This window comes from Pseudomonas sp. GL_139_B (assembly GCF_057834475.1).
Genome location: NZ_CM174403.1, coordinates 1,005,687 through 1,121,029, shown reverse-complemented (window position 1 = coordinate 1,121,029; position 115,343 = coordinate 1,005,687). Strand labels below are relative to the sequence as shown.

At 58.7% G+C, this 115,343-nt stretch carries 102 protein-coding genes and 3 pseudogenes (2 of these 105 cut by a window edge); 53 read left to right on the top strand and 52 right to left on the bottom strand.

From position 1 onward, the window contains the following. The 7 genes and pseudogenes from AC3ISI_RS04965 to AC3ISI_RS04935 form a co-directional block, all read left to right on the top strand. Nucleotides 1-158: the final stretch of an ABC transporter permease gene (locus AC3ISI_RS04965; protein WP_489335724.1), read on the top strand. The gene continues 790 nt to the left of window position 1, outside the view; 158 of the gene's 948 nt are visible here — the last part of the coding sequence; the start codon falls outside the window, past its left edge; its stop codon occupies nt 156-158. Next, nucleotides 148-957, top strand: coding sequence for an ABC transporter permease (locus AC3ISI_RS04960; protein ID WP_489335723.1), 810 nt, complete (start codon nt 148-150; stop codon nt 955-957). Before AC3ISI_RS04965 ends, AC3ISI_RS04960 begins: the two co-directional genes overlap by 11 nt. Nucleotides 958-1,109: 152 nt before the next feature. Continuing rightward, entirely contained in the window at nt 1,110-2,534 is a 1,425-nt protein-coding gene (locus AC3ISI_RS04955) for a gamma-aminobutyraldehyde dehydrogenase (protein WP_489335722.1), read from the top strand. Nucleotides 2,535-2,761: 227 nt separating this feature from the next. Continuing rightward, on the top strand, nt 2,762-4,246 hold the full coding sequence (locus AC3ISI_RS04950) for an APC family permease (RefSeq protein ID WP_489335721.1): 1,485 nt from the start codon (nt 2,762-2,764) through the stop codon (nt 4,244-4,246). A gap of 463 nt (nt 4,247-4,709) precedes the next feature. After that, nucleotides 4,710-5,215, top strand: a pseudogene (locus tag AC3ISI_RS04945) (BRO-N domain-containing protein). 235 nt (nt 5,216-5,450) lie between these two features. Continuing rightward, complete coding sequence (locus AC3ISI_RS04940; RefSeq protein ID WP_414923805.1) at nt 5,451-5,699, top strand: CopG family ribbon-helix-helix protein; 249 nt, start codon at nt 5,451-5,453, stop codon at nt 5,697-5,699. Beyond that, nucleotides 5,677-5,967 (top strand): type II toxin-antitoxin system RelE/ParE family toxin, encoded by a 291-nt coding sequence (locus tag AC3ISI_RS04935; protein ID WP_452625085.1) that lies wholly within the window; start codon nt 5,677-5,679, stop codon nt 5,965-5,967. The genes AC3ISI_RS04940 and AC3ISI_RS04935 overlap by 23 nt, the downstream gene beginning before the upstream one ends. A gap of 51 nt (nt 5,968-6,018) precedes the next feature. On the opposite strand, the gene AC3ISI_RS04930 is transcribed toward AC3ISI_RS04935, so the two are convergent. After that, nucleotides 6,019-6,204, bottom strand: coding sequence for a hypothetical protein (locus tag AC3ISI_RS04930; protein ID WP_489335720.1), 186 nt, complete (start codon nt 6,202-6,204; stop codon nt 6,019-6,021). 389 nt (nt 6,205-6,593) lie between these two features. On the opposite strand from AC3ISI_RS04930, the gene AC3ISI_RS04925 reads away from it, so the two are divergent. Continuing rightward, on the top strand, nt 6,594-8,219 hold the full coding sequence (locus AC3ISI_RS04925) for a glucan biosynthesis protein D (RefSeq protein ID WP_489335719.1): 1,626 nt from the start codon (nt 6,594-6,596) through the stop codon (nt 8,217-8,219). Between the two features lie 178 nt (nt 8,220-8,397). Here the strand turns inward: AC3ISI_RS04925 and AC3ISI_RS04920 are convergent, their stop codons facing one another. From AC3ISI_RS04920 to AC3ISI_RS04910, 3 genes are all read right to left on the bottom strand, one after another. After that, nucleotides 8,398-9,504, bottom strand: a complete 1,107-nt coding sequence (locus AC3ISI_RS04920; RefSeq protein WP_489335718.1) for an NADH:flavin oxidoreductase/NADH oxidase — start codon at nt 9,502-9,504, stop codon at nt 8,398-8,400. Nucleotides 9,505-9,721: 217 nt separating this feature from the next. Further along, on the bottom strand, nt 9,722-11,431 hold the full coding sequence (gene recJ, locus AC3ISI_RS04915) for a single-stranded-DNA-specific exonuclease RecJ (RefSeq protein ID WP_489335717.1): 1,710 nt from the start codon (nt 11,429-11,431) through the stop codon (nt 9,722-9,724). 66 nt (nt 11,432-11,497) lie between these two features. After that, nucleotides 11,498-12,040 (bottom strand): YaeQ family protein, encoded by a 543-nt coding sequence (locus tag AC3ISI_RS04910; RefSeq protein ID WP_392891081.1) that lies wholly within the window; start codon nt 12,038-12,040, stop codon nt 11,498-11,500. A gap of 147 nt (nt 12,041-12,187) precedes the next feature. Between AC3ISI_RS04910 and AC3ISI_RS04905 the strand changes: the two genes are divergently transcribed. Next, a complete protein-coding gene (locus AC3ISI_RS04905) occupies nt 12,188-13,387 on the top strand; it encodes a CaiB/BaiF CoA transferase family protein (RefSeq protein WP_489335716.1) in 1,200 nt (399 codons plus the stop codon). Nucleotides 13,388-13,582: 195 nt separating this feature from the next. Here AC3ISI_RS04905 and AC3ISI_RS04900 read toward each other — a convergent pair whose 3' ends face one another. The 6 genes from AC3ISI_RS04900 to xerD all read right to left on the bottom strand — a co-directional run bounded on the left by AC3ISI_RS04900 (nt 13,583) and on the right by xerD (nt 20,319). Continuing rightward, entirely contained in the window at nt 13,583-13,870 is a 288-nt protein-coding gene (locus AC3ISI_RS04900; RefSeq protein ID WP_489335715.1) for a DUF3509 domain-containing protein, read from the bottom strand. A gap of 162 nt (nt 13,871-14,032) precedes the next feature. Further along, nucleotides 14,033-15,385: a transporter substrate-binding domain-containing protein gene (locus AC3ISI_RS04895; protein ID WP_489335714.1), complete on the bottom strand. Its 1,353-nt coding sequence runs from the start codon at nt 15,383-15,385 to the stop codon at nt 14,033-14,035. Between the two features lie 134 nt (nt 15,386-15,519). Then, a complete protein-coding gene (thrC, locus tag AC3ISI_RS04890) occupies nt 15,520-16,929 on the bottom strand; it encodes a threonine synthase (protein WP_489335713.1) in 1,410 nt (469 codons plus the stop codon). A gap of 68 nt (nt 16,930-16,997) precedes the next feature. Then, nucleotides 16,998-18,302, bottom strand: a complete 1,305-nt coding sequence (locus tag AC3ISI_RS04885; RefSeq protein ID WP_489335712.1) for a homoserine dehydrogenase — start codon at nt 18,300-18,302, stop codon at nt 16,998-17,000. Between the two features lie 133 nt (nt 18,303-18,435). Further along, nucleotides 18,436-19,167, bottom strand: coding sequence for a bifunctional protein-disulfide isomerase/oxidoreductase DsbC (dsbC, locus tag AC3ISI_RS04880; RefSeq protein WP_489335711.1), 732 nt, complete (start codon nt 19,165-19,167; stop codon nt 18,436-18,438). Nucleotides 19,168-19,422: 255 nt separating this feature from the next. Beyond that, nucleotides 19,423-20,319 (bottom strand): site-specific tyrosine recombinase XerD, encoded by an 897-nt coding sequence (gene xerD, locus AC3ISI_RS04875; RefSeq protein WP_489335710.1) that lies wholly within the window; start codon nt 20,317-20,319, stop codon nt 19,423-19,425. 106 nt (nt 20,320-20,425) lie between these two features. Here xerD and AC3ISI_RS04870 point away from each other — a divergent pair, with 106 nt between their 5' ends. Further along, the gene (locus AC3ISI_RS04870) at nt 20,426-22,237 is read left to right on the top strand and encodes a cation:proton antiporter (protein WP_489335709.1); all 1,812 of its coding nucleotides are present in this window, start codon (nt 20,426-20,428) and stop codon (nt 22,235-22,237) included. A gap of 204 nt (nt 22,238-22,441) precedes the next feature. On the opposite strand, the gene rplS is transcribed toward AC3ISI_RS04870, so the two are convergent. The 5 genes from rplS to ffh form a co-directional block, all read right to left on the bottom strand. Next, nucleotides 22,442-22,792 (bottom strand): 50S ribosomal protein L19, encoded by a 351-nt coding sequence (gene rplS / locus AC3ISI_RS04865; RefSeq protein ID WP_003175895.1) that lies wholly within the window; start codon nt 22,790-22,792, stop codon nt 22,442-22,444. 45 nt (nt 22,793-22,837) lie between these two features. After that, nucleotides 22,838-23,590, bottom strand: a complete 753-nt coding sequence (trmD, locus tag AC3ISI_RS04860) for a tRNA (guanosine(37)-N1)-methyltransferase TrmD (protein ID WP_010463006.1) — start codon at nt 23,588-23,590, stop codon at nt 22,838-22,840. Nucleotides 23,591-23,592: 2 nt separating this feature from the next. Next, complete coding sequence (gene rimM / locus AC3ISI_RS04855; RefSeq protein ID WP_007944873.1) at nt 23,593-24,129, bottom strand: ribosome maturation factor RimM; 537 nt, start codon at nt 24,127-24,129, stop codon at nt 23,593-23,595. 5 nt (nt 24,130-24,134) lie between these two features. After that, on the bottom strand, nt 24,135-24,386 hold the full coding sequence (gene rpsP, locus AC3ISI_RS04850) for a 30S ribosomal protein S16 (protein WP_007944872.1): 252 nt from the start codon (nt 24,384-24,386) through the stop codon (nt 24,135-24,137). Nucleotides 24,387-24,635: 249 nt separating this feature from the next. Then, a complete protein-coding gene (gene ffh / locus AC3ISI_RS04845) occupies nt 24,636-26,012 on the bottom strand; it encodes a signal recognition particle protein (RefSeq protein ID WP_489335708.1) in 1,377 nt (458 codons plus the stop codon). 195 nt (nt 26,013-26,207) lie between these two features. Here ffh and AC3ISI_RS04840 point away from each other — a divergent pair, with 195 nt between their 5' ends. The 3 genes from AC3ISI_RS04840 to AC3ISI_RS04830 all read left to right on the top strand — a co-directional run bounded on the left by AC3ISI_RS04840 (nt 26,208) and on the right by AC3ISI_RS04830 (nt 29,747). Continuing rightward, on the top strand, nt 26,208-27,020 hold the full coding sequence (locus tag AC3ISI_RS04840; protein ID WP_489335707.1) for a cytochrome C assembly family protein: 813 nt from the start codon (nt 26,208-26,210) through the stop codon (nt 27,018-27,020). A 12-nt stretch (nt 27,021-27,032) separates the two neighbouring features. Next, nucleotides 27,033-28,268 carry a transporter associated domain-containing protein gene (locus tag AC3ISI_RS04835; RefSeq protein ID WP_489335706.1) on the top strand — a complete coding sequence of 412 codons (1,236 nt, stop codon included), beginning with the start codon at nt 27,033-27,035 and terminating at the stop codon, nt 28,266-28,268. Between the two features lie 162 nt (nt 28,269-28,430). Next, entirely contained in the window at nt 28,431-29,747 is a 1,317-nt protein-coding gene (locus AC3ISI_RS04830) for an MFS transporter (RefSeq protein WP_489335705.1), read from the top strand. 107 nt (nt 29,748-29,854) lie between these two features. Here the strand turns inward: AC3ISI_RS04830 and purT are convergent, their stop codons facing one another. The 5 genes and pseudogenes from purT to AC3ISI_RS04805 all read right to left on the bottom strand — a co-directional run bounded on the left by purT (nt 29,855) and on the right by AC3ISI_RS04805 (nt 32,815). Further along, the gene (purT, locus tag AC3ISI_RS04825) at nt 29,855-31,036 is read right to left on the bottom strand and encodes a formate-dependent phosphoribosylglycinamide formyltransferase (protein WP_477791281.1); all 1,182 of its coding nucleotides are present in this window, start codon (nt 31,034-31,036) and stop codon (nt 29,855-29,857) included. A 99-nt stretch (nt 31,037-31,135) separates the two neighbouring features. Then, a pseudogene (locus AC3ISI_RS04820) lies at nt 31,136-31,316 on the bottom strand (preQ0 transporter); the annotation flags it as partial. 97 nt (nt 31,317-31,413) lie between these two features. Further along, nucleotides 31,414-31,629, bottom strand: coding sequence for a DUF1289 domain-containing protein (locus tag AC3ISI_RS04815; RefSeq protein WP_489335704.1), 216 nt, complete (start codon nt 31,627-31,629; stop codon nt 31,414-31,416). Then, the gene (locus AC3ISI_RS04810) at nt 31,626-32,150 is read right to left on the bottom strand and encodes a gamma carbonic anhydrase family protein (RefSeq protein WP_489335703.1); all 525 of its coding nucleotides are present in this window, start codon (nt 32,148-32,150) and stop codon (nt 31,626-31,628) included. Before AC3ISI_RS04810 ends, AC3ISI_RS04815 begins: the two co-directional genes overlap by 4 nt. 65 nt (nt 32,151-32,215) lie before the next feature. Further along, nucleotides 32,216-32,815, bottom strand: a complete 600-nt coding sequence (locus tag AC3ISI_RS04805; RefSeq protein WP_489335702.1) for a CoA pyrophosphatase — start codon at nt 32,813-32,815, stop codon at nt 32,216-32,218. A 146-nt stretch (nt 32,816-32,961) separates the two neighbouring features. Here AC3ISI_RS04805 and AC3ISI_RS04800 point away from each other — a divergent pair, with 146 nt between their 5' ends. Beyond that, complete coding sequence (locus AC3ISI_RS04800) at nt 32,962-33,513, top strand: NUDIX hydrolase (protein WP_489335701.1); 552 nt, start codon at nt 32,962-32,964, stop codon at nt 33,511-33,513. 46 nt (nt 33,514-33,559) lie between these two features. After that, nucleotides 33,560-34,063: a L,D-transpeptidase family protein gene (locus AC3ISI_RS04795; RefSeq protein ID WP_489335700.1), complete on the top strand. Its 504-nt coding sequence runs from the start codon at nt 33,560-33,562 to the stop codon at nt 34,061-34,063. A gap of 119 nt (nt 34,064-34,182) precedes the next feature. Here AC3ISI_RS04795 and AC3ISI_RS04790 read toward each other — a convergent pair whose 3' ends face one another. Both AC3ISI_RS04790 and purL read right to left on the bottom strand, forming a co-directional pair. Beyond that, entirely contained in the window at nt 34,183-34,494 is a 312-nt protein-coding gene (locus tag AC3ISI_RS04790; protein ID WP_489335699.1) for an NGG1p interacting factor NIF3, read from the bottom strand. 20 nt (nt 34,495-34,514) lie between these two features. Then, nucleotides 34,515-38,411, bottom strand: coding sequence for a phosphoribosylformylglycinamidine synthase (gene purL, locus AC3ISI_RS04785; RefSeq protein WP_489335698.1), 3,897 nt, complete (start codon nt 38,409-38,411; stop codon nt 34,515-34,517). Nucleotides 38,412-38,685: 274 nt separating this feature from the next. On the opposite strand from purL, the gene mltF reads away from it, so the two are divergent. Then, nucleotides 38,686-40,146 carry a membrane-bound lytic murein transglycosylase MltF gene (mltF, locus tag AC3ISI_RS04780; RefSeq protein WP_489335697.1) on the top strand — a complete coding sequence of 487 codons (1,461 nt, stop codon included), beginning with the start codon at nt 38,686-38,688 and terminating at the stop codon, nt 40,144-40,146. Between the two features lie 128 nt (nt 40,147-40,274). Here mltF and pdxJ read toward each other — a convergent pair whose 3' ends face one another. The 8 genes from pdxJ to lptF form a co-directional block, all read right to left on the bottom strand. Continuing rightward, nucleotides 40,275-41,018, bottom strand: coding sequence for a pyridoxine 5'-phosphate synthase (pdxJ, locus tag AC3ISI_RS04775; protein ID WP_489335696.1), 744 nt, complete (start codon nt 41,016-41,018; stop codon nt 40,275-40,277). A 47-nt stretch (nt 41,019-41,065) separates the two neighbouring features. Further along, a complete protein-coding gene (gene recO, locus AC3ISI_RS04770) occupies nt 41,066-41,755 on the bottom strand; it encodes a DNA repair protein RecO (protein ID WP_489335695.1) in 690 nt (229 codons plus the stop codon). Nucleotides 41,756-41,926: 171 nt separating this feature from the next. Then, nucleotides 41,927-42,829, bottom strand: coding sequence for a GTPase Era (gene era, locus AC3ISI_RS04765; RefSeq protein ID WP_007944847.1), 903 nt, complete (start codon nt 42,827-42,829; stop codon nt 41,927-41,929). After that, nucleotides 42,822-43,511, bottom strand: coding sequence for a ribonuclease III (rnc, locus tag AC3ISI_RS04760; RefSeq protein WP_027924885.1), 690 nt, complete (start codon nt 43,509-43,511; stop codon nt 42,822-42,824). Before rnc ends, era begins: the two co-directional genes overlap by 8 nt. 184 nt (nt 43,512-43,695) lie before the next feature. Next, the gene (gene lepB, locus AC3ISI_RS04755; RefSeq protein ID WP_489335694.1) at nt 43,696-44,550 is read right to left on the bottom strand and encodes a signal peptidase I; all 855 of its coding nucleotides are present in this window, start codon (nt 44,548-44,550) and stop codon (nt 43,696-43,698) included. Nucleotides 44,551-44,555: 5 nt separating this feature from the next. Next, nucleotides 44,556-46,355, bottom strand: a complete 1,800-nt coding sequence (lepA, locus tag AC3ISI_RS04750; protein ID WP_223512046.1) for a translation elongation factor 4 — start codon at nt 46,353-46,355, stop codon at nt 44,556-44,558. A 171-nt stretch (nt 46,356-46,526) separates the two neighbouring features. Continuing rightward, nucleotides 46,527-47,588, bottom strand: coding sequence for an LPS export ABC transporter permease LptG (gene lptG, locus AC3ISI_RS04745; protein WP_489335693.1), 1,062 nt, complete (start codon nt 47,586-47,588; stop codon nt 46,527-46,529). After that, entirely contained in the window at nt 47,581-48,699 is a 1,119-nt protein-coding gene (gene lptF / locus AC3ISI_RS04740; RefSeq protein WP_489335692.1) for an LPS export ABC transporter permease LptF, read from the bottom strand. Before lptF ends, lptG begins: the two co-directional genes overlap by 8 nt. Before the next feature lie 308 nt (nt 48,700-49,007). On the opposite strand from lptF, the gene AC3ISI_RS04735 reads away from it, so the two are divergent. From AC3ISI_RS04735 to rlmF, 6 genes are all read left to right on the top strand, one after another. Then, on the top strand, nt 49,008-50,498 hold the full coding sequence (locus AC3ISI_RS04735; RefSeq protein WP_489335691.1) for a leucyl aminopeptidase: 1,491 nt from the start codon (nt 49,008-49,010) through the stop codon (nt 50,496-50,498). Between the two features lie 60 nt (nt 50,499-50,558). Further along, nucleotides 50,559-50,987 (top strand): DNA polymerase III subunit chi, encoded by a 429-nt coding sequence (locus tag AC3ISI_RS04730; RefSeq protein ID WP_489335690.1) that lies wholly within the window; start codon nt 50,559-50,561, stop codon nt 50,985-50,987. A gap of 8 nt (nt 50,988-50,995) precedes the next feature. Continuing rightward, nucleotides 50,996-51,385 carry a DNA polymerase III subunit chi gene (locus tag AC3ISI_RS04725; RefSeq protein WP_489335689.1) on the top strand — a complete coding sequence of 130 codons (390 nt, stop codon included), beginning with the start codon at nt 50,996-50,998 and terminating at the stop codon, nt 51,383-51,385. Nucleotides 51,386-51,598: 213 nt separating this feature from the next. Further along, a complete protein-coding gene (locus tag AC3ISI_RS04720) occupies nt 51,599-54,445 on the top strand; it encodes a valine--tRNA ligase (RefSeq protein WP_489335688.1) in 2,847 nt (948 codons plus the stop codon). Nucleotides 54,446-54,552: 107 nt separating this feature from the next. Continuing rightward, nucleotides 54,553-55,775, top strand: a protein-coding gene (locus AC3ISI_RS04715) for an IS3 family transposase (protein WP_489335687.1) whose coding sequence is annotated in 2 segments (ribosomal slippage) — nt 54,553-54,904 and nt 54,904-55,775 — 1,224 coding nt in all. Because the reading frame shifts where the segments join, the coding sequence is not laid out codon by codon here. 251 nt (nt 55,776-56,026) lie between these two features. Beyond that, nucleotides 56,027-57,049, top strand: coding sequence for a 23S rRNA (adenine(1618)-N(6))-methyltransferase RlmF (rlmF, locus tag AC3ISI_RS04710; protein WP_489335686.1), 1,023 nt, complete (start codon nt 56,027-56,029; stop codon nt 57,047-57,049). 188 nt (nt 57,050-57,237) lie between these two features. Here rlmF and AC3ISI_RS04705 read toward each other — a convergent pair whose 3' ends face one another. Then, entirely contained in the window at nt 57,238-57,519 is a 282-nt protein-coding gene (locus AC3ISI_RS04705) for an HU family DNA-binding protein (protein WP_007905514.1), read from the bottom strand. Between the two features lie 394 nt (nt 57,520-57,913). Here AC3ISI_RS04705 and yejK point away from each other — a divergent pair, with 394 nt between their 5' ends. Together yejK and AC3ISI_RS04695 are read left to right on the top strand one after the other, a co-directional pair. After that, nucleotides 57,914-58,918 carry a nucleoid-associated protein YejK gene (gene yejK / locus AC3ISI_RS04700; RefSeq protein WP_007944833.1) on the top strand — a complete coding sequence of 335 codons (1,005 nt, stop codon included), beginning with the start codon at nt 57,914-57,916 and terminating at the stop codon, nt 58,916-58,918. Further along, entirely contained in the window at nt 58,918-59,268 is a 351-nt protein-coding gene (locus AC3ISI_RS04695; RefSeq protein WP_489335685.1) for a glutaredoxin family protein, read from the top strand. The genes yejK and AC3ISI_RS04695 overlap by 1 nt, the downstream gene beginning before the upstream one ends. A gap of 99 nt (nt 59,269-59,367) precedes the next feature. Here AC3ISI_RS04695 and AC3ISI_RS04690 read toward each other — a convergent pair whose 3' ends face one another. The 4 genes from AC3ISI_RS04690 to AC3ISI_RS04675 all read right to left on the bottom strand — a co-directional run bounded on the left by AC3ISI_RS04690 (nt 59,368) and on the right by AC3ISI_RS04675 (nt 61,986). After that, on the bottom strand, nt 59,368-60,303 hold the full coding sequence (locus AC3ISI_RS04690) for a glutathione S-transferase family protein (protein WP_489335684.1): 936 nt from the start codon (nt 60,301-60,303) through the stop codon (nt 59,368-59,370). Between the two features lie 88 nt (nt 60,304-60,391). Then, the gene (locus AC3ISI_RS04685; protein WP_489335683.1) at nt 60,392-60,712 is read right to left on the bottom strand and encodes a GIY-YIG nuclease family protein; all 321 of its coding nucleotides are present in this window, start codon (nt 60,710-60,712) and stop codon (nt 60,392-60,394) included. Nucleotides 60,713-60,751: 39 nt separating this feature from the next. Further along, on the bottom strand, nt 60,752-61,222 hold the full coding sequence (locus AC3ISI_RS04680; protein WP_489335682.1) for a nuclear transport factor 2 family protein: 471 nt from the start codon (nt 61,220-61,222) through the stop codon (nt 60,752-60,754). 131 nt (nt 61,223-61,353) lie between these two features. After that, complete coding sequence (locus tag AC3ISI_RS04675) at nt 61,354-61,986, bottom strand: response regulator (RefSeq protein WP_489335681.1); 633 nt, start codon at nt 61,984-61,986, stop codon at nt 61,354-61,356. A gap of 449 nt (nt 61,987-62,435) precedes the next feature. Here AC3ISI_RS04675 and AC3ISI_RS04670 point away from each other — a divergent pair, with 449 nt between their 5' ends. The 5 genes from AC3ISI_RS04670 (at nt 62,436) to AC3ISI_RS04650 (ending at nt 67,990) form a co-directional block, all read left to right on the top strand. Then, entirely contained in the window at nt 62,436-63,065 is a 630-nt protein-coding gene (locus AC3ISI_RS04670) for a DUF1120 domain-containing protein (protein ID WP_489335680.1), read from the top strand. 221 nt (nt 63,066-63,286) lie between these two features. Continuing rightward, the gene (locus AC3ISI_RS04665; protein ID WP_489335679.1) at nt 63,287-63,520 is read left to right on the top strand and encodes a hypothetical protein; all 234 of its coding nucleotides are present in this window, start codon (nt 63,287-63,289) and stop codon (nt 63,518-63,520) included. 36 nt (nt 63,521-63,556) lie between these two features. Beyond that, nucleotides 63,557-64,279: a fimbria/pilus chaperone family protein gene (locus AC3ISI_RS04660; protein WP_489335678.1), complete on the top strand. Its 723-nt coding sequence runs from the start codon at nt 63,557-63,559 to the stop codon at nt 64,277-64,279. 62 nt (nt 64,280-64,341) lie between these two features. After that, entirely contained in the window at nt 64,342-66,840 is a 2,499-nt protein-coding gene (locus AC3ISI_RS04655) for a fimbria/pilus outer membrane usher protein (RefSeq protein WP_489335677.1), read from the top strand. Nucleotides 66,841-66,850: 10 nt separating this feature from the next. Next, a complete protein-coding gene (locus tag AC3ISI_RS04650) occupies nt 66,851-67,990 on the top strand; it encodes a DUF1120 domain-containing protein (RefSeq protein WP_489335676.1) in 1,140 nt (379 codons plus the stop codon). Between the two features lie 16 nt (nt 67,991-68,006). Here AC3ISI_RS04650 and AC3ISI_RS04645 read toward each other — a convergent pair whose 3' ends face one another. After that, on the bottom strand, nt 68,007-69,317 hold the full coding sequence (locus AC3ISI_RS04645) for a CynX/NimT family MFS transporter (RefSeq protein ID WP_489335675.1): 1,311 nt from the start codon (nt 69,315-69,317) through the stop codon (nt 68,007-68,009). Then, the gene (locus tag AC3ISI_RS04640; RefSeq protein WP_489335674.1) at nt 69,307-69,966 is read right to left on the bottom strand and encodes a FadR/GntR family transcriptional regulator; all 660 of its coding nucleotides are present in this window, start codon (nt 69,964-69,966) and stop codon (nt 69,307-69,309) included. The genes AC3ISI_RS04645 and AC3ISI_RS04640 overlap by 11 nt, the downstream gene beginning before the upstream one ends. A 166-nt stretch (nt 69,967-70,132) precedes the next feature. Between AC3ISI_RS04640 and AC3ISI_RS04635 the strand changes: the two genes are divergently transcribed. Beyond that, entirely contained in the window at nt 70,133-70,444 is a 312-nt protein-coding gene (locus AC3ISI_RS04635) for a type II toxin-antitoxin system MqsR family toxin (protein WP_489335673.1), read from the top strand. Then, entirely contained in the window at nt 70,441-70,923 is a 483-nt protein-coding gene (locus AC3ISI_RS04630; RefSeq protein ID WP_489335672.1) for a type II toxin-antitoxin system MqsA family antitoxin, read from the top strand. Before AC3ISI_RS04635 ends, AC3ISI_RS04630 begins: the two co-directional genes overlap by 4 nt. 57 nt (nt 70,924-70,980) lie before the next feature. On the opposite strand, the gene AC3ISI_RS04625 is transcribed toward AC3ISI_RS04630, so the two are convergent. The 4 genes from AC3ISI_RS04625 to AC3ISI_RS04610 form a co-directional block, all read right to left on the bottom strand. Next, a complete protein-coding gene (locus AC3ISI_RS04625) occupies nt 70,981-71,745 on the bottom strand; it encodes an amino acid ABC transporter ATP-binding protein (RefSeq protein WP_007944823.1) in 765 nt (254 codons plus the stop codon). A gap of 10 nt (nt 71,746-71,755) precedes the next feature. Further along, nucleotides 71,756-72,853 (bottom strand): amino acid ABC transporter permease, encoded by a 1,098-nt coding sequence (locus AC3ISI_RS04620; RefSeq protein ID WP_489335671.1) that lies wholly within the window; start codon nt 72,851-72,853, stop codon nt 71,756-71,758. 10 nt (nt 72,854-72,863) lie between these two features. Further along, nucleotides 72,864-74,045, bottom strand: coding sequence for an amino acid ABC transporter permease (locus AC3ISI_RS04615; RefSeq protein ID WP_489335670.1), 1,182 nt, complete (start codon nt 74,043-74,045; stop codon nt 72,864-72,866). Nucleotides 74,046-74,110: 65 nt separating this feature from the next. Next, nucleotides 74,111-75,142 (bottom strand): amino acid ABC transporter substrate-binding protein, encoded by a 1,032-nt coding sequence (locus AC3ISI_RS04610; RefSeq protein WP_489335669.1) that lies wholly within the window; start codon nt 75,140-75,142, stop codon nt 74,111-74,113. Nucleotides 75,143-75,608: 466 nt separating this feature from the next. On the opposite strand from AC3ISI_RS04610, the gene AC3ISI_RS04605 reads away from it, so the two are divergent. The 5 genes from AC3ISI_RS04605 (at nt 75,609) to AC3ISI_RS04585 (ending at nt 80,860) form a co-directional block, all read left to right on the top strand. After that, nucleotides 75,609-76,265: an alpha/beta hydrolase gene (locus AC3ISI_RS04605; protein WP_489335668.1), complete on the top strand. Its 657-nt coding sequence runs from the start codon at nt 75,609-75,611 to the stop codon at nt 76,263-76,265. A gap of 95 nt (nt 76,266-76,360) precedes the next feature. Continuing rightward, nucleotides 76,361-77,848, top strand: coding sequence for an ATP-dependent RNA helicase RhlB (gene rhlB / locus AC3ISI_RS04600; protein ID WP_489335667.1), 1,488 nt, complete (start codon nt 76,361-76,363; stop codon nt 77,846-77,848). Between the two features lie 137 nt (nt 77,849-77,985). Continuing rightward, nucleotides 77,986-78,933 (top strand): ornithine cyclodeaminase family protein, encoded by a 948-nt coding sequence (locus AC3ISI_RS04595; protein ID WP_489335666.1) that lies wholly within the window; start codon nt 77,986-77,988, stop codon nt 78,931-78,933. Between the two features lie 87 nt (nt 78,934-79,020). Next, nucleotides 79,021-80,151, top strand: coding sequence for an NAD(P)/FAD-dependent oxidoreductase (locus AC3ISI_RS04590; RefSeq protein WP_489335665.1), 1,131 nt, complete (start codon nt 79,021-79,023; stop codon nt 80,149-80,151). A 73-nt stretch (nt 80,152-80,224) separates the two neighbouring features. Continuing rightward, complete coding sequence (locus AC3ISI_RS04585) at nt 80,225-80,860, top strand: helix-turn-helix transcriptional regulator (protein WP_489335664.1); 636 nt, start codon at nt 80,225-80,227, stop codon at nt 80,858-80,860. A 116-nt stretch (nt 80,861-80,976) separates the two neighbouring features. Here the strand turns inward: AC3ISI_RS04585 and AC3ISI_RS04580 are convergent, their stop codons facing one another. From AC3ISI_RS04580 to AC3ISI_RS04555, 6 genes are all read right to left on the bottom strand, one after another. Next, complete coding sequence (locus tag AC3ISI_RS04580) at nt 80,977-81,753, bottom strand: ABC transporter substrate-binding protein (protein ID WP_489335663.1); 777 nt, start codon at nt 81,751-81,753, stop codon at nt 80,977-80,979. Nucleotides 81,754-81,988: 235 nt separating this feature from the next. Beyond that, nucleotides 81,989-82,441, bottom strand: a complete 453-nt coding sequence (gene moaE, locus AC3ISI_RS04575) for a molybdopterin synthase catalytic subunit MoaE (RefSeq protein WP_489335662.1) — start codon at nt 82,439-82,441, stop codon at nt 81,989-81,991. A 3-nt stretch (nt 82,442-82,444) separates the two neighbouring features. Continuing rightward, nucleotides 82,445-82,687, bottom strand: coding sequence for a molybdopterin converting factor subunit 1 (gene moaD, locus AC3ISI_RS04570; protein WP_489335661.1), 243 nt, complete (start codon nt 82,685-82,687; stop codon nt 82,445-82,447). Then, nucleotides 82,684-83,157: a cyclic pyranopterin monophosphate synthase MoaC gene (gene moaC / locus AC3ISI_RS04565; RefSeq protein WP_162437327.1), complete on the bottom strand. Its 474-nt coding sequence runs from the start codon at nt 83,155-83,157 to the stop codon at nt 82,684-82,686. The genes moaD and moaC overlap by 4 nt, the downstream gene beginning before the upstream one ends. Nucleotides 83,158-83,391: 234 nt before the next feature. Next, a complete protein-coding gene (locus tag AC3ISI_RS04560; protein ID WP_489335660.1) occupies nt 83,392-84,786 on the bottom strand; it encodes a PhoH family protein in 1,395 nt (464 codons plus the stop codon). 345 nt (nt 84,787-85,131) lie between these two features. Beyond that, nucleotides 85,132-86,256: a polysaccharide deacetylase family protein gene (locus AC3ISI_RS04555; RefSeq protein WP_489335659.1), complete on the bottom strand. Its 1,125-nt coding sequence runs from the start codon at nt 86,254-86,256 to the stop codon at nt 85,132-85,134. Between the two features lie 198 nt (nt 86,257-86,454). On the opposite strand from AC3ISI_RS04555, the gene yaaA reads away from it, so the two are divergent. From yaaA to AC3ISI_RS04490, 13 genes are all read left to right on the top strand, one after another. Beyond that, nucleotides 86,455-87,234, top strand: coding sequence for a peroxide stress protein YaaA (gene yaaA / locus AC3ISI_RS04550; protein WP_489335658.1), 780 nt, complete (start codon nt 86,455-86,457; stop codon nt 87,232-87,234). An 827-nt stretch (nt 87,235-88,061) separates the two neighbouring features. After that, a complete protein-coding gene (locus AC3ISI_RS04545; RefSeq protein WP_489335657.1) occupies nt 88,062-89,378 on the top strand; it encodes a nucleotide sugar dehydrogenase in 1,317 nt (438 codons plus the stop codon). Nucleotides 89,379-89,529: 151 nt separating this feature from the next. Beyond that, nucleotides 89,530-91,011: a mannuronan synthase gene (gene alg8 / locus AC3ISI_RS04540; protein WP_489335656.1), complete on the top strand. Its 1,482-nt coding sequence runs from the start codon at nt 89,530-89,532 to the stop codon at nt 91,009-91,011. A gap of 37 nt (nt 91,012-91,048) precedes the next feature. Beyond that, on the top strand, nt 91,049-92,218 hold the full coding sequence (locus tag AC3ISI_RS04535) for a PilZ domain-containing protein (protein WP_489335655.1): 1,170 nt from the start codon (nt 91,049-91,051) through the stop codon (nt 92,216-92,218). Nucleotides 92,219-92,227: 9 nt separating this feature from the next. After that, on the top strand, nt 92,228-93,634 hold the full coding sequence (gene algK / locus AC3ISI_RS04530) for an alginate biosynthesis TPR repeat lipoprotein AlgK (RefSeq protein ID WP_489335654.1): 1,407 nt from the start codon (nt 92,228-92,230) through the stop codon (nt 93,632-93,634). After that, on the top strand, nt 93,631-95,118 hold the full coding sequence (locus AC3ISI_RS04525; RefSeq protein WP_489335653.1) for an alginate export family protein: 1,488 nt from the start codon (nt 93,631-93,633) through the stop codon (nt 95,116-95,118). The genes algK and AC3ISI_RS04525 overlap by 4 nt, the downstream gene beginning before the upstream one ends. 26 nt (nt 95,119-95,144) lie before the next feature. Then, nucleotides 95,145-96,734 (top strand): mannuronan 5-epimerase AlgG, encoded by a 1,590-nt coding sequence (algG, locus tag AC3ISI_RS04520; RefSeq protein WP_489335652.1) that lies wholly within the window; start codon nt 95,145-95,147, stop codon nt 96,732-96,734. A 10-nt stretch (nt 96,735-96,744) separates the two neighbouring features. After that, on the top strand, nt 96,745-98,193 hold the full coding sequence (locus AC3ISI_RS04515; RefSeq protein WP_489335651.1) for an alginate O-acetyltransferase: 1,449 nt from the start codon (nt 96,745-96,747) through the stop codon (nt 98,191-98,193). An 8-nt stretch (nt 98,194-98,201) separates the two neighbouring features. Continuing rightward, a complete protein-coding gene (locus AC3ISI_RS04510) occupies nt 98,202-99,323 on the top strand; it encodes a mannuronate-specific alginate lyase (RefSeq protein WP_489335650.1) in 1,122 nt (373 codons plus the stop codon). 211 nt (nt 99,324-99,534) lie between these two features. Next, entirely contained in the window at nt 99,535-101,100 is a 1,566-nt protein-coding gene (locus AC3ISI_RS04505; protein ID WP_489335649.1) for an MBOAT family O-acyltransferase, read from the top strand. Nucleotides 101,101-101,111: 11 nt separating this feature from the next. Next, nucleotides 101,112-102,287 carry an alginate O-acetyltransferase gene (locus AC3ISI_RS04500; RefSeq protein ID WP_489335648.1) on the top strand — a complete coding sequence of 392 codons (1,176 nt, stop codon included), beginning with the start codon at nt 101,112-101,114 and terminating at the stop codon, nt 102,285-102,287. 14 nt (nt 102,288-102,301) lie between these two features. Continuing rightward, complete coding sequence (locus AC3ISI_RS04495) at nt 102,302-102,970, top strand: alginate O-acetyltransferase AlgF (RefSeq protein WP_489335647.1); 669 nt, start codon at nt 102,302-102,304, stop codon at nt 102,968-102,970. A 212-nt stretch (nt 102,971-103,182) separates the two neighbouring features. After that, entirely contained in the window at nt 103,183-104,634 is a 1,452-nt protein-coding gene (locus AC3ISI_RS04490; RefSeq protein ID WP_489335646.1) for a mannose-1-phosphate guanylyltransferase/mannose-6-phosphate isomerase, read from the top strand. Nucleotides 104,635-104,708: 74 nt separating this feature from the next. Here the strand turns inward: AC3ISI_RS04490 and AC3ISI_RS04485 are convergent, their stop codons facing one another. Both AC3ISI_RS04485 and AC3ISI_RS04480 read right to left on the bottom strand, forming a co-directional pair. Next, nucleotides 104,709-107,582 carry an RHS repeat domain-containing protein gene (locus AC3ISI_RS04485; RefSeq protein WP_489335645.1) on the bottom strand — a complete coding sequence of 958 codons (2,874 nt, stop codon included), beginning with the start codon at nt 107,580-107,582 and terminating at the stop codon, nt 104,709-104,711. 249 nt (nt 107,583-107,831) lie between these two features. Continuing rightward, on the bottom strand, nt 107,832-109,310 hold the full coding sequence (locus tag AC3ISI_RS04480) for a hypothetical protein (protein ID WP_489335644.1): 1,479 nt from the start codon (nt 109,308-109,310) through the stop codon (nt 107,832-107,834). A gap of 255 nt (nt 109,311-109,565) precedes the next feature. Here AC3ISI_RS04480 and AC3ISI_RS04475 point away from each other — a divergent pair. From AC3ISI_RS04475 to AC3ISI_RS04460, 4 genes and pseudogenes are all read left to right on the top strand, one after another. Continuing rightward, nucleotides 109,566-109,860, top strand: a pseudogene (locus AC3ISI_RS04475) (multidrug transporter); the annotation flags it as partial. 319 nt (nt 109,861-110,179) lie between these two features. After that, on the top strand, nt 110,180-110,644 hold the full coding sequence (locus AC3ISI_RS04470) for a multidrug transporter (protein ID WP_489335643.1): 465 nt from the start codon (nt 110,180-110,182) through the stop codon (nt 110,642-110,644). Between the two features lie 32 nt (nt 110,645-110,676). Next, nucleotides 110,677-111,501 carry an SDR family oxidoreductase gene (locus AC3ISI_RS04465; protein ID WP_489335642.1) on the top strand — a complete coding sequence of 275 codons (825 nt, stop codon included), beginning with the start codon at nt 110,677-110,679 and terminating at the stop codon, nt 111,499-111,501. A gap of 73 nt (nt 111,502-111,574) precedes the next feature. Further along, on the top strand, nt 111,575-111,973 hold the full coding sequence (locus AC3ISI_RS04460; protein WP_489335641.1) for a DUF4440 domain-containing protein: 399 nt from the start codon (nt 111,575-111,577) through the stop codon (nt 111,971-111,973). A 129-nt stretch (nt 111,974-112,102) separates the two neighbouring features. Here the strand turns inward: AC3ISI_RS04460 and AC3ISI_RS04455 are convergent, their stop codons facing one another. The 3 genes in view from AC3ISI_RS04455 to AC3ISI_RS04445 are tightly spaced (at most 40 nt apart) and all read right to left on the bottom strand, a layout consistent with a single transcriptional unit that may run on beyond the window. After that, the gene (locus AC3ISI_RS04455; protein WP_489335640.1) at nt 112,103-112,951 is read right to left on the bottom strand and encodes an efflux RND transporter periplasmic adaptor subunit; all 849 of its coding nucleotides are present in this window, start codon (nt 112,949-112,951) and stop codon (nt 112,103-112,105) included. 40 nt (nt 112,952-112,991) lie between these two features. After that, on the bottom strand, nt 112,992-113,192 hold the full coding sequence (locus AC3ISI_RS04450; RefSeq protein WP_007896379.1) for a DUF1656 domain-containing protein: 201 nt from the start codon (nt 113,190-113,192) through the stop codon (nt 112,992-112,994). Next, a protein-coding gene (locus AC3ISI_RS04445; protein WP_489335639.1) for an FUSC family protein crosses the window boundary here: on the bottom strand, nt 113,182-115,343 show its 3' portion. It continues 31 nt past the right edge of the window; the window shows 2,162 of its 2,193 coding nt (coding positions 32-2,193); its start codon lies off the right edge, out of view — the gene reads right to left on this strand; the stop codon is at nt 113,182-113,184. The genes AC3ISI_RS04450 and AC3ISI_RS04445 overlap by 11 nt, the downstream gene beginning before the upstream one ends.

Below are 115,343 nucleotides of genomic sequence, written 5' to 3'. Positions count from 1 at the left end.
TCGGCCCACCCGGCTACTTTGTCGGCAGCATGGTGTACGCCCAGCAAGGCGCGATCGGCAACATGCCGATGGCCGCGGCCTTCACGCTGGTGCCGATTGTCCTGATCGCCATTTACCTGTCCATCGTCAAACGACTGGGGGCCTTCGATGCACTCTGACAAAGCCTCTTTGGGCCTGAAAATCGCAGCCTGGGGCGGCTTGGTGTTCCTGCACTTTCCGATCCTGATCATCTTCATGTACGCCTTCAATACCGAAGACGCGGCATTCAGCTTTCCACCCAAGGGTTTCACCCTGAAGTGGATCGGCGTGGCGTTCTCACGGCCAGACGTGCTGGAAGCGATCAAGCTCTCGCTGCAGATTGCCTCCATCGCGACCTTGATTGCCATGGTGCTTGGCACACTCGCCTCGGCGGCGCTATACCGTCGGGACTTCTTCGGCAAGCAAGGCATTTCGCTGATGCTGATCCTGCCGATTGCCTTGCCGGGGATCATCACCGGGATCGCGTTGCTGGCGACCTTCAAGACATTAGGGATCGAGCCGGGGATGTTCACCATCATCGTCGGCCACGCGACCTTCTGCGTAGTGATCGTCTACAACAATGTCATCGCCCGTTTGCGCCGCACTTCGCACAGTTTGATCGAAGCTTCGATGGACCTTGGCGCCGATGGCTGGCAGACCTTCCGCTATATCGTCCTGCCGAACCTCGGCTCGGCGTTGCTGGCCGGCGGCATGCTCGCGTTTGCCCTGTCGTTCGACGAAATCATCGTCACTACCTTCACTGCCGGCCATGAACGCACCCTGCCGCTGTGGTTGCTCAACCAGCTCAGTCGCCCACGGGACGTACCGGTCACCAACGTTGTCGCGATGCTGGTGATGATGGTGACCATGCTGCCGATCCTTGGCGCTTATTACCTGACCCGGGGTGGTGAGAGTGTGGCGGGCAGCGGCGGGAAATAACTGAATAACTGGAGGAACACGACCCCTCTGTAGGAGCGAGGCTTGCCCGCGAAGCTTTTAGCGCTCATGAGGACGCCTTCGCGGGCAAGCCTCGCTCCTACAGGGGTCCCGGTTTCGACAGAACAATAAAAGCTGCAATGAGGACAAATGCCATGCAAACCAAACTCTTGATCAACGGCCAACTGATTGACGGCGAAGGCCCCGCCCAACCTGTGTTCAACCCGGCCGTCGGTCGCGTGTTGGTGGAAATCAACGAAGCCAGCGAAGCCCAGGTCGATGCCGCCGTGCGTGCCGCCGACAGTGCCTTTGAAGGCTGGTCGCAAACCCCGCCGAAAGAACGCTCGCTGCTGCTGCTCAAACTCGCCGACGCCATCGAAGCCCATGGCGAAGAGCTGGCCAAACTGGAGTCGGACAACTGCGGCAAACCTTACAGCGCCGCGCTGAACGACGAGATCCCGGCGATTGCCGACGTGTTCCGTTTCTTCGCTGGCGCCAGCCGTTGCATGAGCGGTTCGGCCGGTGGCGAGTACCTGCCGGGCCACACCTCGATGATCCGCCGCGATCCAGTCGGTGTGATTGCCTCCATCGCGCCGTGGAACTACCCGCTGATGATGGTCGCCTGGAAAATCGCCCCGGCCCTAGCCGCTGGTAATACCGTGGTGCTCAAGCCGTCGGAACAAACCCCGCTGACCGCCCTGCGTCTGGTAGAACTGGCGTCTGAAATCTTCCCGGCCGGCGTGCTCAATCTGGTATTTGGCCGTGGTCCTAGCGTCGGCAGCCCGTTGGTGACGCACCCGAAAGTACGCATGGTGTCGCTGACCGGCTCGATTGCCACCGGCTCGAACATCATTTCCAGCACCGCCGACAGCGTCAAACGCATGCACATGGAACTGGGAGGCAAGGCCCCGGTAATCATCTTCGACGACGCCGACATCGACGCCGCCGTGGAAGGCATCCGCACCTTCGGTTTCTACAACGCCGGCCAGGATTGCACCGCCGCATGCCGCATCTATGCGCAGGCCGGCATCTACGAAAAATTCGTCGAGAAACTCGGCGAGGCGGTCAGCAGTATCAAGTACGGCGTGCAGGATGATCCGTCGACCGAACTGGGGCCGCTAATCACCGCGCAACATCGCGACCGTGTGGCCGGTTTTGTCGAGCGCGCCATCGCGCAACCGCACATTCGCTTGATCACCGGTGGCAAGGCCGTGGACGGCAAGGGTTACTTCTTTGAGCCGACCGTATTGGCCGACGCTCAGCAAGATGACGAAATCGTTCGCCGCGAAGTGTTCGGGCCGGTGGTTTCCGTCACGAAATTCACCGATGAAGCGCAGGTGCTGGGCTGGGCCAACGATTCGGACTACGGCCTGGCGTCGTCGGTCTGGACCGCCGATGTCGGTCGCGCGCATCGGATGTCTGCTCGTTTGCAGTACGGCTGCACGTGGGTGAATACGCACTTCATGCTGGTCAGTGAAATGCCGCATGGCGGTCAGAAACTGTCCGGCTATGGGAAGGACATGTCGATGTACGGGCTGGAGGATTACACCGTCGTCCGGCATGTGATGTTCAAGCACTAAAAGCTTCGCGAGCAGGCTCGCTCCCACAGTTGAATGCATTCCCCCTGTGGGAGCGAGCCTGCTCGCGAAGGCGCCACCTCGGTTTCAAGGCAGAAACCGGCACTTAGCACCACCCAGGCTCCACCCCAAAGAAGCCAAAACAATAACCACCGATCCGGGCAGCGCCTCACGGCCCCGCCACGGTTTCGGACATCCGAAATCTGCCGATTTTCCGGAGCTGACACACTATGAGTACAACACCCGAACTCGCTGCAGCCGTCGCCGACAGCGACACCGAGCAGTTACGCAAGCTGGGCTACACGTCAAACTTCAATCGCAGCATGAGCCTGTGGGAAAACTTCGCCCTGGGCTTCACCTATCTCTCCCCGGTCGTAGGGGTTTATACCCTCTTCGGCCTGTGCCTCGCTGCTGGCGGCCCCCCCATGTTCTGGGCCTATTTGCTGGTCGGATGCGGCCAGTTGCTGGTGTGCCTGATCTTCGGTGAAGTCGTTTCGCAGTTCCCGATTTCCGGTGGCGTCTACCCGTGGGCCCGCCGTTTAGTGGGCAAGCGCTGGGCGTGGATGGTCGGCTGGATCTACTCCATCGCCCTGTGCGTCACCATCGCCGCCGTTGCCGTCGGTGCCGGTCCGTACCTGGCGGCCATGATGGGCTTCGAACCGAGCAACAACACCAACATCATCATCGCCCTGTTCCTCACGCTGTTCGCCACCCTAGTCAACCTCAGTGGCACCAAGGTGCTGGCACGCATTGCCATGTTCGGTTTCCTGTGTGAACTGGTCGGCGCGGTGATCGTCGGCGTTTACCTGCTGGTCTTCGAGCGTCATCAACCGCTCAGCGTGTTGTTCAACACCTTCGACATCAGCGTCGACGGCTCGTACTTGCCAGCCTTCCTCACCGCTTCGCTGGCGGGGATGTTCCTGTACTACGGCTTCGAAGCCTGCGGCGATGTGGCCGAAGAAACCCCGAACCCGAGCAAGAAAATCCCGGTGGCCATGCGCATGACCATCTACATCGGCGGCATCGCAGCGATGTTCGCTTGCCTGGCACTGATCCTCGCTGTGCCGGACATGCAAGCTGTCATCAACGGCACCGACAAGGACCCGGTTACCACCATCCTCAACAACGCCTTCGGCCCGGTCGGTTCGAAAGTGGTGATGGGCGTGGTAATGATTTCCTTCATCTCTTGCGTCATCAGCCTGCAAGCGGCAGCGAGCCGTCTGCTGTATTCCTATGCTCGGGATGAAATGGTCATCGGCAGCTCACTGCTGAAGAAGATTTCTCCTACGACTCAGGTTCCAGTCGCGGCACTGTTCGTCTCCGGCGTCCTGCCGGCTCTGATCATCATCCTCGGGTTCTTCTTGCAGGATGCCGTGGCAACTATCGTCAGCTTCGCCGCTATCGGCATCTACCTGGCCTTCCAGATGATCGTGCTCGGGGCTCTCTACGCCCGCATGAAAGGCTGGAAACCAAGTGGCAAATTCACCCTCGGGGCGTGGGGCTGGCTGGTGAACATCGGCGCGCTGGTGTACGGCGTCGGCGCCATCATCAACATGGCCTGGCCACGCACGCCCGATGCGGCGTGGTACATCAACTACGCCATGGTGCTGAGCACGGCGATCGTGATTGGCCTGGGGTTGTTGTACATGTGGATTGCCAAGCCGTATGACCATGGCATGGCGCCTGCGGGGGATGCTTGGAAGGTTAGTCATTAATTGAGTTCGCCCCGGTGCCGGTGACGCGGTATCGGGGCGAGTTGTTCATGGCTTAAAGCAGAAAACCTATAGGAAAAGCGATGGGTTCGAAGCGACTTCACTGCACTTCATGCAGAAACAGGAAAGTCCTACAGATTGACCCTTCCAGCAAAGACACCAATTCCTACAACTCGCGTCGCCAGAGTAGACTTGGCGCCGCGAGCACTTGAACGATAGGCTTTCCCTCGTCGCTGCCAAATCAGCGACCCGGGGTCGAAGCCGGAACAAATCAAAACGGTGCTTGCGCGCCCCCATAAAACTTAGGCTGTTCAAGCCTTGGTTTGCTATATGGCGGGCCGTGTGGCGCGGGCCTTCCGGCTTCCGTTTTGATTGGAAGTGTCCCGACTTCGAACGCCATTCGGTTCGCCACCCAACCTGTCGAAGGGTTGCTGACGACTTTCCTAATCAAAACGGAATTCACGTCATGTCAGAGCACGCTCAAAACTCGTTCCTTCCTTATTTCACACCATCCATCCCCCGCCACAACCGGTTCCTCCACGCCATCATCCAAGCAAACCAGGCCTGGTTCTGCGCTCAGGACCTGGGACGTTTGATGGGCCGCCCGCTGGACCAAAGACTCACCCAAAAACTCGATCCCGATCAGCGCCGATATATATCCGGCTGCTGAAAAACGGCAAACCGGTCGAATCACTCACGGTCAGCGAGTCCGGAATGTACGCTCTGCTGGTTCACCATTTCGTCCCGGAAAACCGCAACCTGCGCCAATGGCTTAGTAACGAAGTCATTCCTACGCTACGAGACACGAACGCGCCATCAGTGGAAAGCATTCCGAGCCTGAGTTCGTTGCAATGGGGTGGGCTCTCGGTGCCGCTGCTGCACTGGCAACATTCGGCGTGGATTAAATGGCGGGACATGCCGGATCTGGTGCAGGCACAGCGACCGTTCCCGATCATGGGTACCTGCAGCTAAAGGCAGGATGAATCGGAGGGGATGCTTGGAAGGTTAGTCGGTCAACGGGTTTGCCCCGGTGCCACCAATGGCAGCGGGGCACTCATTGCATTTCGAAATACATCCCCTTCTCCCGTTCTTCTTTCGCCCGCTAAGGTTTCTTCAAACCAATGCAAGGCGATCGGTTGACGAACAAGCCCGTAAGACCTAGGGTGTTTACGTCGTTTACAACGTATACATTTCTAGGAGAGCCGCCATGGCCTCGCCCGTTTTGTCTTTTCGAGTTGAAGAAACCCTCGCCCAACAGCTTGATAGTCTGGCAGCGGCCACCGATCGAGATCGTCAGTACCATCTCAAGCGTGCATTGGTTCGATATGTAGAAGCCGAGTCATGGCATCTGCAAGCCATAAGCGACGGCATAAAAGACGCCGACGCAGGAAAACTCACCGATCTGGATGCCGTAAAGGCTAAGTGGGCAAAACGTGCCGAGCGTAGTACTGACTGAAAAAGCGGAAAGTGACCTCGATTCTATTCATGAGTATTACCAAGGCGCCCTTGGTGCTGATGCCGCATTGGAGGTCATAGCGATTTTTCTGCAATCCTTCAACCAACTGGAGCAGTTTCCAGGGTCGGGAAGGCCTTCAGTAGTACCGGATGTACGTGAATTGGTATTCGGTCGTTATCCATTCATTGCTCCCTATCGATTGATGCATGGCCAGATACAGGTACTGCGTGTTCTGCACCAGCGGGCAGAGCGATCGCAAAATTGGTAATCAGCGACATTCAGCCGCAACACTATCGCGGCGGCTGAAAGTCGTACCTCCTTAAAACCGCGAAACAGTGCGCATCGCATCCACCAGATACCGCATCGCAATCCGGTCGCTCTCCGACAGCTCTCGATACCGTTCCAACAACTTCATTTCGTCCGGGTTGAGCCGACGCCTTCGCCGGCCGCTTGCCAAGCAAGGAAGGATTCCTAACATTTCGGTGATGCCTTGTACTTTTGTCATCGACGATGTCCTTTTATACGTCCGAGAAAACTTCAAAAACCGCATCGCCCTCTCCTTTTTGTTTGTCGCCGGCCTTAAGGGCAGAAGCCGGTCATGAGCACAGAATAGGAACATTCCCGGCGCTGAAAAGCAGTTTTTAGAGTAATTAGTCAAAAAAAGCAGAAATGCCCTATAAATCAGAAAGTACTGTCAGAAAACTTAACCGAAATTTCTTGTTTCATTGCCGAACGATCAAAGTGCTACCCATCAATTTTTGTCTGCAATCGAACGGTTTAAGCTAATCGGCATCTTAAAGTCCGTTGCGTTTGGTCGAAGGCATGTCCGAACCGTTATTTTTGATCCAGTACGTGCCAGGAACGGCGCGGGATTGCTCACGACAGGTTGTACTTATGCATCGCAGGAATTTGCTCAAAGCGTCCATGGCCATCGCGGCCTACACCGGTTTGTCGGCCACTGGCCTGCTGGCCGCCCGTGCCTGGGCCGGCAACGGTACGGCGGACGGCGAGGCCCAGGCGTTCGATTTCGAAGCGCTGAAGATTCAGGCCAAGCAACTCGCCGGCAACCGCTATCAGGACACCAAGCAGGTGCTGCCGCCGACGCTGGCGACCATGACGCCGCAGAATTTCAACGCGATCCGCTACGACGCGAACCACTCGCTGTGGAAGGATTTGAACGGTCAGCTGGACGTGCAGTTCTTCCACGTCGGCATGGGGTTCAAGCAGCCGGTGCGCATGTACAGCGTCGACCCCAAGACACGTCAAGCGCGGGAGGTGCATTTCCGCCCTTCCCTGTTCAACTATGAAAAAACCACGGTCGACACCAAACAGCTCACAGGCGATTTGGGGTTTTCCGGGTTCAAGCTGTTCAAGGCCCCGGAGCTGGACAGGCACGATGTGTTGTCCTTCCTCGGCGCAAGTTACTTCCGTGCGGTGGATAACACCGGGCAGTACGGTCTGTCGGCGCGCGGGCTGGCGATTGATACGTACGGCAAGAAGCGCGAGGAGTTTCCGGACTTCACCAAGTTTTGGTTCGAGACGCCGGATAAAGACAACACCCGCTTTGTGGTCTATGCCCTGCTGGATTCGCCGAGTGCCACCGGTGCTTACCGTTTCGACATCGATTGCCAGGCCAACCAGGTCGTCATGGGTGTCGATGCCCATATCAATGCGCGTACCGCCATCGAGCAACTGGGCATCGCGCCGATGACCAGCATGTTCAGCTGCGGCACCCATGAGCGGCGCATGTGCGACACCATTCACCCACAGATTCACGACTCGGACCGTCTGGCAATGTGGCGCGGTAACGGCGAGTGGATCTGCCGTCCGCTGAACAACCCGGCGACCCTGCAATTCAATGCCTTCGCCGACACCGATCCGAAAGGTTTCGGCCTGGTACAGACTGACCACGAGTTCGCCAGCTATCAAGACACTGTCGATTGGTACAGCAAGCGCCCGAGTCTCTGGGTGGAACCTACAACCGCGTGGGGCGAAGGCTCTATCGATCTGCTGGAAATTCCTACAACCGGCGAGACGCTGGATAACATCGTCGCGTTCTGGACCCCGAAAAAACCGGTCGCGGCCGGTGATTCCCTGAATTACGGCTACAAGCTCTACTGGAGCGCGCTGCCACCGGTCGGCACGCCGCTGGCGCGGGTCAACGCGACCCGTTCGGGCATGGGCGGTTTCACCGAGGGCTGGGCGCCAGGCGAGCATTACCCGCAGGTGTGGGCGCGACGCTTTGCCGTGGACTTCACCGGAGGTGGTCTGGATCGCTTGCCGGAAGGTGCGGGGATCGAGCCGGTGGTGACGTGCTCAAACGGGCAGGTGAAGGATTTCAACGTCCTGGTGCTGGATGACATCAAGGGTTACCGCATTACCTTTGACTGGGTCCCGACCAATGACAGTGTCGAGCCGGTGGAGTTGCGATTGTTCATCCGTACCAATGACCGGACGTTGAGTGAGACCTGGTTGTATCAGTACTTCCCGCCGGCGCCGGATAAGCGTAAGTACACCTGACAGTAATTAGTTGTCTGGGCGGGCCTCTTCGCGGGCAAGCCCGCTCCCACAGTGGAATGCGGTCAAATGTGGGAGCGGGCTTGCCCGCGAAGAGGGCCTGACAGGCACCAAAAACTCTGCACAGAAACGCAAAAGCCCCGATCACAACGATCGGGGCTTTTTGATTTCACAGCCTCATTCAGTCACGCAAATCCGACTCATGAATCGGCTGCTCCCGGTGCGTCGCCCGCTGGTACTGCGCTGGCCAGATAGCCTTGCGCCCGCCCAGATCATCATCGGCATGCAACGGCCAATAGGGATCGCGCAACAGTTCTCGCGCCAGGAAGATGATGTCCGCCTGGCACGTGCGCAAGATATGCTCGGCCTGGGCCGGCTCGGTAATCATACCCACCGTGCCGGTGGCAATCCCCGACTCCTTGCGCACGCGCTCGGCGAAGCGGGTTTGATAACCGGGACCTGTCGGAATTTCCGCATTGGCCGCCGTACCGCCTGACGAAACGTCAATCAAGTCCACGCCCAACGCTTTGAGGCGTCGCGCCAGCTCCACGGTTTCATCCGGGTTCCAGCCATCTTCCACCCAATCGGTGGCCGACACCCGCACGAACAGCGGCAGCTCTTCAGGCCACACCGCTCGCACCGCTTCGGTGACTTGCAGCACCAGCCGAATCCGGTTCTCGAACGAACCGCCATATTGATCGCGCCGCTGATTGCTCAGGGGCGATAGAAATTGATGCAGCAGGTAGCCGTGGGCGGCGTGGATTTCGACCACTTTGAAACCGGCAGTCAGTGCGCGCTTGGCCGAGTCAACAAAGGCCTGAACGACTTCAGCGATCTCACTTTCATCGAGTTGCCGTGGGTGGGTGTGTTGTGGGTCAAACGCAATCGTCGATGGGCCCACCGGTACCCAGCCGCCGTCTTCGGGTTTAACGCTGCCATGTTTTCCAAGCCACGGCCGATGGGTACTGGCTTTACGCCCGGCGTGCGCCAACTGGATGCCGGCCACAGCGCCCTGAGCGGCGATAAAGCGCGTAATGCGTTGCAGGGGTTCGATCTGTTCGTCGTTCCACAGGCCGAGGTCCTGGGCGGTGATCCGCCCGTCGGCGGTGACCGCCGTGGCTTCGGTAAACACCAGGCCGGCACCGCCGACCGCGCGACTGCCGAGGTGGACAAGGTGCCAGTCATTGGCCAGCCCATCGACGCTGGAGTACTGGCACATTGGGGATACCGCGATACGGTTGAGAAGGGTCAATTGACGCAGGGTATAGGGTTCAAGCAGCAGACTCATGGGTCACCTCTCGTATCAGTGGGCAGGCTCCAGGGTTCTGTTTGAAAAGTCGACGAGTGACAGGAAAAAGGCGCAGCACCCGCCCCCGCGGGCAAAAAATTCGACAAGACGTCACAAGGATAATCAAGCAGTGATTAGAGCCTAGTCGACATCGGGGAGATGAGGGAGGCTTCCTGGAGATTCGGTGCCAGGAAAATTGCTATCGCGAGCGAAGGGCTTAACGCGGTTCTATGTGGGCAATCATCAACTGCACCGTTTCGTTACCGCGAAACTCGTTGAGATCGAGTTTGTAAGCCAATTCCACCCGCTTAATGGTCGGATTCGGCCAGATTTCGCGGTCAATGCCGAAGGCGATGCCGTCCAGTTTCACCGAACCGCATTCGCTTTTCAGTACCACTTTCAGGTGGCGTTCGCCGACGACACGCTGTTCGACCAACTGGAACACGCCATGGAACAACGGCTCCGGGAAGTGCTGACCCCAAGGGCCGGCATGGCGCAAGGCGCGGGCCAGTTCAAGGTGAAACTCTTCAACTGCCAGCGTGCCGTCCGACAGCAGGCGCCCGGTCAGGTCTTCTTCGCGCAATTGCCGACGCACTTCAGCGTCGAAGGCCTCGGCGAACAGCGGAAAATTCGCTTCCGGCAGTGTCAGGCCCGCAGCCATGGCGTGGCCGCCATATTTGCTGATCAGATTCGGATGCTGCGCCGCCACCACGCTCAAGGCGTCGCGAATGTGGAACCCCTGAACCGAACGCCCCGAGCCCTTGAGCAAACCATCACCAGCATCGGCAAAGGCGATGGTCGGCCGGAAATAGCGCTCCTTCATACGCGAAGCGAGGATGCCGATGACACCCTGGTGCCACTCGGGATCAAACAGGCACAAACCGAAAGGCATCGACTCGACCGGCAAATCTTTCAGTTGCGCCAGCGCTTCACGCTGCATGCCTTGCTCGATGGATTTGCGGTCTTGGTTCATGCCGTCGAGTTGCACGGCCATTTCCCGCGCCAGACCCGCGTCGTCGGTGATCAGGCATTCGATACCCAGGCTCATGTCGTCCAGGCGCCCTGCCGCATTCAGGCGCGGGCCGACAATGAAGCCCAAATCCGTAGAGGTGATGCGAGTATGGTCACGTTTGGCCACTTCAAGAATGGCCTTGATCCCCGGCCGGGCACGTCCGGCGCGAATCCGCTCCAGGCCCTGGTGCACCAGAATCCGGTTGTTGGCATCCAGCGGCACCACGTCAGCGACGCTGCCCAATGCCACAAGGTCCAGCAACTCGCCGATATTCGGCTGCGGCGCGAGCTCGTACCAGCCGAGGCTACGCAGGCGGGCGCGCAGCGCCATCAGCACATAGAAAATCACCCCGACGCCGGCCAGCGCCTTGCTCGCAAACCCACACCCTGGCTGATTCGGATTGACGATGGCATCGGCCAGCGGCAATTCATCGCCGGGCAAGTGATGGTCGGTGACCAGCACGTTGAGGCCCGCCTTTTTCGCCGCCGCCACGCCTTCGACGCTAGAGATGCCATTGTCCACGGTGATCAACAGTTGAGGGTCTCGGGTCAACGCAACCTCGACGATTTCCGGCGTCAGGCCGTAACCGTACTCGAACCGGTTCGGTACCAGATAATCGACGTGAGCAGCGCCCAACAGGCGCAATCCCAACACGCCAACGGTACTGGCTGTCGCTCCGTCGGCGTCAAAGTCGCCGACAATCAGAATGCGCTGACGCTGCTCCAGCGCCGTCACCAGCAAATCCACGGCGGCATCAATGCCCTTGAGCTGCTGAAACGGAATCAGCCGCGCCAGGCTCTTGTCCAGTTCCGCCTCGGTCAGCACTCCCCGCGCCGCGTACAGGCGGGTCAGCAGCGGCGGCAGATCACCGAGAAATGGCAGGGTGTCGGGCAACAGGCGAGGTTCGATGCGCATGGGGTGACAGGTGCTTCTCTTGAATACGTAGGATAAAACCGGAGGAAACGGGCTGGCAGTGAATAATCAGCCGCGTTCGCCGCTCAACCATTGCAACTGGACTTCGTGCTGACCACGGTCGTCGGTGACGAAAATCGTCCCTTCGCTGATCATCACGTCCCACTTGATCACCCGTGGCATGTCTTTGGCCAGGGTTTCCAGGACGTCCTGCGGCACGGCAGCAATGTGCACGTTTTTCAGGTTTTTGATGGCAGGGATCACTTTGGTTTCCCAGACGCGCAAGCTGCCGTAAGCCAGCAGGCTGGTGCGTTCGGTGCGACGCGAGCACCAGGTCAGGCGATCGGCGTCGGGCTGACCGACTTCAATCCAGTGCAGGACACGATCATCCAGGCTCTTTTCCCACAGGGCGGGTTCGTCCACGTCTGACAGACCACGACCGAATGACAGCTGCTCGTTGTACCAGAAGGCGTAGGCCAGCAGCCGTACGGTCATGCGCTCTTCGGTTTCCGAAGGGTGACGGGCGATGGTCTGCTTCACGGTCTCGTAGATGCTGCGATCGAGGTCGGTGAGGTTCAGTTCAAACTTGTAGGTCGTGGACGGCTGGGCCATGAACGGGCTTCTTGATACGAGGAAAGGCGGCAAGTCTAACCGATGCTGTAGGCAATCATCGAACTGAAGGCAATTCTGCTTGCTCGTCTGACGTTCGGCTATGTTAAAACGGCGTATTCGCTCAGCCTTTGTCCTACAGGATCTCGCATGCCGCTCTCCGGAAAACCGCTCTCAGGTCTGAAAGTCATTGAATTGGGTACGCTGATCGCGGGGCCGTTTGCCTCACGCATTTGCGGCGAGTTTGGCGCCGAAGTGATCAAGATCGAATCCCCCGACGGCGGCGATCCGTTGCGAAAATGGCGAAAACTGTACGAAGGCACCTCGCTGTGGTGGTTCGTTCAGGCGCGCAATAAAAAGTCCCTGACCCTGAACCTGAAACACCCGGACGGCCTGGCGATTCTGAAAAAACTGCTCAGTGAAGCGGACATCCTGATCGAGAACTTTCGCCCTGGCGTCCTGGAAAAACTCGGCCTGGGCTGGGAAGTCTTGCATGCGCTGAACCCGAAGCTGGTGATGGTGCGTCTCTCCGGTTTCGGTCAGACAGGGCCGATGAAAGACCAGCCAGGGTTTGGCGCCGTCGGTGAATCCATGGGCGGCCTGCGCTACATCACCGGGTTCGAGGACCGGCCACCGGTGCGCACCGGGATTTCCATCGGCGACTCGATTGCCGCGCTCTGGGGCGTGATCGGCGCATTGATGGCCCTGCGTCATCGCGAAGTGAACGGCGGCCTCGGCCAGGTTGTCGATGTGGCGCTGTACGAAGCGATCTTCGCGATGATGGAAAGCATGGTGCCGGAGTTCGATGTGTTTGGTTTCATTCGCGAACGCACCGGCAACATTATGCCGGGTATTACGCCCTCCTCGATCCATACCAGCGCCGATGGCAAGCACGTGCAGATCGGCGCCAATGGCGATGCGATTTTCAAACGGTTCATGCTGATCATCGGCCGTGAAGACCTGGCCAATGACCCGGTGCTGGCTAGCAACGATGGGCGCGACGGCCGCCGCGACGAAATTTACGGCGTCATCGACCGCTGGGTCAACTCGCTGCCGCTGGACACGGTCATTGAACAGCTGAATCAGGCCGACGTGCCGGCCAGCCGGATCTTCAGCGCCGAAGACATGTTCAGCGATCCGCAGTACCTGGCCCGGGAAATGTTCCTGCAGGCCAAGCTTCCGGATGGCAAGAATTTCAAGATGCCGGGCATTGTGCCAAAACTCTCGGAGACACCCGGCACTTCAGAATGGGTCGGGCCGCAACTGGGTGAGCACAACGCACAGGTGCTCGAAGAACTTGGCTATGACGCGCTGCAAATCGCACAATTGCGTAAAGAGGGCGCCATCTAGCTCAAGCACTGACACTGCATTACGGCCAATCGCAGGCAAAAAGAAACCCCGAGAAGTGGGGAGACGACTCGGGGTCAAACGTGGCCTACATAAAGACCCGTAGCAGCAAGCGACAAGCACCGGAGCACAATGCTTGATCCTGCTGCTGTAGGGTCTGACTAACCTTTGCGCAGGAAGGTTCCCACAAAAATCACTTCAATTTCTGCTAGCCAGGATTTTGTCCTGAGCCGCATTGCGCAACGCCGCGATGACACAGGGCTCCAGCCTTCCTTCGGCGATGAGCACGTCACGGTGCAATCCGTCGACGACGTCGGTCAGCAGACGTTTGTCGGTCAACTGCGCCTGATTGAAGGCCCGTTCGACGACAATCGCACCCGTCGTATTTTTCAATGTCACCAGGCATTCACCCTGGGCGCCCGACGGGGTCAGTGTGACCTGATAGGGGCTCAGCGCCTCACCGAGCAATAGACTGATACTTTCCATCTCGATCACCACTCAATAGTCCGAAAACAAAGTGCCTGGGGCCTGCTCACAATAAATGACCACTGGCCCGAGAAGAAAGTTCTGGTTTTAAGGTGCTGGCGCGTAGGCGCCTCTGGTTGATAGAGCATGCACCGCGAAGATGACAAGGAGAAAACAACGGCTTCACGCTCCTCTTCGCCGGCTTCTGTCGGTCCAGCCTCCCAATAAACCTCGTAATTGGCCGTCCGCGCTGTACAACGGCACTGTCCATTGGTAAACGTTTCTGACGCCATTGTGGAACATCAAATGACGTTCAATGAACCGGGGCTTGCGCGTAGCGAGCTGGGCGATAAATTCTGCATGCAGCAGTTCAGCGGTCGCTTTGGGCAGAAGGTCGAGTTCGATCAACTGTCGACCCTGGACCTGATCGAAACGGGTCGACAAGCCTTCTTCATAACTCTTGTTGCACATGACCATCCGCCCTTCCAGATCACGCACAAACATCGGGTCGGGTATCGCGTCCAACAACGCGTGCTGGAAGGCCAGCTGATCGCTGAGACTTTTCTCGACCTTCAGACGTTGCTGGATCAACACCGCCAGACGTCGATTCCAGAGCAACGACAACAGGCCGAACAGGCTGACGATGCAAACGCCCCAGCAACCCCACTGGGTAATCCGTTGCCAGGCAGTCGGCGCACGCACCGGGCCGATTCCGTTGAGCCACTTCAGGCGAATGGCGCGCAACTCGGCAGGCGCAAACGCCTCAAGCGCCTTGTTGAGGATGCTCAGCAACTGCGGCTGACCTTTACGTATCGTCAGGTAGTCCGCTTCCCATTTGCCCTCAATCGTACGCCCCACCTTTAGTTGCCCCGAAGGGTAGAGTTGAGCGCCGGTTTCATTTTCGATGGTGGCGTAGGCTTCGCCGCTCTCGACCAGCGCCCGGGCTTCGGCATACGTTTTGACCGAGCGTAGCTCGATAGATGGATAGTCTCGACGAATCACCGACTCCAGCGCATGCCTGGCCGGCAGCACCAGCACCCTTTTCATCAGTTGTTCCAGAGACTGGATCTCAGGCACTCCTGCCCGCCCGACAAACACCCAACCCGCCCCACCGAATGCATGACTGAAATCCAGGAACGTTTTGCGCTCGTCGTTCATCGCCAGCGTCGTGCTCATGTCCGCCGCGCCGCTCTCCAGTCTTTCAAGCAACTGGGCGGTGGAAAACGACTCTTCGTGAACAAACTGCAACCCCGTCATCGCTCCGATGCGGTTGAGGACATCGTTGTTCAAGCCGCTCCATTGACCGTGCTCATCCTTGAACAGATACAGCGGGTACTGCGTCGACGCGACGATGACTTGCGGGTTTTCGGCCATCCATTTTTTTTCTTCAGCATCCAGCTCGATCAGCGCGCCGGCGACATGGCCCTTGGTCCCGTCTGTCGCCAACTGTGCGGCCAGAGACTCCTGGGCAAAGCCCAGAGCACTGACTAAAAACATCCAGCACACGGCTGGTTTGAACCCTCTGCAAAACCGCATTGCCACTTCCTTGGTGATCGACTCGCCCGTCCCTCATGGGCGGCTCTTCGTTTATGAAACAGGCACAAGTGTGGCATGCAGAAATGAGAAAGCCCGTCAGGAGACGGGCTTCAAAATGTGACAGCTTTTACCGGTTACAGTGGCTTGCCACGGTTGCCATGCTGACTTACAAAGGCCTGCACGGCTTTCAGGTCGTTTGGCAACACGGTGCAACGCTCATCTCTCTCAAACAAATCAGAAAGATGTGCAGGGAGCTCAAGCGCTTTTCCTACGCCAGCCTTCTCCACTGCGTCCGGGAATTTGACCGGATGCGCCGTGCCGAGGATCACCATTGGAATATCCAGGCTGCGACGGCACTCGCGCGCAGCTTTCACGCCGATTGCGGTGTGCGGGTCCAGCAGCTCGCCGGTTTGCTCGTACACTTCGGCGATGGTTTCGCAGGTTTGAACGTCGTCCACGGCCAGCGAATCAAACAGTTTGCGGGCTTCGGTCCAGCGCTCCTCTTCGACGCTGAAACCGCCACCCTGCTTGAAGCTGTCCATCAGCCCGGCAATCGCTGCGCCATTGCGACCGTGCAGGTCGAACAGCAGGCGTTCGAAGTTCGACGACACCATGATGTCCATCGACGGCGACAGCGTGGCGTGCAGGGTTTCCTTGACGTACTGGTTGCCGCTCATGAAGCGGTGCAGGATGTCGTTGCGGTTGGTGGCGACGATCAACTGATTGATCGGCAGGCCCATGTTGCGCGCAAGGTAACCGGCGAAGATGTCGCCGAAGTTGCCGGTTGGCACCGAGAAGGATACCGAACGCGCCGGGCCACCCAATTGCAGCGATGCGTGGAAGTAGTAGACGATCTGGGCCATGATCCGCGCCCAGTTGATCGAGTTCACCGCAACCAGACGCGTGCCTTTGAGGAAGCTCTGATCGGCGAAGCTCGCTTTGACCATTTCCTGGCAGTCATCGAAGTTACCTTCGATGGCGATGTTGTGGATGTTCTCGCCGAAGAGGGTGGTCATCTGCCGACGCTGCACTTCGGACACACGGTTGTGCGGGTGCAGGATGAAGATGTCGACGTTTTCGCAGTGCTTGCAGCCTTCGATGGCGGCCGATCCGGTATCACCGGAAGTAGCGCCGACAATAACCACGCGCTCGCCGCGCTTTTCCAGCACGTAGTCGAGCAGGCGACCGAGCAGTTGCAGGGCGAAGTCTTTAAACGCCAGGGTCGGGCCGTGGAACAGCTCCAGCACCCATTCGTTGCCGTTCAACTGACGCAACGGTGCCACGGCGTTGTGTGAGAACACGCCGTAAGTCTCTTCAAGAATCTTTTTGAAATCGGCGTCGGGAATGCTTCCGGTGACGAACGGGCGCATCACCCGGAAGGCCAGCTCGTGATACGGCAGGCCGGCCCAGGAGGCAATTTCTTCCTGGGTGAAACGTGGCAGGTTTTCCGGGACGTACAGACCGCCGTCGGTGGCAAGACCTGCCAGCAGGACGTCTTCGAAATTCAGGGCCGGTGCCTGGCCGCGGGTACTGATATAACGCATGACTGGCTCCAAATAAACGGTGTTCGAAAACCCGGGCGCTATAACAACGCCCGGTGAACAGAGACGACTTAGTTCAGGTGCTCGACGCGGATCCGCACAACCGGACCGACAACACCGGTCAACGTTTCAAGGGCCGCTATCGCGTCGTTCATGTGCTGTTCCAGCACACGATGAGTCAGCAAGATCATCGGCACCAAACCGTCATGCTCTTCCACTTCTTTCTGCATGATCGATTCGATGTTGATGCCACGCTCCGACAGGATGCTCGCCACCTGGGCCAACACGCCCGGATGGTCCTTGGCCTGAATGCGCAGGTAGTAGGCGCTTTCGCAGGATTCGATCGGCAGGATCGGGTGCGCCGACAGCGAATCTGGCTGGAAGGCCAGGTGCGGTACGCGGTTTTCCGGGTCGGAGGTCATGGCGCGAACCACGTCCACCAGGTCAGCGATCACCGACGAAGCGGTTGGCTCCATCCCAGCACCCGCGCCGTAGAACAGCGTCGAACCGGCAGCGTCGCCATTGACCATCACCGCGTTCATCACGCCGTTGACGTTGGCGATCAGACGATCGGCCGGGATCAGTGTCGGGTGTACGCGCAACTCGATACCGGCCGCAGTGCTGCGAGCCACGCCGAGGTGCTTGATGCGATAGCCCAGCGCTTCGGCGTAGTTCACGTCAGCGGTAGTCAGCTTGGTGATGCCTTCGGTGTAAGCCTTGTCGAATTGCAGCGGGATACCGAACGCGATGGAGGCCAGGATCGTCAGTTTGTGAGCTGCGTCGATGCCTTCAACGTCGAAGGTCGGATCGGCTTCGGCGTAACCCAGGGCTTGCGCCTCGGCCAGCACGTCTTCGAAGGTTCGGCCTTTTTCACGCATTTCGGTGAGGATGAAGTTGCCGGTGCCGTTGATGATCCCGGCGACCCAGTTGATGCGGTTGGCAGACAGGCCTTCACGGATCGCCTTGATCACCGGGATGCCGCCGGCCACAGCCGCTTCGAACGCCACAATCACGCCTTTCTCGCGAGCCTTGGCGAAAATTTCATTACCGTGAACGGCAATCAGTGCCTTGTTCGCGGTGACCACATGCTTGCCATTCTCGATGGCCTTGAGTACCAGCTCGCGGGCAACGGTGTAGCCGCCCACCAACTCTATAACGATGTCGATCTCAGGGTTCGTGGCCACTTCGAAGACATCGTTGGTAATCGCAATACCGGTCGTCTGGAACTGAGGCTTTGGCGTGCGCGTGGCAATTTGTGCCACTTCGATTCCACGCCCGGCACGACGAGCAATTTCCTCGGCGTTGCGCTGAAGTACGTTGAAGGTACCGCCACCGACGGTTCCTAACCCACAGATGCCTACTTTGACCGGTTTCACTGTGAACTCCCCATAAAACGGCCGACACAAGGTCGGCCGTGAAAACAACCGCGTGCTCGCGGTTCTCTATTAATGGCCCGGCGATGATGCTGCCGGACCATAATCGTCAATGGCTGACCGTGACGATGCGAATTTACTTCGCGCCCAGTGCCAGTTTGGCGACTTGTGGCGCAGGCTGGTAGCCCGGAATGACCTGACCATCAGCCAAAACGATGGCCGGCGTGCCGTTCACGCCGATCGACTGACCGAGGGCGAACTGTTTGGAAACCGGGTTATCGCACTTGGCGGCCTTGATTTCCTTGCCATCGACCATTTTGTCCATGGCCGCTTTCTTGTCTTTCGAGCACCAGACCGCTTGCAGCTGTTCGTCACCCGGCGAACCCAGGCCCTGGCGCGGGAACGCGACGTAGCGCACTTCGATGCCGCGCTTGTTCAGCTCGGGCACTTCGGCGTGCAATTTGTGGCAGTACGGGCAAGTGGTGTCGGTGAACACGGTGATGTGCGACTTGGTTTCGCCGATGGCCGGATACACCACGGTTTCCGCGACAGGAATTTCATTGACCAGTTTGGAAACGCCCAGGCGTTCGGTCTTCTCGGTCAGGTTGACCGGTTTACCATCCTTTAGCTGGAACAGGTAGCCCTGAACCACGTATTGGCCGTCGGCGCTGGCATACAGCACGCGGCTCCCTTTGAGTTTGACTTCGTACATCCCTGGCAGCGGGCTGGCCGTGATGGTTTCGACGGGCACGTCGAGCTGGAGATTTTCCAGGCTTTTACGAATGGCTTTATCGGCCGCGTCATCGGCGACGGCAAAGGTGCTGACCAACGCAATGGCAGCGGCGGCGAAAATCTGGGTCAGACGCATGAGAACTCCTGAAGGCGGACAAATGAAACGATCAGAACGCCCGTACCGAAACACCGGGTCATAACCGCCCATCGTGCAAACCGGCAAAGCCTACCACATAAGGTCCGTGTGACCGAATGCGCCTGTCGCCATACTTTCAGGACGACATATTTCCCTGTGGGAGCGAGCCTGCTCGCGAATGCGCAGTGCCAGCTAAATGAATGCTGGCGGACACTGCCTCTTCGCGAGCAGGCTCGCTCCCACAGGGATTTTTGTTCAACCACGCGGGTGGTGTTTGGCGTGCAGGTCTTGCAAGCGAGCGCGGGCAACATGAGTGTAGATCTGAGTAGTCGACAAATCGCTGTGGCCGAGCAACATTTGCACCACCCGCAGGTCGGCGCCGTGGTTGAGCAGGTGCGTCGCAAAAGCGTGGCGCAAGGTGTGCGGCGACAGCGACTTGCCGATCCCGGCGACCTTGGCCTGGTGCTTGATGCGATGCCAGAAGGTCTGGCGGGTCATCTGCTCGCCGCGCAGACTGGGGAACAGTACATCGCTGGGACGCCCGCCGAGCAACTCGCCGCGGGCATCGCACATGTAGCGCTCGACCCAGACAATCGCCTCCTCCCCCATCGGCACCAGCCGCTCCTTGCTACCCTTGCCCATCACTCTCAACACGCCTTGACGCAGGTTGACCTGCTCCAGCGTCAGGCTGATCAGCTCTGTCACCCGCAAACCACAGGCATAAAGCACTTCGAGCATGGCGCGGTCACGCTGGCCGATGGCTTCGCTCAAATCCGGCGCCTTGAGCAAGGCTTCAACGTCCGCTTCCGACAAGGATTTTGGCAAAGGCCTACCCAGTTGCGGCATGTCGACGCGCAAGGTCGGGTCGACGGCAATCAGTTTTTCCCGCAGCAAGTAACGATAAAAGCCACGCACGCCCGAAAGGAATCGCGCCGTGGAACGGGGTTTGTAGTTTTGCTCCAGTCGCCAGGCCAGGTGATCGAGGATCAACTCGCGACCGGCATTGACCAACTCCAGGCCCTTCTCCTGTAGCCAGCCGTTGAACAGGGCCAGGTCACTGCGATAGGCATCGCGGGTGTTGTCGGAAAGACCTTTCTCCAGCCACAGGGCGTCGAGGAATTGGTCTATCAGGGGATGGTCGATAGCAGGCATGATCGCTCTGGGCACGCGGTCTTGAGACGGCGTGCGAAAAAAGGGTGAACGGAATAAATGGCCGCTAGTCTTTCATAGCCGGCTACTTCAAGGAACAGGAGCTTCAATGAACGAACAGCAGATTCTGTTGGCGATTGGTGGTATCGGCGCAGCGGCGCTGGGTTGTCAGTGGCTGGCGTGGCGCCTGAAATTGCCGGCGATTCTTTTCCTGCTGCTGACCGGCATTCTAGTGGGGCCGATTCTGGGCTGGCTCGACCCGCAAGCCATGTTCGGGCCGCTATTGATGCCACTGGTATCGCTGGCGGTGGCGCTGATCCTGTTTGAAGGCAGCCTGACGCTGCATCTGTCGGAATGGCGCGAGATTGGCAGCGTGGTGCATCGACTGGTCACCATTGGCGCACTTTCGACCTGGGTGGTCATCGCCGTCGCGACCCATTATCTGCTGGGTTTCGACTGGTTGCTCGCCATCCTGTTCGGCAGCCTGACGCTGGTCACCGGGCCCACGGTGATCGTGCCGATGTTGCGCGTAGTGCGACCGAAAGCCTCGATCGCCAACATCCTGCGCTGGGAAGGCATCGTCATCGACCCGATTGGTGCCCTGCTCGCTGTTGTGGTCTACAGCTTCATCATCGCCAGCGCGGCGGGTGAAGGCTTGAGCCATAGCCTGCTGACCTTCGGCGGCGTGATTCTGTGCGGCAGCGTGTTCGGGGTTGCCGGCGGCTGGGTGCTCGGCATGATTATTCGGCGCCAGTGGCTGCCGGAGTACTTGCACAATCTGGCCGCGTTGGCCGCGGTGCTGGGTATTTTCATCGCCGCCAATGAAGTGATGCACGAGTCCGGGCTGCTGGCCGTGACCTTGATGGGCATGTGGCTGGCCAACATGAAGGGCGTGGATGTGCGACATATCCTGCACTTCAAGGAAAACCTCAGCGTGCTCCTCATTTCGGGGCTCTTCATCTTGCTGGCGGCGCGACTCGATCTGAACGCCATGATCGGCCTCGGGCCGCTGGTGCTGATTTTGCTACTGATCATTCAGTTCATCGCGCGCCCCTTGAACGTGATGCTCTGCACCCTGGGCTCGAATTTGAGCTGGCGCGAACGAGCGCTGCTGTCCTGGATAGCCCCTCGCGGGATCGTCGCGGCGGCCGTGTCAGCGATTTTCGCGATTCGTCTGCATGAGGCCGGGCACCAAGGCGCCTTGCTGCTGGTGCCGCTGACGTTTGCCGTGATCATTGGCACCGTGGTGCTGCAAAGTGCTACGGCGCGGCCGTTGGCGCGGTTGTTGAAAGTGGCTGAACCGGCACCCAGCGGCTTCCTGATCGTCGGGGCCAACGGTCCGGCGCGAACCTTGGGCAAAGCCTTGCAGCAACTGGGAAGCCGAGTGCTCCTGACGGACTCGAGCTGGGAAAATATTCGGGCGGCGCGCATGGAGGGCTTGCCGACGTACTTTGGCAACCCGGCGTCGCAGCATGCAGATGCGCACCTGGATCTGGTCGGGCTGGGGCATTTACTGACGCTGTCGCCGTCCGGTGAACTGAACACGCTAGCGTCGATGCGCTTTCGTCATGACTTTGGTCATCAACGCTTGTTCGGTCTGGCCAGTGGTCAGGAAAACCGACGCACCGACAAGCATCGCGCCAGCCATGAGCATCGCGGGCGTTTGCTGGGCAATGAGGATTTAACTTACGTCAAACTGGCTAACCAGCTGCATCAGGGAGCGCAGTTGTACAGCACGAACCTGACCGAGGGATTTGGCTGGGAGGATTATCAGGCCTTGCATGGCGAGCGTGCGACGTTGTTGTTTGCTCGCGATGACAGTGGCTGGGTGCATGTGGTGACGCCGGACAGCGCGCTCAAGCCTTCGGCGGGGTGGACGGTGTTGGCGTTGATTCAGCCTGAAGAAAGCGCCGCGACGTAAATCGCATCGCGAGCAGGCTCGCTCCCACATTGGATTTGCGGCAGCCACACTATTTATGAACGCCATAGACCCCTTGTGAGAGCGAGCCTGCTCGCGAAGGCCGCGCCTCGGTCTTGTGTCAGGCCACGAACCGGAGAGTTCGGTAAATCCCAGGCAACAAAAAAGCAGCCCGTAGGCTGCTTTTTTCTGCATCGGAAGCTGGAATTAAGCCAGTTTTTCCTTGATGCGAGCTGCTTTACCGGACAGGTCACGCAGGTAGTACAGCTTGGCTTTACGTACGTCACCACGACGTTTAACGGCCATGCTGTCGATTTGCGGGCTGTAGGTCTGGAAAGTACGCTCTACGCCAACACCATTGGAGATTTTACGAACGGTGAAAGCACTGTTTACGCCGCGGTTACGCTTGGCGATAACAACACCTTCGAACGCTTGCAGACGCGAACGGTCGCCTTCCTTCACTTTCACCTGAACGACAATGGTGTCGCCCGGGGCAAAGGTAGGGATCTCTTTGGTCATCTGCTCTGCTTCGAGTGCAAGGATGATTTTGTTAGTCATGCTGTGCTCCTAAGGTAAATCGTCGGATCTACCATCGATACGTTGTTAACTATCGTCCCGCTCGCGGATGTATTCCTCGAGCAGCTTCTTCTCTTCTCCAGAAAGCGAGCGGCTTTCCAGAAGATCGGCGCGTCGTTCAAAGGTCCTACCAAGGGACTGCTGTAAACGCCAACGCCGGATATGCGCGTGATTGCCACTTAGCAACACGTCGGGAACACGCTGATCCGCATACACCTCCGGTCGGGTGTAGTGCGGGCAATCCAGCAGACCATCCGTAAAGGAATCTTCCTCAGCGGAGTCCGCATGCCCTAAAGCTCCAGGCAGCAGTCGTGTAACCGCATCGATCAGGACCATCGCCGGCAGCTCGCCGCCAGACAGTACATAGTCGCCAATCGACCACTCTTCATCGACATGAGCTTCAATAAATCGCTCGTCAATGCCTTCATAGCGGCCGGCAATCAGGATCAATGCATCCAGATTCGCCAACTCGCGCACCGCCGACTGAGTCAGTTGACGGCCTTGGGGGGACAGGTAAATTACCTTCGCCGCCTCCCCGGCTGCTGCCTTGGCCTGAACCAGTGCATCTTCCAGGGGCTTGATCTTCATCACCATGCCCGGACCACCGCCAAATGGGCGATCATCCACAGTGTGATGTCGATCCGTCGTGTAGTCTCGCGGGTTCCAACAGGTGAGCTGCAAGAGCCCCTGTTTCACCGCCCGACTGGTGATGCCGTACTCGCTGATGGCGGAGAACATCTCGGGAAACAAACTGATCACTTCTACGCGCAAGTTAGCCACGCTTAGAAGTCCGCGTCCCAATCCACCTTCATCTCGCCTGCGGCCAGATCGACAGCCAACACGCATTGCTCCGTATAGGGCAACAGGCGTTCGCGATCATCCAGGCTGCCAGCGCAAGGCTTGACCACCATTACATCATTGGCGCCGGTTTCCAGAAGATGATCGATTTTCCCGAGCAATTGCCCGAGTTGATCAATGACCTTCAGACCTTCCAGCTGGTACCAGTAGTACTCGCCGTCGGTCAATTCAGGGAACAGGTTGCGCGGCACACAGATCTCATAACCGGCCAGAAGACGAGCTTCTTCACGATCATCAAGACCCTTGAGCTTTGCGACCAGGAACTTGTCGTTCCCACGTCCACTGACCAGCTCGACCTGTTTCACATTGCCTTCGCGCTTGAGCGTCCAGGTTTTGTACTGCAACAGGTTTTCAGTCGGATCAGTAAAGGAATACACCTTCACTTCGCCGCGAACGCCATGAACCGAATAAATTTTGCCGATAACGATCAAATCATCAGCAACAGCTGGCGTCGCGTTCATATTGCTCAGGCCGCAGCCTTAGCCGCGTCCTTCAACAACTGAGCAACACGCTCAGAAGGTTGTGCACCAACGCTCAGCCAGTAGGCTACGCGCTCTTGGTTCACGGACAGACGGACTTCTTGACCACGAGCAACAGGGTTGAAGAAACCAACCTGTTCCTTGTGCGAACCGTCGCGCGGGTTGCGGCTGTCGGTTACGGTCAAGTGGTAAAACGGGCGCTTTTTGGAGCCGCCAAGGGCAAGACGGATTGTTAGCATGTGAACATCGTTCCTGTAGTCGGTGCTGCAAATCTAAAGGCACAGCGGGCATAGGTGCCCGAAAGGCCGCATATTCTAAGGAATATCCGGACTTTTGCAAATGTCTTTTTCCGGCGGCCTATCGGACGCCATCCAGATTTGCTATAGAGCCGTCGTTGAAAACGGCCAGTCAGCTCCCGCCAAGTGCGGGTTTGCTGGAGATCCCACTTCCGTGTGGGCTGCGCAAGAGCAAGCCCTTGCGCGAATTTTTTACATCTTTGGCATGCCGCCGCCGGGCAACATACCGCCCATGCCGCGCATCATTTTGGCCATTCCGCCTTTGGCGGAGAATTTCTTCATCATCTTCTGCATCTGCTTGTGTTGCTTGATCAAGCGACCGATGTCCTGCACCTGAGTGCCAGAACCCATGGCGATCCGGCGCTTGCGCGAACCGCTGATCATCTCAGGGTCACGGCGCTCGGCCGGGGTCATGGAGTTGATGATGGCTTCCATCTGCTTGAATTGCTTTTCTGCCGCACCCTGGGCGTTGCCCATCTGCGCCAGGTTCACGCCACCCATGTTCGGCAGTTTGTCCATGAGCCCGCCGAGGCCGCCCATGTTCTTCATTTGTTGCAACTGATCGCGGAAGTCTTCGAGGTCGAAGCCCTTGCCCTTCTTCAGTTTCTTGGCCAGTTTGTCGGCCTTGTCCTTGTCGAGGGTCGCTTCGGCCTGTTCGATCAGGCTGAGCACGTCGCCCATGCCGAGGATGCGCGAAGCGATACGCTCCGGGTGGAACGGATCGAGCGCTTCGCTCTTCTCGCCCATACCGATGAACTTGATCGGCTTGCCAGTGATGGCACGAACCGACAAGGCGGCACCACCACGGGCATCGCCGTCGACCTTGGTCAGGATCACGCCGGTCAGCGGCAGTGCATCACCAAACGCCTTGGCGGTGTTGGCGGCGTCCTGGCCGGTCATGGCATCGACCACGAACAGGGTTTCGACCGGGTTGATCGCCGCATGCAGCGCCTTGATCTCGCCCATCATCTCTTCGTCGATGTGCAGACGACCGGCGGTATCGACGATGACCACATCAATGAACTTAAGCTTTGCTTCTTTTATAGCCGCTTGCGCGATATCGACCGGCTTCTGGCTCAGGTCGGACGGGAAGAAGGTAACACCGACTTCACCAGCGAGCATTTCCAGCTGCTTGATTGCCGCCGGACGGTAAACGTCCGCCGACACCACCATGACCGTCTTCTTCTTGCGCTCTTTAAGGAAGCGCGCAAGTTTACCGGCAGTGGTGGTCTTACCCGCACCCTGCAAACCGGCCATCAGAATGACGGCAGGAGGAACGGCGCTCAGGTTCAAGTCTTCGTTGGCCGCGCCCATCAAGCTTTCGAGCTCGGCCTGGACGATCTTCACGAAGGCCTGGCCCGGCGTCAGGCTGCGCGACACCTCGGTGCCGACAGCGCGCTCCTTGACCGAGTTGACGAAGTCTTTGACCACTGGCAAGGCGACGTCGGCTTCGAGCAACGCCATGCGCACTTCACGCAGGGTGTCTTTGATGTTGTCTTCGGTCAGCTTGGCCTTGCCGGTGACATGGCGCAGCGTCTGCGAGAGACGGTCGGTTAAGTTTTCAAACATTGCGCGATCCTTTCAGGCCCTGTGTAGACCGGGATAATGGCGGCCCAGACCGGAATAAACATGTGCTCGGCGAGCCTGCGGCGTGGGCAGGTCGCGGATTATAGCGAAGACTGAGTCTGGCGGACACCTCACACTTTCGTGCGGCGGGGGTTCTATGCCAAACTCAGCGCCTTTCGGGCTTGCCTAACAGGATTTATGCTCCCCTTGTCACCCAGTTTGCTTACCACGCTCGCCGCCGCCTGCTTATATGCCGCTGCGACTCTTTATCAGGGCTCTCGCCTGGCCACCGGTGCCAAGGCGAACAAGCGCCTGCTGGTCGCGCTCGGCGTGCTGGCCGTCCTGGCTCACAGCGCCAGCCTGTTCACCTACCTGGTGACGCCGATCGGCCTGGGCCTGGACTTTTTCAGCGCCGCCAGTCTGATTGCCGCTGCAGTCATCGCGCTGACCCTGCTGGCCTGCTCGCGGATCCCGGTGGAAAACCTGCTGATATTGCTGTTCCCGCTGGGGGCCGCAACCGTGCTGCTGGCGCATTTCGCCCCGGCCGGCACTGTACAGATCATCGACGAAGAACCGGGCATCCTCGCCCATATCCTCTTGTCGATCCTGGCTTACGGCATGTTCACCATTGCGGTGTTCCAGTCGTTGCTGCTGCTGGTTCAAGACCATCAGCTCAAGCACAAACATCCGTCAGGGCTGATCAGGAACTTCCCGCCGCTGCAAACCATGGAAAGCCTGCTGTTCGGTTTCCTGTGGGCCGGCTGGACCCTGCTATCGTTGTCGTTGATCTCGGGCTGGTTGTTTGTCGACAACCTGTTTGCCCAGCACCTGGTGCATAAAACCTTGCTAGCGTGCCTGGCCTGGATTGTCTTCAGTGTGCTGCTCTGGGGCCGCAACCGCCTCGGTTGGCGCGGACACAAGGCCATTCGCTGGACCCTGGCCGGTTTCTGCCTGCTGATGCTGGCGTATTTCGGCAGCAAGCTGGTTCGTGAATACATCCTGCATATCTGACGAGCGGCATTAATGGACGACTTGCCCATAGGGCCGATGGTCGCGGTATTGGCCTTGCTGATTTTATGGTCGGGTCTGTTTACCGCCATCGAAGTGGCACAACAGCAGTTGCTGGCCCAGCGGACTGCTTCGCGTTCGAGCGACAAACCGATGGCGAAGCTGAGCTTCCCGCTCAACAGCCTGATCTTGTGCAATACCCTGTGCCGTGCGCTGATCATGGTCATCAGCACATTGCTGGCGATTTTTACCTGGTCGGGCAACGGTCCATGGATCGCCTGCCTCGGCGCCGGCGCTGCGCTCTTGGTGTTCGCCGACTACCTGCCGCGCACCCTCGCCTCTCGCTACCCTGATGCAGTGCTGAACCTGGGCAACACCTTGCTCGGCGCGCCACTGAAAATCATCTACCCGGTCGCCTGGCTACTCAATGGCTTCAGCCAGTTGCTGATGCGACCGTTCGCTCGCAAAGTCAAAGTGGTGCAACAAAGCGAAGACGAAACGCCAACGGATCGTCACGATGATCATGACCACAGCGTCTGCCGCCCGCACCCGCTGTCCGGCATCCACGCGCTGGACAACATCACGGTCAACGACATTCTGGTGCCGCGCAGTGACGTCGACGGCATCAACCTCGACGACCCGATTGAAGAAATCATCGAGCAATTACGCCACAACAAACGTACGCGCCTGCCGGTATTCCACAGCGACATCAACCAAGTCGAAGCGGTGCTCAACACCCGACACATCCGTCATTTGCTGGCCGATGCCAGCCTGACGATGGAAGCGCTGATGGCAGCCAGCCATGACCCTTATTTCGTCCCGGAAAGCACTCCGCTGCAGCTGCAACTGCTGAACTTCCACAAACAACAGCGGCGCTTGGGCATGGTGGTCGACGAGTACGGCGAAGTGCTGGGTATCGTGACCCTGGAAGACATTCTTGAAGAAATCGTCGGCGAATTCGAAAGCCAGCACAGCCTGAAAAACCCGCACATCCATCCGCAAGCCGACGGACGCCTGGTGATTGATGGTGCGGCGTCGATTCGCGAACTGAACAAGAGCCTGGGCTGGCATCTGCCCAGCGATGGCCCGAAAACCCTTAACGGGTTGGTGACCGAGGCCCTGGAGACGATTCCGGACAGCGCGGTATGCCTGAAGATCGGGCGCTATCGACTGGAAATTCTGGAAACGGAAGACAACCGCGTCACGCGGGTGCTGATCTGGCATACCAGTTCAGTTCCAGTCGTCATCTAAAGCCCCTTGTTCAATCGTTAGGCACCTTCCTATAATCGGGGCGCTTACCCAAGCCCTTCCTCACCTCAGTGCTACCCGCACTCCGCAGCAAAACCCACATCCCTGGGTGTTCAACCATAATAATTCGCTCCACTGGGGCACATGACTGTCAGGGATAACCGCATGACGACCAGCACGACTTGTACCGAAACCACGTCCGCGCAACCGACGAACTCCGCCACCCGGGTGGCCACCGCGAGTTTCATCGGCACCGCCATCGAGTTTTACGACTTCTACGTCTACGCCACCGCAGCAGCGCTGGTGATCGGGCCGGTGTTCTTTCCGCAGACCTCCGGTACCGCCCAAATGCTGTCGGCGTTCCTCACCTTCGGCATCGCCTTTCTTGCGCGACCTCTGGGCTCTGCACTGTTCGGCCACTTCGGTGATCGCATCGGGCGAAAATCAACACTCGTCGCCTCTCTGCTACTGATGGGTGTCTGCACCACGCTGATCGGCGTGTTACCGGGCTACGACAGCATCGGCGCCTGGGCGCCGATCCTGCTTTGCGTGCTGCGCTTTGGCCAAGGCCTGGGGTTGGGTGGTGAATGGGGTGGTGCCGCGCTGCTGGCCACGGAGAACGCGCCAAAAGGCAAACGCGCCTGGTTCGGCATGTTCCCGCAGCTGGGCCCTTCGATCGGTTTCCTGGCGGCAAACGGTCTGTTCCTGACCCTTGCAATGACGCTGAATGACGAACAATTCCGCTCATGGGGCTGGCGGATTCCATTCCTGCTCAGCGCCGTACTGGTGATGGTCGGGTTGTACGTGCGCCTCAAGCTCCACGAAACACCGGTGTTCGCCAATGCCATGGCCCGCCAGGAACGGGTGAAGATCCCGCTGGTCGAACTATTCAGCCAATACTGGGCGCCAATGCTGTTGGGCGCAGGCTCGATGGTGGTGTGCTATGCGCTGTTCTACATCTCGACGGTGTTTTCGCTGAGTTATGGCGTATCGACCCTCGGCTACACCCGTGAAACCTTCCTCGCCTTACTGTGCTTCGCGGTGCTGTTCATGGCCGCCGCCACGCCACTGTCGGCGTGGGCCAGCGACCGTTACGGGCGCAAACCGGTGCTGATCATCGGTGGCGTGCTGGCGATTTTGTCCGGGTTCTTGATGGAGCCGCTGCTGACCCACGGCTCAACCTGGGGCGTGGCGCTGTTCCTGTGCATCGAATTGTTTCTGATGGGCGTGACGTTTGCACCGATGGGTGCGTTGCTGCCAGAACTGTTTCCGACCCATGTTCGCTATACCGGTGCTTCGGCTGCCTACAACCTGGGCGGGATCGTCGGGGCCTCGGCGGCGCCGTTCTTCGCGCAGAAACTGGTAGCGATGGGTGGTTTGAGTTATGTCGGGGGGTATGTGTCGGGGGCGGCGGTGCTGAGCTTGATTGCGGTACTGGGCCTGAAGGAGACACGGCATAACGATTTGAATCGGGTGGCTTAAAAAGCAAGAGCATCGCGAGCAGGCTCGCTCCCACAGGGGGCCGCGTTCAGTCAGAAAGAACGCGGTTCAATGTGGAAGCGAGCCTGCTCGCGATAGCCGCGCCTCGGTTACAGCTCGACTACAACAGCTTGAGCAGCACGGGTCGCTTTAGCCCGAGCCAATTCAATCGATTCATCCCGCGCCAACGCCACACCCATCCGGCGCTGACCATTCACTTCAGGCTTGCCAAACAGACGCAACGCCGTGTCCGGCTCGCTCAACGCAGCACCCAGGTTGGCGAAAGCGGTCTGGGTCGACTGCCCTTCCACCAGAATTACCGCTGAAGCCGAAGGCCCGAACTGGCGGATCAACGGAATCGGCAGGCCCAGAATCGCCCGCGCGTGCAGCGCGAATTGCGACAGGTCCTGAGAAATCAGGGTTACCAGGCCAGTGTCATGCGGGCGCGGCGAGACTTCGCTGAACCACACCTGATCACCTTTGATGAACAACTCGACGCCAAACAAACCACGACCGCCCAACGCTTCGGTGACAGCTTTTGCCACGCGCTCGGACTCAGCCAAAGCAATCGGACTCATGGCTTGTGGCTGCCAGGATTCCTGATAATCGCCCTTCTCCTGACGGTGACCGACCGGCGCACAGAACGTGGTGCCGCCGACATGACGCACAGTCAGCAGGGTGATTTCGTAGTCAAAGTCGATGAAGCCTTCGACGATCACGCGGCCTTTACCGGCGCGACCACCTTCTTGCGCGTAGTCCCACGCAGTTTTGACGTCATCGGCGCTGCGCAACAGGCTCTGGCCTTTACCCGAGGAACTCATCACCGGCTTGACCACGCACGGGAAGCCGAGGTCTTCGACCGCTTTACTGTAATCCTCAAAGGTGTCGGCGAAGTGGTACGGCGAGGTCGGCAGGTCCAGCTCTTCGGCGGCCAGGCGACGAATGCCTTCGCGGTTCATGGTCAACTGTGCAGCTCGCGCGGTCGGGATCACGGTGAAGCCTTCAGCTTCCAGTTCGACCAGGGTGGCGGTGGCGATGGCTTCGATTTCCGGCACGATGAAATGCGGCTTCTCGGCTTCGATCACCGCACGCAGGGCGGCGCCGTCAAGCATGTTGATTACATGGCTGCGATGGGCGACTTGCATGGCCGGCGCGTTGGCGTAACGATCCACGGCAATCACTTCAACGCCCAGGCGTTGCAGCTCGATCACCACTTCCTTGCCCAACTCACCACAGCCACACAGCAATACGCGGGTCGCGGTTGGCGACAATGGAGTTCCGATACGGGTCATCTCAGGTCCTCAAGAAGCGGATCATCGAGGGATGCAACGCCATGCGCGCTTCCCATGGGGAGAAAGCGCGGCATTTTACATGAACCCAAGGCTTTGGCTTCAGCTGACGACGGCCTGTTTGCGCAAGCGCCAGGCCATGATCAGCCACACGGCGGTCACGCCAGCGAACTTCGAACCCATCGCGGTGAGAATCACCCCCGGGGGTGAAGGCGTCGATCAGGCCGAAGAAAATGAAGGTATCGAGGGGAATGCTCAGCGTCGAACTTATCCACAGGCGGTCGCGGTCAGTGGATTTCCTCGGGGTAGGCTGTCTCCTGCCAAATGACCGTTTACACAAAACTAATTACACCCTTGAGCCCGCTCGCGAAGGCCGCACCTCATTTATCCGATTTTGCTCCAATCATCCAAATCAATCCGCTGGATTTGGCCCGCTCATGACACAACACCAACACCTTGCGGCGCTCCTCGTTATCCATTCGGCTCCAGCGGGTGATCTCTTCCACCGTCCGCTGGCACCCGGTGCAAATGTCATCGTCATCCAGTGCGCAAATATTCACACAGGGCGATGGCACCAGTCGTTCAGTGGCGGTCATTCTTCCTGCTCGACCAGATCACGGGCATAACGCTGCGAGTTATGCACATAGTGGGCAGCGCTGGCCTCAAGCATCTTCTTTTGCTGCTCGGTCAGTTCACGCACCACTTTGCCCGGCGAGCCCATGACCAGCGATCCGTCGGGAATTTCCTTGCCTTCACCAATCAGCGAATTGGCACCGATGATGCAGTTTTTGCCAATTTTCGCGCCGTTCAGAATGACCGCGTTTATACCGATCAAGCTGTAATCACCCACGGTGCAGCCATGCAGCATGGCGTTATGACCAATGGTCACGCCCGTGCCGATGGTCAGCGGGTAGCCCATGTCGGTGTGCATCACCGTGCCGTCCTGCACGTTGCTGTTCTTGCCGATCAGGATCAGTTCGTTGTCGCCGCGCAGCACGGCGTTGAACCAGACGTTGGCGCCCTCTTCCAGTTTGACCTTGCCCACCAGCACCGCATTGGGTGCGACCCAGCTCTGCGGATGGGTTTCGACGCGGGTGTCGCCCAGGCGATATTTCATTCTTGTTGTCCTCAAGGCCAGGCAGGCTCATACAAAGCACGGTTCACGCCATACGAACGATGGCTTCAGGTGTTGATAAAACTCTTGGGCGGTTGATGCAGGCTGATTTTCGCGTCATAGAGCAGATTGATCAACTCGACGATCATAATCGCCGTGAGGCCCCAGATTTTAAAATCACCATAACGATAACTCGGCACGTACCAGCTACGACCCTGGTAATCGATGCGATGGGTGTGTTCGCGCGGGTCCTTGCGGAAGAATTCGAGCGGCACGCTGAAGACGGCGGCGATCTCAGCATCATTAGCCCGATATTCGACAAAATCCGGAATCACCCCGACATAAGGCGTGACCTTGATGCCGTGCAGGGAGATCAACGGACTAAGCGGGCCGATGACTTCAACCAACCCAGGCGGCAGGCCGATTTCTTCTTCGGCCTCACGTAGCGCGGTGAAAATCAGGTCGGGGTCCTCGGGATCGCGACGACCACCGGGGAAGGCCACTTCCCCGCCATGGGTCGAGAGCCCGCTGGCGCGCAGGGTCAGAACCAGTTCCGGTTCATCACTGCGAGTGATGGGCACCAGAACCGCAGCCTCTGGGAAACGCTTGTCGGTTTCCAGTGTGCGTGGAGTGTGGTTGCTTACTCGATGCAGTAGCTCGTCCAGCATGAGACTTCTCGATTTATTCTCTACTTTGCATCATGCACCAATCGAACCGACCGCCCAACCCCATAACCACTGCATGTCGCTAAACGACAACTTGCCGACAGACACCGTCGCACGCCAAGATAGGCGCAGCATTCAGGAACCCAAGCATGAAATTTTGCAGCCAGTGCGGCAACCCGGTGACCCAGCGCATACCCGAAGGCGATTCGCGTCTGCGATTTGTCTGCGACAGCTGCCATACGATTCACTACCAGAACCCCAACATCGTCGCCGGTTGTGTCGCAACCTGGGGCTCGAAAGTGTTGCTGTGTCGACGTGCCATCGAGCCACGACTCGGTTACTGGACCCTGCCTGCCGGCTTCATGGAAAACGGTGAAACCATCGAGCAGGCGGCCATTCGCGAGACCGCCGAAGAAGCCTGCGCCCGGGTACGTAACCTGAGTATCTATACGTTGATCGACGTGCCGCACATCAGCCAGGTGCATGTATTCTTTCGCGCAGAGCTGGCGGACCTGGAATATTGCGCCGGCCCCGAGAGCCTGGAAGTTCAGCTTTTCGAAGAAGCCGACATCCCTTGGTCCGACCTGGCTTTCCGCACGGTGGGCCGTACCCTAGAATGCTTCTTTGCTGACCGGAGGACCGAGGTCTACCCCGTGCGGTCCGAATCGATCCCGCCGCTTGCTCAGCTTGCCATCACTTAAAACATCTATAACTAAAATAGCCGACACTCTTAGGGAAATCGTTTCAATGCGCTGGTTGCTTGCCGTGTTTTGCTTATCGTTCGTTGCCATGTCACAGGCTTCCGTTGCGGAAACCCTGGATGGCAGGGTCATCGAAAAAGTTTTGATTCTCAAATCTGCCCATCAATTGCAATTGATCAATGGCGGCAAGCCGCTCAAGACCTATCGCATATCCTTGGGCAAGCATCCCCAAGGTCCAAAACTGATGGAGGGCGATAAACGCACGCCAGAAGGCGTTTATTGGGTGGACTGGCGCAAAGTCAGCGATAAATTCAACCTGGCGATGCACATTACCTACCCAAACATCAGCGACTCCGCCCGTTCGCGCCGCGAAGGTGTCGCGCCCGGTGGCATGATCATGATCCACGGTACGCCGGACACCGAGGAAAACCCTGAAAACCTTTTCCACACCCTGGACTGGACCGACGGCTGCATCGCCATGCGCAACATGGACATGCGCGAAGTCTGGAACCTGGTGCCGGACGGCACGATGATCGAAATCCGCCCGTAATTCCACTTTGCGGCTGACATAGATCTCATGTGGGAGCTGTGTACATCCATAAAGTTGCAGGTAACAAAAAACCCGCTGAACGCGAATTCAGCGGGTTTTTCATTTCAGCAGCCAGAAGATCAAAAATCCTCCAACCGCCACACTTCATAAGCCGGCGTCTCATAGGGATGGCTCTGCTTCAGAGCCACCACCACCGCCCGAATCAACTCATCGCTGACAACCAGCTCAACCTTCCATTCCTCAACCTGTTCGACCTGCCCCGCTTCACCAATAAACGGCTGACTGCCGTCCAACGGGCGAAACTGGCCGAGGCCGAGCACTTGCCAGGCGCAATGGTCGTAAGCGCCGATCCGCCCGCCACCGGCGGCGAATACGGCACTCTTCACGTCTTCGACGTGACTAGCTGGAACAAAAAAACTGAGCTTGTACACAGCTGTCAGTTAACCCGCTTTTAGTTTACCCAGACCCGAGCGTTACGGAACATGCGCATCCAAGGTGCGTCTTCGTTCCAGTCTTCCGAACGCCACGAGTTCTGCACCGCGCGGAACACACGTTCCGGGTGCGGCATCATGATCGTTACGCGACCGTCGCGGCTGGTCAAACCGGTGATCCCGCGCGGCGAGCCGTTCGGGTTGGCCGGGTATTTTTCAGTGACCTTGCCGTGGTTGTCGACGAAACGCATCGCCACGCAACCCGACAGATCGGCTTCCAGCAACGCTTCTTCGCTGGCGAATTCGGCATGGCCTTCACCGTGAGCGATGGCGATTGGCATGCGCGAACCGGCCATGCCTTGCAGGAAGATCGAGTTCGACTCCTGGACCTGCACCATCGCCACGCGCGCTTCGAACTGCTCGGAGCGGTTACGCACGAAGTGCGGCCAGAACTCGCTGCCCGGAATCAGCTCGTGCAGGTTGGACATCATCTGGCAACCGTTGCACACGCCGAGGGTGAAGCTGTCGTTACGTTCGAAGAAGCCCTGGAACGCATCGCGAGCGCGGCTGTTGAACAGCGCGGACTTGGCCCAGCCTTCGCCGGCACCGAGCACGTCGCCGTAGGAGAAACCACCGCACGCCACCAGACCTTTGAACTCGTTCAGGTCGACACGGCCGGCCAGAATGTCGCTCATGTGCACGTCGATCGCGTTGAAACCGGCGCGGTCGAACGCGGCCGCCATTTCCACCTGACCGTTGACGCCCTGCTCACGCAGCACGGCAACCTGAGGGCGGATGCCTTTTTTGATGTAAGGCGCGGCGACGTCCTGATTGACGTCGAAGCTGAGCTTGACGCTCAGACCCGGGTTGTCTTCTTCCAGCAGCACGTCGAACTCTTGTTCGGCGCAGTCGGCGTTGTCACGCAGACGCTGGATCTGGTAGCTGGTTTCAGCCCACTGACGCTGCAGCAGACGACGCTGACCTTCGAACACGGTTTCGCCGTTGAAGGTGATGTTGATCTGACCGTTGTTCATCGGCTGACCGATCACCGACACGCAGTCGCCCAAACCAGCCGCGCTGAACTGCGCCAGGATGTCCGGGGTCGAGTCCTGACGAACCTGAATCACGGCGCCCAGTTCTTCGTTGAACAGAATCGCGGCGATGTCGGCGGAGGTTTCCGCGAGACCGTCGAGGTTCAGGCTCAGACCGCAGTGGCCGGCGAAGGCCATTTCCACCACGCTGGTCAGCAGACCACCGTCGGAACGGTCGTGGTACGCCAGCAGGTGACCGTCGGCGTTCAGGCCCTGGATCACGGCGAAGAAGGCTTTGAGGTCTTCGGAATCATCAACGTCCGGCGCTTGCGAACCGAGCTTGCCGTGCACCTGGGCCAGGATCGAGGCGCCCATGCGGTTTTGACCACGGCCCAGATCGATCAGGATCAGGTCGGTGGTGCCCTTGTCCATGCGCAGTTCCGGGGTCAGTGTCTGACGGATGTCAGCCACTGGCGCGAAACCGGTCACGATCAGGGACATCGGCGAGGTCACGGTCTTGTCGACGCCTTCGTCGCTCCAGCGCGTGGCCATGGACATGGAGTCCTTGCCCACCGGAATGGTAATGCCCAGCTCAGGGCACAGTTCCATGCCGACCGCTTTCACGGTGTCGTACAGTCGCGCGTCTTCACCCGGGTGACCGGCAGCGGACATCCAGTTCGCCGACAGTTTGATGTCGGAGATCTTGTTAATGCGCGAAGCGGCAATGTTGGTCAGAGTTTCGCCGATGGCCATGCGGCCCGACGCCGGGGCGTCCAGCAGAGCCAGCGGAGTACGCTCGCCCATGGCCATGGCTTCACCGGTGTAGACGTCGAAACTGGTGGCGGTGACGGCAACGTCGGCTACCGGAACCTGCCACGGGCCGACCATTTGGTCACGGGCCACGAGGCCGGTGATGGTGCGGTCGCCGATGGTGATCAGGAAGCTTTTGCTCGCCACGGCCGGGTGATGCAGAACGCGCTCGACGCAGTCTGCGATCTCAAGCGTGGACGGATCGAAATCGTCGCCCAGTTCGTTTTCACGAACAGCCGAACGATGCATGCGTGGGGCTTTGCCCAGCAGTACTTCCAGCGGCATGTCCACCGGGCTGTTGCCGAAGTGGCTGTCGGTGACCGTCAGTTGCGGTTCGGCAGTGGCTTCGCCAACCACGGCGAACGGGCAGCGTTCGCGCTCGCAGATCGCCTGGAAGCGTTCGAAGTCAGCCGGGCCGACGGCCAGAACGTAGCGTTCCTGGGATTCGTTACTCCAGATTTCGTGCGGGGCCATGCCCGGCTCGTCGTTTGGAATGTTGCGCAATTCGAAGCGGCCACCACGGTTGCCGTCGTTGACCAGTTCCGGGAAGGCGTTGGACAGACCGCCCGCGCCGACGTCGTGGATGAAGCTGATCGGGTTTTTATCACCCAACTGCCAGCAACGGTCGATGACTTCCTGGCAGCGACGTTCCATCTCAGGGTTTTCGCGCTGTACCGAAGCGAAGTCCAGGTCAGCCGAGCTGGTGCCGGTGGCCATGGAGGAAGCCGCGCCGCCGCCCAGACCGATCAGCATCGCCGGGCCACCGAGCACGATCAGCTTGGAGCCAACGGTGATCTCGCCTTTCTGTACGTGTTCGGCACGGATGTTACCCATGCCGCCGGCCAGCATGATCGGCTTGTGGTAACCACGAACTTCGTCGCCACGCGGGGTGGTGATCGACTGTTCGAAGGTACGGAAGTAACCGGTCAGGGCCGGACGACCGAATTCGTTGTTGAACGCGGCACCACCCAGTGGCCCTTCGATCATGATGTCCAGCGCGGTCACGATGCGCTCAGGCTTGCCGTACGGCACTTCCCACGGCTGTTCGAAGCCCGGGATTTGCAGGTTGGATACGGTGAAACCGGTCAGGCCAGCCTTTGGCTTGGCGCCACGGCCGGTCGCGCCTTCGTCACGAATCTCACCGCCACTGCCGGTGGATGCGCCCGGGAACGGGGCAATTGCAGTCGGGTGGTTGTGGGTTTCGACTTTCATCAGGATGTGCACCGGTTCCTGCACCGCACCGTACTGGCGGGTTTCTGGGTCCGGGAAGAAACGGCCGGCGACGTTGCCGACGATGACCGAGGCGTTGTCCTTATAAGCCGACAGAACGCCTTCGCTGTGCATCACGTAGGTGTTCTTGATCATGCCGAACAGGCTTTTTTCCTGGCTCTGACCGTCGATATCCCAACTGGCGTTGAAGATCTTGTGACGGCAGTGCTCGGAGTTCGCCTGGGCGAACATCATCAGTTCGATGTCATGCGGGTTGCGCTTCAAGCCGACGAAGGCGTTGACCAGATAGTCGATTTCGTCTTCGGCCAGGGCCAGGCCCAGCTCGGTGTTGGCTTTTTCCAGCGCGGCGCGGCCGCCACCCAGCACGTCGATCGCAGTCAGCGGCTTGGGTTCAGCGTGACTGAACAGGCCGGCGGCCTGTTCGAGGTTGGCCAGAACGATCTGCGTCATGCGGTCGTGCAGGGCGCCTTCAATAAGCTGTGCTTCGGTGTCGCTGAACTGGCCAGCAACGTAGAACGCAATACCACGCTCCAGGCGCTGGATCTTGCTCAGGCCACAGTTGCGGGCGATATCGCTCGCTTTACTGGACCACGGCGAGATGGTGCCGAAACGCGGTAACACCAGGAACAGACGACCGGTCGGCTCTTGTACCGGGACACTTGGGCCGTACTTCAGAAGGCGCGCGAGCACCTGCTGTTCGTCGCCGGTCAGGACGCCAGTAACTTCGGCGAAGTGAGCGAATTCAGCATACAAGCCGCTGACAGCCGGGACCTTCTGGCTCAGTTGCTCAAGGAGTTTGCTGTGGCGAAAGGCAGAAAGGGCAGGAGCGCCGCGCAGGATCAACATCTTCGGGACAGCCTCGGGAGGGGTGTGCTTTGAGGCCGTGCATTCTAGCCTAAACCGCCCGCGACATCACCCGAAACGGTACGGGCGGCTGCACCTGGGTGTCGGACCACAGATCCGGGCCTGAAAACGGCACTCAAAAAGGGTTATTTTTTCGGCTCAAAAAATGCTCTCCAGGCCCATTCCTGCGGGCTCTGGAGCGCTTTTCAATTGCCTAGCAGACAAGCCCTTATCTGTCGAGATATGGCGCTCGTGGTCCTTTGCGTATACTGCGCAGATGTTTTCCCCAACGGCTTTTCGTCCGCGGTACGCCAAATGGCTGATCGCAACCGGACTCTTCCTGCTGCTCAATGGCTGTGTTGATAAACCCAACACACTGGAGCGCGTAAAGGAGGATGGCGTGCTGCGCGTGGTTACCCGAAACAGCCCCGCCACCTACTTCCAGGATCGCAACGGCGAAACCGGCTTCGAATACGAGCTGGTGAAGCGCTTCGCCGACGATTTGGGTGTGGAACTCAAGATCGAGACTGCCGACAACCTCGACGACCTATACAGCCAGATCGGCAAGCCTAACGGCCCGGTGCTGGCTGCAGCCGGTCTGGTCGGCAGCGAAGAACGTAAAAAACAGGTCAGGTTTTCTCACTCCTACCTGGAAGTTACCCCTCAGATCATCTATCGCAACGGCCAATCGCGACCAACCGACGCCGGTGACTTGGTCGGCAAGAAGATCATGGTGCTCAAAGGCAGCACCCACGCCGAACAGTTGGCAGAGCTGAAAAAGAAATACCCCGGCATTGAATATGAAGAATCCGACGCGGTTGAAGTCGTCGACCTGCTGCGCATGGTCGATGAAGGCCAGATCGATCTGACCCTGGTCGACTCCAATGAAGTCGCGATGAATCAGGTGTACTTCACCAACATCCGGGTCGCCTTCGACCTCGGCGACGCCAGCAACCAAAGCTGGGCCGTGGCCGCCGGCGAAGACAACAGCCTGCTCAACGAAATCAATGACTACCTGGACAAAGTGCAGAAAAACGGCACCCTGCAGCGCCTCAAAGACCGCTATTACGGGCATGTCGACGTTCTCGGCTACATGGGCGCCACCACGTTCGCCCAACACCTGCAACAACGCCTGCCCAAGTACGAACAGCACTTCAAGGCATACGCCAAGAAAGAAAAAGTCGATTGGCGCCTGCTGGCGGCCATCGGTTATCAGGAATCGTTGTGGCAACCGGCGGTCACGTCCAAGACTGGCGTGCGCGGCCTGATGATGTTGACCCAGAACACCGCACAGGCAATGGGTGTGTCCAACCGCCTCGACCCCAAGCAAAGCATCATGGGTGGAGCCAAGTATCTGGCTTACATGAAGGATCAACTGGACGAGTCGATTCAGGAGCCGGATCGAACCTGGTTCGCCCTGGCGGCTTACAACGTCGGCAGCGGTCACCTGGATGACGCACGCAAACTGGCGACCAAGGAAGGCCTGAACCCGGACAAGTGGCTGGACGTGAAGAAAATGCTGCCGCGCCTGGCCGAGAAGAAGTGGTACAGCAAGACGCGCTATGGCTACGCCCGGGGCGGCGAGCCGGTGCATTTCGTAGCGAACATCCGTCGTTACTACGACATCCTGACGTGGGTCACGCAGCCGCAGCTTGAAGGTGATCAAGTGGCCGAAGGCAACCTGCATGTGCCGGGGATCGACAAGACCAAGCCGGCTCAAGAGCCCGCGCCGCTCTAACCCTGACGACACAAATCAAATGTGGGAGCGAGCCTGCTTGCGATGGCGTCTTAACATTCAACGAAGATGTTGACTGTAAGAAAGCTATCGCGAGCAGGCTCGCTCCCACAGTGGTTTTGCGTTGGGCTTTAGGCTTTGGCGGCAGCCAGGATCAGTGCTTTCATTTCAGACACCGCCGACTTGAAGCCGACAAACAGCGCATGCGCCACCAGCGCATGGCCGATGTTCAGTTCGTTGATGCCTTTGATCGCCGCCACCGCTTCGACGTTGTGGTAATGCAACCCATGCCCGGCATTGACGATCAGCCCCTGAGCCAAGCCAAACGCGACGCCATCGGCCACACGCTTGAGCTCTTCAGCCACGTCCGTTGGCGTCTCGGCATCAGCGTAACGACCGGTGTGCAGTTCGATAGCCGGCGCGCCCACACGACGCGACGCCTCAATCTGCCGCTCATCCGCGTCAATGAACAGCGACACTTCGCAGCCAATCTTTGACAAGCGATCCACAGCGGCTTTGATCCGCGCTTCCTGCCCCGCCACGTCCAGGCCGCCTTCAGTGGTCAGCTCCTGACGGGTTTCCGGGACCAGGCAAATGTGCGCCGGACGGATGCGTTCGGCGAACACCATCATTTCTTCGGTGACACCCATTTCGAAGTTCATGCGGGTTTGCAGCACGTCCTTGAGCAGCAGAACGTCGCGTTCCTGGATGTGCCGACGGTCTTCGCGCAAATGCACGGTGATGCCGTCAGCGCCCGCCTCTTCCGCGTCCAGTGCAGCCTTGACCGGATCCGGATAGCGAGTGCCCCGGGCCTGACGCAGGGTGGCAACGTGGTCGATGTTCACGCCAAGAAGAATGCGATTGCTGATGGTCACGGAAGCGCTCCTGAATTTAAAGATTCGGCGCACAGCATACGGGGAGACTACGGCTTGCGAAACAGCTCGCGACTGACTAGAGGACGACCGCCCAGGTGTACCGCCAATGCCTGGCGCATCAGACGCTTGGCAGCGGACAGCGCACCGGGCGCGGTCCAGTCAGCATCGGCCATGGCCAACAGTTCGGTGCCATTGAACAAACCGGGTTGCAGCAGATAGACCTGCTCCAGCCCCGCATCCACCTGCAAACGGTAAAGACCGTCCGGGGCAATGGGCTCTCCGTGGATGTCCGTGGTCAGTGCAAAGCCGTAGCCGAGGTCGTCCAGCAAGCGCCATTCGAACGAGCGCAACAACGGCTCCAACGGACGGCCCTCGGCCAGCGCGAGCAGAGTCGCAGCGTAGTGATCGAATACCCCGGGATGAGGGTCTTCGGAGGGCAATAGACGGATCAGCAGCTCATTAAGGTAGAGACCGCTGAACAGCGCCTCACCGCTAAGCCAGGTTGAAACACCGGCGGCTTCCATACGCCCGACGTTCTTCAATTCGCCGCGCCCCCGAAACTCGACTTCCAGGGGTACGAACGGCCGCGCCAATGTCCCGGCCTTGCCCCGCGCACTGCGCAACACCGCTCGCAGCCGACCTTGCGGTGTGAGGAAATCCACCAACGCACTGTTTTCGCGGTAGGCGCGACTGTGAAGCACGTAGGCGGGTTGGGCGGTGGGTGGGGTTTGGGACATGGACGTTGCAATTCTCAATGAGCAAACACAGTTTTACCGACCACCACAAACCACTGTGGGAGCGAGCCTGCTCGCGATGAGGGCACTACATTCAGCATCAATGTTGAATGTCAGACCGCTATCGCGAGCAGGCTCGCTCCCACATGGAAATTATGCAACCGGGATCAGGCGTTACAGGTCGCCATAACCCAACGAACGCAATGCGCGTTCATCATCGGACCAGCCGCCTTTCACTTTGACCCAGAGGTTGAGCATGATCTTGGAGTCAAACAGCAGCTCCATGTCCTTGCGGGCCTCGGTGCCGATTCGCTTGATGCGCTCGCCCTTGTCGCCAATGATGATTTTCTTCTGGCCGTCACGTTCAACGAGGATCAAGGCATGGATGTGCAGGGTTTTGCCCTGCTGCTTGAACTCTTCGATTTCCACGGTGATCTGGTACGGCAGCTCGGCGCCCATCTGGCGCATGATTTTCTCGCGCACCAGTTCAGCGGCGAGGAAGCGGCTGCTGCGGTCAGTGATCTGGTCTTCCGGAAAGAAGTGATCGTTTTCCGGCAGGTAACCGGCAATCACACGCTCCAGCGCTTCGAGGTTGTGCCCGTGCTGGGCCGAGATCGGCATGATCTGCGCGTTCGGCAGCTGTTCCTGCAACCAGGTAAGGTGCGGCATCAGCTCAGCTTTGTCTTCGATGCGATCAGTCTTGTTCAGCGCCACGATCAACGGACCGGTCACATACTGGACGCGCTCGAGGACCATCTGGTCTTCGTCGGTCCACTTGGTGCGGTCAACCACGAAGATCACCACGTCGACGTCTTTCAACGCCGCCGAAGCGGTCTTGTTCATGTAGCGGTTCAGAGCCTTTTCACCGCCCTTGTGCATGCCTGGGGTGTCGACGTAGATCGCCTGCACGGCGCCTTCGGTCTTGATGCCCAGCATGTTGTGGCGGGTGGTTTGCGGTTTGCGCGAGGTGATCGCCAGTTTCTGACCCAGTATGTGGTTCAGCAGCGTGGACTTGCCCACGTTGGGACGGCCGACGATGGCAACATAGCCACAGCGAGTTGCAGTTGAATCAGTCATTGCCATTCTCCACACCCAGGGCAATCAGTGCTGCGGCGGCCGCTACCTGTTCGGCAATACGACGACTCACACCCTGACCTCGGCTTTTTTCATTCAGTAAGGTGATTTCACATTCGACGAAGAACGTCCGGCAATGTGGCTCACCCTGGATATCCACCACTTCGTAACGTGGCAGCTCACAACCACGCGATTGCAGGAATTCCTGCAGGCGGGTTTTTGGATCTTTGTTGGTGTCGACCAATGTCAGGCCTTCGAACTCACCGGCCAGCCAGGCCAGCACGCGTTCGCGCGCCATGTCCATGCCGGCATCGAGGTAGATCGCACCAATCAGCGCTTCCAGGGCATCGGCCAGAATCGACTCGCGACGAAAGCCGCCGCTTTTCAGTTCACCGGAGCCCAGGCGCAGGTAGTCGCCCAGATCGAAACCGCGTGCCAGTACGGCCAGGGTCTCGCCTTTCACCAGACGCGCACGCAAACGCGACAACTGGCCTTCACGCGCCAGCGGGAAGCGATCGAACAGCGCCTCGCCAGCGACGAAATTAAGGATGGCATCACCGAGGAATTCCAGGCGTTCGTTGTTACGCCCGGCAAAGCTGCGATGAGTCAGGGCCAGGACCATCAGTTCCTGATCCTTGAAGGTGTAACCGAGCTGACGCTCGAGACGGCTTAAGGAGACGCTCACGGTTTACCCACGCTGAGTTCGTGGTTGGATTCCACCGCCATCGCCGAGAGTCGGCGCAGGCCTGGGACAATTAACGCTGTGTTCAAAAATAACGTCCTGAATATCATTGGCTTCATGCTTTTGGTACCGATTGTGTCGGTTCCAGAAAAGCATTCGGCGCTGTGTTCAACAGCGCCGTGTGTGATTACTTGATCAGGCCAACCCGCGAAAAATTCGGCAGGTGACTGAGTTTAGGTTCCGGCCAGCTCATCCAGACTGCGAAGGCCTTGCCGACGATATTCTTGTCGGGAACCATGCCCAGCAGATCCTTGGGAATACTTGGATCATCCCAAAAGCGACTGTCGTTGGAGTTGTCGCGGTTGTCGCCCATCATGAAGTAGTGCCCGGCCGGCACGGTCCACGAATGATCCGGGGTTGCTCGATAGCGGCTCATTTCCTTGCGGATCAGGTGCTCGGCAGCGCCGAGTTTTTCCTTATAGAGCTCAGCGCTGCCCAGCGTGCCCGGTTCGGTGCCGACCATCTGTTCAGCAATCGACTCGCCGTTGACGAACAGACGCTTGTCAGCGGTATAACGAATCTTGTCACCCGGCAGGCCAACTACTCGCTTGATGTAGTTGACGTTCGGATCGCTCGGGTAGCGGAACACCATCACATCGCCGCGTTGCGGATCACCGACTTCGATGACTTTCTTGTCGATCACCGGCAGGCGGATCCCGTAAGAAAACTTGCTCACCAGAATGAAATCGCCAACTTCCAGGGTCGGCTTCATCGAGCCGGAAGGAATCTGGAACGGTTCCACCAGGAACGAACGCAGGACCAGCACGATGAACAACACCGGGAAGAACGACTTGCCGTACTCGACCAGCAACGGCTCTTTGTTCAGTTTCTCGACCACCACCCTATCAGGCTGGCTGACGCTGCCCTGATAGGAGGCAATGGCAGCACGCCGACGCGGTGCCAGGAAAACCAGATCGAGCAACCCCAACAAGCCGCAGACGAACACGGCGATGACCAGCAACAGCGGGAAATTTAGTGACATAGGACCTAACTATCCAACCTGAGCACTGCAAGGAAGGCTTCTTGTGGAATTTCCACGTTGCCGACTTGCTTCATGCGTTTTTTACCGGCCTTTTGCTTTTCAAGCAGCTTCTTCTTACGGCTGACGTCACCACCGTAGCATTTGGCCAATACGTTCTTTCTGAGTGCCTTGACGGAAGTTCGTGCAATGATCTGCCCGCCAATGGCGGCCTGGATCGCGACGTCGAACATCTGGCGCGGAATCAGTTCTTTCATCTTCTCGGTCAACTGGCGACCTTTGTAGTGCGCGTTATCCTTGTGCACGATCAGCGCCAGAGCGTCGACCTTGTCACCATTGATCAGCACATCCAGTTTCACCAGACTAGCCGATTGATAACGGTCGAAATGGTAATCCAGCGACGCATAACCACGGCTGGTCGATTTCAGACGGTCGAAGAAGTCCAGGACCACTTCGTTCATCGGCAAATCGTAGGTCACCTGAACCTGGGAACCGAGGAACAACATGTCGTGCTGCACGCCACGCTTTTCGATGCACAGGGTAATGACGTTGCCCAAGTGCTCTTGCGGCACGAGAATATTGGCCCGCACGATTGGCTCACGCATGTCTTCGATTGAGGACAGGTCCGGAAGCTTCGACGGGTTATCGACGTAAATCGTTTCACCGGTTTTCAGCAACAGCTCGAAAATCACTGTCGGCGCTGTGGTGATCAGGTCCAGGTCGTACTCGCGCTCCAGGCGCTCCTGGATGATTTCCATGTGCAGCATGCCGAGGAACCCGCAACGGAAGCCGAAGCCCAGGGCGTCGGAGCTTTCCGGGGTGTACTGCAGGGACGAGTCATTGAGCGTGAGCTTTTGCAGGGCCTCACGGAAGTCTTCGAAGTCGTCGGAGCTGACCGGGAACAGACCGGCGTAGACCTGCGGCTGAATGCGCTTGAACCCTGGCAGCACGTCGACGTCTGGCGTCGAGCTCAAGGTCAGGGTGTCGCCCACTGGCGCACCGTGAATATCCTTGATGCTGGCAATGATGAAGCCCACTTCACCAGCCTTAAGGTCGGCGGTAGGGGTGTGTTTCGGGTTGAATACACCGACGCTGTCCACCAGGTGGATCTTGCCGGTGGATTTGACCAGGATCTTGTCGCCCTTCTTCACACGACCGTGGCGCACTCGTACCAGGGAAACAACGCCCAGGTAGTTGTCGAACCACGAATCGATGATCAACGCTTGCAGCGGATCTTCGTAGTTGCCGGTCGGTGCAGGAATGGTGGCGACCAGGCGCTCGAGCACTTCATCGACGCCCAGACCAGTCTTGGCAGAGCACTCGACCGCGTCGGTGGCATCGATGCCGATGATTTTTTCGATTTCTTCTTTAACGCGGTCCGGATCGGCCTGTGGCAGGTCGATCTTGTTCAGGACCGGCATGACTTCCAGGCCCTGTTCGATCGCCGTGTAGCAGTTGGCAACCGACTGCGCTTCAACGCCCTGACCGGCATCGACCACCAGCAACGCACCTTCACAGGCCGCCAGCGACCGGCTGACTTCGTAGGTGAAGTCAACGTGGCCCGGGGTGTCGATGAAATTCAGCTGGTACTTGATGCCATCGCGAGCGGTGTAATAAAGGGTGACGCTGTGGGCCTTGATGGTGATCCCGCGTTCACGCTCCAGGTCCATGGAGTCCAGCACCTGGGCTTCCATTTCGCGCTCGGCAAGGCCGCCGCACATCTGGATGAATCGATCAGCCAGCGTCGACTTGCCATGGTCAATGTGGGCGATGATGGAGAAATTGCGGATATGACTCAAATCACTCACGGATCAACACTCAAAAAGGCTGCAGGCATAGCCCGCCGAAAAATAGCCGGGAATTGTACCTGATCCACGGCGCAAGCGTCACGTTTGCAGGTCAGACGGCAGGCACAAAAACGCCCCGGTCCTGCGACTGGGGCGTTTTGAACGACCGGCAAGGCCATGAAAAAATCTTAATCAGCCGGCCCGGCGCAACAGCCAGACACCGGCCAGGGCACAAACACCCGCCGGAATGAGCACTGCAAACAGCGGCGAGAAACCGAACACCAGACTCGAAGGCCCCAACAAATCCTGAACGATACGAAAGGTGAAGCCCACCAGAACGCCGGTGAACACACGCTGACCGAGGGTTACCGAACGCAGCGGACCAAAGATGAAGGAAATCGCCATCAGCACTAGCGCGGCAGTCACCAGAGGCTGCAACACCTTGACCCAAAACGCCAGCCAGTAGCGGCCATTGCTCAGGTCCTGGTCAGCCAGATAGTGGATGTAACTCCACAGACCGCTGATTGACAGCGACTCAGGCGCCATTACCACGGTATCCAGCAACTGAGGGCTCAGGGCAATTTCCCAGCGCTCGACGGGGGTGACGACCACTTCGGTGCTCTTGTCATGGAACACCGTGGTCGTGACGTCGCTGAGTTGCCAGTGATCCTTGTCGAACTCGGCACGTTTGGCAAAGCTTGAGGACAGCATGTGCCGCTCTTTGTCGAAACGATAGCGGGTCACGCCGTACAGAAGGCCATTGGGTTGCACGGAGTTGACGTGAATGAACTCGTCACCCTGGCGGTGCCAAAGGCCGTGTTTGGCGCTTTGCGCATCGCCGCTGCCCTGAGCCAGCGAGCGATTGGCCTGAGCAGTGACTTCGGTGGCCGGCGCAACGTATTCGCCGATCAGCACCCCCACTAACATCAGGACCAGCATCGGCTTCATGACCGCCCAGACGATTCGACCGATCGACACGCCGGCAGCGCGCATGATGGTCAGCTCACTGTTGCTGGCCAGACTGCCGAGGCCAATCAGGCATCCGATCAGTGCCGCCATTGGCAACATGTCGTAAAGACGGCGCGGGGCCGTCAGCAAGACGTAACTGCAAGCATCCAACAGGGTATAGGTGTCGCTGACTTCGCTCATCTCGTCGATGAAGGCGAACAGCGTCGCCAGGCCGAGAATGATGCCCAGTACCGCCAGGATTGCCATGAATACGCTGCTACCGATGTAGCGATCGAGCTTAACCACGAGCCACCTCCAGCGCACTGCGGCGACTCGCCATCTTCAAGCGCAACGGCTCCCAGTAAAGCAACCCGAGACCGATGATCAGGAACACCCCGTGAACCCACCATAAGCCCAGAGCAGGCGGGATCTTGCCCTTATCGAGGGCGCCGCGGGCGGCAATCAGGATGGTCAGGTAAGCCATATAAAGAAGAATCGCCGGCAGCAGCTTGAGGAAACGACCCTGACGCGGGTTGACCCGCGACAACGGCACCGCCATCAGGGTCACAATGAACACCAACAGTGGCAGGGACAGACGCCATTGCAGCTCAGCGCGCAAGCGCGTGTCTTCAGTGCCAATCAAGGAACGAGTGGTCATCGCATCACGGTCTGTCACTTCGTCACTGACATCCGGTTTTGGCAGCAATACCCCGTATTCGTCGTACTTGATTGCGCGATAGTCGGCCTGCCCCGGATTACCGTCGTAGCGGTAGCCGTTGTCGAGAATCAGATAGCGGTTGCCGTCCGGACGGATTTCCTGGCGGCCCTTCTCGGCCACCAACACGGAAATCCCGCGATCTTTCTGGTCGGAGTTAATATTTTTTTGAGAAATGAACACACCCGCCAGATTGACCCGATCATCGGTCAGTTGTTCGGTATAGGTCACCCGAGTCCCGTCACGCAACGCCTGGAAGCGACCCGGTTCCAAGGTATCGAACTCAGTGAGCGCATCCTGCTTGTTCAGCAGCAGCTGGAATTGATTGGCACCTTGTGGCGCCAGGCTCAGGCTTAGCCAGGCCACTATCAGCGCGACCAGCGTGGCCGGAAACAGGGTAATGACAAACAAACGCTGCTGGCTCATACCGGTGGCCGACAGCACGGTCATTTCGCTTTCGAGGTACAGGCGACCGTACGCCAGCAGGATCCCGAGAAACAGGCCCAGAGGCAGGATCAGTTGCAGGAAACCCGGCAGACGGAAGCCCATGATCAGGAATAGCGAGCCCGGATCCAACAGGCCCGAGGCCGCCTGGGCAAGGTATTTGATGAAGCGACCGCTCATGATGATGACCAGCAGCACGGCGCTGACAGCGCTCAAGGTCAACAGGACTTCGCGGGACAGATAACGGAAGACGATCAAACCAGACACTCCAGGGTTGTCAGGCTAAGGCGGCCAAACAAGCAAACGTATCAGACAGCCCACAGGGCAGAGCCGCCGAAAAAGATGGCGCATTATCCTGTGATTGGGTGCACCTGTCACTGCGCATGCTCAAGCTGGCGGTCAATGCACTGAAGATCGTACAACCGAGGGTTGTCAGGCGCACGGAGCGAGGTTCAAACTGCGGCCTTTGTCGCGGGCCGTGACCTGCGTCTTTCTATTTATATAAGCAAGCGTCTGTGCGTCGCCGTTTTGCCCACGCACGTTGACCATCATTCAGGGACCCGGACATGGAACTGGTTGTAAAAAGCGTTAGCCCAGAAACGTTGAAGACCGCCACTCTGGTCGTCGCCGTCGGCGAAGGCCGCAAGCTCGGCGCCGTGGCCAGACAACTGGACGAACTGAGTGGCGGCGCCATCAGTGCAGTGCTCAAGCGCGGCGACCTCGCCGGCAAAGTTGGCCAGAGTCTGTTGCTGCATAGCTTGCCGAATCTCAAGGCCGAACGCGTTCTGCTGGTCGGCGTGGGCAAGGACGAAGAACTCGGCGACCGCCCATTCCGCAAAATCATTGCCGGCGTACTCAACACCCTCAAAGGGCTGGGCGGCAGCGATGCGGTACTGGCGCTGGATGAAGTCGTGGTCAAAGGCCGCGACAGCTATGGCAAAACCCGCCTGCTGGCGGAAACCCTGGTGGACGGCGAATACACCTTCGACCAATTCAAGAGCCAGAAAGCCGAACCTCGCGCCCTGAAAAAAGTCACCCTGCTGACCATCAAGGCTGCACAGGCTGAAGTCCAGCGCGCAGTGACCCACGCCACCGCAATCGCCAACGGTATGGCCTTTACCCGCAACCTGGGCAATCTGCCGCCGAACATCTGCCACCCGACATTCCTCGGCGAACAAGCGAAGAACCTCGGTAAAGAATTCAAAACCCTGAAAGTCGAAGTCCTTGACGAGAAGAAGATCAAGGATCTGGGCATGGGCTCGTTCTACGCCGTAGGCCAGGGCAGCGCCCAGCCGCCGCGCCTGATCGTCATGCAATACAACGGCGGCAAGAAATCCGAGAAGCCGTACGCACTGGTCGGCAAAGGCATCACCTTTGACACCGGCGGCATCAGCCTGAAGCCTGGCGCCGGCATGGATGAAATGAAGTACGACATGGGCGGCGCTGCCAGCGTGTTTGGCACCCTGCGTGCCGTGCTCGAACTGAACCTGCCGATCAACCTGGTGTGCATCCTGGCCTGCGCCGAGAACATGCCGAGCGGCAACGCTTCGCGCCCTGGCGACATCGTCACCACCATGAGCGGCCAGACCGTGGAAATCCTCAACACCGACGCCGAAGGCCGTCTGGTGCTGTGCGATGCACTGACCTACTCCGAGCGTTTCAAGCCGCAAGCCGTGATCGACATCGCCACCCTGACTGGAGCTTGCGTCGTAGCCTTGGGCTCCCACACTTCCGGCCTGCTGGGCAACAACGATGAACTGATCGGCCAACTGCTGAGCGCCGGCCAAACGGCTGACGACCGCGCCTGGCAACTGCCATTGTTCGACGAATACCAGGAGCAACTGGACAGCCCGTTCGCCGACATCGCCAACATTGGCGGCCCGAAAGCCGGCACCATCACCGCCGCCTGCTTCCTGTCGCGCTTCACCAAGAACCTGAACTGGGCGCATCTGGACATCGCCGGCACCGCATGGACCAGCGGCGGCAAGGACAAGGGCGCCACTGGCCGCCCTGTTCCATTGCTGACCCAATACTTGCTGGACCGCGCCAAAGCCTGAAACCGATGACCTGGGGCGGTGTCACTTTCGCGTGACACCGTTTCTGGCTCAGGAACCGCAATGACCAAAGTCGACTTCTATATCCTGCCCAGCGCCGCTCCGTCGGCACGGCTGGATTTCGCCTGCAAGCTCACAGAAAAAGCCTGGCGTATGGGCCACCGCATTTACCTGCATTGCAGCGATGCCGCCCAGCGCGAGGATCTCGATGCCCGCTTGTGGGCCTTCAAGGGCGAAAGCTTCGTACCTCATGGCCCTGCCGAAAGCGAACCAGACGGCCTGATCGTGCTGGGTCTGGGCGATGACTGCGGTCAGCACCAGGATTTGCTGGTCAATCTCGACCTGAAAGTCCCGGCATTTGCCAAACAATTCGCCCGCGTGGCGGAAGTGGTAGTAGAAGAGCCGACGATTCGCGCGGCTGCGCGGGAGAGTTTCCGTTTCTACCGCGAACAGGGCTATCCTCTGCAAGACCACCGTTTACAGCGACTCTGAGCATTCCGATGGACACTCCGAAACCGCAACAACAGTCCGCGCACTTACTGGACGACCTCGAGTCGATCCGCCAACTGCTAGGCGATGACAACCTGCAACCACCGCTGCTGACCGACACGGTCATCGACGGTGACCAGGAACAGATTCCCATGCTGTTCGAGCATGTCGGCAATGCGCCGCAGACGGTCGAACCGACACCGCCACCCGCCCCTGCCGCGCAGCCCTCGCCGGAACCCAGTAAAGGCCCCGACGCGTTGCTGCATCTGGATAGCGAATTGCGCGCGGCCGCGTTATTGATCATGCAAGACGTGATCGATGACTTTGCCCCGCACATCGAGACCGAAATAAAACGTCGGCTGGATGCGCGAATGGAACGGCTTCTCAGCCAATATGAATAACTCCATACCCTGTGGGAGCGAGCCTGCTTGCGATAGCATCACCTCGATTTCCTGAATGACCGTGACGCCTGCATCGCGAGCAGGCTCGCTCCCACACTGAATCAGCACTGTATTTTGATACTGCGCCCTATCCGCACCTGCTCGCCCTCTGCCCCATGCCCCGCTATACTTGCCGGCTTTTCCTGAATAAATGCCAATAGGGTCCCGCCGCGCATGGATAAGACCTACCAGCCGCACGCCATTGAAGCTTCCTGGTACAACACCTGGGAGTCAGAGAATTACTTCGCCCCGCAAGGCGCGGGCGAGTCCTACACCATCATGATCCCGCCGCCGAACGTCACCGGCAGCTTGCACATGGGTCACGGTTTCAACAACGCGATCATGGACGCCCTGATCCGTTTCCGCCGCATGCAGGGTCGCAATACCCTGTGGCAGCCGGGCACCGACCATGCCGGTATCGCTACGCAAATGCTGGTGGAGCGTCAACTCGAAGCCAAAGGCCAGAGCCGCCACGACCTGGGTCGTGAGAAGTTCCTGGAGAAAATCTGGGAATGGAAAGATGAGTCCGGCGGCAATATCAGCCGTCAGATCCGTCGCCTCGGCTCGTCCGTAGACTGGAGCCGTGAGCGCTTCACCATGGATGACGGTCTCTCGGAATCCGTGAAAGAAGCCTTCGTGCGTCTGCATGAAGACGGCCTGATCTACCGCGGCAAGCGCCTGGTCAACTGGGACACCAAGCTGCACACGGCGATTTCCGACCTTGAAGTGGAAAACCACGACGAGAAAGGTTTCCTGTGGAACCTGAAGTACCCGCTGGCCGATGGCGTCAAAACCGCGGAAAGCAATGACTACTTGATCGTCGCGACCACTCGCCCGGAAACCATGCTCGGCGACTCCGCCGTCGCGGTTAACCCGAACGACGAACGCTACAAAGCCCTGATCGGAAAATTTGTCGAGCTGCCGCTGGTCGGCCGCCGCATCCCGATCATCGCCGACGATTACTGCGACCCTGAATTCGGCACCGGCTGCGTGAAAATCACCCCGGCCCACGATTTCAACGACTATGAAGTCGGCAAGCGCCACAACCTGCCACTGCTGAATATCTTCGACAAGAACGCGGTCGTGTTGCCAGCCTGCCAGGTGTTCAACCTCGACGGCACGCTGAACGAAAGCATCGACGGCAAGATCCCGGCTGAATACGCCGGCCTCGACCGCTTCGAAGCCCGCAAGCAAATCGTTGCTGCATTCGACGCTGCTGGCCTGCTGGTCAGCGTCAATGATCACGCCCTGAAAGTGCCGAAAGGCGACCGTTCCGGCACGATCATCGAGCCTTGGCTGACCGACCAGTGGTATGTGTCGACCAAACCATTGGCTGAGCCTGCGATTGCTGCCGTTGAAGACGGCCGCATCCAGTTCGTACCCAAGCAATACGAAAACATGTACTTCTCGTGGATGCGCGACATCCAGGATTGGTGCATCAGCCGTCAGTTGTGGTGGGGCCACCGGATTCCGGCCTGGTACGACGAATCAGGCAAAGTCTACGTCGGTCGCGACGAAGCCGAAGTGCGCGCCAAGAACAATCTCGGTCCGGACATTGCGCTGCAACAGGACAACGACGTTCTCGACACCTGGTTCAGTTCGGGCCTGTGGACCTTCTCCACGCTTGGCTGGCCTGAGCAGACCGAATTCCTGAAAAAATTCCACTCCACCGACGTGCTGGTGACCGGTTTCGACATCATTTTCTTCTGGGTTGCCCGGATGATCATGCTCACCATGCATTTGGTGAAGAACGAAGACGGCACGCCGCAGGTTCCGTTCAAGACCGTTTATGTGCACGGTCTGGTACGTGATGGCCAAGGCCAGAAGATGTCCAAGTCCAAGGGCAACGTCCTGGACCCGTTGGACATCATCGACGGTATCGAACTGGAAGAACTGGTGCAGAAACGCACCTCCGGCCTGATGCAGCCGAAACTGGCGAAAAAGATCGAGAAGCAGACCCGCGACGAGTTCGCCGACGGTATCGCCAGTTATGGCACCGACGCCCTGCGTTTCACGTTCTGCTCGCTGGCGTCCACCGGTCGTGACATCAAGTTCGACATGGGCCGCGTTGAAGGCTATCGCAACTTCTGCAACAAAATCTGGAACGCCGCACGTTATGTTCTGGACAAGGGCGAAGACTGCGGCCAGAACGGTGAAGCCTACGAACTGTCTCTGGCGGATCGCTGGATCATCTCGCAGCTGCAACGCACCGAAGCCGAAGTGACCCGTCAACTCGACCAGTTCCGTTTCGACCTGGCGGCACAAGCCTTGTACGAGTTCATCTGGAACCAGTATTGCGACTGGTACCTGGAACTCTCCAAACCTGTGCTGTGGGACGAAAACGCACCGGTCGAGCGTCAGCGTGGCACCCGCCGTACGCTGGTTCGCGTATTGGAAGTGGCGCTGCGTCTGGCGCACCCGTTCATGCCGTTCATCACCGAAGAAATCTGGCAGCGCATCGCGCCGCTGGCCGGTATCGAGGGCAAGACGATCATGCTGCAACCTTGGCCAGTGGCTAACGAAGCGCGCATCGATCAGGCCGCCGAAGACGACATCGAATGGCTCAAGGGGCTGATGCTCGGCACGCGTAACATCCGTGGCGAAATGAACATCGGTCCGGGCAAGCCACTGCCACTGTTCCTCAAGAACGTCAGCGCCGAAGATCAGCGTCGTCTCACCGAGAACGAAGCCCTGCTGAAGAAGCTGGCTCGCCTTGAATCGATCACTGTATTGGCTGCCGGCGAAGAAGCACCGCTGTCCGCTACCGCACTGGTGGGTGAGATGGAAGTGCTGGTGCCGATGGCCGGCCTGATCGACAAGGACGCGGAGCTGGCACGCCTGGACAAAGAAATCCTGCGCTTGCAGGGCGAAGTTCAGCGCGTGGGTGGCAAGTTGTCCAACGCTGGTTTCGTGGACAAGGCTCCCGCTGAAGTCATCGAGAAAGAACGCGCCAAACTGGCTGAAGCCGAACAGGCTTTGGGCAAGTTGGCCGAGCAGCATGCGCGGATTGCCAGTCTGTAACGGCACATCGCAATGAAAAAGGGAGGCCCAGGTGGCCTCCCTTTTTTTGTGCCCTGTCCCGTCCTGAATAAGGTTTACACCTTCTGACCCATTATCAGGAGAGAGTAATGAATACGGGAGAAAGGCGCAGTCAGCGTGATTACACGCTGACCTTTAAATTGTCGGTCGTCGATCAGGTCGAAAAAGGCGAGTTGAGTTATAAAGAGGCTCAAGAGCGCTATGGCATTCAGGGTAAAACGACCGTACTGAACTGGTTACGCAGGCATGGTCGGCAGGACTGGAGTCAAGGCGCGTCCATTCGCTCCAAGAGACCCCGTTCCATGGATGAGCCCGATAAACCGCTGACACCCGAGCAGCGAATCAAAGAGCTTGAAGAAAAGCTTGCCCAAGCCAACCAGAAAGCTCAATTTTTCGAAGCCGTCGTTGATGTTTTGAAGAACGACTTCGGTGTTTCTGTCGTAAAAAAGCGATCCGGCAAGTCCTCTCTCAAGGGCAGATCCAAGACCTGAGCATTAGTCGGGCTTGCCAGTTCATAGGGATTTCCCGTCAGGCGTATTACAAGCGCAACCGGGCGTGTGATGCCCGGGCCCGTCATGCCCAGGAAGTGATGGGGTTCGTGAGGGAAAAGCGACTTAGGCAACCGCGCCTTGGCACCCGAAAACTTCACAATCTAATGCGCACTGAGCCAGAAGTGTCCGTAAAGGTTGGTCGAGACCGTTTATTCGATATCTTGCGAGATCGGCGCGAACTGGTTCCCCGCAGACGGGCCTATCACAAAACGACAGACAGCCATCATCGCTTTCGCCGGCATCCAAACCTGCTCAAAGATGGGCCGATTCAGGTAGTCGCCAAGGCGCCAGAACAAGTATGGGTTGCGGACATCACCTACTTACCGACGCAAACGGGTGTGGCTTATCTGAGTTTGATCACCGATGCGTACTCTCGAAAAATCGTGGGGCACCATGTCCATGAAAGCTTGCACACCGAATCGGTGATCCAGGCGTTCAACAAAGCCCTCAAGCAGCGGACAACGGAACAACGCCTGGTGCATCACTCGGACAGAGGCGTCCAATACTGCTCCGAGCTTTATCAGCGGCTGCATGCCAAGTACGGCATCACCTGCTCAATGACCGATGGCTACGACTGCTACCAAAATGCATTGGCTGAGCGTGTGAATGGGATTTTGAAGAACGAGTTATTGCTACATCGCCCCAAAGATTTTGCAGAGGCCATCCGGATGGTGGACGAGTCGGTGCAGATCTATAACAACGAGCGGCCTCATCTGTCGCTGAAATACAAAACGCCCGATGCGGTGCATCGGGCGTTTTGAGGCTGAAACAGGTGTAAACCTATTTCAGGACTAGACACCAGTACCTTAGAACTGACAATCACAACCCCTGTGGGAGCCGAGCTTGCTCGCGATAGCGGACGCTCAGATGATTTCCATGTCGAATGTTCAGGCCCCATCGCGAGCAAGCTCGGCTCCCACAGGGATCTATGTTGCTTCTGATAATGGGTTCAAGACAGCTGGATGTGGGACAATACCCGCCACTTTTAGCCATACCCGAATCGACAACGCCCATGAACGCCCCCCGCACACCCAGACCTGCGCGCAAAAAGCCCGACACCGCCACCCCGGCCAAAGCCGTGGAGCCGCGTGAGAAGGCCAGCCTGCACCCGCGCAACCGCCATCAGGGTCGTTACGACTTCCCGGCACTGATCAAAACCACGCCGGAGCTGGCGAAGTTCGTGATCATCAACCCGTACGGCAAGGAAAGTATCGACTTCGCCAGCCCCGACGCGGTGCGGGTGTTTAACCGGGCGTTGCTCAAGTCGTTTTACGGCATTGCCCATTGGGACATCCCGGCCGATTACCTTTGCCCTCCGGTTCCGGGGCGTGCCGACTACGTGCACTTCCTCGCCGACCTGCTGGCCAGCGTCAACGATGGCGAAATCCCTCGCGGCGCGCCGGTCAAGGTGCTCGATATCGGCATGGGCGCCAACTGCGTCTATCCGCTGATCGGCTACAGCGACTACCGCTGGCACTTCCTCGGTTCGGAAATCGACCCGACGGCCGTCGCCGCCGCCAAAGCCATCGTGCAGTCCAACGGGCTGAACAAAGCCATCCAGTTGCGCCAGCAAAGCAATCCCAAGCACATCCTGCTGGGCTTGCTGGAGCCGGGCGAACGCTTTGACCTGACCATGTGCAACCCGCCGTTCCACGCCTCGATGGACGAAGCGACCAAGGGCAGCGAGCGCAAATGGCGCGCCTTGGGCCGTGCCGATCCGAAACGCAAACTGCCGGTGCTGAACTTCGGCGGACAATCGGCTGAGCTGTGGTGCGAAGGTGGCGAAGCGCGGTTTGTGACGCAGTTGATTGCCGAGAGCGCTCACTTCCAACACAAAGTGCTGTGGTTCAGCACCCTGGTGTCCAAAGCCTCTAACCTGCCTGCGATCCAGACAGCCTTGAAAAAGGCTGGTGTGCTGGAAAGCCAGGTGGTGGAGATGTCCCAGGGGCAGAAGCAGAGCCGCTTCGTCGCGTGGACGTTCCAGACTAAATCCGAGCAGCAGGTCTGGCGCGAACGCTGGGTTCGCAAAAGCTGAGTAACTGTAGGAGCGGGCTTGCTCGCGAAGGTAGTCTTACATTCAACATCGATTTTGAATGTTATGGCCCCTTCGCGAGCAAGCTCGCTCCTACATTGGTTTTGCGGTGTTGCAGGTCAATCGCTGAATTTCAGACACAAAAAAACCGTGCCCGGATTACTCCGGAGCACGGTTTTTTTTAACAAGTCTTACTTGTTAACAGCGTCGGTCAGGCCTTTGGCCACAACCAGCTTGATAACTTTCTTGGCAGCGATTTCGATGGCAGCGCCAGTCGAAGGGTTACGGCCAGTACGGGCAGGACGCTCAGTCACTTTCAGTTTGCCGATACCTGGCAGAGTGATTTCGCCGCCGTTTTCCAGCTGATCAGCAACGATTTGGCCCAGTTGGTCCAGAGCGTTACGCGCGGTGGTTTTTGGCGCGTCGATAGCTTCAGCGATGTCGGCGATCAGTTGGTCTTTAGTAAGAGCCATGTAGTGTTCCTTCCCTATCAAATTCATATGGATTGCAGAGTGCAGTGTCAGCCATCGAGCCCGATCTTCTGGATCTGGCACCCTCGGCCAATAACCACTGGATCGGGGTTATAGATGCCGAAATCAGGGTTTGGTTCGACCTGACAAATGCTGAATGCACGCTTAACGCAGTGACTTCGCGTAAGACCGGGCAAAACTAGCACAGCGACGGGGAAATATCCGCCTCTAGCTACCCATTTGGTCAGCTTTATTGTGCTAAAACGGGAAAAAAACGCATAAGCACCGCCGGTCGCCCCGGATTTGCCCTTCATGCCGCGCCCAAACCAGTGGTTGCGGTACACTTGGCACTTTTTCGGGGAGCACGCCCTCCTCTCTTCAATCAGCCGAGAAGCCCATGCCGATCCGTCATTGCATCGTCCACCTGATCGACAAAAAACCCGACGGCACACCCGCAGTTCTTCACGCCCGCGACTCTGAACTCGCCGAGTCGAGCGCGATCGAGAACATGCTTGCCGACCTCAACGAGAGCTATAACGCCAAACAAGGCAAGGCCTGGGGTTTCTTCCATGCCGAATCCGGCGCACACCCGTTCAGCGGCTGGCTGAAGGAATACTTCGAGGGCGGCAAGGACTTCACGGCGTTCAGCCGGGTGGCGGTGGAACATCTGCAAAAGCTGATGGAAGAGTCGAACCTCTCAGTGGGCGGCCACGTGCTGTTCGCGCATTACCAGCAGGGCATGACCGATTACCTGGCGATCGCTCTCCTGCACCACAGTGAAGGCGTTGCAGTGACCGATCAGCTGGACGTGACTCCGTCCCGGCATCTGGATCTGGGCCAGTTGCACCTGGCGGCGCGGATCAACGTTTCCGAGTGGCAGAACAACAAGCAGTCCAAGCAGTACATTTCGTTCATCAAAGGCAAGAACGGGAAAAAGGTTTCGGAGTATTTCCGCGACTTCATCGGTTGCCAGGAAGGCGTCGACGGCCCCGGCGAAACCCGCACCCTACTCAAGGCGTTCAGCGACTTCGTTGAAAGTGAAGACTTACCGGAGGAGTCCGCCCGCGAGAAAACCAAGACCTTGGTCGATTACGCCAGCAGCCAGGCCAAGCTCGGCGAGCCCATGGGCCTGGAAGAACTCTCGGAGCTGATCGACGAAGAGCGCCCGAAAGCGTTCTACGATCACATCCGCAACAAGGATTACGGTCTGTCGCCGGAGATTCCGGCGGACAAACGCACCCTGAATCAATTCCGCCGCTTCACCGGCCGCGCGGAAGGCTTGTCCATCAGCTTTGAAGCGCACTTGTTGGGCTCGAAGATCGAGTACGACGAAGAAGCCGGCACGCTGATCATCAAGGGCTTGCCAACGCAATTGACTGACCAGCTCAAGCGACGCAACTGATGCTGAACGGCATCCTGAAGAAATTTCTGCTCATATTGCTGGTGGTCGTGGTTTATCAGAACTGGGGCAAGATCGAGCGGGTCTTCAACCCTTCACAAGGGGTGTCAGAGCAGACACAGGCCAAGGCCAACGTCGTGCTCTATGCGACGGACTGGTGCGGCTACTGCAAACTGACCCGGCGCTTTCTCGATCAGAAAGGCATTCCGTACAAGGAATTCGACATCGAAAAAGATGCCGAGGCGCGCAAGGCTTATGAGGCGTTGGGGGGGGGCGGGATTCCGATCATCGATGTGAACGGGACGCTGATTCGCGGGTATGACCCGGACACAATCCTCGCGGCCCTGAAATAAATGTGGGAGCGAGCCTGCTCGCGATTGCGGTGTGTCAATCACATTGATGTTGAATGTACCGCCGCTATCGCGAGCAGACTCGCTCCCACAATGTGTACGTCAGCGTTTTTCGATGCGGAATCCGAATCGCGGGAAGTGCACATGCACCACGCCGCCGCGCTCGTCTTCGCGGCGCAGAATCAGTTCTTCGCCACCCGCAAACAGCAACTCGCCCGCCACCGGGTCAACGCCGTAATCAATTGCGGCGATCGCCACTTGCTGGCCAGGTTCAAATCCGTTCGGCTCTTCAAATTGTTCATCTGGCAACGCTGCTGGCGTGGCTTTGCGCGCCACTTCCAACGCCTCCTCGGACGTCATCTCGCTGGACGCACCATGACCGAAGCCCATCACCCGTCCCAACCAGGCCGACACGGCCGGATAGGCGTCAACCAGCGGTGAAGTCACCGGCGTGGCTTTGAGGAACCACAACGGATGGGCCAGGGCAAAGTCGGCAATCGACGGCTCGCCAAACAGGAAGTCACCCTGCTCGCGCTGAAGTTGTTGCTCCAGCCGCGCCATGATCGTTGGCCATTGATGCTTGGCCTGCTGAGTGGACAACTTGGTTGCACTGCCACCACTGAATAGCCCGGCGCGGTCGGCAATGAACGCCTTGATCGCTTCCGGCGGCAAATGGCCGAAACGCACAGCGATCGACTCAGGCTGAAATACCAGGCTGACCGCATGCTGGAACACCACCGAATCAGCCCAGGTCGCAAAGCTCGCGGCGATCATTTCCTGGCCTTCCGGGAAAAACGCCGGCAAGGCTTTTTCCTGCTCTAGGCGACGGGCGATCAGCGACGTATCGCAATAGATATCTGCACCGATCTGCAACACTGGCGTCCTGCGGTAGCCACCGGTCAGCGCAGTCAGATCGGGTTTTGGCATCACCGGCGAGATGTTCACCGAGCGCCAGGACAACCCCTTGAAGCCCAACAGCAGGCGGGCCTTTTCGGCAAAAGGGGACGTCGGGTAATGATGGAGAATCAACTCGGACATGCTCGGCTCCGCCGCATGGATTAGGAATCTGCAGCTTAACGCGCAATCGGCAAGCGGCCTACAGCATTGCCTGATGGGCACTTATCAGTCAGGTTGATAAACCCGCAGTGGCACTCGCGACCAGGCATTCCTTGGCGCTTTTTTTGAGTTTTTTGATCAGTCGCTCCTGACGTAGCGCTTCACTTTTGTCGCGGCAGACTTCGGTGTAAACCAGGGCCACGGCCGGGCTGGAGAGGAAAAACCGCGCGCCCTTGCCGCTCTGATGAGTGGCGAAGCGGCGCACGGGATTGTCGCTGATCCCGCAGTAGAGCGAGCCATTGGCCGCGCGAACGAGGTAGACGAACCAGGGTTTGCTGACGGGCAGCACCGGTTCGGCGGCAATGTCGGAAGATTCGCTCAGGGTGCTCACGTGACGATCAGGGCGTGTAGGAGACAAGCCGCGATCTTATCAGCGACTGGCCTGGAATGCCTTCAGCCCCTTGAGCGCTTGAGCACGAACGGCGTTTCTGACCAGAGGCGTCCACCCCAGAATCAGCCCTTTGAAACCCAGCGCCTGCCGCGACCAGGCCCACAGGTCGAAGCTGTCGTGGTGCTCGCAGATCTTGCCGTCGCGAAACACGAAGCGTGCCTGAATGTCGTTGACCACAATGTTGCCGGTCTGGCTGAACAGATACGTCGCCACCCAGTGCGCACCGCCCGTGCGCTCGTCGGCCCGCACGTTGTCGAAGGTCAGGGAAAAGTCCTTGGCCCGGGTGGTCAGCATGCGCCACATGTCGCCGGCATCGCGGCCGCGCAGTTCGCCGAACGCCGGATCACTGAACACCACGTCGTCGGTGTAGCAGGCGCTCATGGCCTCGGCATCCAGGCGCTGGAAAGCCTGGTAGAACCGGGTGATCAATGCGCTGTGGGCATCACTCATGAACAGACTCCCTGTGCTTGCAAATCAGCTTCGTAATATTGCCTGCACGATAGTCTGCAAACGTCGGGAAAACCATCAGGATTCGCCGGGCTAATATCGCGACCATGGCATCTTGGGTGCAAATTTCCTGACTAGGGAACAAGGCCGTTGTCCCGGGCATAGGCAAAAAGATCCACATCCGTGAAAATGCACAGCCTGAGCATGGCCATATTTTTTTGTTTGCTGATGGTCGAAATGCTGCGTTTGTTATGGGCGGCGATCTCAGAGACCGTCATGCCAGTGGCAAGCATCCTCACGACTTCACGCTCCTTGGTCGACAGCGACGGCTCGCGTGCCGGGTCGCGGCTACCTGACTGTTCCAGCGGCGCGCGTAACGCCTCACTGATAAAACGTCGCCCTTCGCGTGCGGCCTTGATGGCCATGGGTAACTCCTTGGCCGACGCCCCCTTGGCCACAATGGCTACCACACCCTGGGCAAATACCGCCCTGAGCGTCGCTACATTGGCAAACATAGTCACCAGGATGATCGGCAATCGCGGGTAGTAACGCCCAATCGTGTTCAGCAACTTCAGACCATCGGCCTGCTGATTGCCAGGCATAGAGAAGTCAGTGACCAACAGATCGCAGGGGGTCCCAGACAGCAACTTCAGCAAGCTGTCCGGTCCGTCTGCTTCCCCCACAACCACGCACATTCGGTTCGCTTCGAGAAGCATCCGCAACCCGATACGTACGACAGGATGATCATCAGCAATAATTACGCGCATTGTCGGATATCTCCTATTCGGTGACCGGAATGCGCGGAAAATAACGTCCTCCTCCTCCCCCTACAACAGCGAATATGGCTGGTAAGCCACGTAACTCAATGATTACGGGGGTGCTTCCATTTTCCTATGAAAGAAAAAGAAGCCCCCTACACCTCCCGACTACACGCTGTAGTGCAGAAGAACTACAGACAGTTGGAACCCGACCAGCAAACAACGAATCAGCCCAGTCCCGCCCCCGACAACGCGTCGCACGCTTTCGTAATTGTTGCATTCCCCCTGCCCGGCCCGGCCGTTAGATTTTGCCGCACCGCAGATCGGCGTTGTCCGTTTTGCGCATGAACCGGGCGTACACCTTTGATAACGACCGCCAGCGCAGCACACCCGCTGCGCTGAAGTCGCGAGGTGCAACCCCCGACCTTCCTAAATCTTGCATCACGAAGAATCCATTCATGAACAAGCACCTCTCGATTTTTACCGCAGCCTTACTCCTCACCGGTACAACCTCCGCTTTCGCGGCATCCAGCACTGACCTGACCGTCAAAGGCACCATCATCCCGGGTGCCTGCACACCCACCCTATCCGCCGGCGGCATCGTCGATCATGGAAAAATGTCAGCAAAAGACCTGAAGCCAGACACCGCCACCTACCTACCCGACACGACATTGCAACTGGCGGTGAACTGCGACGCAGCGATCCTGTTTGCCCTGTCACCTATCGATAACCGTGCAGGTACTGGCATTGCCAAGACCTACTTTGGTCTGGGGCTGACCAATTACGGCGAAAAGCTGGGCTACTTTCGAGTTGTTCCGCGCAACGTGATGGCCGACAACGTCGTCGCACGGGCCATCCTGTCCACAGACGGTGGTCAGACCTGGCTCACGGAAGGGTCACAACAGTTTTGGGGGACGAATAACATCTGGGCCGTGGCGGCCACGAGCGATACCAGCACGCCGGTCGCGATCAAGGACATGGCCCTGGATCTCGTCGTGCGAACCGGTATTGCCCCTACCAATAGTCTGACCCTGACTGACGAAGTACAGATCGACGGGTTTGCCACCCTGGAAGTGAAGTACCTGTAACTCGACATCAACCAATGGGCTGGCGCGATACGGCGCCCGGCCCGTCAGTTTTGGGTAACCCGACATGGAAAACATCACCAGAACGTTCGCTGCAGTGCTGCTGATCGGTTGCGTCCCGGCGGCGGGATTATCGACCATGGGAAATTGACGGCAAAAGACCTGGCCCCTGAGAAGCCCACCGCGTTGCAAACCGGTTTGATCCGATTGCTGACGATGTGCCGGTGAGAACCATCCTGTCCAGTAACGAGGGCGTCAGCTGGAGGCCATCGTCCTATCTGGGACACGCAGGCTTGACCGCGTTCGCCACCCAGTCCGACTTGACCACCCCGGTTGCCATAAAAGACTTGAGTGCCAGGCTGACCGTATTCACCACAATCGTGCGGGCCAATGACCTGCCGCTGATGGATGAAATCCCAATTGATGGCCACGCCACGATGCAGCTCAAGTACTGGTAACGCCGGTCACTGTGTACCCACTCGACGAGACACCTGATGACGATGTTCATTACTTTCGCGCGCCTTCTGAAAACCAGTGGCCTTGGCGCAATAACCCTGCTGGCAACCTGGCAGGCTCAGGCCGACGGCATGATCCCGAACACTTCGGTGGTGATCGTCAATGAGGCGGACGGCGAGGCTTCCGTCTCCGTGACGAACAGCGACGCCAACCTGGCACTGCTGCACGTCACCATCGAAGACATTCCGCAAGACACCGAACCCCTGGTGTTCGTGACACCACCGCTGGCGCGCGTCGAAGCCTCCAAAGTCCAACTGGTGCGCTTCATTTTGCAATCGGAAAAACCCTTGCTTACCCAACGGCTGAAGCGGGTGATTTTTGAAGGCATGCCGCAAGGCAGATCCGCCACCGAACCTGGGCATGCCCGTGTGGGAGTGACGGTGCGACAGAACCTGCCGATGATTCTTCACCCCAAGGGCCTGGCGTCCAATCGCACCCCGTGGACGGACCTGCAATGGTCTCTGCAAAACGGCCAGCTAACCGTTCGCAACGACACGCCCTACGTCGTGCGCCTGGCTCAAGAGGTGCAACTGATGCCCGCCGCGACTCAGGCGATGTTGCCACGAACCTATGTGTTGCCCGGCGAGCACATCACCATCGCGGCGCCACCGGGGATGGCCACGCACGTGCGCTTTCAACCGGCCACCGTCTACGGTTTTGCGGTACCGATCCACGAAGCACCCATCAAATCCCAGGGCTGAAAATGCACGCTGCACGCGTGCCTGAAACCACAGCGTAATCGGCCAGCCAGCAAGTGAACTCCATGAACACAGTATTGATTTACCGTGGCGGCGAAGCCCTGCCCGCCATTCCGGCCGCCGCTCTTTTTTTGTCACGGCTCTGGGCAAATGTGGCCTTGCTGTTGACGCACACACTGATCCTTCTCGACGCCTGCGCCGATGACCTTGATGTGTCACCGCAGCTCGCATCGTTCGACAAAAACACCTTGCAACAGCGCGGTATCGATCCGGCGCTGGCCACGTTGCTGCTGGCAGCACCGCGCTTCACCGCCGGAAAACACCCGGTCACGCTGACAGTCAATGGCACAAGCCGCGGTCGGGTGGACGTCACGTTCAATCACCAGGGCGCCGTGTGTTTTGATCGCGTTCTGCTGGATGCGGCAAATTTGAGCGTGGCGGCCAGCGAAGACCCGGCCGAGGGCATGGTCAGGGACGATCAACCCTGCTTCGACATCCTCGGGACCTGGCCGCAGACGCTGATCGAGCACTACCCGGCAAGCCTCGGCCTGTCGTTGATTGTACCTACCGATGCCCTGCGCCCGGTTTCCCGGGACATCTCCGATTATCAAACCGGCGGGATCGCCGGCGTCCTCAACTACGATGCCACCACCCTGTACAACCACGATGGCGAAACAACGAGCCACTACGCCGCCGCCAACACCGAGCTTGGATTCAATGCGGGCGACTGGATCGTGCGCAGTCGTCAGGTGCAGACCTGGCAGGACGGTACTTCCCGCACGGACCATCTGGAGGCTTACGCTCAACGCACCTTTGCCAGTCAGGCGGCGGTGTTTCAGGCGGGTCAGATCAACCTCTACAACCCAGTGCTGGCCAGTGCCCAGATCACCGGCGCACAGATACTGACCGAACAAGCACTTCAAATTGAAGGCCGACGCGCCACCATCGGAGGCATCGCTTACAGCCAGGCGCAGGTAGAAGTCCGGCAGAATGGTTCGCTGATCCACTCGACGGTGGTGCCCGCCGGCCCGTTCTCCCTGAACAACATACGCCGACTCAACAGCCGCTCCGACGTTGAAGTCACGGTCAAGGAAGCCAATGGCAGCGAACGAACCTTTACCATTCCCGCCACGATGCTCGGCATCGATTTACCGGCACCGGGTTACTCGCTGGCCGCAGGCAAACTGCGCAACCTCGGTGACAGCGATGACGATACACCCTGGGTGATCAGTGGCGGATGGAGCGGTGCACTGCAGCGCGAAGTCATGCTCAGCGCAGGGTTGACCGGTGCCGCCGACTATAGCGCTGTCGGCCTGGGCCTGGGTATGCTGCCTTGGCCCGACACGTTGATTCAAACCACCCTTCAGGGCGCCGACACGCGTCGTGATGACTCCGCTCAGGGACTTCAAGCAGACCTGTCCCTCTCGCAACGCTTAAGCGAACAATGGTCGATCAATGCGGGGATGTCCTACCGCACCTTCGGTTATCGTGAACTCGAAGACGGGGTCATCGACTCTGCGTCTAACAATAGCCGCTCCCGTTACCGCGACCAACAAAACGCCGCCCTGGCCTGGTCGCACCCGTGGTTGGGAGGGTTTAGCGCGGGGGTAGCCCGCTCGAACACTTTCGACGATCAGAGCAGCAGCCGCGCGCTGGCATCATGGGGTACCAGCATCCTCGGCGTAGCTGTTTCGGTAACGGCGGAGTGGCAGGTCAGCGGTGAAAACCACAGTGATGACAGCCTGTACCTGAGCGTGAGTGTTCCGTTGGGAGAAAATCGTCGGGGGCGAAGCTGGGTGCGTAATTCCGGGGGGGAGCATCGCAGCGGCGTCGGCTTGAGTGAACAAGTCAACGATCAATTCGGTTACCGGGTGGGCGTAGAGCACGACTCTCGCAATCAGCAAACCCAGTCCACCGCGGGCGTTTCACTGCTGCCGCGCTACAGCCTGCTGGACCTCAACTACATTCGCTCCGATGCCCAAAGGTCCAGCTATCAGGCAAGCGCTCGCGGCGGTGCCGTGCTGCACCGTTCGGGAGTGACGCTCTCGCCCTATCCGGTGAGCGACACCTTTGCGCTGCTCTCGATAGGCGATATGAACGCCATCAAGATCACCACGCCCAGCGGTCCGGTCTGGACCGACCGGCAAGGTCAGGCCATCGTGCCGCAGTTGACCGCTTATGGCCGCAGCCCGGTTGAAGTCGATACCCGATCGCTGCCGCGCAACGCCGATATCAGCAATGGACTGGCGGTCATTTCAGCCGGTCGGGGGGCTGTGGACAACGTTGAATTCGAGGTCGAGATAACCCGCAGGGCCTTGCTCCACGTCTCCACTGGCAGCGGTGCCCCCCTGCCCCGCGGTGCCACCGTGAAGACCGAAGAGGGTGAGTTCGTCACCCTTGTGCAAGACGGCGGCCGGGTGTTTCTACCCAACGTCCTCGACCCACGAACGCTGTGGATAACAGCACCGGGGATGGCTCGCTGCCAACTGCACTTCGAGCTTCCTGCCAAAGCCGACACGCAGGCGTACTACGAGACCGTCGCTGCCCAATGCCGAACTCTTTGAGGATCACTTCATGAACTCGCCCCGCCTTTGGCTATGGACGCTTGGCCTGTTGACGCTCTGCGGGCTGCCACCGCTTGTCTGGGCTTTCCCCGACGATTGCCAGTTCAACCTGAGCCAACCCGTGCTCGACTACGGAAGGATGAACCGGGCAATAAATCCCGGTGCAACATCGGAGCGCAGCTTGGGCCAACGACGAATGAGTCTGAGCGTTAGCTGTTCGCAACCGATCGACATGAGCGTGTTTTATCGGGCGGTGGCGGCCACGTCCGAACGCTTTCGTTTTGCCGAACTCGGCAACTATGAAATACGTGTTCACGATGCGATCCTCGATGGGCAGTCGGTGCAACTGGGGTTGATTGCCGGCGACCGGCAGTCCGTGGGGGAAAGCGCTTCGAGCCTGGTCTGGCGACCGACTCAGGGGATCGCTCCAGTGCGGGCCGGCCTCCCTGTGCAAGGACGCAGTTTTGCCGTCCAGCTTGAGTTGACCGCATGGGTTCAAGAGCGAGCGTTACAGCAACGTGATGCAGTTTTCTGGGAGACCACCGGTATTTTCGACGTCGCAGCGGGACGCTCGCGGCAGACTACCCTGCGCGCCAGTTTCGCCCCGGCAGCTTGCGAGCCGGTGTTATCCAACGCAGGAGTGGTCGATTTCGGCACCTTGCCGAGCAAGGACCTGAACCCCGACAAGAGTACGCGACTGCCCCCCAAAACCCTGTCGTTACGCGTCAACTGCGATGCACCGACACATTTTGCCTTGCGCATGCAGGACAACCGCGAAGGGTCAGCGACGGTCACCAGCGAGGTTTACTACGGCCTGGGATTTGATCACCGCAACAACAAAGTGGGTCTGTATTCGCTGACCTTCGACCCGGCAAGTGCCGTTGCCGACAACTTCTCGCGCGTCTACCGAACCGACTCAACCACCTACGGCGCGGCATGGAGTATGGCCAATACAAACCCGATTTCGATCGCCCAAAAAAGTTACCTGGGGTTTACCGACAGTGCTGGCAGCAACGCGGGTCCGGTTGCGATCCAGCACCTTACAACCGGGGTGACGGTCGAGGTCGTCATCGCTCCCGCCTCACGCCTGGACCTCAGTAACGCCGTCAATCTGGATGGCTCGGCGACACTGGAGATTGTTTACCTCTAGGCACGGCCCCTGGACATCAGATCTTCTCACTGACGACTTGAACGTACAGCGAACGTCCGGCACCGAGGCCGGCGACGATTGCGCCGAGGCCAATGACGCCGAAGATCCATCCCAGCGCCGTCCAGCCGCCGGTCCAGTCATGCACGATACCGACCGCGAACGGCCCCATCGATGCCAGGGTGTAGCCAAACCCCTGGGCCATGCTCGACAGGTTGGCCGCCACGTGCGAGTCCCGCGAGCGCAGCACGATCAGGGTCAACGCCAGGCTGAACGTAGCGCCCTGCCCCAGACCGAGCAGAATCGCCCAGCCCCACAGGCCTTCGATCGGTGCGTAGAGACAGCCGAACAGACCGCCGAGGGTCATCAGCATCACCACCACAATGGCCAGGCGCTGGTCCTTGCCGCGTGTCGCCAGCCAAGGCGCCGCGAGAGAACTGGCCAACTGGACGATCACCGATCCTGACAGCACCAGACCGGCCTGGGTCGGTGTCAGCCCGCGACCGATCAGGATCGACGGCAACCAGCCGAACACGATGTACGCCAAAGACGATTGCAGGCCCATATATAACGTCACCTGCCAGGCCAGCGGATCGCGCAGTAATCCGCGAACACGGTAAGCGACGTTGTGTGCGCCAGTTTTCTGGCCACCCACTTGCGGCAACCAGAAGATCGCCGCGACCAGCGCCGGCAGCACCCAGAAGCCCAGGGCCATAGCCCAGCTCTTGTCGAAATGCTCACTCAACGGCACGGTTGCACCGGCGGCCATCGCGGCGCCCAGACACAGTGCCATGGTGTAGACACCGGTCATGGTGCCGGCCTGTTTCGGGAAGTCACGCTTGACGATGCCTGGCAACAACACACCGATCACGCCGATGCTCGCACCCGCCAGCACGCTGCCGGCAAACAAGCCGATCTCGCCAAATGAACTGCGCAAAATGATCCCGCCCGCCAGCGTCAACAGAATCCCCAACACCACCCGCTCTGCGCCAAAACGGCGCGCCAGCACCGGAGCCAATGGCGCGAACAAGCCGAGACACAACACCGGCAATGTCGTCAGCAAACCGGCCTGCGCAGCCGACAAACCGAGTGCCTTTGATATCTCGCTGAGCATCGGCGCCATGCTCGACAGTGCCGGGCGCAGGTTCAACGCCACCAAAATCAGGCCCAGCAACAACAACCATGGCCGGCGCAGCAGCGGGTGGCTCTGCTGGACTTGTTCGTCATCGGCCTCGGCGTCGATCAGCAACTCTTCGAGCTCCGCCGTGCGCTTGGGTTGCGTAAGATTGCTATCGCTGCTGGACATGGATTTCTCGGTTTCAAGGTTCATTGATCAACTGCCTCGACAGAGCTTTGGCCCGCTCCGGGTCCCGTTGCTCGACGGCATCCAGCAATTCGATGTGCAGGTCGAACACTTCCTGGCGTCGCGGGGTGATATTCAAGGACTGGCGCAGTTGCGCGCCGACAACGCTGGAGAAATAGCGATACAACTCGCTGAGCGTCGGGTTGTGCGCGGCGTCCACCAGACGGCGGTGAAACACCAGATCGCAAGCGATGTAACTGTCGAGATCCCCGTGATAGTGGCTGCCGCTGACGCCGAGCGCTTCGCGCAATGCCACCAGGTCTTCGTCTGTTCGGCGCAATGCTGCGAGCCCGATGGCCTCGACCTCAAGGATGTGCCGGGTCTCACGGGCCTGCTCGCGGGAGCAGCGGGACAGCGCTTTCATGGTATCCAGCGGATCGATCACCGCCCGCAGGTAACTGCCGTCGCCCTGACGGATGTCGATCAACCCGGAAAACGCCAACACGCGCATGGCTTCGCGCACGGTGTTGCGGCTGATGCCCAGCTCGGTCGCCAATTCCGGCTCGGTGGGTAGACGTTGGCCGACGACCCAGACGCCTTGCGTGATGCGAAGGCGTAGCTGATCCAGCGCTTGGTCGACCAAGGATCGCTTGGTCAATGGAGAAATGTCTGACATAGAATTCGCCCTTTCATCCAATCATAGGATGAATTTTCTGACAGGTTAGTCAGCTACACGTAGGACGGCAACCGCCTACGGTCAGAGAGAGGGAAATGGAGCGGGATTTTCGATTGGTCAAAATTACCCTTTAAGGGTAATTTCAGGGATAGGTGCAAGATTTCTTATGGAGAAGAACACGCCCCATTACAACCTCACGGTGATCAAGGACGATGTCAGGCGGCTTGGGAAAAATGCATTTACCGCAACCGCGCGGAAAAACGGCCGGGATCTGGGTTTAAGCCTCGAGGAAATGCAGGAAGTCGTTTTCGAATTACACGGCAGGATGTTGTACAAATCGATGACAACCTATAGCGATCATCGGATTTGGCAAGACGTGTACCACATCACTTCGCACGATTTGGAGATTTACATCAAGGTCACTTATTGCTCAGGCGGTGAACCTCCGGTGATCTCCTTCAAGGAGAAAAACCCATGAACACCAAACAATGCTTCAGTTGCGGCGCATCTGAAGGAATGCGGCACTTCGAAGGTCGCGGTCAAACCATGAGCGTGAAAGGAATGGAGCGCCGGATTGATGATTTGTCTGGATGGGAGTGCCAGGCATGCGGGGAAGTCATACTCGACCCCGGCTGCTCGGAGCGCTATTCGGATGCCGGCGACGAGTTAGTCCTCGCCGGCAGACAAATGATCGGCAACGAGATGAAGCGAATCCGCCGCAAACTGCACCTGTCGCAAAAAGAAGCGGTTCTGCTTTTGTCCGGAGGCGGGCATAACGCGTTTTCTCGTTACGAGCGCGGCGAACTGCTTCCACCTAAAGCATTGATGGTGCTGATGCGCTTGCTTGATCGCTACCCGCATTTGCTCACCGATGCGCGAAGTTTGGGCGAAGGCGCAGACTTGAGAGGTTTCAAGGACATCATTCACAAAGAACATGAAACGCTCACTGTGTCCTGAACAGCACACACAACAAACCCGGCACAAGGCCGGGTTTGTTTTACCTGTCAGCCGACATCAATGCAGGATCTGGCTCAGGAACATCTTGGTCCGCTCATTCTGCGGGTTATCGAAGAAGTCGTTCGGCGCGGCCTGTTCGACGATTTCACCTTTGTCCATGAAGATCACGCGGTTGGCCACGGTACGGGCGAAACCCATTTCGTGCGTCACGCAGAGCATGGTCATGCCGTCTTCAGCCAGGCCGATCATAGTGTCCAGCACCTCTTTCACCATCTCAGGGTCGAGTGCCGAAGTCGGTTCGTCGAACAGCATGATTTTCGGTTTCATGCACAGCGCGCGGGCAATCGCCACACGCTGTTGCTGGCCACCGGACAGTTGCCCCGGGAATTTATGCGCCTGCTCCGGAATGCGTACGCGCTCCAGGTAATGCATGGCGATTTCCTCGGCCTGACGCTTGGGCATTTTGCGTACCCACATCGGCGCCAGGGTGCAGTTCTGCAGGATGGTCAGGTGCGGAAACAGGTTGAAATGCTGGAACACCATGCCGACTTCACGACGGACCGATTCGATCTGCTTGAGGTCGTTGGTCAGCTCCACGCCATCGACCACGATGCGGCCCTGCTGGTGTTCTTCCAGACGATTGAGGCAGCGAATGGTGGTGGACTTGCCGGAGCCCGACGGGCCGCACAGCACGATACGCTCGCCCTGTTTAACGTTCAGGTTGATGTCTTTCAATACGTGGAACTGGCCGTACCACTTGTTGACGCCCTGCATCTGAATAATGCCTTCAGGGCTCACAGGCTTTTTGATTGCTTCGCTCATTACAGAACTCCTAACGCTTGTGGCCAGTGTCGAGCTTGCGTTCCAGATGCATGGAATAGCGCGACATACCAAAACAGAAAATCCAGAACACCAGGGCCGCGAAAACATAGCCTTCAGTGGCCATGCCCAACCATTTCGGGTCGGCGGCAGCTTGTTTGACGCTGTTGAGCAGGTCGAACAGGCCGATGATGATCACCAGACTTGTATCCTTGAACAGCGCAATGAAGGTGTTGACGATGCCAGGGATCACCAGCTTCAGGGCTTGCGGCAGAATCACCAGGCCCATGCTGCGCCAGTAACCGAGGCCCATCGCTGCAGCCGCTTCGTACTGACCTTTTGGAATCGCTTGCAGACCACCGCGCACCACTTCAGCCACGTAGGCTGACTGGAACAGGATCACGCCGATCAGCGCCCGCAGCAATTTGTCGAAGTTCATGCCTTCGGGCAGGAACAACGGCAACATCACCGAAGACATGAACAGCACCGTAATCAGCGGCACGCCGCGCCAGAATTCGATGAAGGTCACGCAGACCACACGAATCGCCGGCATGTTCGAACGACGGCCCAATGCCAGGACAATACCCAGCGGCAGAGCGCCAGCGATACCGACCGTCGCGATCACCAGGGTCAGCATCAGGCCGCCCCATTGGCTGGTCGCCACGGCGCTCAAACCCAACACGCCACCGTGCAGCAGGCACCAGGAAATGATCGGGTACAACACCAGGAAGCTCAGGCCATACACCGCTTTATGGTGAAAACGAGAGATGAACAATGGTGCAATGCCGATGACCGCCAGCCACACCGTCAGGTCCACGCGCCAGCGCAGTTCCGGCGGGTAGTAGCCGTACATGAACTGGCCGAAACGCTGTTGGATGAACACCCAGCAGGCGCCCTCCTTGGTGCAGTCGGCGCGGGTGGTGCCGACCCAGTTGGCATCGAGGATCGCCCAATGCAGGATCGGCGGGACAACGAGGTAAATCAGGTAGAACGCAAACAGGGTCAGCAGGGTGTTGAGCCAGCTGGAGAACATGTTGGCGCGCATCCACGCCACGACACCGATGCTGCGGTTCGGTGGCGGCATGTCAGGTTTGAAAGTATGAGTGCTCATGCGCTTTTCCTTACCGCTCGATCAGCGCAATGCGCTTGTTGTACCAGTTCATCAGCAGGGAAATGCTGATACTGATCGCCAGGTAGACGCTCATGGTGATCGCAATCACTTCGATCGCCTGCCCGGTCTGGTTCAGCACCGTACCGGCAAACAACGAAACCATTTCCGGATAACCGATACCGGCCGCCAGCGAGGAGTTCTTTGCCAGGTTCAGGTATTGGCTGGTCAGCGGTGGAATGATCACGCGCAGCGCTTGCGGGATGATGACCTTGCGCAGGGTGGGACCATTGCGCAGGCCGAGCGAGTGCGCCGCTTCGGTCTGGCCGTGGCTGACCGACTTGATGCCTGAACGCACGATCTCGGCGATGAATGCCGCGGTGTACACCGTCAAGGCCAGGGTCAAAGCCAGCAGTTCGGGGATCAGCACCCAGCCACCGACGAAGTTGAAGCCTTGCAGCTTCGGCATTTCCCAGTGCAGCGGCGCGCCAAATATCAAGGCGCACAGCGCAGGGATCACCAGAAGCAGCGCCAGGCCGACCCAGAACTTGTGGAACGGCACGCCCGTCGCTTCGAAGCGTTTGGTCGCCCAGCGGCTCATCAGCACGATGGCGACAATGGCCACAGCGACGCTGACCACAAACGGCCAGAAACCGTCCGCGACCAACGCTGCGGGCATGTTCAGGCCGCGGCTGCTGACAAAGAAGGTGTCGCCAAAGTTGTGGCTGTTGCGCGGCCCCGGCATGGTCAGGAACACCGCGAAGTACCAGAACAGGATTTGCAGCAGCGGTGGAATGTTGCGGAAGACTTCCACATAAACAGTTGCCAGCTTAGAGATGATCCAGTTCTTCGACAGCCGTGACACACCGACGATGAACCCGAGGATCGTCGCCAGGATCACGCCGATGAAGGTCACCAGCAGTGTGTTGAGCAGGCCGATGACAAACACCCGGGCATACGTGTCCGATTCGGTGTAGTCGATCAGGTGTTGAGCGATGCCGAAACCGGCACTGCGCTCCAGAAAGCTGAAACCGGAAGTAATGCCCCGGTGTTGAAGGTTGGTCTGCGTGTTGTCGAACAGATACCAGCCCATCGAGACCACCGCCACAATGGTGATGATCTGAAATACCCACGCACGCACTTTGGGATCGCTGAGGCTGAGCCTCTGCTTTGGTGCGCCGATTGAATTTTGCATGAAGTGCCCCGGATGTAATGGAACAGAACATCACCCGGCGGTTGGCCCGCCGGGCGATAGAACCATCAGCGCACTGGTGGTGCGTATTGAATGCCGCCAGCGTTCCACAAGGCGTTCAGCCCGCGGTCGATTTCCAGCGGGGTGCTCTTGCCGAGGTTTTTCTCGAACACTTCGCCATAGTTGCCGACTTGCTTGACGATCTGGACGACCCAGTCCTTTTTCACTTTCAGGTCTTTGCCGTACTCACCATCAGTACCCAGCAGACGGGCAACGTCAGGGTTCTTGGTCGACTTGGCTTCGGCTTCGACGTTTTTCGAAGTGATGCCTGCCTCTTCAGCGTTGAGCATGGCGTAGCCAACCCAGCGCGCGATAGCCAGCCACTCGTCGTCGCCATTACGCACGACCGGGCCCAGAGGCTCCTTGGAAATGGTTTCCGGCAGTACCACGTAATCCTTCGGCGAGGCCAGCTTGCTTCGCTGGGCGAACAGCTGGGACTTGTCGGAAGTGAGAACATCGCAACGACCGGATTCCAGCGACTTGGCGCTTTCGTCGGAGGTGTCGAAGGTGATCGGGGTGTATTTCAGACCGTTGCCGCGGAAGTAGTCGGAAACGTTCAGCTCGGTGGTGGTACCGGCCTGGATGCAGATGGTTGCACCGTCCAGTTCCTTGGCACTCTTCACGCCCAGCTTGTTGTTAACCAGGAAGCCGATGCCGTCGTAGTAAGTGATAAAGCCAGGAAACTTCAGGCCCATGCCCGAGTCACGAGAGCTGGTCATGGTGGTGTTGCGCGACAGAATGTCGATTTCGCCCGACTGCAGAGCGGTGAAACGCTCTTTGGCGTTCAACTGACTGAATTTGACTTTGGTCGCGTCGCCGAAAATGGCAGCCGCTACAGCACGGCAGTAGTCAGCATCGATACCGACGATCTTGCCAGTGGAGTCCGGAACCGAGAAGCCCGGCAGACCGTCACTCACACCACACTGTACGAAACCTTTTTTCTGCACTGCATCCAGGGTTGCACCCGCCTGAGCGAACCCACTGATACCGAGTACTGCGGCTGCAGTCACGATAGCCAGGGTGGATTTCAACATCTTCATTCAAACCTCCAGTTTTGCTCTTGTTGTGTCGGAGCTGAATCCTTCCGCACCCTTTTGAGGCGTAATCGACCCTTATTGGTTTTTTTTAGGGTCAACCGGCGTAGGACCTGCGCTATGAGTCTAGTAGGAGAAAATCCACATCATGGATAACTCCCTTCTCACCAATCGGCCGAACGGGCTGTAGCCCTTTCACGTTCGCGAAGCCCGTAACGGCCACTGGCGAACATCCATCACCGGATTCTTTGCTATCCCGCGGCCAGCAGTACACTGATAGTGTTACCGCAAGGCGCGAGATGGGTTGCACCGTTTCCCCTTAGCAAAGCCCGTACCAGACAGCTCGCCGAGGCCAATGCGCGACAGGTCAATAGCAAAACTTGTAGCCTTGCGACATCTTCTTAACTGATCAACCTGGCGCACACTTGGATCTCGCACCCAATGAGCGCGCACGCACAAAAATGGAGCAGCCATGACCGAGCCCCTTATTCTTCAACCCGTAAAGCCTGCAGACGCCTGCGTTATATGGCTGCACGGCCTGGGCGCCGACCGTTACGACTTTCTGCCAGTGGCTGAAACGTTACAGGAAGGCCTTCTGACTACCCGCTTCGTTCTTCCCCAAGCGCCGACGTGCGCCGTCACCATTAATGGCGGCTACGAGATGCCGAGCTGGTACGACATATTGGCCATGAGCCCGGCACGCGCAATCAATCGCGAACAGCTGGAAGAGTCGGCACAACGGATCATCAACTTGATTGAAGTGCAGCGAGCCATCGGAATAGACGCCTCGCGAATTTTTCTCGCCGGTTTTTCCCAAGGCGGCGCCGTGGTATTGCACACCGCTTTCCTGAAATGGCAGGGGCCGCTGGGTGGCGTAGTTGCCCTCTCCACTTATGCGCCGACGTTCAGCGATGAGCTCGAACTTTCCGCCAGCCAGCAGCGTATTCCCGCGCTGTCTTTGCACGGTCAATACGATGACGTGGTGCAAAATTCCATGGGCCGCTCTGCCTACGAGCATTTGAAGCAGCGTGGTGTCACCGCGACATGGCAGGAATACCCAATGGGCCACGAAGTGTTACCCGAAGAGATTCGCGACATCGGCGTCTGGCTTGCCGAGCGTTTGCGTTAACTGTTACGCAAATGCAGCCCTTTGATCATCCCACTACGCCGCGCCCGATTCTTGCATTACACTGGCCGGCGTACATTCCTTAACCAATTGATGAGATGACCGTGCTCAAAGCACTCAAGAAAATGTTCGGTAAAAGCGAGACTGAGCAGCTCGCGCCAGTTCCCAGCGCTCCGTCTCATACCCCCAGCCACCGCACCGACGGTAATCAGCCTGGCCGGACCGCCACTGCAGCGGCACCGAAACATGAGCCGATAACCACACCGACCACCCCTCCCGCCCCGGTCGTTGCCTCTGAACAGCCGCGCAGCGAAGCGCCGAAACCGGCAAAACCGCGTCGCGAACCCAAGCCCAAGGCACCCGTCATCCCCTGGAAACTCGAAGATTTCGTCGTCGAACCCCAGGAAGGCAAAACCCGCTTCCACGATTTCAAACTCGCCCCGGAACTGATGCACGCCATCCAGGACCTTGGCTTCCCGTATTGCACGCCGATCCAGGCGCAGGTGCTGGGCTTCACCCTGGCGGGCAAAGACGCCATCGGTCGCGCCCAGACCGGCACCGGCAAAACGGCCGCGTTCCTGATTTCGATCATCACCCAACTGCTGCAAACCCCACCGCCGAAAGAGCGTTACATGGGTGAACCGCGGGCGCTGATCATTGCACCCACCCGCGAACTGGTGGTGCAGATCGCCAAGGATGCGGCCGACCTGACTAAATACACCGGCCTCAACGTCATGACGTTTGTCGGCGGCATGGACTTCGACAAGCAGCTCAAGCACCTCGAAGCCCGTCACTGCGACATTCTCGTGGCCACCCCGGGCCGTTTGCTCGACTTCAACCAGCGCGGCGACGTGCACTTGGACATGGTTGAGGTCATGGTGCTGGACGAAGCCGACCGCATGCTCGACATGGGTTTCATCCCACAAGTGCGTCAGATCATTCGCCAGACGCCGCCGAAGAACGAGCGTCAGACGCTGTTGTTCTCCGCGACCTTCACCGAAGACGTGATGAACCTCGCCAAGCAATGGACCACCGAGCCATCGATCGTCGAGATCGAAGCGCAAAACGTGGCCAGCGAAAACGTCGAGCAGCACATTTACGCCGTCGCCGGTGCGGACAAATACAAACTGCTCTACAACCTGGTCAACGACAACGGTTGGGAGCGGGTGATGGTGTTTGCAAACCGCAAGGATGAAGTACGCCGCATTGAAGAACGCCTGGTGCGTGATGGCGTCAACGCCGCGCAACTGTCCGGCGATGTGCCGCAGCACAAGCGCATCAAGACCCTGGAAGGGTTCCGCGAAGGCAAAATTCGCGTACTGGTCGCCACCGATGTGGCTGGTCGCGGCATTCACATCGACGGCATCAGTCATGTGATCAACTTCACCTTGCCGGAAGTCCCGGACGACTACGTACACCGTATCGGTCGTACCGGTCGTGCTGGCGCCGATGGCGTGTCCATCAGCTTCGCCGGTGAAGATGACTCTTACCAGCTACCGTCCATCGAGGCATTGCTGGGTCGCAAAATCAGCTGTGAAACACCACCGACGCATCTACTGCGGGCGGTTGAGCGCAAACGCCCGTAACCGGGATTTGCAGAAAGAGGCGCAGCCGGAAACGGACTGCGCTTTTTTTTGCCTGGTTTTTTTCAACAGGAGCTTGCCCGAGACAACTAAAAGTCCATAATGGACAAATTAGTTTAATTCAGCACCCGGAGCCGGCCATGTCCAGTACGCCTTACGTGATCACCCAATCCCAGGCCCGCGAGCTGCTGGCGAAAGTCGACGTGCCGCAGATCCTGCGCAAGCTGTTCCGCGACTTGGCCGCCGGCCAGGCCGTACAACCGGCACAGCAACTGGTGGAATTCCCGCAGGGCGCTGGCGACTTCATCAACTACCTCGGCGTATTGGCGCAAGACGGTGTCTACGGGGTTAAAACTTCGCCGTACATCGTGCGTGAACAAGGTCCGCTGGTGACCGCGTGGACACTGCTGATGTCGATGCAGACCGGCCAGCCGTTGCTGCTGTGTGATGCCGGTGAATTGACCACCGCACGCACGGCGGCAACCACCGCTGTGGCCGTCGACGCACTCGCCCCGTTAGCAGCGCAACGTCTGGCGATTATCGGCAGCGGCAAAGTCGCTCAAGCGCACTTGCACTACGTCAAGGATCTGCGTGATTGGCACAGCATCACCCTGTTTTCGCCGAGCCTTAGCAACAAGGATCCTGAAGCACTGGCTCAGATCAACAGCCTCGACCCACGCCTGACCATCGTCGACAGTTGCGAAGCAGCGATTCAGGACGTCGACGTGATCATGCTGTGCACCTCGTCCGCAGGACCGGTGATCGACCCGTCGAGGTTGAGCAAACCGGCACTGATCACCTCCATCAGCACCAATGCCGCGCGCGCCCACGAAGTGCCGCCGCAGAGCCTCAATGACATGCAAGTGTTCTGCGACTATCGCCTGACCACGCCGGGTTCGGCGGGTGAGATGCTGATTGCTGGTGAGCAGCATGATTGGGACAAGCGCTTGATTGTCGGCGACTTGCCCGATCTGCTGAGCGGCAAGGTACAGCGCCCTGATTACAACCGGACTGTGTTCTTCCGCTCCATCGGCCTGGGCCTGGAAGACATCGCGGTGGCCAATGCCATTTACCAACTACAGCACTAACACCCAGGTCCCTGTAGGAGCGGGCGAGTCCATCCAATTACAGGGGATCTCCCCCATTTTGGCATTTGCGCTCAAAAGGAGACGTTCATGAGCCAGGCAGACTTCATCATCATCGGCGGCGGGATTGCCGGAGCTTCCACCGGTTTTTGGCTATCGCAGCATGCCAGAGTGATTGTGCTCGAACGCGAGTCCCATCCGGCCTATCACTCCACCGGACGTTCCGCCGCGCTGTACACCGCCGCCTACGGCACACCCCAGGTGCGCGCGTTGACCCAAGCCAGCCGCGATTTTTTCGACGCCCCGCCCGCCGGTTTCTGCGAACACCCATTGCTGACGCCGCGCGGTGAGATGACCGTGGACTTCACGGGTGACCCTGCCGAACTGAACAATCAATACCTCAGCGCCAAAGCCACGGTGCCCGAGATGCAACTGCTCAGTGCCGACGAAGCCTGTGCGCGCATGCCGATCCTGCGCCGGGAAAAAGTCCATGGTGCGATCTATGACCCGACCGCCAGCGACATCGACACCGATGCCCTACACCAAGGTTACTTGCGCGGCATCCGTCGTAACAAAGGCCAAGTCATTACCGACACCGAAGTGCTCGGCCTGGCCCGCGATGCCGCGGGTGTGTGGCAGGTAACCACCAACAGCCAGACCTTCAGCGCCCCCGTCATCATCAACGCCGCCGGTGCCTGGGCTGACAAAATCGGCGCACTGGCCGGTGCCCGGCCGCTGGGCCTGCAACCGAAGCGCCGTGCTGCCTTTATCTTTGCCGGCCCTGAGGGCGTGGATATCCATCACTGGCCAATGCTGGTCAGCCTCGACGAATCTTTCTACATGAAACCCGACGCCGGCATGTTCCTCGGCTCACCGGCCAACGCCGACCCGGTGGAACCGCACGACGTACAGCCCGAAGAGCTGGACATCGCCATGGGCATTTATCAGATCGAAGAAGCCACCACCCTGACCATCCGCCGTCCGACCCGAACCTGGGCCGGGTTGCGCAGCTTTGTCAGCGATGGTGATTTACTGTCCGGTTTCGATCCACAGGTTCCAGGCCTATTCTGGGTGGCGGCACAAGGTGGCTACGGCATCCAGACTTCGCCAGCCATGGGCCAGGCCAGTGCTGCGCTGGTACGCGGTGAAACCTTGCCCGTGGAGCTCACACGTTTCGGCCTGGACACCGGCATGCTCTCCCCCGATCGCCTGTTCAGGTGACGTGTCCGCACGATTACGGCAAACTTCCAGCGCCCCTTTTGCAGGGCGCTGACGCTGCCTGGAGCTCCACTGTATGAACGCACCTGAAAAAGACCCGGCGCTGGACAATTACCGTGCGATTGCCGATGCCATCGCCACGCTGTTCTTCCCCCATGCCGAGGTGGTGCTGCACGACCTTCGCACGCAAAAAATCGACTACATCGCCAATAACCTGTCCAAACGCGAAATCGGCGATGACGCCGCGCTGGAGGACATGCTCAGTGACGATGTCAGCGAAACCAACATTGGACCGTACGAGAAACTCAATTGGGATGGTCAGAAAATTCGTAGCTTGAGTACCGTATTGCGCGACAGCGAAGGTCATCCGCTCGGGGTCCTGTGCGTCAACCTGAACATCTCACTATTCGAAAATGCAAAAGCGGCGCTCGACCTGTTCCTGTCGCCCAGCAAACTGATCCCGCAACCAGACTCACTGTTTCGTGATGACTGGCAGGAGCGGATCAATACCTTCCTGCACGCCTGGCTGCGCGAACGTCAACTGAGCCTGAACCTGCTGACACGCGACCACAAACGCGAACTGGTTTTGGCGCTGCATGCGGAAGGGGCTTTCAAGGGCAAGAGCGCATCGAACTATGTGGCCAATGTGCTGAACATGGGGCGGGCGACGGTTTACAAGCATTTGAAGGAATTGAAGGAATTGAAGGGCTGAGCCCTGAGGAATGTGTTGTTTGAAAGGGACTCATCGCGAGCAGGCTCACTGCTACAGGAGATCTATGGCGTACAGAGATCCATTGTTGGAGCGAGCCTGCTCGCGATAGCTATCTATCAGTCACCATAGATATCCGACTTGAAGTACTTGTCCGAGATCTTCTGGTATTCGCCATTGGCGCGAATGCCATCAATGGCCGCGTTCAGTTCGCTCACCAACTCAGCATTGCCCTTACGCACCGCGATCCCGGCGCCCTCCCCCACGTATTTCGGGTCTTTCAACTCCGGACCGACAAACGCGTAGCCCTTGCCACGCGGCATCGACAGGAAGTCATTCAAAGGAATGGTGTCGGCAAAAATCGCATCGAGGCGACCAGCGGCCAGGTCCATGTAGATTTCTTCGTTGTTACTGTAGCGCTTGACGTTAATGCCCTTGGGTTCGAAAACTTCGGTGGCAAAACGGTCAGTGGTGGTGGCGCGCTGTACGCCAATGGTTTTGCCTTTGAGGCTGGCATATTGGTCATCGACCACCGCGCCGTCCTTCATCACCAGGCGCGATGAGGTGAAGTAGTACTTGTGGGTGAAATCCACCGACTTCTTGCGGTCTTCGTTGATGGTCATGGACGACAGGGCCATGTCGATTTTCTTCACTTTCAGGGAAGGAATCAGACCGTCGAATTCGCCTTCGACCCACACACACTGGACCTTCATCTGCGCGCACAGGGCATTACCGATGTCGTAGTCGAAACCGACAATCTTGCCCTCGTCGGTTTTGGAAGCAAACGGCGGGTAAGCGGCTTCGATACCGATGCGCAAGGCTTTCTCGGCGGCAAACACGCTGCTGCACGCCAACAGACTAAGGGCCAGACCGGTGATGAGGGGGAATTTCTTCATGTTCGTTCTCTCGCGGGTTGTTGTTGGTTTGGCAAGACAGAAGAAAGAGCAAAAACGGGGGACACCTTTTTTGTACTTAGATTTCCATACTGGACTTTTATGTATTAATCGTCAATCGGGCAAGCAGGATCATGCCTGGCCGATGGTCGGGCGGGGAGTCAGGAGGTTATTGGGTGTAGCGAATGGCCCCATCGCGAGCCTGCTCGCGATGACTTATTTGAAAGTACCGCAGGAACTACTGCTTCCAGCGATCCGCCGCCGCATGATCACTGTCACGCCCTTCCACCCATCGCGCGCCTTCGCTGGTGACTTCTTTCTTCCAGAACGGCGCACGGGTTTTCAGATAATCCATGACAAACGCACAGGCATCGAAGGCTGCCTGGCGGTGAGCGCTGGCGGCGCCAACGAAGACGATTGGTTCTCCCGGTTCCAGGGCGCCTATGCGGTGCAACACTTCCAGCTTCAACAGCGGCCAGCGCTGCTCGGCCTCGATGGCAATCTTGCCCAGGGCCTTCTCGGTCATGCCCGGGTAGTGCTCAAGAAACATCCCCGCCACATCGAGCCCGTCATTGAAGTCGCGCACATAGCCGACAAAACTCACCACCGCGCCCACGCCGACATTGGCGGCGTGCATGGCGTTGACTTCAGTACCGGGGTCGAACGCCGTGGACTGCACGCGAATCGCCATGGATCAGCCCCCGGTCACGGTCGGAAAGAACGCCACTTCATCACCATCGCTAACCGGTTCGTCGAGCTGGCAAAGGTCTTCATTGCGGGCGCACATCAGGTTCTGCTCGCTCAGCACATCGGCACCGTCGCGCTGAGCCAGCAGCGCGCGCACGTCATCGACCGTGGCGAAATCACCCTCAACCTTGACCGAATCCACGCCCAGCGCTTCACGGTATCGAGCGAAAAATCTCACCGTGATGTTCATGGCTGATCTGCCTGGAAATGACCGCTCTTGCCGCCGACCTTCTCCAGCAGGCGCACGCTTTCAATGGTCATGCCGCGATCCACAGCCTTGCACATGTCGTAGATGGTCAATGCCGCCACACTGGCAGCGGTCAGCGCTTCCATCTCGACGCCGGTCTGCCCGGACAACTTGCAACGCGCGACGATGCGCACGGTGTCGTCACCTTCGGCACTGAGCTCGACTTTGACGCCGGTCAGCATCAGCGGATGGCACAGAGGAATCAGATCGCTGGTTTTCTTCGCCGCCTGAATGCCGGCAATACGCGCCACGGCAAAAACATCACCCTTGGGGTGACCGCCACTGACGATCATCTGCAGGGTGTCGGGCAACATGCGCACCAGCGCTTGGGCCGTCGCTTCACGGAACGTCACGGCTTTTTCGGTGACGTCGACCATGTTGGCGCGACCTTGGGAATCGAGATGAGTCAGCACAGGGTTACTCCTGATCAGGAGCGTCGATTGTAAACCTGCGGGTCAATTTTCCGCACGTTTGATTATCGGCTCAGCACTAAACCCTGTGGGAGCGAGCTTGCGATGACGGTATATCAGTCAACATCAATACTGAATGTCAGACCGCTATCGCGAGCAAGCTCGCTCCCACAGGGTTATGTTTTGGGCATAAAAAACCGGGCGACCTTTAAGGGCCGCCCGGTCTGGATGAAGCAGTTACAAATGCGATTCAGCGTATTCAGCCAGAATCGAGCGAGGCACCCCTTGCAGGGTGATGTGTACTCCATTGGGGAAGTCTTTGAAGCGTTCGGTCAGGTACGTCAGCCCGGAGCTGGTCGCGGAAAGGTAAGGGGTGTCGATCTGCGCCAGGTTGCCCAGGCACACCACTTTGGAACCGGCGCCGGCACGGGTGATGATGGTTTTCATCTGGTGCGGCGTCAGGTTCTGGCATTCATCGATCAAAATCAGGCTCTGCTGGAAGCTGCGACCTCGGATGTAATTGAGGGATTTGAACTGCAACGGCACTTTGCTGAGGATGTAGTCGACGCTGCCATGGGTGTTTTCGTCGTCCATGTGCAAGGCTTCGAGGTTGTCGGTGATGGCGCCCAGCCAAGGCTCCATTTTTTCTGCTTCGGTACCGGGCAGGAAGCCGATCTCCTGGTCCAGGCCCTGCACGCTTCGGGTGGCGATGATCCGGCGATAACGTTTGCTGACCATGGTCTGCTCGATCGCTGCTGCCAGGGCCAGGATGGTTTTACCCGAGCCGGCCGCACCGGTCAGGTTGACCAGGTGAATATCCGGGTCCAGCAAGGCAAACAGCGCCAGGCTCTGATAGATGTCACGGGGTTTGAGCCCCCAGGCTTCCTGATGCAACAGCGGTTCCTGATGCAGGTCCAGGATCAGCAATCGGTCTTCTGAAATTTCCTTAATCCAGCCGACAAAACCCTGCTCATCAATGATGAACTCATTGACGTGCACCGCCGGCAGGTTGTCGATCAGTTGCACCTCGTGCCAGGTACGGCCATGGTCCTGACGGGTTTCGACCTTGCTCACACGGTCCCAGAAGGAGCCGGTCATGTTGTGGTATCCGTTGGGCAGCAATGAAACGTCGTCAACCAACTGGTCGGTGCTGTAGTCCTCGGACGCGATCCCGCACGCCCGGGCCTTGAGGCGCATGTTGATATCTTTGGTGACCAGCACGACGGGCAACTTGGGTTCGCGCGCGTGCAGATCAATCAACTGATTGATGATGATGTTGTCGTTCAGGTGTTCGGGAAGAATGATGTTCGGTTCGGCGCGTTTGCTCATCAGAATTGACAGCAAACCCTTGGGCCCACTTTTGCCACGCTGGATCGGAACACCCAGCTCTACATCTTCAGGACTGGCATCGCCCAGCGTCTTGTCGATCAGGCGAATGGCCTGACGGCATTCCGCAGCCACGCTGTGATGCCCGCTCTTGAGCTTGTCGAGCTCTTCAAGGACGGTCATCGGGATGGCAACGTGGTGTTCTTCGAAGTTGAGCAGCGCGTTTGGATCGTGAATCAATACGTTGGTATCGAGTACATAAAGGATTGGCTGGTTGGAGGAAGAACTACGTCCGTGATCATCCATACTCGGTCACCTTTGTGGGAGCCATTCGACGCAATACCGTGACAGTGCTGCGCCTCGAAGTGACTACCGAATTCACCTGCTGGGACTCAAGTGAACTGCATCAAGCTGGGTCTTGGGAGACGCCACCTGTGTTGCAGGTTTCGGCGGTCTGTCTTCGTAATACTCCAAAACCCATGACAGAAAAAAGTACTTTGACGTTTTTTTGAAGTTTATTTTTCAGAGTGACCAATAACACTTGGCGGACTGCCATCACCCCGTTAAAGTCGGAAGTCCGCCTGCATCGAAATCTCTCTCAAAAACGCCCCAAACCCAATGTTTACGGCGCTTGTGCCAATTAACTGCGTTTCAGTGAAAACCATCCTGACAGTCTTCCCAACCGATCCCGCTTTGCGCCGTTTGCGTAATAAGCCAAGGCATCGCCGTTTTCACCGCATCCTGCTTCACATTGAAATTGATCACGCCGTGGCGCCACAGCAGCATCAGCGTCAACACGCGTTGCGCGCTCGGATTGCCCTTGAGTTTGCCCGCTCCGTCCTGCGCATCGATATCCCATAGCGCCACCCGCAAGCCCTGAGCGCTGAAGAAGCCTTCGGCATCGGAGCGGCGCTGGCCATCGGGCGGACGAAACAGCGGCACGTAATTCTCCGGCAACTTGCTTTTGACCAGTTCAACGCTGCGTCGTACCGAGTCCTGCCAGTCCTGCCAGTGGCTGTGGGAGCGGAACTCCCAGCCCTGGACGCCGATGCACTGCTGCGAGTACATCGCTTGCAGGCTGGCCACCGAGCCATCGGCCAGACGCGCCTGAATATCCTTGCCAAGGACGAAGAAAGTGCCGCTGATGTTCGACTTGCGCAGGTACTCGGCGACCCAAGCGGTGTTGTCCGGCGCGACGTTGGCGGCGCTGTCGAAGGTCAGCAAAAACAAGCGGTCATGCATCCCGTCGCCGTTGCGCTCATAGTCGCCAAAACGATCGACTTCGCTGCTGATCTGTGGGAACAGGGCGGCCTTGCGTAGCTGCTCGTCCAGATACTGGGCGTGGAACAACCGGCTCGGTTCGGCCCACTTGATGTAGTAGCTGTCGTCACTGACCTGGAACTTGGCCGCCTGCCCGCGCAAGGTGTCAATGTCCTCGACCAGGAAACAGAAAGACGCATCCTGATCGCAGCTTTGCTGGGCGAAGTTGTAATTGGTCAGCAAGCGCTGCCACAAGCGCTGGCGCAGTTGGTTGACCGCTTCCAGATTGATTTTGCGTAATCCCAGATGCTGGGCCATGGCGGATTCGTCCAGCGATTCGCTGGCCAGCAGCACACGGGCAAACATGAGGATTTCGGCCCGCGACGCCACATCGAACAGGGTCGGGCTACTGAGCATCTCAGGCCAGGTGCTGCGATCTAGCGTCGCCACATCGCCGGGCGCCGCCAAGGCGCCAAAGCTCAACAGCCAGGCCGAGAATAGAAAAACGATACGCAATGGGATGTCTCCATAACAAAACCCGCGCGGCACTATAGCCGATCCAGTCCCAACTCCCGCAGTGACACAGAACTACTGTGGGAGCGAGCTTGCTCCCACAGGTTATGTGCATCACCACCGATCACCTATCGCCTTGATAGCTGGAGTCATCCGGCGCTACCCCCTAGAATCGCGCCCACGATTAAAGGAGACGACTTCATGCTGATGGTGATTTCCCCCGCCAAGACCCTCGATTACGAAACACCGCCGGCGACCCAGCGCTTTACCCAGCCGCAGTACCTCGATCACTCCCAAGAGTTGATCATGCAGCTGCGCGACCTGACACCGGCGCAAATCAGCGAGTTGATGCACGTTTCCGACAAGATCGGCGGGCTCAACGCCGCGCGTTTCGGCAGCTGGACACCCGCGTTCACCCCGAAAAACGCCAAGCAGGCGCTACTGGCCTTTAAAGGTGACGTGTACACCGGCTTGAATGCACAAACCTTCAGCGAAGCCGATTTCGATTACGCCCAACAGCATCTGCGAATGTTGTCCGGCCTGTATGGCCTGCTGCGACCGCTGGACCTGATGCAGCCGTATCGGCTGGAGATGGGCACCAAACTGGCGAATGCCCGTGGCAAGGACCTGTACGCTTTCTGGGGCACGCGAATCAGTGAATGGCTGAACGAAGCGCTGGCCGATCAAGGCGATGACGTGCTGCTGAACCTGGCGTCCAACGAGTATTTCTCGGCCGTCAAACGCAACGCCTTGAACGCGCGCATCATCAATACCGACTTCAAGGACCTGAAGAACGGTCAGTACAAAATCATCAGTTTCTACGCGAAAAAAGCCCGCGGCATGATGAGCCGCTTCGTCATCGAAGAGCGCATCAACAACCCCGCCGACCTCAAGCAATTTGACGTTCAGGGTTACCGCTACAGCGCCGAGCAGTCGAAACCGGACAATCTGGTTTTCCTGCGCGATCACGCGCCCGAATAAATGCACATATAGGGCGCACGACATCGACACCCTCGTCGTGCCCCCACCGCAAATCGTCCAACAATCCCCCTCCCGCACAGCTGATTTATTGGCGCCAAAAAAACATCACCTCCTTTTCTAACTTTAGTTTCACTCGACTTCGATGTTTTTTTTCAGTAGTGGCACTGAAAATTTTTATCGGTAGTGGCATAAAACTATCGAACTCGGTGATCACCCTATGTATCAAGGGTGAAACTGCAAGTGCCATCAATATGAAAGTAGTGCCATCTTTTCTAATATTTCAAGAAATTTCAGATTTCGTGATAGGCGGACTGGAACTATGTCCAAATGCGTAGCTCATACCACCGGTAACGATTATCAACGTGCTTGTACGAGATAACTTACGCAGACAAGCCATTCACATAGCGAAGTTGCCACATCAACTTCAGCCCTTGAGTCGCTTATTTGGGCAGCACACACAGGGACAGGAGATATACACCATTAATATCCCCTACAAGGCCAAGGCAGCGCCCCTATAAACGTGCTCACCTGAGCACCCAACCGCTTGATTTACAGGCGTATTGCCTGGCATTGAGCGCGCAAGATCCTTGCACCAGCGTCCTCAGATCAGAGGATCGGATGCATAACAGGGCACGTCATAACAATAAGGCCTAGTTGCGCACATCTTGAGTGAACTTATTTAGACACTCGAAACTTAATATGCCAGCACACGGCATTGTGGCGCCTGTAAGCCGCACTTTCGAGTGCACCATGACCGCTGAACACCCTTAACTCCGGCCATCTAATGGCTTGTTGAATACAGTCTTGATAACAGAGAGGTAATTGCGATGCGCATCAGCATATTTGGTTTGGGTTATGTCGGCGCTGTTTGTGCCGGTTGCCTGTCTGCACGGGGCCATGACGTCGTTGGCGTCGATGTGGCCAAAGACAAAATCGATATGATCAACGCCGGTAAATCACCGATTGTTGAACCGGGTCTGGGCGAGCTTCTGCGCAAGGGTATCGATACCGGCAAACTGCGCGGCACGACCAACTTCGCCGAGGCGATTCGTGACACCGACCTGTCGATGATCTGCGTGGGTACGCCGAGCAAGAAGAACGGCGACCTGGAACTGAACTACATCGAAGCCGTGTGCCGCGAAATCGGTTTTGTCCTGCGTGACAAGACCACCCGCCACACCATCGTGGTTCGCAGCACCGTGCTGCCGGGCACCGTGGCCAACGTGGTAATCCCGATTCTCGAAGACTGCTCCGGCAAGAAAGCCGGCGTTGATTTCGGTGTTGCAGTGAACCCTGAGTTCCTGCGTGAAAGCACCGCGATTGCCGACTACGACCTGCCGCCAATGACAGTCATCGGCGAATTCGACAAAGCATCCGGTGACGTTCTGCAATCGCTGTACGAAGAACTCGACGCACCGATCATCCGCAAGGACATCGCCGTTGCCGAGATGATCAAGTACACCTGCAACGTGTGGCACGCCACCAAGGTCACCTTCGCCAACGAGATCGGCAACATCGCCAAGGCTGTCGGCGTTGATGGCCGTGAAGTGATGGAAGTGGTCTGCCAGGACAAAACCCTGAACCTGTCCCAGTACTACATGCGCCCAGGCTTCGCGTTCGGCGGCTCTTGCCTGCCAAAAGACGTACGTGCCCTGACCTACCGCGCCGGCTCCCTGGACGTGGAAGCCCCGTTGCTGAACTCGCTGATGCGCAGTAACGAGTCCCAGGTGCAAAACGCCTTCGACATCGTTTCCAGCCACGACAAACGCAAAGTCGCCCTACTGGGTCTGAGCTTCAAGGCCGGCACCGACGACCTGCGTGAAAGCCCGCTGGTTGATCTGGCGGAAATGCTGATCGGCAAGGGTTACGACCTGAGCATCTACGACAGCAACGTCGAATATGCCCGAGTCCACGGCGCGAACAAGGATTACATCGAGTCGAAAATCCCCCACGTCTCATCCTTGCTCAACTCCGACTTCGACGACGTGATCAACAACTCCGACGTGATCATCCTCGGCAACCGTGACGAAAAATTCCGCGCCCTGGCGCAGAACGCTCCGAACGGCAAGCAAGTGGTCGACCTGGTGGGCTTCATGAGCAAAGCCACCAGCGTCAGCGGCCGCACCGAAGGCATCTGCTGGTAATACGGAATCCCGTCTCTGACACCGCGCTTTCGCGGATGAAACACCTGTAGGAGCCCGGCTTGCCGGCGATGACGTACTTGAGATCGCCATCACTGGCAAGCCGGGCTCCTACAGGGGCGCGGGGCTTGCAACTGACTTTAGGATTCCGATTATGCACAGGCTAAAGCACGGCCTGCTTCAGGCCGCCGGTTGGCTGTTTTACCTAAGTTTATTGATGGGCATCGCCATGGCGTTGCCTGCGTCCACGTTCGACTCCGAGTCGAAGGACTTCATCTTCCTGATCGGCTTCATCGGGATCTGGCGTTACTCGATGGGCGCTACGCATTTTCTGCGCGGCATGCTGTTTCTATACGTGGTCTACCCGCACCTGCGGCGCAAAGTGCGCAAGCTGGGCAAAGCGGCAGACCCCTCCCATGTGTTTTTGATGGTCACCAGTTTTCGTATCGACGCGTTGACCACCGCTCAGGTTTACGCCTCGGTGATCCGCGAAGCCATCGACTGCGGCCTGCCGACCACCATGGTCTGCTCGATTGTGGAAATGTCCGATGAGAAGCTGGTGAAGAGCCTCTGGTCGCGGATGAATCCGCCGGACCGGGTCAAGCTCGACTTCGTGCGCATTCCCGGCACCGGCAAGCGCGACGGCCTGGCTTATGGTTTCCGCGCCATCTCCCGCCACTTGCCGGACGACCGCGCCGTGGTGGCCGTGATCGATGGCGACACCGTGCTCGGCGAAGGCGTGGTGCGCAAGACCGTGCCGTGGTTCCAGCTATTCGGCAACGTCGGCGGCCTGACCACCAACGAGTTCTGCGAAGTGCGCGGCGGCTACATCATGAGCGAATGGCACAAGCTGCGTTTCGCCCAGCGCCACATCAACATGTGCTCGATGGCCCTGTCCAAGCGCGTATTGACCATGACCGGGCGCATGTCGGTGTTCCGTGCCACGGTGGTCACCAACCCGGAATTCATTGCCGACGTGGAAAGCGACTCGCTGCAACACTGGCGCCTGGGTCGTTTCAAGTTCCTTACCGGCGACGACAAGTCGAGTTGGTTCAGCCTGATGCGTTTGGGCTACGACACCTTCTACGTGCCGGACGCCGCGATCAACACCGTAGAGCATCCGCCGGAAAAGAGCTTCATCAAGGCCAGTCGCAAGCTGATGTTCCGCTGGTACGGTAACAACCTGCGCCAGAACTCCCGCGCCCTGGGCCTGGGGATCAAACGCCTCGGCCTGTTCACGTCGGTGGTGCTGTTCGATCAGCGTGTGTCGATGTGGACATCATTGCTGGGCCTGACGGTCGCGCTGATCGCCAGCTTCAAATACGGCACCGCGTTCATCCTGATTTACCTGCTATGGATCGGCATTACCCGCCTGATCCTGACCGTGCTTCTGTCCCTTTCCGGTCACCGGATCGGCCCGGCCTACCCGGCGATTCTCTATTACAACCAGATCGTCGGCGCGCTGGTGAAGATCTACGTGTTCTTCCGCCTCGATCAACAGTCCTGGACTCGCCAGCCAACTTCTCTGACCCGTGATCTCGCCAGCTTTCAACGTTGGTTCAACACCTGGTCGTCTCGGACCATGACCTTCTCCGCCGGCAGCATTTTTGTCGCCGTGCTGCTGATGATGGTCTGACCGCCCCCTTATTGAATTAACCAGGAAATCGCCCCCTATGAATACCGCCGTCAACGCCAACGTAGTGCATGAATCCGAAGCCCAGCGCCAACACGCCCGAGTGAAAATCCCGGCCAAGCTGCGTTTCTTCGGTCCTGACCGAACTCCGGTCGAAGCGCGAGTGATCGACCTCTCCGCCGGTGGCCTGGCCTTCAATGCCGGGCAACTGCCACTGAAGATTGGCGACAAGTACAAGGCCCGACTGCAATTCGTCATCGACAACCTCGGCCTGGCCATGGACGTGGAGTTGCAGGTGCGCTCCTTTGACCGCGAGAGCGGTCGCACCGGTTGCCAGTTCCAGAACCTGGAACCGCAAGACATCTCGACCCTGCGTCACCTGATCACCTCTCACCTGGCCGGCGACATCGTCAGCATGGGTGAAGTGCTGGCCACCCTGCAGCGCGACAACTTCACCAAGGCGCGCAAGGTCAAGGACGGCGGCCACGGCATGTCCGCGTTCGGTCGTCTGCGTGCAGTGACTTTCAGCCTCGGGATTTTCATCGTCGGCGTGGCGGCATTCGGCTTCATTTTCAAATCGGTGTACGGCATGTACTTCGTCAGCCACGCCCAGGCCGGCCTGGTCAGCGTGCCGGGCATGAACATCACCATGCCGCGCGACGGTACCGTACAAAGCCTGATCAAAGCCGACGGCGTCGCCGCCAAAGGCGCCCCGCTCGCGACCTTCAGCACCAGCATGCTCGATGTACTCAAAGGGCATCTGGACGAAGACCAACTGCAACCGGCCAAGGTTGAAGAACTGTTCGGCAAGCAAATGACCGGCACCCTGACCTCGCCGTGCGATTGCACCGTAGCGCAGCAACTGGTTGCCAACGGTCAGTACGCCAGCAAGGGCGACGTGATCTTCCAGCTGGTGCCGCGTAACAGCGAAGCCAACGTTGAAGCCCGCTTCTCCTATCGCCAGTTCCGCGACGTGCGTCCAGGTACTCCAGTCAGCTTCCAGGTTGCCGGCGAAGACAAGACCCGCACCGGCAAGATCGTCAGCAGCACCAGCCTCAAAAGCGCCGATCTGTCGTCCGACATCCGCGTGCTGATTCAGCCAGATGAAGCTCTGGACAGCAGCCTCGCCGGTCGCCCGGTGGAAGTGAACAGCGATCGTGGCCCGAACCTGAACTGGCTGATCGACAAAGCCATGGCCGCCGGTCTTTAAGTCGAGGACATGCCCGTGACGAGTCCACTCAGAATCCTGCCGGTCCCACTGACCCTGGCCATGGCAATCGCCCTGGCCGGTTGCGCCGGCCTGCCCGACCAGCGTCTGGCCAATGAAGCCCTCAAGCGCGGCGACACGGCGCTGGCTCAGCAGAACTACAAGCAACTGGCCGACCTTGGCTACAGCGAAGCGCAAGTAGGCCTGGCGGATATCCAGGTCGACAGCCGTGACCCGGCGCAGATCAAACAAGCCGAGGCGACTTACCGCGCCGCGGCCGACGTCTCGCCACGCGCTCAGGCTCGCCTCGGTCGCCTACTGGTGGCCAAACCGGGTTCCACCGAAGCCGAGCAACACGAAGCCGAAGGGCTGTTGAAAAAAGCTTCGGCCCACGGCGAAGGCAACACCCTGATCCCGCTGGCCATGCTGTACCTGCAATACCCGCACAGCTTCCCCAACGTCGACGCGCAGAAACAGATCAGTCAATGGCGCGCCGAAGGCAAACCAGAAGCAGGCCTGGCGCAAGTGCTGCTCTATCGCACCCAGGGCACTTACGACCAGCATCTGGACGAAGTCGCCAGCCTCTGTAAAGCCGCACTGAACACCACCGACATCTGCTACGTCGAACTGGCCACGGTTTATCAAAAACAGGCCAAGCCCGAGCAACAGGCTGAGCTGATCAAGCAGATGCAAGCCGCACACGCTCGCGGCACCGTTTCCGCGCAGCGGGTGGACAGCGTCGCCCGTGTGCTCGCCGACTCGACCCTGGGCAAGACCGACGAGAAAACCGCACAGGCGCTGCTCGAACCCATCGCCCCGGGCTACCCGGCGTCGTGGGTCACCCTCGCGCAATTGATCTACGACTTCCCTGAACTGGGTGATGTCGACCAGATGATGAAGTACCTGGACAACGGCCGCGCCGCTGACCAGCCACGCGCCGAACTGCTGCTGGGCAAGCTCTACTACGAAGGCAAAATGGTCCCGGCCGACGCCAAGGTCGCCGAAGAACATTTCCAGAAAGCCGTCGGCCGTGAAGTCGCCGCCGATTACTACCTCGGCCAGATCTACCGCCGTGGTTACCTTGGCAAAGTCTATTCGCAGAAAGCCCTGGATCACTTGCTGACCGCTGCGCGCAACGGCCAGAACAGCGCTGATTTCGCCATCGCCCAACTGTTTTCCCAAGGCAAGGGCACCAAGCCCGACCCGCTTAACGCTTATGTCTTCAGCCAATTGGCCAAGGCACAGAACACCCCGCAAGCCACCGAACTTGCGCAAACACTCGAAGCACAACTGCCGCCTGCCCAGCTCGCCGAGGCCCAACGCCTGTTGAAACAAGAACAGGCCGTTCGTGGTGCCTTGAGCCAGAACACGCTGGAACTGCATGCCCTGCAAGAAGAAGACGGCGAGGAATCCCTATGAAGTTGAATCCATTCGTTAAGGCCGGTATTGGCCTGACATTCGCCCTGTTGTGGTCCTGTCCGACCCTGGCGGCATTGACCGAAACCAAGAACTACGGCCTTGACGTGAAAATCACCGGCCAGTCCGAAGCCGACAGTGACCTCGGCACCCAGAGCGGCGGCGACGTCAACGGCGTCGGCCTCGACCTGCGTCCCTGGATCTATGGCGAGAGCGGCGCGTGGAGCGCCTACGCCATGGGCCAGGCCGTGACCGCCACCGACATCATCGAGACGGACACCTTGCAAGGGACCGCCGGCGATGGCACCACGCCGACCACCAACGATGATCGCCAGACCAAGAAAAACTACTTGGCGATGCGCGAATTCTGGGTCGGCTACAGCGGCCTCACGCCGTATCCGGGCGAGATGCTCAAGCTCGGTCGCCAACGCCTGCACAACGCCGATGGCGAATGGCGCGACACCAACATCGAAGCCCTGAACTGGACCTTCGACACCACCCTGTTGCGCGCCAACATGGGTGTCGCCGAACGTTTCAGCGAGTACCGCACCGACCTCACGGAACTGGCCCCCAAAGACAAGGATCGCCTGCACGTCTACGCCGATGCGGAGTATCAGTGGACGCCGGGCAACTGGGTCGGCATTCGCGGTCATCACGCCCACGATGACGGCAAGCTCGACTACCCGGAACCGGGCGTTCCCACCGATTCACTGGACAAGCAACAGAACGGTGACCTCACCTGGCTGGGCCTGACCGCCGACAGTGACGCCTACAACTGGCGCAACACCAACACCGTCAATTACTGGGGCAGCATCACCGGCATGAGCGGCGACACCGACAAGGTCAACCCGCTGAACGCCGACGGCACGCCTCCGGCCGAAGCCAAACGTGGCCAGGATCTCAACGGCTGGGCCACAGACGTCGGCGTGCGTCTGCGCCTCGATCCGCAATGGCAAGTCGGTGCCGCCTATGCCCGCGCCAGCGCCGAGTACGAACAGAACGGCCTGGAAAGCAACCGCTCGAACTACACCGGTACCCGCTCACGGGTTTCCCGTTTCGGCGAAGCCTTCCGTGGCGAAATGCAGAACATGCAGACCGCGACCCTGTTCGGTTCGTGGATGCTCAACGACGAATACGACGCCAGCCTGATCTACCACAAATTCTGGCGCGTCGACGGCAACAAGCCGATCGGCAGCAACGGCATCGACGCGGTTGAGAACAACACCGACGACGCCACCGGCGCGATCCTGTCCACCACCGCCCTGCCGCTGAACGATGGCGAAAAAGACCTCGGTCAGGAGATGGACCTGGTCGTCACCAAGTACTTCAAGCAAGGCCTGTTGCCGGCGGCGTTGAGCCAGTCGATCGACGAGCCTTCGGCACTCGTGCGTTTCCGTGGTGGTGTGTTCAAGCCGGGTGATGCGTACGGCAAGGAAGTCGATTCGTACATGCACCGCGCGTTCATCGACGTGATCTGGCGCTTCTGATGCGAACCGCGAAGGGAGTGCCCGACATGAACAATTCGAAACGAGGTTCGATCTCCTTGCTGGCTGGCGCGATGCTGCTGGCCAGCGCAGCCGCCTTCGCCAATGTGGAACCGGTCGCGCCCGTCCAGAAAGAGCAACCGGCAACGCTTGCCAAAGGTTTGCAACAGGCCAAGACCTACACCGTCAACAGCGCGCCGACCGCACCGCTGGAGCTTGAAAAGCCAAAACTTCCAGATCTGTCCGGCTACACCGCCGAAGCCATCGCCGCGAAAATCGTGCGCACCAAGGCCGGTAAAATCAGCGTGCGCCGGATGATGCAGGAAGACGCCCTGAAGGACTTCATCGGTGGCGACAACAAGATGGCCGAATGGGTGGTGCGTCAGCACGGTATCCCGCAGGCGATCTTCGTCGACGACGGCTACATGAACCTCAAGGACCTGGCGAAGAAGCTGCCCAAACAGTACTTCAGCGAAACCTCGCCGGGGGTGTTCCTGGCGAAGTTGCCGATCGTGGTCGGCCGTCACGGCATCCTCGAAATCGACAAGCAGACCCAGGAGTTGCGCCTGTCGCAAGAGGCCGGTTCGTTCCTGGTCAACGACGGCCAGCTGTTTGTGCGTGACACCAAAATCACTGGCTGGCGCGAGAAGGACAACGGCCCGGCGACATTCACTTCGCCGAAGGAATTCCGTCCGTTCCTACTGGCCTGGGGTGGCACCGAAACCTACATCGCCAACAGCAAGATCGCCAGTTTCGGCTACGCCAACAGTAAGTCCTACGGCGTGAGTATTTCCCAGTACACGCCAAACATGGCCAAGGTCCTCAAGCGACCAGAACCAACGGGCTGGATCGTCGGCTCCGAGTTCTCGGACATGTGGTACGGCTTCTACTGCTACGAAACCCGCGACTTCGTGGTCAAGGGCAACACCTACAAAGACAACATCGTCTACGGCATCGACCCGCATGACCGTTCGCACCGTCTGATCATTGCCGACAACACCGTCTATGGGACCAAGAAGAAGCACGGGATCATTATTTCCCGTGAGGTCAACGACAGCTTCATCTTCAACAACCGCAGCTACGACAACCACCTTTCGGGGCTGGTGATCGACCGTAACAGCGTGAACAACCTGATCGCCTACAACGAGATCTACAAGAACCACACCGACGGCATCACCCTCTACGAGAGTGCCGACAACCTGATCTACGGCAACAAGGTGATCAGCAACAAACGCCACGGCATCCGCATTCGTAACAGCGTCAATATCCGGCTCTACGAAAACCTGTCCCTGGCCAACGGCCTGACCGGTGTCTACGGCCACATCAAAGACCTGAGCGACACCGACCGCGACATCAAGCTCGACCCGTTCGACGCCGAAGTCTCGCTGATCGTGGTCGGCGGTGAACTGGCGGGTAACGGCAGTGGCCCGCTGTCCATCGACTCGCCGCTGAGCGTCGAATTGTATCGCGTGTCCATGCTCGCCCCGACCAAAGCCAGCGGCATCAGCTTCAGCGGGATTCTCGGCGAGCGCCAGGATGAAATTCTCGACCTGCTGGTGCGCCAGCAGAAAGCCGTGCTGATCGACCCTGTCGAACGCCAGACCGAAATGCGGGACTGAGGATAATTTTATGCACCCACACTTGATCAAATTACTCAGCCTGTCGGCCCTGACCGCCAGTATTCTCGCGGCCAGCGGCGGCGTCCATGCCGATGAAGCTCAGGCGCCGAAGTTCAGCGCCGAACCGTGCTGCAACCTGTGCCCCGAAGCGCATGACGCGAAGAACTACACCACGCGCTATCAGCAGAACTTCACCACGCTGGTGCAGGCTCAGGGCGATTGGTTATTCCGTACCCAGGAAGACTTGCGCACCGAATTCGACACCACCCCTGCCGGCTACAAACGCATGAAAGAACTGCACGATGCGTTCAAGAGCAAAGGCGTGGAACTGGTGGTGGTTTACCAGCCGACCCGTGGCCTGGTGAACCGCAACAAGCTCAACCCGGAAGAAAAGGCCAAGTACGATTTCGACACGGCGCTGAAGAACTACAAGACCATGCTCGGGCGTTTCGCCGCCATGGGTTACGTAGTGCCAGACCTGTCGCCGCTGACCAACGAATCGCTGCCCGACACCCTGCCCGCCCACGATTTCTACTTCCGTGGCGACCAGCACTGGACGCCGTATGGCGCCCAGCGAACGGCGAAAATCGTCGCGGAAAAGGTCAAGCAGATTCCAGCGTTTGCAGACATTCCGAAACGCGAATTCGAGACCCATAAGTCAGGTCGCATGGGCAAGACCGGAACGTTACACAACATGGCCGGTCAACTCTGTGGCACCAGCTACGCGATCCAGTACATGGATCAATTCACCACCGAGCCCAAGGGCGAAGCCGCCGACGGCGATCTGTTCAGCGATGCCGGCAATCCGCAGATCACCCTGGTCGGTACCAGCCACAGTGGCAAGAACTACAACTTCGCCGGTTTCCTCGAAGAGGCCATCGGCGCCGACATCCTCAACGTGGCGTTCCCCGGCGGTGGCCTGGAAGGTTCGATGCTGCAGTACCTGGGCAGCGAAGAGTTCCAGACCAAGCCGCCAAAGATTCTGATCTGGGAATTCTCGCCGCTCTATCGCCTCGACCAGGAAACCATCTACCGCCAGATGATGGCGCTGCTGGACAACGGTTGCGAAGGCAAAGATGCACAGATGACCGGCAGCACCACGCTGAAACCAGGCAAGAACGAACTGATGGTCAACAGCAAGAACCTGAACTTGCAAAACAGCAGCCACCAGGTCGACATCCGCTTCGCCGATCCGTCGGTGAAAACCCTGCACGCCACCCTCTGGTACATGAACGGTCGCCACGAGGACATCAAGATCGAAAAACCGGAAACCTCCGACACCGACGGGCGTTTCGCCTTTGAGTTGCGCACGGACGAAGACTGGGCCTCGCAGAATCTGCTGGCCGTCGAAGTCCAGGGCCCTGAAGCAGGTACCGCGCCGCAGAAAGTCGAAGCGAAAATCTGCCAACGCAACGTGTTCCCGAGTGCTGAGCAACGTACCGCTCAGGCCGGGCAATGAGGCCTGCCATGCGAAACCGAACGTTGAAAAATCTACTCGCGCCCTCGCTGTTAACCCTGGCGATGTTCGCCAGTGCCACCCAGGCCGCCGCGCCCCTGCGCCCGCCACAGGGCTACTTCGCGCCGATCGAAAAAATCAAAACCGGCGACAACAGCCAAGGCTGTGATGCGATGCCGACGCCGTACACCGGCTCCCTGCAATTTCGCAGCAAATACGAAGGCTCCGACAAGGCCCGCTCGACCCTGAACGTGCAATCGGAAAAAGCCTTTCGCGAAAGCACTGCCGACATCACCAAAATGGAGCGTGGCACCAGCAAGCGCGTGATGCAGTTCATGCGCGACGGTCGCCCGGAACAACTTGAATGCACCCTGAGCTGGTTGACCGCGTGGGCCAAGGCCGATGCGTTGATGTCCAAGGACTTCAATCACACCGGCAAGTCCATGCGCAAATGGGCGCTGGGCAGCATGGCTTCGTCGTACATCCGTCTGAAGTTCTCCGACTCGCACCCGTTGGCCAACCATCAGCAAGAGTCGCAGTTGATCGAAGCCTGGTTCAACAAAATGGCCGATCAAGTGGTCAGCGATTGGGACAACCTGCCGCTTGAGCAAACCAACAATCACTCGTACTGGGCTGCCTGGTCAGTGATGGCAACGTCGGTCGCGACCAACCGCCGCGACCTGTTTGACTGGGCCGTGAAGGAATACAAGGTCGGCGCCAATCAGGTCGACGCGCAAGGTTTCCTGCCGAACGAACTCAAGCGCGAGCAACGTGCCCTCGCCTATCACAACTATGCCCTGCCGCCTCTGGCGATGATCGCCAGTTTTGCTCAGGTCAACGGTGTGGACGTGCGCCAGGAAAACAACGGCGCGCTGAAACGCCTGGGCGACCAGGTGCTGGCCGGGGTGAAAGACCCGGACATCTTCGAGAAGAAGAACGGCAAGGAACAGGACATGACCGATCTCAAGATCGACTCGAAGTTCGCCTGGCTCGAACCGTTCTGCACGCTCTACACCTGTTCGCCAGATGTGTTGCAGAAGAAGCACGGGATGCAACCGTTCAAGACCTTTCGACTCGGTGGGGACCTGACCAAGGTCTACGATCCGGCCAATGAAAAAGGCAAAGGATCTTAGGCCCGACATACCCCCTGTAGGAGCCGAGCTTGCTCGCGATCGCGGTCTGACATGCAACATCGATGTCGACGGACACTCAGTCATCGCGAGCAAGCTCGGCTCCTACAGGGTCAGTGCAAGATTTGAGTTGAGTGATATTCCCCCGGTTTTCGGTGGGGGGTTTGGGGGGGCCGTTGGCCCTTGACTGTTGGTTAAACATGGAGAGATCGGGATGGTATTTTCATCCAATGTGTTCCTGTTTCTGTTCTTGCCGATCTTTCTCGGCTTGTATTACTTGAGCGGAATACGCTATCGCAACCTGCTGCTGCTGATCGCCAGCTACGTGTTCTATGCCTGGTGGCGTGTAGACTTCCTGGCGCTGTTCGCCGCTGTCACGCTGTGGAACTACTGGATCGGCCTCAAAGTTGGTGCCGCAGGCGTGCGGACCAAACCGGCCCAGCGCTGGCTACTGCTCGGCGTGGCCGTCGACCTGTGCATCCTGGGCTACTTCAAATACGCCAACTTCGGTGTCGACAGCATCAACGCCATGATGACGTCGGTCGGTCTGTCGCCGTTCATCCTGACCCACGTGCTGCTGCCGATTGGTATCTCGTTCTACATCTTCGAGTCCATCAGCTACATCATCGACGTCTATCGCGGTGACACTCCGGCGACCCGCAACCTGATCGACTTCGCGGCGTTCGTGGCGATCTTCCCGCACCTGATTGCCGGCCCCGTGTTGCGTTTCCGTGACCTCGCCGACCAGTTCAACAACCGCACCCACACCCTCGATAAATTCTCCGAGGGCTGCACGCGGTTCATGCAGGGTTTCATCAAGAAAGTCTTCATCGCCGACACCCTGGCAGTCGTGGCCGACCACTGCTTCGCCCTGCAAAACCCGACCACGGGCGATGCCTGGCTCGGCGCGCTGGCCTACACCGCGCAGCTGTATTTCGACTTCTCCGGGTACAGCGACATGGCCATCGGCCTGGGCTTGATGATGGGTTTCCGCTTCATGGAAAACTTCAAACAGCCGTACATCAGCCAGTCGATCACCGAGTTCTGGCGGCGCTGGCACATCAGCCTGTCCACCTGGCTACGTGACTACCTGTACATCACGCTGGGCGGTAATCGCAAAGGCACGCTGATGACCTATCGCAACCTGTTCCTGACCATGCTGCTCGGTGGTCTGTGGCACGGCGCGAACATCACCTACATCGTCTGGGGTGCGTGGCACGGCATGTGGCTGGCGATTGAAAAAGCCCTGGGCTTGAACACCTCGCCGCGCAGCATCAACCCGATCCGCTGGGCCCTGACGTTCCTGCTGGTGGTGATGGGCTGGGTGATCTTCCGCGCGGAAAACCTGCATGTCGCCGCCCGCATGTACGGCGCGATGTTCAGCTTCAGCGAATGGTCGCTGTCGGAACTGAATCAGGCCAGCCTCACCGGCCTGCAAGTGGCAACCCTGGTGGTGGCTTACGTGACGCTGGCGTTCTTCGGCATCCGTGATTTCTACACCAACCGTCCTCTTGAGAAGACCAAGCCTGCCGTCAACGTCGAGGCCGACGGCCCTGCCGGCGCAACCCCAGGAATGATCAAAGCCGTACCGGGCGACAACCCGGCCAGCATCCACCAACCGGGTTACACCGTTGGCGTTGAAGCCACCGTGCAACCGGCCTACTGGACCGCTGACTGGTCGCGCTACGTGATGCGCACGCTGGTACTGGTGCTGTTCATCGCCTCGATTTTCAAACTCTCGGCGCAAAGCTTCTCGCCGTTCCTTTACTTCCAGTTCTGAGGGATCTGACCATGACCCGCTCATTACGCATCTTCTACATCGCCCTGTTCCTGCTGACCTTGTTGGCACTGGGCCTGTGGTCCACGCGCAGCTTCTTCGGCTTCAACACCAACGCCGATGCCACGGTACTCAACGGTCGCTGGACTAAAGCCGTGGAGACGCACTACGACGACGAGTTTCCGATCAAGCGTCTGGGCACCAACCTTTGGGCTGCGCTGGATTTCAAACTGTTCAACGAAGGTCGCCCGGGCGTTGTGCTCGGTCGCGATCAGTGGCTCTACAGCGATGAAGAGTTCAACCCGATCGTCAATGAAGAGCTGAACCTGCAAGGTAACTACGCGTTGGTTGAAGGCGTGCGCCAGACCCTGAAAGCGCAAGGCGTGAAACTGGTGATGGCGATCGTGCCGGCCAAGACCCGCCTGTACCCGGAGCACTTGGGTGAAGTGAAGCCCTCGAGCATTCACGCCAACCTCTATCAGGACTTCCACGCCCGTGTCGCGGCCGACAAGATCCTCGCCCCCGACCTGCTCGGCCCGCTGCAACAGGCCAAACAGAACGGTCAGCAAGTGTTCCTGCGTACTGACACCCACTGGACTCCAGAAGGCGCGCAAATCGCCGCCGAGACACTGGCTAGCACCATCGCCGACAAATTCCCGTTGAGCGGCGAGCCACAAAACTTCGTCACCGAACCTGCGGAAAAAATCACGCACAAGGGCGATCTGCGCTTGTTCCTGCCGCTGGACCCGCTGTTCGAAAACCTGATGCCGGCGCCAGAACCCCTGCAAAAACGCAACACCGTGGCGGCTGAAGATCAGCCGGCCGGTGACGACGCGCTGTTCGCCAACACCGAAGTGCCGGTGGCCCTGATCGGCACCAGCTACAGCGCCAACCCGAACTGGAACTTCGTCGGTGCGCTGAAGCAAGCGTTGCACAGCGACGTGGTCAATTACGCCGAAGACGGCCATGGCCCGATTCTGCCGATGCTCAGCTACCTGAAAAGCGATGCTTTCAAGAACAGCCCGCCACAGGTGCTGATCTGGGAGTTTCCTGAACGTTATCTGCCTGTGAACAACGAAATCGGCGACGCCGATCCGCAGTGGGTCGCAGAGCTCAAAGAAGCCGGCGCTCGCCAACAAAACGTAGCCGCAAACACTAAATCCGAGACGCCCGACCGGGCGCAAAACTGAAAGAGAGGTACACCATGACTTTCACTACAACTCCTCGCCGTCTCGCCGCTCGCTCCTTAAAGGCAGTTGCACTCGTTGCAGGCATGAGCGTTCTGTCGATGCACGCTTTCGCCGGTGGTGACGCTGCACTCTACGGCCCGACTGCACCGAAAGGGTCGAGCTTCGTACGGGTCTACAACGCGGGTAACGCTGAAGTCAGCGCCACTGTCGGCAGCACCAACCTGAGCGACGTTGCGCCGCTGTCCAGCACCGACTTCAGCTTCATGCCGGGCGGTGATTACAGCGCCAAGGTCGGCAGCCAGACCCTGCCGGTGAAACTGGCCGGTGATCACTATTACACCCTGGTCAACAACGCCAGCGGCGCGCCGCAACTGATCGAAGAACCGCCGTTCAAGAACAAGCAGAAGTCCCTGGTGCGCCTACAGAACCTGAGTGACAAGTCCCTGACCCTGAAGACTGCCGACGGCAAGACTGACGTGGTGCCAAGCGTGGCCGCCAAGGGCCGTGGCGAGCGTGAAATCAACCCGGTGAAAGTCAGCCTGGCGCTGTTTGAAGGCGACAAAAAAGTCGGCGACGTCAAACCGGTTGCCCTGGAACGCGGTGAAGCGGCCGTGCTGTACGTCACCGGCAACGGCAGCAGCCTGTCGCCAGTCTGGGTAAAACGCCCGGTTTCGACGCGCTAACACATTTGCCCGATTGACCCATTCCCCTGTGGGAGCCGGGCTTGCCCGCGATGCAGACGACTCGGTGTAACAGACACACCGAGGTGATGCCATCGCTGGCAAGCCAGGCTCCTACAAGGGATCGAGGTGTCAGTCGGGGTACGGAACAAAAACAAGAGTGAAACGACAGAACGTTCGTAGCTCTAACCAATCGATTTTAAAGGAGTAACAACATGATTCCGGTGATCTTGTCAGGTGGTAGCGGCTCACGTCTTTGGCCGCTTTCGCGTAAGCAGTTTCCCAAGCAATTCCTCGCCCTGACCGGCGAACACACGCTGTTCCAGCAAACCCTGGAACGCCTGGTCTTCGAAGGCATGGACACACCGATTGTGGTGTGCAACAAGGACCACCGCTTCATCGTCAACGAGCAGTTGAGCAACCGAAAACTCGAAGCCCAGCGCATCATCATGGAGCCATTCGGTCGCAACACCGCGCCGGCCGTGGCCCTGACCGCGATGATGCTGGTCAATGAAGGTCGTGACGAGCTGATGCTGGTGCTGCCGGCCGACCACGTGCTGGAAGACCAGAAAGCCCTGCAACGCGCCCTGGCCCTGGCCACCGTCGCTGCCGAAAACGGCGAAATGGTGCTGTTCGGCGTACCGGCCACCAAGCCGGAAACCGGTTATGGCTACATCAAGTCGACCAATGATTCGCTGCTGCCCGAAGGCGTCAGCCGCGTGTCGCACTTCGTCGAAAAACCTGACGTGAAACGCGCCACCGAGTTCGTCCAGTCCGGCGGTTACTTCTGGAACAGCGGCATGTTCCTGTTCCGCGCCAGCCGCTTCCTCGAAGAACTGAAGAAGCACGATCCGGACATCTACGACACCTGCCTGCTGACCCTTGAACGCAGCGATCAAGATGCCGACACCATCACCCTCGACGAAGCCACATTCGCCTGCTGCCCGGACAACTCCATCGACTACTCAGTAATGGAAAAAACCCAGCGCGCCTGCGTCGTACCGCTGACCGCCGGCTGGAGCGATGTCGGTTGCTGGTCGTCGCTGTGGGAAGTGAATGAAAAAGACGCCAACGGCAACGTCACCAAAGGCGACGTGGTCATTCAGGACAGCAAAAACTGCATGATCCACGGCAACGGCAAACTGGTGTCGGTGATCGGCCTGGAAAACATTGTGGTCGTCGAAACCAAAGACGCCATGATGATTGCGCACAAGGACAAGGTCCAAGGCGTGAAACAGATGGTCAACACCCTCAACGAGCTGGGCCGCAGCGAAACCCAGAACCACTGCGAAGTCTATCGTCCGTGGGGTTCCTACGACTCGGTGGACATGGGCGGGCGCTTCCAGGTCAAGCACATCTCGGTCAAACCGGGCGCGTGCCTGTCGCTGCAAATGCACCACCACCGCGCCGAACACTGGATCGTGGTCAGCGGCACCGCCGAAGTGACCTGCGACGACAACGTGTTCCTGCTCTGCGAAAACCAGTCGACCTACATCCCGATTGCGTCGGTCCACCGTTTGCGCAACCCGGGCAAGATTCCACTCGAGATCATCGAAGTGCAATCGGGCAGCTACCTGGGTGAAGACGATATCGAGCGATTTGAAGATATCTACGGTCGCTCAACCCCGATCGAGCGTGGCGTTTCGGTGAAGACCATCGCACAGTAAGCGTTCAGTAAAACAAGAAGCCCCCGTCCAGCCCGCGGCGTCCCCTATCCGCAGTGGGTTGGGCGGGGGCTTTTTTAGTGCAATGACATCTGCCGGGCCAAGGCAGACTTCGAAGTTCCATTCAGAGATTGTCGTCTACCCGCATAAGGTTTAGGCGCGATAAGCCCGATCAAGTCCTGGTTTCTGTTCAACTGCTGAACCATCGCCCCTGTCGGCGTCGAAAGATCGGCAATTCGCGCAAAGGTTTCCGGGTTCGAGCTACCGGATTCGGCGAATTCAGTCTTGATCGCCTGCATCCTGAACTCCAGCATATCGATCACCGCTGGCGTATCGTCGTAGACCTCGCTAAGCGATGCAGCATCCAGTCCTTGCGAGGCCTTCAAAAACTCATGCCCCATCTTGATCAGCCCTTGCGCCTGCGATCCCAGCTTGCTGGCGATCATTTCGACAACTTTCTCGACAATGGCGGGAGCGGCTTTCCTCCCCAGCTGTGTTCGCCCCGCCTGCGTTCGCGGGTCTATTGCCGATAGCTGAAGTTTTACCGTGTAAAGGCTGGTTTTCTTTTTCGGCTCAACGCCCTCAATGAATGATTTTGGGTTCATTTCATTGCCCTTGAAGTTGATCGGCCGCTCCAGTCGAAATGTGTCCACCACCTTGGAAATCAGAGCATTTGCCGCCTTGGCGCCGATTGCCGCCCCACCTTTTCGTCCAAATGCGCCAACCACAGGACCTGCCAACCCGCCAATGGCACCGCCGACCTCAGCCCCCGCGGTCGTACCGGCGGCGCTGGTAGCACTACTGGCCAGCTGAGTCACGACGCGTCGGCCCAACGCTTTCCACCGATGTTGCATATAGGCGTGATTGAGCAGCGAATTTTTGAAGTCACCAGCCATGTCCCCAACCGATGCCAACAAAGCGTTTTGTTTATCCAGGCTGTCGTTCAGCTCCGAAGCTTCAGTCAACTCACCACCGTCGCTATCGACATACGTCATGGGGGAGTTTGCGACCATTTGATAGACATTCGGCCCATCAACAAGCCCTTTGGGGTCAGGATTAAGCCAACGGAACAACCACGGGATGTAATAACGCAAGCCAAAGTAGTAGAGCCCCGTTGCATCCCGTTCCTTACCCGAATAGCGAACGGTTTTATAGTCGACGTCAATCACATCGGGGCCGGCATACCACGCGGTCTCGCCGAAGGGGTAGAAGATCTCCCGACTGATAATTTGCGATTCAGCGGCCAGTTCCATGGTGCAGGAGTTCAGGTGATCAACCAGGTTGAAACGATACTGGTCGTTGGTGCCTGACGGCGGCGGGCTCTCCCAATGCAACACCCGCACAGCGTTGAGCCCAGCCTGCACGACAATGACTTGCAGCATCTCACCGGTGCCAGTGTCGGAACGAAGTTCAAGCCCCGGCAGGTAACGCACTTGTGCAACTACCGTCCGGGCACGGGTCTGCAACGAGCGAACTTTACGTACTCGCTGACCGGTCCCATCGTAGCAATAGGACTCCCGGTCATTGCCCCCTGAAGCGCGCACAACCGGGCTGACCGACTGCAATTGATTACGCAGATCCCACGTCAAAAACCGCCCCTGATCCAGCTCCAGCAAGTTGCCATTGGCGTCGAACGCGGCAGCGATTTCCTCCTCGGTGGGCGGCACGCCGTTACGCCACGGCAGACAGCGATTACTGAATGGGGCCGAACTCAAATCACGCCCCGGACTTTGCGCGCCACTGTGCGTCAGTTTCAGCAGATTGCCGCCCGTGTCATAGCGATAAGTCTGGCGGTAGTTATTGAGCGCCGCCGGGTCATTACGACCGACTGACTCCGGGCCCTGAGTCGGGGCACCCGCCTCCCAGCCAAATGCCTCGATCAATCGATAAAGGCTGTCGTAGGCAAACCGGCTGATCGGCTCGATGCGTTGATTGTTGAAATAACGTACCGGCAGCGCCTTGTCTTCGATGCTCAGCACATGGCCCATCCGGTCATAACGGTAAATCAGATGTTGCAGCAATCCGGCCCGATCGCTGTATGCCCGTCGCTCCAGCAGTCGACTGTCTTCAGGGCGGTATTTCAAACTCGTCAGCACCCCGTTGCCCGCGACTTCCCGTTCGACTTGCCCCGCTGCGTTGTATTCAATCTCACTGATCAGCACTTGCCAGGATATCTGGTCCACCAACTTCAGGGCGCTGCGGCGCAACCGCCCCTCTCGCGTGTAGTTGAAGGTCTGGTGGTTTTTCCTTGCATCAACCGTTTCCAACGCAACACCCAGCGGACCGTAGCGCCACGTGGAGATCGCGCCCTCGCCGGGTTCCAATAATCGCTGGCGTTCGGCCTCCGCCTCCGGCCAATCCGGCGCAACGGGCTGCAGTGTGAAGTGACGGATGTGTTCGAGGCATTGACCGATGACCGAAAATGACTCGAACAACACGGTTCCCGCCGGATCATCATGGCGAATCAATTGACCGCACAGGTTCCGCAGGTCTTGGTCGGGCCCGCCATACGTCATGCGTTCAACACAACGGCGTGGCTCCGCCCTCCCCTGTTCAAACACCGAAACGGGACGAAGCAAGGCGTCGTAGAAGATTTCGCGATGGGTATCGCGGCCATCCCATCCCTGCAAAATCTCATGGCCCAGACCAGGCAGGCTGAGTTGCCAGCCGGCATCAACACTGTTCGTGCGCAACGCCTCACCGGACAGCGAATGCAGGGTGACAAGGTTGGCGGGCGTCAATGGATCCTGCTCTTGCAGCGCCCAAAGTCGCGGCCCCCACTGCTTTACCGGGTGCCCAGCCGCGTTGAGCGAGGTGCGGTTGATGCGCGCTTGAGCGGCCCCGGTTTCGACATTGCGACAATAATCAACCAAGCGAATCGGTAGGCCACGAGGGTCGACAACAGACAATTGGGGTGTCTTGTGGTGCATTCCCATCGCCAATGCCTGCATGTCGATAACGTTCCTTTTTTACCAGCACTCATCTCACCGCCGCTGAACTTGGCTGTCTACTGTCAGAAATTACAGTAGCGACCAAAGGCAACGGTTCTTGAACCACAAATGCTCCCACGACACCGGTCGAGCACCGTGTATTGGTGGAAACCTTTGCGCACTAAGCGATCCCCAAAAAAAGAAGCCCCCGTCCAGTCCGCTGCGTTCCCTATCCGCAGTGGGTTGGGTGGGGCTTTTTTTATCCGTCACTCAGGACGCGCGGGAGATGGCCACCGAACAGAGCTTCCAGCCCGCGGGCCGATTGTGGGTGTATCCCAGCGTGACCGCTGCCGTGTAGTAACTGCCTGGCTGATAGACCTGGGCCGTCCAGTACTCAGGAATAGTCCCGTCATAGTTGTTGGTGAGGTCGAACGCGCCGACAGGCCATTTGTATCCCCGCACGATATCGCCCCACTCGGGGTACAACGCGCCTGGATAGCGCAACAGGTAGCCGTTGCCCAGTTCATGCGTCTGGGGCAACACCACACCATGGCTGATCGAATAGCTGTTGGCCGAGGCCCAGTTCATATGGCAAGCCAGTGCCGTGAACCACATCTTTGCTTTGGGCATCGCGTACTGCGCAATTTGATTGGCCGTGTCCTTGACGGTGAACACCACCTGCCGATTGCCGCCCATGGTGACTTCACCGGTGCTCGGGTCGATCGATGCCTGAGCAGGGTCTGCGCTGCTGAACGTGTAAGGCGGTGTGCCGCCGATGACGTTGATCCTGAAGCGCGCGCCGCTGAAGCCGCTGTACGGAAAACCGCTGTCCAGCGCAAACGTAAAGGCATCGGCCTGGGGCGAGGCGGTCAACGAAGTGACGCGCAGAACCTTGCTTTGTTCATCGAACACCTGATCCCTCGGATCGAACAAAAAAGCCGCCCGGTGTGCCGGTGTTGCAGGCAGACTGATGCGGATGATCGGCAGCATTAAACCGGTCTGATCATAGAAGTCCTGTTGATCATGCTGAGCCGATTTCAACCCGTTACCGACGTAGTACAACGCCTGGATGGGCAGCTCCCTGGGGATATTCTGCGGCCATGTCGCAAGCATCAGCTCATTGCGGCTATGGAACGCGACGTCCCTGTGCAGGGTCATTGCACGAATGGCTTGATAGAACGAGCCTGCCGCGGCGTCATTCATCTGGTCCCGAACATCGAAGCTGCACTGGTAGTAACTCTGGGCAACTCCCGGTCGGACAGTGTGTGCCAGCCACTGCTCGGCAGTGGTAATGCCTTGTGACTGGCAGCGCTTGCTTTCCTGGGGATAGACACGGTGGGCGCCGCATCCGGGGTTGTCTCTGTCAAATGTGGCGCCATCAATGGGAAATACACACAGAACTTCAATAGGCCGCTTGTCCCCCGGCGTGCTCAGCACTGGGTAAAAAATAAAGCCATGATCGTAGGTCGAGTCGATCTGCCGGAACTGCGAGTCCATCCTCAGGTAGGAAAACGACAGTGCACCCTTTTCCACGGCGATCGGGCTGGGGTTCCAGAAATGATATTGCAGCGAGTGGATCGTCCCCCGGAACAGAATCCCTGAACAAAGAAAGGCTGGCCTGGAAGCGCTGCCGCAATCGACACGTGTATCAGCGTAACGGGCCGCCAGCGCCGCCTCTGTTTCAATACCATCCTGTTCGAAATGAGCGTGACGGGATGAAACGGACAGTTCGTTGATCGACGGCTGCATGCACCCCGACATCACGATGCAGATTGCGTAAATCAAAAAACGCCTCATACCACCTCCTTATATGTAGACACCCGCCTGAGCGTGCAACCACTACGCGATCGTTCCTTCATGTGCACTATCCAATGCCAGCGTCACACGACTGGCCACTGTCAGAAATAACAGTTCAGACCAACGGTGCCCTCCGTTGATCCGCAAATGTCCATTCCCGCGCCGCTTCGGTCGGATGGTGGTAATGAGCCCAAGGAGCGTTTAAATATGTTCATCCGCGTCCTGCTGGTCATCACCTGGCTGATTCTGCTGCTGCGCTGCCCGGCGTACCCGCGAGATCAAGCAACTGGCACGCCTTGAGCTGCGAATCACCTACGCTCCCGAGCACTGCCCGGCAGACCGGCCGTTAAAGTTGACGATGAACAACGGCAACGATATGCCGTTGACTGAGTTGCGCTGGCGCATTGCGTCGTATGCGCCGGGCGATACGGTGAACCTGGCCGACAATCAATATTGGCGGGCGCCAGCGGATCTTGGTCCTGTAGCAACCAAAGCCGTGGGTCCCACTGTTTGGCGGCGTGCCCGGCGGCATTGTGGAGGGTGCGGTTGATGCGAGCCAGAGTCGGCTCTCCTTCAACCTCGCGCCAATAATCAATTGAACGGATCGGCAACTCTCGCGGATCGACGACAGTCAGTGTGGGGGTTTTGTAATGCATCCTGGCGTGTCCCTGTAAGCCAACGGTTATCTAACCGTTCGTGGCAATGACGAGCTACTGTCAGAAATTACAGTACCGACCAACGGCAACAGATCTGATCCATGAATGTCCATTCCCACAGCCCTTCGGTAGGATGGTGGTCATGAGTTCAAGGAGCGTACAGACATGTTCATCGGCGTCCTGCTGGTCATTACCTGGCTGATTTTGCTACTGCGCTACCCGGCAAAGGCGTTTCCCGTTTCTGTGGCGGCCGCCGTCGGTTTGGCGCTAGTGGCCACGTGGGTGATCTGGCTGGACAACCGCGAGATCAAGCAACTCGCACGCCTGGAGCTGCGCATTACCTATGCGCCGGAGCTGTGCCCGGCAGACCGTCCGTTGCAACTGAAAATGAACAACGGCAACGACGTGCCGCTGACCGAATTGCGCTGGCGCATCGCCGCTTATGCGCCGGGCGACACGGTCAATCTGGCCGACAATCAATACGACGCCCCACGTTATCGTGGCCCCGGCGAATTGCAGGCCGGCGCCAACTGGGAGGACTGTTTGCCACTGCCGCCACTGCGCCCTGGCTACCGCCCACAAACCCTGGAGTTTCGCGCCGAGCGATTGCAGGGTAGTTTTTCCGACTGATCCCCTTCTTCTTGTTGCACAAGGACCGCGCCATGCCCGTTGCGTTGATTACCGGTTGCTCCAGCGGCATTGGCCGCGCCCTCGCCGAGGTGTTCAAAAATGCTGGATACGAAGTCTGGGCCAGCGCCCGAAAAGCTGAAGACGTGGCCGCATTAGCCGCTGCCGGTTTCACCGCCGTGCAACTGGACGTCAATGACAGCGCGGCACTCGAACAGCTGGGTGAAAAGATCAACCTGCAACATGGCGGCCTCGACGTACTGATCAACAACGCAGGTTATGGCGCTATGGGCCCGCTGCTAGACGGCGGTGTTGCGGCCATGCAGCGGCAGTTCGAAACCAATGTGTTTGCGATCGTCGGCGTCACCCGCGAGTTGTTTCCGGTGCTGCGTCGCGCCAAGGGATTGGTGGTGAACATCGGCAGCGTTTCAGGGATTTTGGTTACGCCGTTCGCCGGCGCCTACTGCGCTTCAAAAGCCGCCGTTCATGCGTTGAGCGATGCGTTACGCATGGAGTTGGCGCCATTCGGAATCCGCGTGATGGAAGTCCAGCCGGGCGCCATCGAATCCAGCTTCGCTAAAAATGCCGGGCATGAGGCGGAACAATTGATCACCGAACAATCGCCATGGTTTCCCCTGCGCGAAGGCATTCGTGCGCGGGCCAAGGCGTCTCAGGACAAACCGACACCGACCCGGGAGTTTGCAGAGGGGTTGCTCAAGGCTGTGCAGCAGAGCAAACCACCGCGTTTGATTAGATTGGGCAATGGCAGCCGGGCGTTGCCGTTGTTGGCGGGGTTATTGCCGAAGGGGTTGTTGGAGGCGGGGTTGATGAGGCGGTTCGGGCTGAAGGGGCAACTCTGAGAGCGAGTCGACGCCATCGCGGGCAAGTCGAAGACGTCAGAACAGACACCGAAATATTTCAGGACACACTTCCATGACTGACTACACCGACTACTTCGACGAAGTCATCCAGGCCCACGTCGCCATCGAACAATGGCTGGCCGAAGAACGAGACGATTCAGAACTTGAACAACTGCTAAGCCGATTTTCGCCACAGTTTTCCATGATCTCGCCGTTGGGCCGGGTGCTGGACTTCGCGGCGTTGAGCGAGCTGTTTCAGCTGGCGGGCGGGAAGAAGCTCGGGTTCAGGATCGCGCTCAGCGAACTGCGCGGTATCGCGCTGTATGAAGAAGGCGCGGTAGTGAGTTATCGCGAGCAGCAGACTGATGCCACCGGGCTGCATTCGGATCGGCGTTCGACGGTGGTGTTTGAGAAGCAGGCCGATGGCAGGCTGATTTGGCGGCATTTGCATGAGACGTTTTGCAAGGCATGAAACCGAGTCGCTCCATTCGCGGGCAAGCCCGCTCCTACACTTGATCTGCGTCGATCACATCTTAGGTGTTCACAGCAGATCTAATGTAGGAGCAAGCTTGCTCGCGAAGGCCGCGACTCGGTCTAACGGCTAGTTAACCACCACCGTACACGTAATCCCCGCCGCCAAAAGCACCCCCTCCGGCACTTCATCAATGTGGATCCGCACCGGCACCCGCTGTGCCAGCCGCACCCAGTTGAACGTCGGGTTCACATCGGCAATCAGCTCGCGGCTTTCCGGGTTATCGCGGTCGTAGATGCCGCGAGAAATGCTCTCTACGTGCCCCTTCAGCACTTCGCCGCTCATCAATTGCATGTCAGCCTTATCGCCCACCCGCACGTGCGGCAGCTTGGTTTCTTCAAAGAAGCCATACACCCAGAACGAATTCATATCGACCACGGCCATTTTTGCTTCGCCGATGCGCGCGTAGTCGCCGCGATGGACGTTGAGGTTGGTCACGTAACCGTCCACTGCCGCCCGCACTTCGGTGCGTTTGAGGTTGAGTTCGGCGGCTTCGAGTTGCGCCTGAGCGTGTTGATAATCGGCCAGTGCCGAGTCGGCAATGTTGCTGGCGTCGTCGCGGCTTTCCTTCGAAATGACCAGGTTGTCCATGTCGGCGCGGCGATGAGCGTTGACCTTGCGCATCTCCCAAGTGGACTTGCGTGACGCCACCAGCGCCTGCGCCTGTTTGACCGCGATGCGGTAGTGCTCAGGGTCGATCTGCATCAGCAAATCGCCCTTCTTCACCTGTTGGTTGTCGCGCACCGGCACGTCCACCACTTCCCCGGTGACGTCGGCGGCGACATTGATGATGTCGGCGCGCACCCGGCCGTCGCGGGTCCACGGGGTGTCCATGTAATGCACCCACAGGGTCCGGCCGATCCATAGCGCGAGGGCCAGCACCAACAGGGTGGCGAGCAGGCTGAAAAGCTTTTTCATCAGGGCCCTTCTTTAGTGATAGAGAGTCAGAGATAGAGAGTCAACGGTAAACAGTCAGCGCCAAAGCGCCGAACAGACAGGTAAACAAACTCAAGCGCAGCAGTGCCGGGTGCCAGAAGAAGCGGTACAGATCGAACCCGGACAAGAACCGGTCCAGCGCCCACGCCAGTGCGGCAGCGATGAAAAACATCAGCGTCATGGTGGGCATGTACACGCCGTGGAAGGCGATTTCACGAGGCATGTTCAAGTCCTTGCGGCGCGGTTTTGGTGTAGGTAGCGAGCGGCGATTGCGGGTCCAGCAACGAGGTGCGAATGAAGTGCAGGTAGCTCTTCACCCGGCGCAAGGCCGAGGTGTCGAAGTGCGGCGCGAAAGGCTCGTCCGTGGCTTGCGCGCGGCTGATCGCATGGTCGACCGCGATCAGACTGCGCTCCAGATTGCTCTGACTCGGTTGCAGAAACAGCCGCACCAGCGAACGGCCCATCACCCGGATTGCCTGGCGCCATGGCTGGGATTCGGCGTAGGCCGGATGCACCGGCAGAATCGCCTGTTCCTTGCGCAATTCGATGATCGCGTGACCGACTTCCAGTACCACAAACATCCAGCGCAGCAAGTCCCGTTGCACCTGCGGTTGCCCCGCCGCCAAGCCATAAGCTTGATGCAGCAAGTCCCGCGTGCGGCTCTCAAAACTCGACGCCAACCCCTTGAGTTTGCCGCTGATCGCGTACACCACTTGCCCGCGCAAATCCTGCTCCAGCCGTCGCCACAACCAGCGACTGTTCGGCGGCAAAATAATCGCTCCGGCCGCCGCGCACACCAGCATCCCGAGCACCATGGCGATGTAGTCGTTGATGAAGGTGTAAGGGTTGTACACCGTGAGGTTGTCCGGCACCGAACCGGTGCTGAAAAAGATCAACAAGCCGAGGCCGACACCGGCATATTGCGGTCGCGACGTCAGGAACGAACCGAGCACGATCACCGGCGCGAGCATCACGCACAGCAGCGGAAAACCGTCGATCCACGGGAAGATGAAAAACATCTCGACGAAGCCGATCAGCGCGCCAAGGAATGTTCCGCAGGCCATCTGAAACGCCATGCGTTTCGGGTTCGGCGTTGCGGCCGAAAGGCCGACGGTGGCGGCGGCAATCAACGTCATCGTCGCCCCGCTCGGCCACGCCGTCGCTACCCAATAGCTGCCGAGCACCACCAGAATGAACGCCGCGCGAATCCCCGACGCCGCCGAAGCCATCCAGTTGGTTTGCGGGGTGAACGGCTCGTCCCATTGCTCGCGCTCATGGCTGTGATCGGCGAGTGAGGCGTGGGTCTGTGCATAACTGTGCAAGTCGTCGACGAAGCGATAGAGCAATTCGTACGCGGTGTGGAAATCCAGCAGCTCGGCGTCGCTGGGATGGCTTTCCTGAAAGGTCGTGCGCAGGCTTCGAACCCGCGCCGGCAAGCCTTCTTTGTACGTGCTCAACTCGACTACCAATCGTGCCGCATCCGCGTTGGTCAGGGCCCGACCGCTGAAACCGTCGAGCACTTCTGCCAGGTCTTGCAAACCCGGCTTGATTGCCGCGACCACGTGATCCGCCCCGCTGCTGTCCAAGCGTTCCAGCAACTGATGCAAGGCGTTGAATCGCGTGGTGACGCCCATGAACTCGCTGTTCAAACGATTGAGCCGACCGTTGCGTCGACGCATGTGCGGGTCTTCGAACACGGTAACGCTACGCAACCCTTCCAGCCCGACCGCTTCGGCGATGAAGCGCACGTTGCTGGCTTCAAACGCGTCCCGCTTGCTACGACCGCGCAAGCCATCGGTGACGAACAAGGCAAACACACCGAAGCGCTGATACAAGGCGTTGCGCATCGCGGCGCTGGCGGTTTGCGGCAGGATGGCGGCACTGACCAGCGTCGAACAGAGAATGCCGAGGGAGATTTCCAGTACACGCCAAACGGCGGCCATGAACGCCCCGTCCGGGTGCGCTAACGCAGGCAAACCGACCATCGCGGCGGTGTACCCGGCCAGTACAAAACCGTAGGCGCGAAAGTTACGATACCGCGCTGCGCCGGCCGTGCAGATACCCACCCAGATCGCCAGCGAGCCGAGGAACAGTTCAGTGTTCTGCGCGAACAAGGCAATCAGCGCGACCATCACCGCCGACCCGGTCAGCGTGCCCAGAAAGCGGTAAAAACTCTTGGCAAACACCTGACCGCTTTGCGGCTGCATGACGATGAACACGGTGATCATCGCCGTGCGCGGTTGCGGCAATTCCAGACGCATCGCCAGCCACAACGTCAGGAACGCCGCGAACAACACCTTGAAAATGTAGACCCAGGTCACACCGTCACTGCGTGCCCAGTCGAAGAAACCCCGGCGCCATTCAAGGGAATACA

What these genes read in the sequence shown, in the direction of transcription:
- AC3ISI_RS04510 (WP_489335650.1), top strand. Translation starts at nt 98,202, where the DNA reads ATGCGAAACCGAACGTTGAAAAATCTACTCGCGCCCTCGCTGTTAACC.
- AC3ISI_RS04485 (WP_489335645.1), bottom strand. Translation starts at nt 107,582, where the DNA reads ATGCAGGCATTGGCGATGGGAATGCACCACAAGACACCCCAATTGTCT.
- AC3ISI_RS04680 (WP_489335682.1), bottom strand. Translation starts at nt 61,222, where the DNA reads ATGAGTGATGCCCACAGCGCATTGATCACCCGGTTCTACCAGGCTTTC.
- alg8 (WP_489335656.1), top strand. Translation starts at nt 89,530, where the DNA reads ATGCACAGGCTAAAGCACGGCCTGCTTCAGGCCGCCGGTTGGCTGTTT.
- AC3ISI_RS04895 (WP_489335714.1), bottom strand. Translation starts at nt 15,385, where the DNA reads ATGCGGTTTTGCAGAGGGTTCAAACCAGCCGTGTGCTGGATGTTTTTA.
- AC3ISI_RS04695 (WP_489335685.1), top strand. Translation starts at nt 58,918, where the DNA reads ATGCTGAACGGCATCCTGAAGAAATTTCTGCTCATATTGCTGGTGGTC.
- AC3ISI_RS04545 (WP_489335657.1), top strand. Translation starts at nt 88,062, where the DNA reads ATGCGCATCAGCATATTTGGTTTGGGTTATGTCGGCGCTGTTTGTGCC.
- AC3ISI_RS04515 (WP_489335651.1), top strand. Translation starts at nt 96,745, where the DNA reads ATGCACCCACACTTGATCAAATTACTCAGCCTGTCGGCCCTGACCGCC.
- AC3ISI_RS04655 (WP_489335677.1), top strand. Translation starts at nt 64,342, where the DNA reads ATGAACACAGTATTGATTTACCGTGGCGGCGAAGCCCTGCCCGCCATT.
- AC3ISI_RS04560 (WP_489335660.1), bottom strand. Translation starts at nt 84,786, where the DNA reads ATGGATGATCACGGACGTAGTTCTTCCTCCAACCAGCCAATCCTTTAT.
- AC3ISI_RS04835 (WP_489335706.1), top strand. Translation starts at nt 27,033, where the DNA reads ATGGACGACTTGCCCATAGGGCCGATGGTCGCGGTATTGGCCTTGCTG.
- rhlB (WP_489335667.1), top strand. Translation starts at nt 76,361, where the DNA reads ATGACCGTGCTCAAAGCACTCAAGAAAATGTTCGGTAAAAGCGAGACT.
- AC3ISI_RS04650 (WP_489335676.1), top strand. Translation starts at nt 66,851, where the DNA reads ATGAACTCGCCCCGCCTTTGGCTATGGACGCTTGGCCTGTTGACGCTC.
- rplS (WP_003175895.1), bottom strand. Translation starts at nt 22,792, where the DNA reads ATGACTAACAAAATCATCCTTGCACTCGAAGCAGAGCAGATGACCAAA.
- algK (WP_489335654.1), top strand. Translation starts at nt 92,228, where the DNA reads ATGCCCGTGACGAGTCCACTCAGAATCCTGCCGGTCCCACTGACCCTG.
- AC3ISI_RS04940 (WP_414923805.1), top strand. Translation starts at nt 5,451, where the DNA reads ATGGCCTCGCCCGTTTTGTCTTTTCGAGTTGAAGAAACCCTCGCCCAA.
- rimM (WP_007944873.1), bottom strand. Translation starts at nt 24,129, where the DNA reads ATGAACGCGACGCCAGCTGTTGCTGATGATTTGATCGTTATCGGCAAA.
- AC3ISI_RS04535 (WP_489335655.1), top strand. Translation starts at nt 91,049, where the DNA reads ATGAATACCGCCGTCAACGCCAACGTAGTGCATGAATCCGAAGCCCAG.
- era (WP_007944847.1), bottom strand. Translation starts at nt 42,829, where the DNA reads ATGACTGATTCAACTGCAACTCGCTGTGGCTATGTTGCCATCGTCGGC.
- moaD (WP_489335661.1), bottom strand. Translation starts at nt 82,687, where the DNA reads ATGAACATCACGGTGAGATTTTTCGCTCGATACCGTGAAGCGCTGGGC.
- AC3ISI_RS04720 (WP_489335688.1), top strand. Translation starts at nt 51,599, where the DNA reads ATGGATAAGACCTACCAGCCGCACGCCATTGAAGCTTCCTGGTACAAC.
- AC3ISI_RS04800 (WP_489335701.1), top strand. Translation starts at nt 32,962, where the DNA reads ATGAAATTTTGCAGCCAGTGCGGCAACCCGGTGACCCAGCGCATACCC.
- AC3ISI_RS04795 (WP_489335700.1), top strand. Translation starts at nt 33,560, where the DNA reads ATGCGCTGGTTGCTTGCCGTGTTTTGCTTATCGTTCGTTGCCATGTCA.
- rlmF (WP_489335686.1), top strand. Translation starts at nt 56,027, where the DNA reads ATGAACGCCCCCCGCACACCCAGACCTGCGCGCAAAAAGCCCGACACC.
- AC3ISI_RS04645 (WP_489335675.1), bottom strand. Translation starts at nt 69,317, where the DNA reads ATGAACCTTGAAACCGAGAAATCCATGTCCAGCAGCGATAGCAATCTT.
- AC3ISI_RS04670 (WP_489335680.1), top strand. Translation starts at nt 62,436, where the DNA reads ATGAACAAGCACCTCTCGATTTTTACCGCAGCCTTACTCCTCACCGGT.
- AC3ISI_RS04480 (WP_489335644.1), bottom strand. Translation starts at nt 109,310, where the DNA reads ATGCAGCCGTCGATCAACGAACTGTCCGTTTCATCCCGTCACGCTCAT.
- AC3ISI_RS04870 (WP_489335709.1), top strand. Translation starts at nt 20,426, where the DNA reads ATGAACGAACAGCAGATTCTGTTGGCGATTGGTGGTATCGGCGCAGCG.
- AC3ISI_RS04830 (WP_489335705.1), top strand. Translation starts at nt 28,431, where the DNA reads ATGACGACCAGCACGACTTGTACCGAAACCACGTCCGCGCAACCGACG.
- yaaA (WP_489335658.1), top strand. Translation starts at nt 86,455, where the DNA reads ATGCTGATGGTGATTTCCCCCGCCAAGACCCTCGATTACGAAACACCG.
- AC3ISI_RS04580 (WP_489335663.1), bottom strand. Translation starts at nt 81,753, where the DNA reads ATGAAGAAATTCCCCCTCATCACCGGTCTGGCCCTTAGTCTGTTGGCG.
- AC3ISI_RS04595 (WP_489335666.1), top strand. Translation starts at nt 77,986, where the DNA reads ATGTCCAGTACGCCTTACGTGATCACCCAATCCCAGGCCCGCGAGCTG.
- dsbC (WP_489335711.1), bottom strand. Translation starts at nt 19,167, where the DNA reads ATGCGTCTGACCCAGATTTTCGCCGCCGCTGCCATTGCGTTGGTCAGC.
- AC3ISI_RS04460 (WP_489335641.1), top strand. Translation starts at nt 111,575, where the DNA reads ATGACTGACTACACCGACTACTTCGACGAAGTCATCCAGGCCCACGTC.
- AC3ISI_RS04660 (WP_489335678.1), top strand. Translation starts at nt 63,557, where the DNA reads ATGACGATGTTCATTACTTTCGCGCGCCTTCTGAAAACCAGTGGCCTT.
- purT (WP_477791281.1), bottom strand. Translation starts at nt 31,036, where the DNA reads ATGACCCGTATCGGAACTCCATTGTCGCCAACCGCGACCCGCGTATTG.
- AC3ISI_RS04465 (WP_489335642.1), top strand. Translation starts at nt 110,677, where the DNA reads ATGCCCGTTGCGTTGATTACCGGTTGCTCCAGCGGCATTGGCCGCGCC.
- AC3ISI_RS04635 (WP_489335673.1), top strand. Translation starts at nt 70,133, where the DNA reads ATGGAGAAGAACACGCCCCATTACAACCTCACGGTGATCAAGGACGAT.
- xerD (WP_489335710.1), bottom strand. Translation starts at nt 20,319, where the DNA reads ATGCCTGCTATCGACCATCCCCTGATAGACCAATTCCTCGACGCCCTG.
- purL (WP_489335698.1), bottom strand. Translation starts at nt 38,411, where the DNA reads ATGTTGATCCTGCGCGGCGCTCCTGCCCTTTCTGCCTTTCGCCACAGC.
- moaE (WP_489335662.1), bottom strand. Translation starts at nt 82,441, where the DNA reads ATGGCGATTCGCGTGCAGTCCACGGCGTTCGACCCCGGTACTGAAGTC.
- AC3ISI_RS04500 (WP_489335648.1), top strand. Translation starts at nt 101,112, where the DNA reads ATGACCCGCTCATTACGCATCTTCTACATCGCCCTGTTCCTGCTGACC.
- AC3ISI_RS04900 (WP_489335715.1), bottom strand. Translation starts at nt 13,870, where the DNA reads ATGGAAAGTATCAGTCTATTGCTCGGTGAGGCGCTGAGCCCCTATCAG.
- algG (WP_489335652.1), top strand. Translation starts at nt 95,145, where the DNA reads ATGAACAATTCGAAACGAGGTTCGATCTCCTTGCTGGCTGGCGCGATG.
- AC3ISI_RS04505 (WP_489335649.1), top strand. Translation starts at nt 99,535, where the DNA reads ATGGTATTTTCATCCAATGTGTTCCTGTTTCTGTTCTTGCCGATCTTT.
- AC3ISI_RS04690 (WP_489335684.1), bottom strand. Translation starts at nt 60,303, where the DNA reads ATGTCCGAGTTGATTCTCCATCATTACCCGACGTCCCCTTTTGCCGAA.
- AC3ISI_RS04625 (WP_007944823.1), bottom strand. Translation starts at nt 71,745, where the DNA reads ATGAGCGAAGCAATCAAAAAGCCTGTGAGCCCTGAAGGCATTATTCAG.
- AC3ISI_RS04620 (WP_489335671.1), bottom strand. Translation starts at nt 72,853, where the DNA reads ATGAGCACTCATACTTTCAAACCTGACATGCCGCCACCGAACCGCAGC.
- AC3ISI_RS04930 (WP_489335720.1), bottom strand. Translation starts at nt 6,204, where the DNA reads ATGACAAAAGTACAAGGCATCACCGAAATGTTAGGAATCCTTCCTTGC.
- AC3ISI_RS04815 (WP_489335704.1), bottom strand. Translation starts at nt 31,629, where the DNA reads ATGACCGCCACTGAACGACTGGTGCCATCGCCCTGTGTGAATATTTGC.
- AC3ISI_RS04605 (WP_489335668.1), top strand. Translation starts at nt 75,609, where the DNA reads ATGACCGAGCCCCTTATTCTTCAACCCGTAAAGCCTGCAGACGCCTGC.
- AC3ISI_RS04960 (WP_489335723.1), top strand. Translation starts at nt 148, where the DNA reads ATGCACTCTGACAAAGCCTCTTTGGGCCTGAAAATCGCAGCCTGGGGC.
- AC3ISI_RS04920 (WP_489335718.1), bottom strand. Translation starts at nt 9,504, where the DNA reads ATGAGTCTGCTGCTTGAACCCTATACCCTGCGTCAATTGACCCTTCTC.
- AC3ISI_RS04470 (WP_489335643.1), top strand. Translation starts at nt 110,180, where the DNA reads ATGTTCATCGGCGTCCTGCTGGTCATTACCTGGCTGATTTTGCTACTG.
- thrC (WP_489335713.1), bottom strand. Translation starts at nt 16,929, where the DNA reads ATGCGTTATATCAGTACCCGCGGCCAGGCACCGGCCCTGAATTTCGAA.
- AC3ISI_RS04840 (WP_489335707.1), top strand. Translation starts at nt 26,208, where the DNA reads ATGCTCCCCTTGTCACCCAGTTTGCTTACCACGCTCGCCGCCGCCTGC.
- AC3ISI_RS04730 (WP_489335690.1), top strand. Translation starts at nt 50,559, where the DNA reads ATGACCAAAGTCGACTTCTATATCCTGCCCAGCGCCGCTCCGTCGGCA.
- recJ (WP_489335717.1), bottom strand. Translation starts at nt 11,431, where the DNA reads ATGCGCATCGAACCTCGCCTGTTGCCCGACACCCTGCCATTTCTCGGT.
- yejK (WP_007944833.1), top strand. Translation starts at nt 57,914, where the DNA reads ATGCCGATCCGTCATTGCATCGTCCACCTGATCGACAAAAAACCCGAC.
- AC3ISI_RS04610 (WP_489335669.1), bottom strand. Translation starts at nt 75,142, where the DNA reads ATGAAGATGTTGAAATCCACCCTGGCTATCGTGACTGCAGCCGCAGTA.
- AC3ISI_RS04455 (WP_489335640.1), bottom strand. Translation starts at nt 112,951, where the DNA reads ATGAAAAAGCTTTTCAGCCTGCTCGCCACCCTGTTGGTGCTGGCCCTC.
- AC3ISI_RS04450 (WP_007896379.1), bottom strand. Translation starts at nt 113,192, where the DNA reads ATGCCTCGTGAAATCGCCTTCCACGGCGTGTACATGCCCACCATGACG.
- ffh (WP_489335708.1), bottom strand. Translation starts at nt 26,012, where the DNA reads ATGTTTGAAAACTTAACCGACCGTCTCTCGCAGACGCTGCGCCATGTC.
- AC3ISI_RS04630 (WP_489335672.1), top strand. Translation starts at nt 70,441, where the DNA reads ATGAACACCAAACAATGCTTCAGTTGCGGCGCATCTGAAGGAATGCGG.
- recO (WP_489335695.1), bottom strand. Translation starts at nt 41,755, where the DNA reads ATGTCCCAAACCCCACCCACCGCCCAACCCGCCTACGTGCTTCACAGT.
- AC3ISI_RS04490 (WP_489335646.1), top strand. Translation starts at nt 103,183, where the DNA reads ATGATTCCGGTGATCTTGTCAGGTGGTAGCGGCTCACGTCTTTGGCCG.
- AC3ISI_RS04910 (WP_392891081.1), bottom strand. Translation starts at nt 12,040, where the DNA reads ATGGCCCAGCCGTCCACGACCTACAAGTTTGAACTGAACCTCACCGAC.
- mltF (WP_489335697.1), top strand. Translation starts at nt 38,686, where the DNA reads ATGTTTTCCCCAACGGCTTTTCGTCCGCGGTACGCCAAATGGCTGATC.
- AC3ISI_RS04950 (WP_489335721.1), top strand. Translation starts at nt 2,762, where the DNA reads ATGAGTACAACACCCGAACTCGCTGCAGCCGTCGCCGACAGCGACACC.
- AC3ISI_RS04705 (WP_007905514.1), bottom strand. Translation starts at nt 57,519, where the DNA reads ATGGCTCTTACTAAAGACCAACTGATCGCCGACATCGCTGAAGCTATC.
- AC3ISI_RS04955 (WP_489335722.1), top strand. Translation starts at nt 1,110, where the DNA reads ATGCAAACCAAACTCTTGATCAACGGCCAACTGATTGACGGCGAAGGC.
- lepB (WP_489335694.1), bottom strand. Translation starts at nt 44,550, where the DNA reads ATGTCACTAAATTTCCCGCTGTTGCTGGTCATCGCCGTGTTCGTCTGC.
- AC3ISI_RS04735 (WP_489335691.1), top strand. Translation starts at nt 49,008, where the DNA reads ATGGAACTGGTTGTAAAAAGCGTTAGCCCAGAAACGTTGAAGACCGCC.
- AC3ISI_RS04590 (WP_489335665.1), top strand. Translation starts at nt 79,021, where the DNA reads ATGAGCCAGGCAGACTTCATCATCATCGGCGGCGGGATTGCCGGAGCT.
- AC3ISI_RS04925 (WP_489335719.1), top strand. Translation starts at nt 6,594, where the DNA reads ATGCATCGCAGGAATTTGCTCAAAGCGTCCATGGCCATCGCGGCCTAC.
- AC3ISI_RS04615 (WP_489335670.1), bottom strand. Translation starts at nt 74,045, where the DNA reads ATGCAAAATTCAATCGGCGCACCAAAGCAGAGGCTCAGCCTCAGCGAT.
- AC3ISI_RS04810 (WP_489335703.1), bottom strand. Translation starts at nt 32,150, where the DNA reads ATGAAATATCGCCTGGGCGACACCCGCGTCGAAACCCATCCGCAGAGC.
- AC3ISI_RS04640 (WP_489335674.1), bottom strand. Translation starts at nt 69,966, where the DNA reads ATGTCAGACATTTCTCCATTGACCAAGCGATCCTTGGTCGACCAAGCG.
- AC3ISI_RS04905 (WP_489335716.1), top strand. Translation starts at nt 12,188, where the DNA reads ATGCCGCTCTCCGGAAAACCGCTCTCAGGTCTGAAAGTCATTGAATTG.
- AC3ISI_RS04525 (WP_489335653.1), top strand. Translation starts at nt 93,631, where the DNA reads ATGAAGTTGAATCCATTCGTTAAGGCCGGTATTGGCCTGACATTCGCC.
- AC3ISI_RS04805 (WP_489335702.1), bottom strand. Translation starts at nt 32,815, where the DNA reads ATGCTGGACGAGCTACTGCATCGAGTAAGCAACCACACTCCACGCACA.
- AC3ISI_RS04585 (WP_489335664.1), top strand. Translation starts at nt 80,225, where the DNA reads ATGAACGCACCTGAAAAAGACCCGGCGCTGGACAATTACCGTGCGATT.
- AC3ISI_RS04675 (WP_489335681.1), bottom strand. Translation starts at nt 61,986, where the DNA reads ATGCGCGTAATTATTGCTGATGATCATCCTGTCGTACGTATCGGGTTG.
- AC3ISI_RS04495 (WP_489335647.1), top strand. Translation starts at nt 102,302, where the DNA reads ATGACTTTCACTACAACTCCTCGCCGTCTCGCCGCTCGCTCCTTAAAG.
- rpsP (WP_007944872.1), bottom strand. Translation starts at nt 24,386, where the DNA reads ATGCTAACAATCCGTCTTGCCCTTGGCGGCTCCAAAAAGCGCCCGTTT.
- AC3ISI_RS04725 (WP_489335689.1), top strand. Translation starts at nt 50,996, where the DNA reads ATGGACACTCCGAAACCGCAACAACAGTCCGCGCACTTACTGGACGAC.